The sequence below is a fragment of the Agromyces sp. CCNWLW203 genome (assembly GCF_036576125.1).
In the GTDB taxonomy this organism is placed as follows: domain Bacteria; phylum Actinomycetota; class Actinomycetes; order Actinomycetales; family Microbacteriaceae; genus Agromyces.
Genome location: NZ_JAZHYX010000002.1, coordinates 166711 through 276271, shown reverse-complemented (window position 1 = coordinate 276271; position 109561 = coordinate 166711). Strand labels below are relative to the sequence as shown.

Here is a 109561-nt window from a genome sequence, read left to right as displayed (position 1 = left end):
GGTGCCGCCTCGGGCCCCCCGCGCGCGCCGCCCCCCCCCCCGGGGGGGGGGGGCGGGGGGGCCCCCCCCCCCCCCCCCCCCCCCTCCCCCCGAAAAGTCCCCACCCCCGCCCGGCCACGTGCCGGGAACCTGCAAGGAGAGAATGAGATGAGCAAGTCAGGAATCGTCGCACGCTGCGCCGCGGTCACGGTCGGCACCGTGCTGCTGGTCGGCGTCGCCGGCATCGCGATGGCCGAGGAAGGCCAGGGCGAACAGGACATCGCGGTCAACGTCGCGATCGCCGAGATCAACCAGCCCGGCGTCCTCGCCATGAGCGTTGCCGGGTCCACCACCACCCTCACCGAGAACGGCTCCGACGCGACCGTGCGCCAGTTCACCGGCGCACTGCCCACCGTCACCGTCACCGACACCCGCAATGCCGAAGACATCCCCGCAGGCGTCGGCTGGGCCGTCCTCGGCTCCTCGAGCGATTTCATCGGCAGCGCCGGACAAGCCCCGATCAGCGCCGGACACCTGGGCTGGACCCCGAACGTCGACAGTGGCGAGAACGGCCTCGTCGCCGAGGGCGGCGAGGTGGTCACCGTCATGGACGAGGAGACCCTCCCCGGGAACAACGTCGGCCTCGTCGACCAGGAACTCCTCGCCATGGTGCTCGACTCCGCGGAGGTCGCCCCCGAAGGACAGTGGACCGCGAACGCGAACCTCTCCCTCCGCACCCCCGCCACCGTCGCCGCCGGCGACTACACCGCCAACCTCACCCTCTCCCTCTTCGAATAAGCAGCACGGAGAACAAGCGACACCCAACACCATCCGACGGGCGGGCACGACGAACCAGTCGTGCCCGCCCGTTCGGCGCATTCCGGCACACAACGGCGCAGCGGCATCCGCTCGCTCGAACTCCCTCGAGGCGCGGAATCAGCCCTTGTGCACGCCGAGTCGGGGAAGCCGCGGCACCTCGACCGCCGCGCCGGCATCCGCGGGCACGATCTCGACCTGCGCCGCTGCCACCTCGGTGCCGTGGCTCAGCACGATGAGCGGCAGGTCGGCGGGCACCGCGCGCTTGACGACGGCCAGCGCGACCGGCCCGAGCTCGTGGTGCATCACGGAGGTCGTGATGCGACCGACGACCTTGCGCTCGGGCGCCTCGCCCGCTGCCGGCTCCGGCCGCACCTTCTCGCCGACGATCTCGTCGCCCGGCGCGGGCAGCACGGTGTCGCTGCCGTCGAGGTGGAGCAGCACGAGCCGGCGCGGCGGCCGGCCGAGGTTCAGCACCTTGGCGACCGTCTCCTGGCCCTTGTAGCACCCCTTGCCGAGGTCGACGGCGCTGCGCAGCCAGTCGAGCTCGTGCGGGATCGTGCGCTCATCGACCTCGGTCGCGAGCCGCGGGCGCCAGGCGGCGACTCGCAGCGCCTCCGCGGCCAGGGAGCCCGCCGCGTCGACCGCGCCCGAGCGCACGGCCGCGGCCGCTTCGGCGAGCGCGGTGCGCGGCACGATGCGTTCGATCCAGCGCCAGTCGGATGCCGGGTGGCCGGTGTCGTTCGCGTACTGGTGCCCACCGGGCTGCAGGTGCGCCCACGGGTCGACCCAGTCGAGTGCGACGCCCGCCGGGGCGTAGGCCTGGACGGCGGCGTCGAGCGCCGCCGTCGACATGGCGCCGAGCACGGCGAGGTCGCCGCTCGCGTCGGCGACCTCGACGCGCAGCATGAAGCGCATGCGGTCGAGGAAGGCGGCCACGGCCGCGGCCTCGTCGCCCTCGACGACGAGCCAGGTCGTCTCGCCGTCGTCGATCACATGCGCGGCGTGCTCGACCCGGCCCGAGGCATCGAGGAGCAGGGCCTCGGTGCCCTCGCCGGGCTGCAGGCGCACAAGCGCCTGACTGGCCATGGAGTGCAGCCACGAGAGTCGGTCGGGGCCGGTCACCGTCACAACGCCGCGGTTCGAGAGATCGACGATCGCGTCGCCGCGCTCGAGGTGGCGCTGTTCGATGATGGGGTTGCCGTAGTGGCCGGCGACGCCGGCGTCGACGCTCTCAGCCGGTGCGGCGACCGCGCCGGGGAGTGCGAGGAACGGGGATTCGGTCATCAGTCGACCTTCGCGAGCCTGGCCGACGCGTGGGTGCGCAGGTCTTGTCCGAGGGCGGCGATGTCCCACGCCCAGAGCAGGTGCCCGTCGACGAGCCCGTAGAGGCGGGTCGCCGCCGAGTAGTCCTTCGCGCCGCTGCCCCGCATGACCGCATCGGTCGCGAGATCGATGCGCGGGCCCTTGACCTGGCCGAGGTAGAGCTCGCTGACCCCGCCGGGGTGCACGAGCGACACCTCGATGTCGAAACCGCCGTCGGCGTTGCGGAGCGACTCGACCGACTCGGCGTCGGCGTACTTCGGTTCGCCGCGCGCCGGCAGCATCGCAGGCCCCTGATCACCCTCGCCGAGCGGCCGGGCGAGGCGCCAGTACCCGGTCTCGGTGACGAGCGGCGTCGGCTCACCGCCCTCTTCGGTGGGGAACAACCAGGTGTACGAGGTGTAGTTCAGGTGCGGCAGGCCGTCGTGGCTGAAGCTCACGCGCTGGCCGAACTCGTGGGTGACGGACTCGTCGCCCACGGTGTAGTCGATGACGCCCGACCCCTCCCAGACGCCGAGGAGCCAGGAGAGCGGCACGAGTTCCGCCGGAAGGTCGACCGGGAGATCGATCATGGCCACGAGTCAGCAGCGCTTAGCGCTGGCCCTTGAAGAGCTTGTAGACGACCACTCCGCTGATCCACGCGATCGCGAGGCTCGCGAGACCGAGCAGGCCGATGAAGAGGAGTTCGAGGGCGAGCAGCTCAGACATGCTTCGAGTGTATCCCGCTCACGAGGCCGCGAGGGGCGCGACCACGAGGGCGGCGATCGCGACGATCGCCGCGGCACCCGTGACGCTCCAGCTCACGCGCATCACGAACCCCTCGGGGCGCCGCGTCGCGAGCTGCACGATGAGGGCTGCGATGACGGATGCCGCGAGCACGATGCCGAGCGCGCCGTAGACGCCGAGCCGTGAGGCGTCGCCGAACCACGCGGCCGTTCCGGAATAGGCGAGCGCCACGACCACGACGGCCCCGATGAGCGCGATCGCCCAGACGATCGCGATCCCGAGCCATCCGCTGCTCGTGTCGGTCTGGTCTGTCATCGTCTCCCCGTTCGTGTCGCGGAGCGCCGCTTCGCGTCCCGTAGTATTGACCGCACCTTACTACTGGAGGGTATGCGTGGCGCAGCTGCTGATCTTGTCGCCGGCAGCCAACGATGATGTTCTTCCGGCCCTGTCACTCCTGACTCACCGAACGCGGATCATTCCCGCTTCGCCTGAGCAGCTGGTCAGAGCGCCGGATTCCGATCTCGTCTTCCTCGACGCCCGCACCAATCTCGCCGGCGCGAAGGCGCTCTCGCAGATCCTTCGCACCACGGGCCTCTCGGTGCCGCTCGTGCTGATCGTCACCGAGGGCGGGCTCACCGCGGTCACGCCCGACTGGGGCATCGACGACGTCGTGCTCGAACACGCGGGGCCTGCCGAGCTCGATGCCCGCATCCGGCTCGCGATCGGGCGCGCGCAGTCGTCGCAGCCGAGCGAACGCATCCAGACCTCGGGCGTCGTGATCGACGAGGCGAGCTACTCGGCGAAGGTGCGCGGGCGCACGCTCGACCTCACCTACAAGGAGTTCGAGCTGCTCCGCTTCCTCGCCGCGCACCCGTCACGCGTCTTCACCCGCGAGCAGCTGCTGAGCGAGGTGTGGGGCTACGACTACTTCGGCGGCACCCGCACCGTCGACGTGCACGTGCGGCGGCTGCGGGCCAAGCTCGGCGACCTCGACAGCCTCATCGGCACCGTGCGGAACGTGGGCTACCGGTTCAACGTGCACGAGGACGAGGACGACGCCTCCGTCCCTGCGCGTTGACCGAACGCCATCTGCCGGACACACCCCGGTGGCATGATGTCAGGATGACCGCCGACAGCATCCTCGACGACCGCACGTCGAGCGACTTCGACGACGACTTCGAGCCGTTCGACCTCGAAGGCGCGCCCGAACTCGAATCCGAACGCTACCTCGACCGCGAGATCAGCTGGCTCGCGTTCAACCAGCGCGTGCTCGAGCTCGCCGAGGACCCGCGGGTCCCCGTGCTCGAACGGGCGAACTTCCTCGCGATCTTCGCCTCGAACCTCGACGAGTTCTTCATGGTGCGGGTCGCCGGGCTGAAGCGCCGCATCGTCACGGGCCTCGCGGTGCCCTCGAACGTCGGCCGCTCGCCGCTCGACGTGCTGAGCGACATCTCGTCGAAGGCGCACGAGCTGCAGGAGCGGCACGCCGCCGTCTACCAGGAGCTCGTCAAGCCCACACTCGCCGAGTCCGGCATCCGCGTCATCACGTGGGCCGAGCTCGGCGATGTCGAACGCGAGCACCTGCGCGACTACTTCTCGAAGCAGATCTTCCCCGTGCTGATGCCGCTCGCGGTCGACCCGGCGCACCCGTTCCCCTACATCTCCGGGCTCTCGCTGAACCTCTCGGTGCGCGTGCGCAACAGCCGCACGGGCCGTCAGGAGTTCGCGCGCGTGAAGGTGCCGCAGATGCTGCCGCGGTTCGTGCGCGTCGATCCCAGTGAGTCGATCGAAGACGCCGGCTACATCACGCTCGAAGACCTCATCGCCAATCACCTCGGCGACCTCTTCCCCGGCATGGAGATCGTCGAGCACCACGTCTTCCGCGTGACCCGCAACGAAGACGTCGAGATCGAGGAGGACGAGACCGAGAACCTCATCAAGGCCCTCGAGAAGGAGCTGCTGCGCCGCAGGTTCGGCCCGCCCATCCGCCTCGAGATCACCGACGACATGGACGACGTGACGCTCGGGCTCCTCGTGCGCGAGCTCGACGTCACCGAGCAGGAGGTCTTCCGCCTGCCCGCACCGCTCGACCTCGGCGGCCTCTTCGACCTCTCCCGCCTCGACCGCCCCGAACTGCACTACCCGACGCACGTGCCGACGACAGCGCTGCAGCTGCAGCCGAGCGACTCGAACCTGCGCGCCGACGTCTTCACCGCGATCTCCCGTCAAGACGTGCTGCTGCACCACCCCTACGAGTCCTTCGCCACGAGCGTGCAGGCCTTCCTCGAGCAGGCCGCCGCCGACCCCGACGTGCTCGCGATCAAGCAGACGCTCTACAGAACCTCGGGCGACAGCCCCATCGTCGAGGCGCTCATCGACGCCGCCGAATCGGGCAAGCAGGTGCTCGCCCTCGTCGAGATCAAGGCGCGCTTCGACGAGCAGGCCAACATCTCGTGGGCGCGCAAGCTCGAGAAGGCCGGCGTGCACGTCGTCTACGGCCTCGTCGGGCTGAAGACGCACTGCAAGCTCGCCCTCGTGATCCGGCAGGAGAAGGGGGGCCTGCGCCACTACAGCCACATCGGCACGGGCAACTACAACCCGAAGACGAGTCGCATCTACGAAGACCTCGGGCTCCTGACCGCCGACGACCAGGTCGGCAAAGACCTGACCCGCCTCTTCAACGAGCTCTCGGGCTACGCGATCGAGAAGAAGTTCAAGCGGCTGCTCGTGGCCCCGCTGCACCTGCGCAAGGGTCTCCTGAAGCTCATCGCGGGCGAGATCCGCAACGCCGAGGCCGGTCTGCCCTCCGGCATCCGCATCAAGGTGAACTCGATCGTCGACGAGGCGATCATCGACGCCCTCTACCGGGCGTCGAACGCCGGAGTACCGGTCGAGGTCTGGGTGCGCGGCATCTGCAGCCTCCGGCCCGGCATCCCCGGGCTCAGTGAGAACATCCGGGTGCGCTCGATCCTCGGCCGCTACCTCGAGCACTCGCGCATCTTCTCGTTCCTCAACGACGGCGATCCGCAGGTCTACATCGGCTCGGCCGACATGATGCATCGAAACCTCGACCGCCGCGTCGAGGCGCTCGTACGCCTGGCCGACCCGAACCACCTGACCGAGATCGATGCGCTCTTCGACCTCGCCATGGCCGACACCACGAGTTCCTGGTGGCTCGACGGCTCGGGCGCATGGGTGCGCCACGCGACCGACGAGGCGGGGCATCCGCTCGACGACATGCAGAATAGGCTCATGCAGCAGATCGGCCAGCGCACCCGCTCTGGGCAGCGCCCGCGATCGGGTTCCCGGCGGTGACGACGGCGATCTACGCCGCAGGGGCCGTCTGCTGGCGCCTCATCGACGGCAAGGTGCACGTGCTGGTCATCCACCGCACCGTGTACGGCGACGTCACGATCCCCAAGGGCAAGGTCGACCCCGGAGAGTCTCTCCCCCAGACCGCCGTGCGCGAGATCGCGGAGGAGACCGGACTCGCGGTCGCCCTCGGCGTGCCGCTCGGGGTCTCCCGATACCCGCTGCCGAGCGGCCGCGAGAAGATCGTGCACTACTGGGCAGCCGAGGTGAGCGACCGGGCGGTGCAGCGCTCGACCTTCAAGCCCAACGCCGAGGTCGCCGCGCTCGAGTGGGTCACCATCAAGCGTGCACGGGGCTACCTCAGCTACGAGCCCGACGTCGAGATCCTCGATGTCTTCGCGAAGCTCCTCGATCAGGACGTCACCTCGACGTTCGCCCTCGCCCTCGTTCGGCACGGCAAGGCCGTGGGCCGCTCCTCGTGGTCGGGCGACGACGCGACCCGGCCGCTCACCGAGCGCGGCGTCGAACAGGCCGCGGGCCTCGTCGCGACGCTCGGCGCGTGGGCGCCGAAGCGCATCGTGTCGAGCCCGGCCGTGCGCTGCGTGACGACCGTCACTCCCCTCGCGGCGGCCACCGGCCTCGAGATCAAGCGCGACGCCGGCATCAGTCAAGACGCGTGGGAGGCAGGAAGCGACGAGGTGCGACGGGTGGTCGGCAAGCGCGTGCGCGCCGGCAAGAGCGCCATCATCTGCAGCCACGGGCCGGTACTGCCCGAGATCATGCGCGAGGTGGCGCTCGCGACCGGCACACCGCTCGGTTCCTACGTGACGGATGCCGCGGGGCTCGAGACCGGCGCGTTCAGCGTCGTGCACCTCTCGGCCACGAGCCCGGGCTCGGGCATCATCGCGATCGAGACCCACGCGCCGCGCGCCTAGCGTCCCCGTGGGTTTCGAGACGGCGCTGGCGCGCCTGAAGCCGGGAATCTCCTGGGTGAGTCCAGCGCGACAGCGGTCGTTCACCTGCTGTTTACCGTCCTAACGGATGCTCGTAAGGCGCGCTCATTAGCGTCGCAGGCGGGTCGGCACCCGGCCCACAACCTGCAATCGAACCCCGGAAGGGAATTCACGTGAACCTCAAGCGTCTCGGCGTGCCCGCCGTCATCGCCGTCACCGCGGCGATCGCGCTCAGCTCCTGTGCCACGAACGAAGGCGGCGCAGCACCGTCGGAGTCGGCATCGACGCTCTCGGGCAACCTCGTCGGCGCGGGCGCGTCCTCGCAGGATGCAGCCCAGCAGTCGTGGATCGCCGGTTTCCAGACCGCGAACCCCGACGTCACCGTCGACTACGACCCCTCCGGCTCGGGTGCAGGTCGCGAGACCTTCATCGAGGGCGCCAGCGACTTCGCCGGCTCCGACCGTGCGTTCAAGGACGAGGAGCTCGCCGCCGGCGGCTTCAAGAAGTGCGCCCCCGACTCGAGCATCGTCGAGCTCCCGCTCTACATCTCGCCGATCGCGGTCATCTTCAACGTCGAGGGCGTCGACTCGCTCGACCTCGACGCGGCCACCGTCGCGGGCATCTTCGCCGGCACGATCACGAACTGGAACGACCCGGCGATCGCCGCGACGAACCCCGACGCGACCCTCCCCGACCTCGCCATCACGCCCGTGCACCGCTCGGACGACTCGGGTACGACCGAGAACTTCACCGAGTACCTCGGCGCAGCCGCTGCCGACGTCTGGACCTGGGAAGCCGACGGCGTGTGGCCGTTCGAGGGCGGCGAAGCCGCCCAGGGCACCTCGGGCCTCGTCGACGCCGTGAGCAACGGCAACGGCACCATCGGATACGCCGACGCCTCGCGCGCCGGTGACCTCGGCACCGTCTCCATCAAGGTCGGCGACGAGTTCGTGCCGTACTCCCCTGAGGCGGCCGCCGCCATCGTCGACGCCTCGCCGTTCGCCGAGGGCCGTGCCGACGGCGACCTCGCCATCGAGATCGACCGCACCTCGGAAGAGGCCGGCGTCTACCCGATCGTGCTCGTGAGCTACCTCATCGCGTGCGGCCAGTACGAGGACCCGGCCAACGTCGAGCTCGTCAAGGGCTACCTGTCGTACATCGCGAGCCCCGAGGGCCAGGATGTCGCGGCAGCCGACGCCGGTTCGGCTCCGATCTCGGACTCGCTCCGCGAGAAGATCACTGCTGCGATCGACTCGATCAAGTAGTAGGTTCGTGCCCGACCCCGATCGCTCGCGACGGGGTCGGGCACGATCGCGTCTCCAGAACCCGACTCAAGAACTCCGAGGATCGCACCAGATGACGTCCGCACCGGCCCCGATCAAGGCGAAGCTCCGCATCGGCGACCTCGTCTTCTCCCGCTCGGCGGTGTTCGCGGGATCGATGATCCTCGTCACCCTCGCCGCGGTGGCGCTCTTCCTCATCGTGCAGAGCATCCCCGCCGTGGTCGCCACGAGCGAGGACGCCTCCATCCTGAAGACGAACTTCTGGGACTACGTCGGTCCGCTCGTCTTCGGCACGGTCTGGGCGGCGGCGCTCGCGCTCCTCGTCGCCCTGCCGATCTCGATCGGCATCGCACTCTTCATCTCGCACTACGCTCCCCGCCGACTCGCCTCGGTGCTCGGCTACATCGTCGATCTCCTCGCCGCGGTGCCGTCGGTCGTGTTCGGCCTCTGGGGCATCGGCGTCTTCGCCCCGGCGCTCGTGAGCGCCTACGCCTGGCTGAACGAGAACCTCGGCTGGATCCCGCTGTTCAGCGGCACGCCCTCCGCAACGGGTCGCACGATCCTGACGGCTGCACTCGTGCTCGCCGTCATGGTGCTGCCGATCATGACCGCCATCTGCCGTGAGGTGTTCCTGCAGACTCCGGTGCTGCACGAGGAGGCCGCACTCGCCCTCGGCGCCACCCGCTGGGAGATGATCCGCACGGCGGTGCTGCCCTTCGGCCGCTCCGGCATCATCTCCGCATCGGTGCTCGGCCTCGGCCGCGCGCTCGGCGAGACGATGGCCGTCGCGATGGTGCTCTCCGCCTCGCCCGTGATCACGTTCCAGCTGCTGACCTCGGTCAACCCGAACACGATCGCGGCGAACATCGCCCTCAGCTTCCCCGAGGCGTACGGACTGAACGTCAACGTCCTGATCGCCACCGGCCTCATCCTCTTCGTCGTGACCTTCGCGGTCAACGCCTTCGCGCGCTGGATCGTCAGCCGCCGCAAGGAATTCTCGGGAGCCAACTGATGACCATCCAGACCACTCAGGCTCCCGAGACCGGCGTCGCCATCGCCAACTCGCTGACCGCCGGCCGACTTCCGAAGTCGGCGCCGTGGACGATCCTGGCCGCAGCGATCGCGGTCTCCGCGTCGGTGTTCGCCGTCGTCTCGTTCGGCTCTGGCTCGGGGTACAACTGGGGCGGGGCGCTCTTCGTCGGCGCGCTGCTCTACATCCCGGCCATCTGGCTGTTCTCGACGCTCGTCGAGGGCCGCCGCCGGGCGATGGACCGCCTCGTCACGGCGCTCGTGACCGGCGCCTTCGTCCTCGCGATGATCCCGCTCGTCTCGCTCGCGATCACGGTCGTGAGCCTCGGCGCCGCACGCTTCGACGCCGACTTCTTCTCGATGTCGATGCGCAACGTCACCGGCGAGGGCGGCGGCATCGTGCACGCGATCGTCGGCACCCTGCTCATGACGGGCGCCGCGGCGGTGATCTCGATCCCGATCGGCCTGATGACCTCGATCTACCTCGTCGAGTATGGGCGCGGGCGACTCGCCCGCGGCGTGACCTTCCTCGTCGACGTCATGACCGGCATCCCCTCGATCGTCGCGGGCCTCTTCGCCTACTCGGTGTTCGCGATCTTCCTCGGCCCCGGCACGCGAACGGGCATCGCCGGCGCCGTCGCCCTCTCCCTCCTCATGATCCCGGTGGTCGTGCGTTCGAGCGAGGAGATGCTGCGCCTCGTGCCGAACGAGCTCCGCGAGGCCGCGTTCGCACTCGGCGTGCCGAAGTGGCTGACGATCGTCAAGGTCGTGCTGCCCACCTCGATCGCCGGTATCACGACGGGCGTCATGCTCTCGATCGCCCGGGTCATCGGCGAGACGGCGCCCCTCCTCATCGCAGCGGGTTTCACCGCGAGCGTGAACTACAACCTCTTCGACGGCCGCATGCAGTCGTTGCCGGTGTTCGTGTACACGCAGTACGCGAACCAGGGCAACCCGCCCCAGGCGTTCCTCGACCGTGCGTGGGCCGCCGCGCTCACCCTCATCCTCATCGTCATGGCGCTGAACCTCATCGCGAGGCTCGTCGCCCGATTCTTCGCGCCGAAGTTCGGCCGCTGAGCCCCGCAAGCAAAGGAAACCCGTGTCCAAGCGCATCGAGGTCCGCGACCTCAACGTCTACTACTCGAAGTTCCTCGCCGTCGAAGGTGTGAACCTCGCGATCGAGCCCCGGAGCGTCACCGCGTTCATCGGCCCGTCGGGCTGCGGCAAGTCGACCTTCCTCCGCACCCTGAACCGCATGCACGAGGTCATCCCCGGCGCCCGCGTCGAGGGCGAGGTGCTGATCGACGGCAACAACCTCTACGACCCCGACGTCGACCCGGTGCTCGTGCGCCGTCAGGTGGGCATGGTCTTCCAGCGGCCGAACCCGTTCCCGACGATGTCGATCAAGGAGAACGTGCTCGCGGGCGTGAAGCTCAACAACAAGCGCATCTCCAAGCCCGATGCCGAAGAGCTCGTCGAAAAGTCGCTGCGCGGCGCGAACCTCTGGAACGAGGTCAAGGATCGCCTCGACCGCCCCGGCTCCGGCCTCTCGGGCGGCCAGCAGCAGCGACTCTGCATCGCACGTGCGATCGCCGTCTCCCCCGAGGTCATCCTCATGGACGAGCCCTGCTCGGCGCTCGACCCCATCTCGACCCTCGCCATCGAGGACCTGATCGAGGACCTGAAGCAGAAGTACACGATCGTGATCGTGACGCACAACATGCAGCAGGCCTCGCGCGTCAGCGACAGGACGGCGTTCTTCAACATCGCCGGTACGGGCAAGCCCGGCAACCTCATCGAGTACAACGACACGACGACGATCTTCTCGAACCCGTCGGTGCAGGCGACGGAGGACTACGTCTCGGGCCGCTTCGGCTGATTCTCGAGCAGCAGGCATGACGGATGCCCCGGAGCGAACTTCGCTCCGGGGCATCCGTGTCGCCGGACTCGTTCGGCCGGGCGGGGGGCTACCCGACCCGAGGACGCGTCAGCAGGCTCCCTTCAGTTCCCACGGGCCCCACTGTTCGGCGCCGGGCGTGTTGTTCTGCGTCCACCACTTCGCCTGATAGGTCGAACCGCCGTGGCTCACGAGGGCGCCCCCGCTGTACGCCGTGCTCGCCGACCAGGCCGCTGCGGCGCAGTCCCCCGGGTCGGTGGGATCAGTCGGGTCGGTCGGGTCGGTTGGATCCGTCGGGTCGCACGCGCCGACGAGCGCCCAGACGGCCGCCGTTCCGGGCGTCTCGCCCTGCGTCCACCACTTGGCCGAGTATTCCGAGCCGTTGTACGACACCTTCTGGCCGCCCGTGTAGACACCGGTGACCGCCCACGCCGCTGCGGCGCAGTCTCCGGGGTCAGTCGGGTCGGTCGGGTCCGTCGGGTCGGTCGGGTCGGTGCTGCCCACCGGGTCCGTCGCCGGGCCCTGCTTCGAGGCGCGCAACTTGTCGGCGAGGGTGCCGCTGAGCTCGCCGTTGCGGTCGCCGTCGAGCTCCCACCACATACCGCCGCCGAGTCCGGTGTCGACGATGTACTGCGCCTTGCGCGTGGTCGACCGGATGTTGTCGTAGCTCCACCACTGGTTGCCGTCGTAGCGCCATGCTGCGCCGAGTGCGGCGTCGTAGTGGTCGGTGCCGAGCGACTTCAGCTTGTCGTAGTCCTCGTTGCCCTTCTCCCAGGTTCCGGGGGCGGCATCCGTCGCGGTGCCCCAGGCGTTCGTGGACGTCGCACCCTGCCAGCCGCGCCCGTAGGCAGCGAGGCCGATGCCCAGCTGCTTCGGCGAGATGCCGGTCTTCAGGTACTCCTTGACGGCCTTGTCGACGCTGAACCGCTGCGTCGCCGGTCGGGTGTCGGCGGGGTCGTCGAAGAGGTTGGCCTGATGGCCGGTGAGGGTCGGGTTCCACGCTCCGTGCAGGTCGTAGCCCTGGATGTTGCCGAAGTCGAGGTAGCGGAACTTCTCCGGGTCATTCCAGCCGCCGGAGGCGATGTCGGCGGGATTCGCCGGAAGGAACGCCGAGAGCTGGTACGGGTGGCCGTTCTCGGCCGTGAGCGCATCGACCTGCGTGCGGAACTCCTTCAGGAGCGCCGTGAAGTTCGCCTTGTCGTTCACCGCGTCGACGAAGTTGCCCTCGAGGCCGTTCGGCGAGCCGGGCCACTCCCAGTCGATGTCGATGCCGTCGAAGACTCCCGCCGCCGCACCGGCGCCGCCGCGCCCGTCGATGACGGGCAGGTTGCCGCGGAGGTACAGGTCGACGCAGCTCTTCACGAGCTTCTTACGCGAGGCATCCGTCGCCGCGGCCTTCGAGAAGTTCTTCGACCAGGTCCAGCCGCCGAGCGAGATCATGACCTTGAGGTTCGGGTGCTTGGCCTTCAGCTGCTTGAGCTGGTTGAACGAGCCCGCGAGCTTCTGGTCCCAGGCGTCGGCCACGCCGGCGACGGAGTTCGCCGCGGTGTAGCCCATGCCGAAGTCGGCCCATGCGTCGCCGGCGCCGTCGGAGCCGCTCGGCCCAGTGCCCTGCGCCTTGTTCGCGATGAAGCAGGTGAGGTCCTGGTGGTGGATGTTGCCGAACGCGTAGTTGATGTGGGTCAGGTCGGCCGCCGCGCCCGAGGTCTCGAGCTGCTTGGCCTGGAAAGCGCGCCCGTAGACGCCCCACTGGGCGAAGTAGCCGACGTTGCGGTAGCCGTTGACGGCACTCGGCGCCGTCTCGGCGGCGACCGCGGGGGCGGCCGCTCCGACTGCGGCGAGACCGGCGACCAACGCGCCGGTGGCGAGGGTGGCCAGCGCCGTGCGCAGGCCCCGTCGCGTGCTTGTCTGTCTCTGCATGGTGTCCTTCGTCGATGGAGGAACGAGCGCGGTCGCGCCCACACCGTCAAGTTACGAGCGGATGCCGCGGCGCGGCGTCCGCACGATCCACACATGTTCGGGCGAACGCGAGGGGGCCGAGTACGTAAAAGTACGTACTCGGCCCCGTCGGTCGTGCCCGCGACTCAGCAGACGGTGGCCGTACCCCAGACATCGGAGGCCCCGGGGGTGTTGCCCTGGGTCCACCACTTCGCGGTGTACTCGGCGCCTCCGTACGAGACCTGCTGACCGCCGGTGTACACGGCCGTGGCGTTCCATGCCGCCGCGTCGCACGTACCGCCGCCCCCGGGGCCGCCGCCTGCTCCATCGCCCGGCGCGACGACCAGCGCGCTGCGCGGCAGGTCGTACAGCGTGGCGAAGGTCTCGGCGCCGATCTGAACGCGGAGGTTCGAGAGCTGAGCCATCGGCATCGACCACGAGAGCTTCGTGGACACGGAGCCGCCGGCCGGGATGCCTCCCGACGGCACGGTGATGGTGTACGTGTGGAAGTCGCCCTTCAGACCGCCGACGTTGTCACCTGTGTGCCCGCTGGCGACCTTGGTGACGCCCCAGCCGTTCTGCTCCTTCAGTTCACCGGTGTCGCTCGTGCCGGTGTCGAAGGTGATCTTCGTTCCGGCGGGGATCGCCGCCGCCGACCGGTTGGTGAAGGTCACCTCGGGGTTGATCGGGTAGTTGTTGTCGCCGAGCGCGAACTCGTCGTACGAGACCTGCAGGTCGAGCGCCTTGGTCGGCATCGCAGTGGTCGCCTTCGACGCGCCGTACGGCTGTGACGCCGACAGGGTCTGGTGGATGCGGTTCACGAGCGTCGAACCCATCGTGTATTGCCCGTTCGCGGAGTCGTACCCGTAGTCGCCCGCGAGCTCCCAGATCATGACACCGCCGAGGCCCTTCTGAGCCACGTAGTCGGCCTTGGCCTGGATCGCCTGGTCGCTGTCGCCGGAGAGGAAGGTCTTCGTGGAGGAGTTCCACCACCATTCGGTCTTCGACACCGGGTCGAACCGGTGCGCGTACGTGCCGACCAGCGGAGCGGTCGGAGAGCCGTAGCTCGCCGCGTAGTCGCCGACCGTTCCGTTCTGCAGGTTGAGCACGTGCCAGATCGGGTTCGCTCCGGCCGCCATCTGGATGCCGAAGGCGTCGTTGTCGTGCCACAGGTTGTCGATGCCGCTCGCACCGTTGCCGCACCTGTCCTTGCCTCCGATGGTCGCGCCGGTGCCGTACGCGCACTTCGTCTGGTCGGCCAACGGAGCCTTGCCGCCCAACCCGTCAGTGCCCCCGGTCACGCCGGTCCAGCCGCGTGTGTAGAACGGAACGCCGATGTTGATGCGGCCGGCCTGCATCGCGCCGCGGAAGTAGTGGTACGCCCAGTCGGTGTTGAGGTAGCCGATGCCCTTGTAGGCCGTGTAGACGCCGCCCGCGGCGAGCTCGGCGTCCTTGCCGTCGTCGTAGAGCGGCGCGTTGCCCCCGACGTACTCGTTCCATGCTCCGTGCAGGTCGTACGACATCATGTTGAGGTAGTCGAGGTACTGCACGACCTGATGCACCTCCTGGCCCCGGAGCAACCAGCCCGAGGCAGGGGCGGCCACGGTCAGCAGGTAGTGCTGGCCGTCGGCCGCGCCTGCTCGGTCGAGCTTCTCGCGCAGCGTCTTCATGAGCTTCACGTAGTTGGCCCACAACGCGCCCCGGCGCGGGTCGGAGACCGCGAAGTCGTCGGGGTTGCCCGCCTTGTTGTTACTCGTGGCGTACTCGTAGTCGATGTCGACGCCGTCGAAGCCGTACTGGCGGAGGAAGGCGACGGCGGAATCGGCGAACGCGTCGATCTTCGCCTGCGACTCCGTCATCGTGTAGAAGCCGCCGTCGGCGACGCGCTTGCCGTCCGTCCCGAAGTGGCCGCCGGTCTCGGCCCAACCGCCGACCGAGACGAGCGACTTCACGCCGGGATTGGCCTTCTTGTACTTCTCGAGCAGGTTGAGGTGGCCCTGATACGGCAGTGCCGGGTCCATCTCGGCGCCGGCGACGCCGGGCCAGGTCATCTCGGTCGCCGCGTCGTTCGCGTTCTCCGCGCCGACGGAGACCTTTCCGGCACCGTCGATGTGCGCGAAGGCGTAGTTGATGTGGCTCATCTTGGTCCACGGGATGTCGCTCGCGAGGTAGCGCGGCGTTCCGTCGACGCCCGTGCGCCAGCTGGTGAAGTAGCCGATCACCCGGTGCTCGAGTCCGTTGGGCAGCTTCTCTCGACCGTCGGCGTCGTACACCGAGCAGTAGGGCACATTCACGCCCGGGGTCTGGTAGAGACCGTCAGGTCGGCACTTCTCGTCGGGGTTCGCGGTCCACGGCGTGCCCGGCTCGGGGGTCGGGGTGGGCGTCGGAGTCGGGGTGGGCGTCGGAGTCGGCGTGGGCGTCGGGGTCGGCGTGGTCGTCCCGCAGGCGCCGTCGCTCGCCCACGGTCCCCACTGCTCGGTGCCGGGCACGTTGTTCTGCGTCCACCACTTCGCGATGTAGTTCACACCGTCGTACGAGATCTTCGCCCCGCCCGAGTACGCGGTCGTCGAACTCCATGCGTCGCCGCACTGTTCGGCCGCGTTCGCGATCGCGGGTGGGATGAGGGCCGCCAGCAGCAGGCCGATGCCGGCGGCGGCGGTCAGGAGCCGCGCGCGCATTCGTTGGGGTGTTCGCATGTCGTTTCCGTCCGATTCGGATGCCTCGGCCCGCGCACCTCGCGGGCAGCCCGACGCTATTCGGGGCGCGACGCCGCCGAATCAGCACATCCACGCATACGCAGGACTACGTATGCGTGCCCGACATGCGCCCGCGCATGCGGTGCGCGAGCACCGCCAGTTCGACACGCGAGTGCACGGCGAGCTTGGAGAACACTCGCCCGACGTGCACTTCGACGGTGCGGACCGAGACGAAGAGTCGCGCGGCGGCATCGCGGTTGGAGGCACCCTCGACCACGAGCATTGCGACCTCGAGCTCACGGTCGGTGAGCACCTGCGCCCATGCCGCTCGGCAGTCGGCGAGATCCCATGCCTGCGATGCGGGTGCGGGTACCGCTGCCGGCGGTGCAGGGCGATGGGATGTCTCGGACCCGGTCGGCGGCGAATCCTGCGAGTCGGCATCGGGGCCGTCGACAGGGCGCCCCTGCGCCTCGCGCTCCACGGTCACCGCCTGCAGCCAGCCGATCGCGCCGCAGTCGCCGAAGAGGTGCTCGGCCGCCACGAGGTGCCGCTCGGCCAGGTCGCCGGCACCGAATGCGGCGCAGGTGCGCGCGAGCATGAGTTCGGTCCGCGCACGTTCGTACGGCGAGACGATCGCTCGCGCGAGCTCGGCGACGACTGTGTGGTCGGCCTCGAATCCGACACGGCCGATGCATCGCATCCGGTGCCGGAGCTGGCTCGCAAGCCGGGCGTCCGGCGTGCGCCGCCCGGTGCAGCCGGCCAGGGCGGAACTCGCGTCAGCCGGCGCAGGGCCCCCGTCTGGATCTTCGAGTTCCTCCGATGCAGCGTCGAGGCCGGGCACGTGCAGGCCGCAGCCGAACCCCCGGAGGGACCGCTCCTCGGCGAGCGCGACGAGCGTTTCCGCTTCGGCCCTGCGCCCGTGCAGGTGCGCCGTCACGGCGCGATCGATGAGGTCTTCGCGCCGCACACCGAGGATCGGCTGCGGCAGGACGGATTCGATCGCGCGCGCCCAGGGCCCGATCTCCCCAGTCGAGATGAGTTCGATCCGGCGGGCGAGCACCGCACCGAGACCACCGAATGCAAGCGCGATCGGCACGTCGGATGCCGCTTGGCGCAAGCCGGTCGCCGCGCGCCCCACTTCGCCCGCCCAGAGTTCGAGCAGGGCGATCGCGACGGCTCGCTCGGCGCGCATGAGGGGCGACCGCTCGATGTCGGCGACGGCGATCCCGCCGGTCGCTCCGACGACGTCCCGGCGCAGCGCGAGCCGCCGGGCCGCCCCGGCGGCATCGCCGGCCAGCCCGCATTCGAGGGCGCGGGCGAGCACGCTGAGGGCGCCGAAGCGGGTCGACTCGGGCGTCGGGCTGACCGTTGCGAGTTTGGAATCGTCGACCACTCCGCCGAACAGCGAGCACCAGTCGCGCATGGCCAGCCACTCGTCGTGCGGGAGGCCCGATCGTTCCAGGAGCTCACGGGCCTGCGCGAGCCGCTGGCCGGCCCGGTGCATCGCGCCCCGTTCCGCGAGCAGTCCGGCGGCGATGAGCAGCGCACGGGCGAGCGCGTGCCTGCTGCCGCCCGGGCAGGATCCTGCGTGCTCGAGTCGCTCGTCGAGTTCGTGGTCGGGCACGTCGCCGCTGAGCATGGCGACGGCGATGAGGTACTCGCCGAGCACGTCTGTCCGGCTGATCTCGTCTCCCCGGCGTAGCACGTCGCCGAACCAGCGCTCCGCCTCGTCGACGAACCCGGCGTGCAGTGCAGCTCGACCCGCGATGCTCCGGGCACGCATGGCCTGCTCACCGCCGGCATGACTCGCCGCCTCGCGTGCGACCGTGTGCGCCCATTCCGCCTCGCCCGCGGCATCCGCTCGCTCGGCGATGTCGAGAAGCGGGCCGACGAGGTCGCTCGACCCCTCGAGGGTTGCCAGCGAGCGGTGCCAGGTCTCCTGCTCGTCGATCCGCATGGACCGGTACGCGTCGGCGAGCGCGCCGTGGGCGGCGGTGCGATCGGCCAGTGATGCACGCCCGTGCACCCAGACGCGGGTGCGCGGGTCGGCGAAGGCGAAGTGTCCCGCGACGAGCAGCAGTTGCCGGCTCAACGGGCTCTCGACGAGGTCGGCCATCGAACGCCCCGTGGCCGCGAGCAGTACGTCGCTGCGGTCGTCGATGCAGACGGCGGCGATCACGAGGGCCTGCCGCTCCCAGCCGTCGAGTCGTTCGCAGGCCGGCCCGATATCGGCGTCGATCGCGGGCACGATCGGCAGAGGGTCGGGCAACGAGGTGAGGCCGAGCCGTTGCGATGCGCGCAGGGCTGTCGCCACCTCGATGATCGCGTCGGCGTCTCCGGCGAGGCCGAGCCCGAGGCGAGCGGCCACGTGGGGCGCGACGATGAGGTCATGCTGCGCGAGCAGCTCGACGATCGCACTCGAGCCCTCGAAGACGACGCCGACGGGGCGGTGCCGGGAGCCGTGACGCGGAGCCTCGCTCATGGGTGCCACCCTCCGCTCGCTCACTTCACTGGTCGCGTGCGGTTATGTTAGCAACATTTACAAACGAGCGTCGAGGGCGGTTCGCGCGAGCGCAATTCCCCGTTCAGGGGACGCGGAGACCGCGGTATCCACGCCAGCTTCGCAGTGCCGGCCCGGTGCCACGCCCATGCTGGCTCCGCGCCGACCCGCCCTGATCAGTCGCGGGGCGAGCGAAGGTAGTCGTTGAACGCGCGCGTCTCGGCGGCGTCGTAGGCGACCGGAGCCCCGTCGAGGCTCGTCACTCCGGCGGCGAGCCGCACGCTCGAGACGAGCCAGATGGCGTCGGCCGTCGAGAGCTCGGCGATCGGGATGTCGCGGTACTCCGTTGCTCGCCCGGCCGCCTCGAGGTGCTCGAAGAGGCTCTGCTGCGTCGTGCCGTGCAGGATCGCCCCCGAGGGCGCCGGCGTCGAATATCGCTCGCCGTGCCGGAGGATGACGCTCGACGTCGGCCCCTCCATGACGTACCCGTCGGACGAGACGAAGATCGTGTCGTCGGCGCCGCGACGGTGCGCCTCGCGCAGCGCCGCCATGTTCGTGGCGTAGCTCAGGGTCTTCGCGCCGAGCAGCAGCCAGGGTGCGCGTTCGGCGGCGTCGTGCGCGTAGCCGCGATCGAGGGTGACGACAGCGATGCCGCGCTCCCGCACCGCGGTGAAGTCGGCGGCGGGCACGGCGTGCAGCCAGGCGGTGGGGGCTGGGCCGTGCTCGACGCCGCGGCTGAGCACGAGCTTGATCGCGAACTCGCCCTGCTGCGGGAGCCGTGAGACCGCCGTGTCGACGGCGGCCTGCCACTGGGCGAGGTTCGGCTCGGGTAGCTCGCAGATCAGTGCGGAGTTGCGCAGGCGCGCGAGGTGCGGCGCGGTCTCCTGCGCGTGGCCGTCGACGACGCCGATCGTCTCGAAGATGCCGTCGCCGCGCTGCGTCGAGAGCTCTCCGACGCGGAGCGCGGGCGCTGCGGCGTCGACGTCGCGCAGGGTCGATGCCATGTCGAGATCGCGCGCGTCGGCGGGAACGGGTTCGATGAGGAGCGTGACGGTCTCAGGCATGTTCCGATGCTACGCGGATGCCGCGGGCGCGCTTCGCGCCGAGGCATCCGCTCTACTGCATGCAAGAGGCCGGCCGCAGAACGCCTCTCGGCGCGAGGCCGCTCGGAGCGGCGAATATTGGAGCCCGGGGTTACTGCGGCCGGCCACGTCAATTCTAAACGACGTCGGGAGGTGGTTCATTCCCTCCAGGCCGCGAAGGCTCCTCAGTCGAGCGCGTCGCGCCGCCAGAGCCGGGCGCAGGAGGTCAGCTCGTCGGCGAGCTCGACGAGGCGATGGGCGCGGATCGTGAGCTTCGCCGGACGATCGGGGTGCACGGAATCGGCCTCGTCGGCGTCGTCGGCGAGACTCGCCGATCCGGTCGCCGCGACGCGCGCGAACGCCGCGGCACGTTCGAGGGCGACGGCGAAGTCGCCTGTGAACAGCCCGTGCAGGATGCGGTCGGCGAGCTCGACGACCTCGTCGGGCCCTGCGGGGATGGCGGCGCCCGCGACCACCTGGTCGATCGTGTGCGAGACCTCGGTGCCGCGCTGGAAGGCGAGGCTGATGCTCTGCGGGTCTTGACGGATGAGCGCGCGCAGCAGGTAGACGCGCCACAGCGCACCCGGCAGGCTCTTCGCGGAGGCGCGCGACCAGAGTTCGGCGATCGCGTCGATGCCGTGCTCGTCGGTGTAGGCGACGAGCCGTGCGACCACCTCGGGATCGGGGTCCGCCTGCACTCGTGCGAGCAGCGCGGCGGCCGTGTCGTGGGCGACCCGGCTCAGGTGCGCCGGGTCCTCCGCACCCTGGAACGCCTCGAACATGCCGGGCGGGAACTTGGTGGGTCGGGAGAATTCGGAAGCCATCGCCGCACACATTACTCGTCTTCTCCGAGAGCCTCGGCTGACCGCCCGCTCGGCGGACCGGGCACGCGGTCGCTACCGAGACCCGGCGATGCCGTGCTCGAACGCCCAGATGACGACGTGCACCCGGTCGGCGAGGTCGAGCTTCGAGAGGATCGACTTGACGTGGGTCTTCACGGTGTTGCCGGTCAGGTAGAGGCGGGCGGCGACCTGCTCGTTCGACGCGCCGGTGACGAGCTGCATGAACACCTCCCGCTCGCGCGGGGTCAGGTCGGCGAGCAGCGAATCGGGGTCGGCGGGTGTCGGGGCCTGTGCGACGAAGTCGACGAGGCTCGCGGTCGCGCGCGGCGCGAGCACGGCGTCACCGCCGTGGACGGCCCGGATCGCCGCGGCGATCTCGTCGCTCGAGGCATCCTTCGTGAGGAAACCGCCGGCTCCCGCCCGGATCGCCGCGAACACGTACTCGTCGAGATCGTAGGTCGTGAGGATGAGCGCCCGCGTCGCCGGATGCTCGGCGAGGAGCCGGCGAGTGGCCTCGATGCCGTCGAGCCGAGGCATCCGGATGTCCATGAGCACCACGTCGAGACGATGCGCCCGAGCGAGTTCGAGGAGCTCGCCGCCGTCGGCCGCGACCCCGACGAGCTCGAGGTCGTCGTGCGCCTCCACCATGACGGCGACGGCGGACCGGATGAGCTCCTGGTCATCGGCGATGGCGACGCGAATGCGAGCGGATGCCGCGGGCTCGACGCCGCTCATTCCGACGGCTCCATGGGCGGCAGCGGCAGGCGGAGCCGAGTGCGCCAGCCTCCGCCCGTGATCGGGCCGTTCTCGAGGGTGCCGTCGAGCTGGCGGGCCCGTTCGCGCATGCCGCGGATGCCGCGGCCGTCGTGCTGGTCGGCCGACGGCCCGGCGCCCCCCGCGCCCCCGTCGTCCTCCACGATCACCTCGAGCACGTCGGCTCCCCACTCGAGGCGCACGGCGCTGCTCGTCGGCGGCTCGGTGTGCTTCAGGGTGTTCGTGAGGGATTCCTGCACGACGCGGTACACCGTGAGCCCGACACCCGGGCTGACGGCGCGAGGAGTGCCGGACTCGTCGAGCGACACCGCACGCCCCGGAGCCGCAGCGCGCTCGACAAGCTCGGACAGGTCGGCCAGGCTCGGGCTCGGCTCCATCGGAACGGCGTCGGGCCGGTCATCGCGGTTCGCAGCGGCCAGTACCGAGACGAGCCCTCGCATGTCCGTCATCGCACTGCGCCCGGTCGCCACGACGTGTTCGATGGAGGCGCGGGCCCTCGCGTCATCGCGTCCGAGCAGCACGCGCGAGGCCTCGGCCTGGGCGACCATCACGGCGAGGGAGTGCGAGACCACGTCGTGCAGGTCGCGGCCGAGGCGGCGACGTTCCTCGGCGGCGGCCTCGCGCTCACGCTGCAGGCGGAGCTCGGCGGCCTGTTCGCGAGCGACCTCTCGCGCCGCCCGGGCACGACGGAGTTCGAGCCGAGCGCGACCGAGCGCCCATGCCGCTCCGATCGAGGCGACGAGGAAGCCCACGAGCGTGATGATCGCGGCCGGTTCGGCGACGAGCGCTTCGACGGTCGCGTGCATGATCGCCACCGCGGTCATCATCGCGGCGCCGGCGAGCCCCAGGGCGAACACGGCGACGTCCGCCAGGCGCCCGCCGCTCGCCGCCGCGGTGAAGACGAAGACGAGGTACACGAGGCTGCTCGGCATCAGCACGGCCACGGTCGGGCTGCCGGGCAGGCTCGCCGCGGTGAGCGCCAGCATGATGCCCGAGGCGATCAGGAGCCCGCCGAGCGGCGAGCGTCGACGCACTGCCACGGCCCCGTGCAGGAGCACGAACAGGCCGATGACCACGGCGACCCATGCTGGGTCGGACGGCGCAGCGCGGAGCAGCTCGGCGACCGTGAACGGCAGCAGCGCCGCCGCCGCGGCGAGCGCGCCGACGACATCCGCGAGGGAGGGCTTCCGCGACGATCGAGCTGCGGCATCGGGGCCGGACGAAGCATCCATATCGCCGCTCACGCTACCCGGCACCCTCCGGTGCGTCCCTCACCCGTCGGGGTGAGGCGCACGATCCGTCGCGCTGGAACGCTGGCCGTTGCCGCACCGTGCGGCCGCGCAACGATCCAGAGGAGCTGCACCGTGACCACCGCAGAACCCGACGCCCGAGCCCTCCCGGATCGGCCGGGCGCCCCGAGCCACCGCCCCTCGAAGGCCCTCCGGCCGCTCGCCCTCGTCGCACTCGTCGCCTCCGCGATCATCGCAGGGCTCTCGATCGTCTGGCTCGCTCAGCCGGCGCTGAGCCCGTTCGTCAGTCCCCCGTCGCCGAGCCTCGCAACGCTGGTGCTCGACCCGACTGCGGCGGCACTGCTCGCCCTCGCCGCCGGCGGGGCGGGGGTCGCGATCGCCGCTTCGCTGGCGCGCCGGCGTGCGACGCCGCCGCGCTCGAACACCGCGGGCATCGCGGCGAGTCTCGTCACCGCCGCGATGGCCTTCCTGTTCGGCAGCATGTCGACCATCGCCCTCACCGGGTACCTCTTCGGAGCGGCCGCCGTGATCGCCGGTCTCGTCACGATCGGCGTCACCCTCGTACGCGCACCGCGGCTCGGCGCAGCCCTGCTCACGGGCCTGCTGCTCGTGGTCGCGACGGCTGTGCTGTGGGCCGGGCTGACGATCGACGGGGTGGTCGACTTCGCGGTGATGCTCGGCGGCGCGCTCGTCGCCGGCCTTCCCGGGTTCGCGATCGTCGGCCTCGGGCTGATCTCGGCGCTCGTCTGGGGCGCGCTGACGCTCGTGACGCTTCGCTCGGCGAGCTCTGGTCGCCTGGCGGCGTGGCTCGTCCGCCACCGTCGCACCCTCACCGTTCTCGCGGCGATCGGGCCCCTCCCCTACGCCGTGGCGCGAGCGAGCTGGGTGACGCCGTGGCCGCTCTTCGGCCCAGGCAGCGAAGAGCTCGAACCGGAGATGCTCGTCACCGGTCTCGTGATCGGCGCGGGGGCGATCGCTGCCGGCATTCTCACGCTCGGGCTGATCCTGCCGTGGGGCCGGGTCTTCCCGCGCTGGATGCCGTGGGTCGGCGGGCGGCCGGTGCCGGTGGCGGCCGCTGCGGTCCCGGGCTTCATCGCGGCCGGCATCCTCTGCATCGCCGCCGTGCCCATGCTGCTGACCACGGTCGGCCCAGCGGTCTCGCCGGCCGATGCCCTGCTCGTGAACCTCGTGCTGCCGCTCTGGTTCTGGGGCCCCATGCTCGCGCTCGCGGTGGGCGCGTACGTCGAGTGGCGTGCGGCCGACCGCGACCTGTCGTTCACTCCTCGCCGACCGTGCGTCGCATGAGCGCCGTTCGCCAGTTCTCCCCGAGGCGTTCATAGGTGACCTTGGCGTGACAGTTGCGGCAGCGCACGTCGCACTTCACGATCTCTGCCATGACACGGTGGACGGAGTAGCCGTTCTGCACCAGCCGCATCACTTCGGCCTGCTTGCCGCTCCCGACGCGGTGGTCGAAGTCCAGCACCCGCACGTCTGCCTCGCCGCAATCGACGCACGGGTGAGCCAGCAGGTACGCGCCGACCGCCTCGATCGCCAGTCTCCGCTGCCCGGCCCTGCGTGCCATGACGACTCGGAGGTGAGCATCTCGATTCCGTGCATAGTATTCGCGCGCCTGGGCCCGATTGCATTCGCGGCAGACGTTCTGAATACCGTCTGGCGACGCGGACTTGACGTTGAACTGGGACCGCGGCAGGGTTCGCCGGCACATGCAGCATTCCTTCACGTCGGCACGGTAGCCCCACCTCCCGACACGCGCACCGAAGCCGCCGTCGGAATCAGCCTGTTAGGCTGGCTCCGCCCCCATAGCTCAGTTGGTTAGAGCAACGGACTTCAACAAAAAATAGGAGCGCCAGCGTCGAAATACGTTGGATGACCGCCGCTATATGCTGGAACACCCTGAGAGCCCGAGGTACTCGCCCGAAAGGGCAGTGACAATCCGAGGGATTGGGCAATCAGCAGGTAACCGCAAGGGAACCTCAGAGACTACACGCGGCGCACCTGACCGGCTCGGCCGAAGGTGAAGATATAGTCCAGACTGCAAGCCGGCGACGGTGGCTAGGGAAACCTAGTGCAGCAGGTTAATCCGTGGGTCGAGAGTTCGAGTCTCTCTGGGGGCACAGTGATCGCCGACGGCGTGCATTTCGCCCGGCTTCGAACGCACGCCGCAGCGGGCCCGCTCCCGGGCACCGCCTCGGCGGGCGTTCGAACTACGTGGTCTGGTCGACGATGGTCGCGTCGGGGGCGTTGGAGCGCACCGACTCGATGCCGTTCTGCGCGGCCGACTTCGTCGTGTAGGCCTCGGATGCCGCGATCGTCTGACCGTTGCCGGCCTTCAGCCGGAACCTGAACTGCCCGCTCGCATCCTCATAGAGCTCGAACGTTCCCGCCATGGCGGCTCCTCCCCAGGTGTCCCTTGCGTCCGCGTCATCGCGGGCACGATCTCACGCTAGCCCCGTACCCGGCACAGCACCAGAGGCAGTTGGGACTTCGCCGGGGATCGATCCGGCTGCGACATCCGCTCCCCGATCGATCGAGCGGATGTCGCGGCGCTCGTCAGCCGACGATCGCGCGCAGTCCGGCCATGAGCGCGACGCGGTCGGCGGAGGTGCGGGCGAGCGGGGTGACGGCGAGGGTCGTCACCCCGGCTTCCGCGAACGCGGCGACGCGTTCGGCGACGTGGCCGGCCGGGCCGATGAGCGAGATCGCACTGACGAGTTCGTCGGGTACCGCGGCGATCGCCTCGTCTTTGCGGCCCTCGAGGTAGAGGTCTTGAATGTGCGCCGCCTCGGCCTCGAAGCCGTAGCTCGAGATGAGCTCGTTGTAGAAGTTCTTGCCGCGGGCGCCCATGCCGCCGATGTAGAGCGCGAGCTGCGGCTTCACGAGCGGCAGCACCTGCTCGGGGTGGTCGGTGATCGCGAACGCCGGGCTCGCGAAGACGTCGAGCGGCGCGAGCTCGGGGGCGCGCTTCGCGGAGCCTGCGGCGAGCGCGTCGCCCCAGACGCCGGCCGCCCGCTCGGGGTGGAAGAACATCGGCAGCCAGCCGTCGGCGATCTCCGCGGTCTGCTCGACCGACTTCTGGCCGAGCGAGGCGATCGTGATCGGGATGCGCTCGCGGACGGGGTGGTTGATGAGCTTCAGGGGCTTGCCGAGCCCGGTGCCCTGGTCGGCGGGCAACGGGATCGTGTAGCGGCGCCCCTCGTGCACGACGGGCTCGCGGCGCCAGACCATGCGGCAGATGTCGACGAGCTCACGCGTGCGGCCGAGCGGCGCGTCGTACGGCACGCCGTGGAAGCCCTCGATGACCTGCGGGCCGGATGCCCCGATGCCGAGCTCGAACCGGCCGTCGGAGACGAAGTCGAGACCAGCGGCCGTCATCGCCGTGAGCGTGGGCGTGCGCGTGTAGAGCTGCAGGATGCCGGAGGCCAGCGTGATGGTCGAGGTGCGGGCCGCGAGGAAGCCGAGCTGGCTCACGGCATCGAACGAGTACGCCTCGGGCACGGCGATGAGGTCGACGCCGGCCCGCTCGAGCTCGACGACCTCGTCGGCGACCTCGCGGAAGCCGCCCGCGTAATTCAGGAACATTCCGACGCGCATCCGAACTCCTCATCGTGTCTGGGCCCGGCCGCACGGCCACGGGCACTCAGACCCTAACCGAGGCGGGTCGGCGCAGCGGCATCCGTTGTGGCAGGTCGACTACGTGGAGATGACGACGATCGGTTCGGTCGTGGGTTGCGGTGAACCGCCCGCCGGCTCGACGGTGACGCCCACGGCGACGCCCGGAGCGAAGTCGCCCTCGAGCACGCGCCAGGTCTCGCCTCCGGCGACGTCGAACGTGCCGGCCGACTGCGCACCCGCGTCGTCGATGTACCAGAGCTCGTACGTCGACGTCTCGCCGACATCCGGCAGCCCCTCGACGACGACGCCCGAGCGGCCCTGCTCGGCCGACCAGTAGAGCGTGACGGCGCCGCCGCCCTCGACCTCGTGGGTCGACGACTCCACGTCGGGCGCCTCGGCGATCGCGGCCATCTCGCGCTGCGCGCCCCAGCCGTTGGGGCCGGCCCAGCCGACGCCGATGATGGCTCCGGCGATGAGCACGACGGATGCCGCCGCTGCCGCGATGATCGCCCCCGGACGCTGGAACCAGCGCCGCTGCGCGGCGCGCTCCGCGGGGCCGGTCTCGAGTTCCGCTCGCCGCACCGCAGGAGCAGGTTCCGAGGGTGCCGCACGCACAGCGGGCACGGCGGGCGCCGCGGCATCCGGAAGCTGCTGCTGCGGCAGCGCGTCGAGCTGCGCCATCAGCCTGGATCTCAGCGCGGGCGGCGGCTCGACGGGCGCAGTCGCACTCGCGAGCAGCGCCGCCGTCTCGGCGAATCCTTCGGCTTCGCCCCGCAACTCGGCGTCGTCTGCCAGTGCACGCTCCACGGCTGCTCGCTCGTCGGCATCGAGCGCGTCGAGCCCGTACGCCGCGACGGCGTCGCGCAGCGCGTCGACGGAGTCGGGCGCGGCGTCGTGCGGCTGCGGCACCTCGCGCGGCTCGTTCGTCTCGCTCACGTCGTCACCCCCAATGCGGTTCGCAGTCTGATCATGCCGTCTCGCAATCGGGTCTTCACCGTGCCGAGCGGCACCTCGAGGCGGTCGGCGATCTCGCTCTGCGTGAGTCCGCCGTAGTAGGCCAGCGAAACACACTCGCGTTGCAGTTCGCTGAGATCTTCCAGCGCACCGACGACCCGTTCGTGCTCGACTCGGATCTCGACGGTCTCGGCCACGGTGTCGACCGGCACGTCGAGGTCGCGCACGCCGATGCGGAGGTCGCGATCGCGCGCGGCCTGGGAGGCCCGGATGCGGTCGACCGAGCGGCGATGCGCCAGGGTGAACATCCAGGCGAGGGCGCTTCCGCGGGCCGCATCGAATCGCGGGGCGGTCTGCCAGATCTCGAGGTACACGTCCTGCGTCACCTCCTCGGCCTGGGCCGGGTCGACCACGAGTCGGCGCACGAGGCCGAAGACCCTCGCCGAAGTCTGGTCGTAGAGTTCGCCGAACGCCTCCCGGTCGCCGGTGCCGATGCGCGTGAGCAGCTGCTCTGCGGTCGAGACGGGCGCCGGCGCAGTGAGGTCACTGTCGCGGTCGGCCACGCGCTCCAGCATGCCAGATCCGGCGTTGGTGGTCGTGCGGGCCATGACGGCTCCGCAGTGCTCTGCGATCGCATGGCTCATCCGAACGTGAAGGAGTAGGCGTCGACACCGGGGCTCACGGTGACGGTGATGGTTCCGGATGCCGCGGCATCCGTCTTCACGAGCTCGTACGATCGCGGAACACCGGTGACCTGGATCTCCCGGCGCTCATCGCCGTCGTCGACGACAATCGTGCCCGATCCGCCGAGCACCATCCGCACCTCGCTCGCGGTGTAGTCGAGCCGCACCCGGGCGTCGCCCGCGGACGGCGCGATCGACTGCGTGTCGAGCGCCCAGTCGCCGTCGAGGGCGAAGGAGTCGGCAGCGAGGTCGCCGGGGAAGGCGAACTCGGTCGTCGCCCGGCGGTACGGCTGGGCGCCCGCGAAGTTCACCTGCTTCGTCGTGCCGAGGAAGGTCTCGGGGGTCGTGGAACCGGCCTCGGGGGTGTCTTCCGACTGCTCGGTGGCGGCCGGCAGGTCGACCGCAGCGTCGGCGTCCTGCAGCAGCTCGCGGATGAGCGACTCGGTAGCGGCGTAGTTGCCCTCGCCGAACGAGATGTGACGCACGACGCCGTCCGCGTCGATCAGGTAGTGCGCGGGCCAGTAGCGGTTGCGGTAGTTCGTCCACGTCGACAGCGTGTTGTCGAGGCCGACGGGATAGTCGATGCCGAAGTCGGCGATGCCCGCCGCGACGTTGCGCGGCTCCTTCTCGAAGGCGTACTCGGGCGAGTGGATGCCGACGACGGCGAGTCCGGCATCCCGGTAGGCCTCGTCCCAGGCCACGACGTGCGGGATGGAGCGCTGGCAGTTGATGCACGAGTACGCCCAGAAGTCGATGAGCACGACCTGGCCGCGAAGCTCAGCGAGGTCGACGGCCGCACCGCCCTCGGTGTTGAACCACTGCTGGATTCCCTTGATCGAGGGAGCGGCGCCGCACGACTCGAGCTCGGCCGCGCCGTTCGTGCACTCGTCGAGCTTCGCGTTCTCGTTGTTCACGAGACCGCCCAGGTCGAGCGCCCGCGTGACCTCCTCCGAGTCGGCGAGCTCCTGCTGGAACGCGTTCGTGTAATCGGGCACGAGCCGCTGCAGGAGCTGCGGCAGATTGAAGACGAGCCCCACGGCGAGCGCGATCATGACGACGCCGCCGGTGATGCGGATGCCCTTCTGATGCTTCCGGAAGGTCTTCACCCGCTCGGCCACCCGACGGCCGGCGAGCGCGAACACGAGGAGCGGCAGCGCGGCGCCCACCGCGAACGAGACGGTCAGCACGACGGTCTCGACGCCGATGCGACCCGTCGAGCCTGCGACCGTGATGGCCGCGAGCACCGGGCCCGCGCACGGCACGTAGACGGCGCCGAGCGCGAGGCCGAGCGGGAACCCGCCCTGCTCGGTGCCGACGTTCTTCCGCGGGATCCACGAGAACGGCTTCTCGAGCAGTTCCTCGAAGCGCGGCACGATGAGGCCGACGCCGATGAGCACGAGCACGACGATGCCCGCCCAGCGCAGCACGTCCTGCGGCAGCCCGAGCAGGGCGAGCAGGAGCGAGCCGACGAGCGTGAAGACGCTGAAGCTCACCACGAGCCCCGCGATGACGAGGTACGGCCGCCAGCGGCCGGCCGCCGGGGCATCCGCCGTACCCCTGGCGCTCTGCGCCCCGCCCGAGAGGAAGATGACCGGCAGCACCGGGAGGATGCAGGGCGAGATGCCGGTGATGAGGCCTCCGAGGAGGCCGATGAGGGCGAGGGTGATCACAGGGTCCTGCTTTCTCGGGTCGACGGTGGTTCGCAGCGGACGCCGGATCCGATTGGTCGGGACGGCGATCGGGCACCGATCGGATTCACACCAATCCGATCGGCGACGGGCGTCGAATCCCTCGCAACGACCCGCTTCCGCGGTCGCCATTCACGAAGGAGTCGACCGATGCGTTCCACGAACCGCAGCACCCGCACCGTCCTCGCCGCGTTCTCGATCACGGCTGTCGCCGTGCTCGGACTCGCCGGCTGCAGCGCGGGCGCCAGTACCGCCGAGACCGAAGAGCCCGCCATGTCGTCCGAGGAGACCCAGCCCACCGAGGAGGCAATGGAGGCGGACCCCGCGGCCGATCTCGTCGGTTCCGGCTGCGCCGCCTACGCTGAGGCCGTTCCCGACGGCCCCGGATCCGTCGTCGGCATGTCCACCGACCCGGTGGCCGTCGCGGCCTCGAACAACCCGCTGCTGACGACGCTCGTCGCGGCAGTCTCGGGCCAGCTGAACCCCGAGGTCGACCTCGTCGACACGCTGAACGGCGACGAGTTCACCGTCTTCGCCCCCGTCGACGAGGCGTTCGCCAAGATCGACGCGGCGACGATCGAATCACTGAAGACCGACTCGGCGACACTCTCGTCGATCCTGACCTACCACGTGGTGCCCGGTCAGCTCTCGCCCGATGAGGTCGTCGGCACGCAGACCACCGTCCAGGGCGGCACGGTCGAGGTGACCGGTTCGGGCGACGCCCTCATGGTCAACGACGCCGCGGTCATCTGCGGCGGCGTGCACACCGCGAACGCGACCGTCTACCTCGTCGACTCGGTGCTGATGCCCACGATGTAGCAGCGTCGCCCCACGAGCGAACGACCCCGTCGACCCGACGACGGGGTCGTTCTCGTGTGCCCCGGTCTCACGCCGCGCCGAGCACACGCGCGCCTTCAGCACTCTCGAAGACGGATGCCGCAGGCTGGAGTCCCCCCGCATCGAAAGGAGCCCCGTGGTCTGGAGCATCCTGCTCGACATCGCCCTCGTGCTCGTCTTCATCGGCGCGATCGTGAACGGCTGGCGCGCCGGGCTCCTGCACACGGCCGCCGGCCTCGTCGGACTCGTCGCCGCGGGCATCGCCGCGTACTTCGTGATGCCGTGGATCGCGGGCCTCGTGCCGTGGCCCGAGTGGCGGGCACCCGCGGCGATCGCCTCGGCCATAGCCCTGCTCAGCCTCGGCGCGTGGCTCGGCGCGGTGGTCGGGCGCCTCCTCAGCCGGGGTGTGCGGGCTGTCAAGCTCGGCGTGCTCGACCGCATCCTCGGCGCCCTGGGCAACCTGCTCGTCACCGCGTTCGTCGTCGCGCTCGTCGCGTCGGGCGTCTCGGCGATGGGCGTGCCCGTGCTCTCTCCCGCGATCGCCGGCTCACGCGTGCTGCAGGGTCTCGACACCGTCACCCCCGCACCGACGAAGACGCTGCTCGCCGAGCTTCGCACCACCATCCTCGGCGACGGCCTGCCCTGGCTCGTCGACGCGCTCGGCGGGCCCACCGAGGCTCCCGCACTGCCCGACTTCGACGTCGACGATCCCGAGCTCGCGGTCGCCGCGGCATCCGTCGTTCGCATCACCGGCAGTGCGTTCGAGTGCGGGTCGACGCTCTCGGGCAGCGGGTTCGTCGTCGCGCCCGACCGCGTCGTGACGAACGCGCACGTCGTGGCCGGCGTGACCGAGCCGATCGTCGAGGCTCCCGGGCAGCCGGCCGTGCAGGGCCGGGTGGTCTCGTTCGACGCGGCGAACGACCTCGCCCTCATCGCGGTCGACGGACTCCAGACCCTGCCGCTCGCCCTCGCGACCCCCTCACCCGGAGAGGAGGTCGCCGTGGCCGGCTACCCCTTCGGCGGGCCGTTCGAGCTGCGGCCGGCCAGCGTCATGTCGAGCGGGCCGCTGACGATCCGCACCGACGGCGCCACATCGACGCGCGACGTCGTGACCCTCGCCGCCGACGTCGACCACGGCAACTCGGGCGGCCCCGTGCTCACGGGCGACGGCGAGGTCGCGGCGGTCGTCTTCGCGAAGTCCGAGACGGTCGACAACGTCGGCTTCGCCATTCCGACGTCGACGCTCTCGCCGCTTGCGAGTGCCGCGCCGAGTCTCGACGCCGCCGTCGACTCGGGAGCGTGCGTGGGCGGCTGACGCGGGCGAACCCCTGTCGACGACGGGTCGGCTACTCCGGCGCGAATCCCTCGAAGCGGATGCCCCACGACGCCTGCCACTCCTCGCCCGGATCGAGCCAGCGAAGCCCTCGGCCGGAGTTGAACGCCTCAGCCGGTGCCGTCATGGGCTCGACCGCGATGGCGACGTCGCCGTCTTCGCCCGGGAAGGCCGTGGTCGTGTAGCACTGCACGTACTCGAACACCGAGTCGGCCCAGATCGAGACGGTGCGTCCGTCGGGCGCAGTGAGCGTGTGCAGCACCTGGCCGTCTTCGCTCGCGATCTCGCCGAAGGCGTCGTCGAGCGAGACGTCGCCGACCCGCCGGCCCTCGCGGAAGTCCCACTCAGTGCCGTCGACGGGCACCTCACCGGTCGGCAGCAACCGCTCGTCGACCTCGATGTGGCTCGCGGCGTCGAGGCGCAGCTCGAGGTCGGCCGTCGGCACGCCCCCGATCTTCAGGAACGGGTGCGTGCCGATCGCGACGGGAGCGGCCTCGGCACCGAGGTTCTCGATGTAGTGCGTGACCTTCAGCCCATCGGAGACGAGCTCGTAGTGCACGGCGGTGCCGAGCAGGTACGGGTAGCCGGCCTGCGGGTACACCGTCGCCGAGAGCGTCACCGAGTCGCGTTCGTGAGCGATCGGCCGGTACTCGGTGTGGCGGAGCAGCCCGTGGATGGCGTTGTTCTTCGCCGGCTCGGTGATCGCGAGCTGGTGCTCGACGCCGTCGTGGCTCCACCGGCCGTCGCGGATGCGGTTCGGCCACGGCACGAGCACGATGCCCGCGCCGGAGGGCGGGGTCTGGTCTTCGGCGAACGGTGGCACGAGGTCGATGCCGTTGATGCTGAGGGTGCGGATGCCTGCTGCGACGGCCGTGATCGTGGCGCTGAGGTCGCCGCTCGACGTCGACGTCTCGAGGGCGAACTGCTCGCCCGTGGGAAGGGTCATGGATCCACTCTAGAGTCTCGCGCGAAGTGCACGGCGAGGCCGGCATCGACGAGTTCGGCGACGATCGGCGTCGGCGCCGCGGCATCCGTGACCAGTGCGTCGAAGGCGTCGATGGCGGCGATGCGTCCGAGGTGCACCTCGCCGAGCTTCGCCGCGTCGGCGACGACGATCGATCGCGCGGCCGCTCGCATCATGAGCGACTTGACCGAGGCCTCGGGAAGGTTCGCGTTCGTGACGCCGTGCACCGGGTCGACGCCGTTGCAGCCGATGAAGGCGAGGTCGACGTGCACCTCGTCGAGCATCGAGCCGGCGAGCGGATGCACCAGGGAGTGCTGTTTGGGCCGGAGCGTGCCGCCGGTCACGACGACCGTGAAGCGCGGGATCTCGGGCTCGAGCTCGAGCGCGATCGAGAGGCCGTTGGTGAACACGACGAGGTCCTCGAGGTCGGTGCGGGCGCGCAGGGCGCGGGCGACCTGCAGCGTCGTCGTGCCGACGTCGAGGATGATGCTCTGCCCGCTGCGGACGAGCGAGGCGGCGTGCTCCCCGATCCGCCGCTTCGGTTCGACGGATGCCTCGAGCGCCTCTTCGAAGCTCGGTTCGCGTTCGGGGCGCTCGGCGGCGAGCGGCGACGACAGCGGCACGGCTCCGCCGTGCACCCGGCGGATGCCGCCCTGGCGTTCGAGCGAGTCGAGGTCTGCACGCGCCGTGACGGTCGTGACGCCGAACGCGCGCGAGAGTTCGGCGACGCGCACGAATCCCCGCTCGGCGACGAGGGCGAGGGCGAGCTCGCGCCGCCGGGGCGCATCGAGCGGGGCGTTCGCGGTCGCAGGGTCGATCGTCATATCGGAATCATGCGCGCTCCCCAGTGACTTTGCAATACGAAATGCGTTTGTTTGCGAAACGAAAGGCGCGTAGGGTGTGGCGCGTGACCGACTCGAACGACGTCGCGGGCGCGGCATCCGCTGCCCCTGTCGACCCTCGCATCACCGTGACCTCGACCCGGCTCGCCGACGGCCGTGAGCTCATTTACTTCGACGATGCCGGCTCGACGCTGCCCGCCGAGCGCGCGATCGACGAGCGCGTGCTCGACCCGCGGCCCGCGAACGCCGAGATGCGGCAGGACCCGCTCACCGGCGAATGGATCTCGATCGCCGCAGCACGCCAGAACCGCGTCTTCCTGCCGCCCGCCGACCTCGACCCGCTCGCACCGCAGCGGCCCGGCAACCCGTCGGAGATCCCGAGCACGTACGACGTGGCCGTCTTCGAGAACCGCTCGCCGTCGTTCGGCCCGGCACTCGCCGACCCGGATACGTCGAACGCCGACGTGCTCGCCGACCTCCGCCGGGTGGGCCTCGAGCGCACGCACCCCTCGATCGGCCGCTGCGAGGTCGTCTGCTTCAGCCCCGAGCGCGAGGGCTCCTTCGGCACGCAGTCCGTCTCCCGCGCGCGCACCGTCATCGAGGCGTGGGCCCAGCGCACCGCCGCGCTCTCGGCGCTGCCCGGCGTGCAGCAGGTCTTCCCGTTCGAGAACCGCGGCGAGGCGATCGGCGTGACGCTCGGCCACCCGCACGGCCAGATCTACTCGTACCCCTACGTGACACCGCGCACCGAGCGGCTGCTCGCCTCGATCGATGCGTACGGGCCGACGCTCTTCGCCGACCTGCTCGAGCGCGAACGCGGCGGGCCCCGCGTCGTGCTCGCGGGTGAGCACTGGACCGCGTACGTGCCGTTCGCCGCGCGCTGGCCGATCGAGGTGCACCTGCTCCCCCACCGGCACGTGCCCGACCTCGCCGAGACCACCCTCGCCGAGCGCGACGAGCTCGCCTCGCTCTACCTGCGACTGCTGCGGGGCATCGACCGGCTCTACGACACCCCCACTCCCTACATCGCCGCGTGGCACCAGGCGCCCGTGAACGAGCGCCGGGGCGACGTTCGACTCATGCTGCAGCTCACGAGCCCGCGCCGCGGCGCCGACAAGCTGAAGTTCCTCGCCGGCTCCGAGGCCGCGATGGGAGCATGGATCGGCGACGTCACGCCCGAATCACAGGCTGAGGCGCTGCGCGCCGCAATCGACTCTGTGCCCGATGTCGGCTCCGTCCCGAAATTCGACTCCGACTCCCACTCCGCCTCCGAAGGAACCCGATCGTGACCGATTCCGCCGCCTCCTCGACCGAGACCGCTGCCGGCTTCGCGCAGCGATACGGACGACCGCCGCTCGGCGTCTGGTCCGCACCCGGGCGGGTGAACCTCATCGGGGAGCACACCGACTACAACGACGGATTCGTCTTCCCGTTCGCGATCGACCAGCGCGCGAACGTCGCGCTCGGCTCGCGGGACGACCGATTGATCAGGGTCTCTTCGACCTTCGCGACCGAGACTGTCGAGCTGCATCTCGACGACCTCTCCCCCGAGTCGCTCGACGGGTGGTCGGCCTACCCGCTCGGCGTCATCTGGGCGCTCGGGCAGTTCGGCGCCGACCTCGGGGCCGTCTCCGGTCTCGACCTGCACATCTCGAGCACGGTGCCCGTCGGCGCCGGGCTGTCGTCGTCGGCCGCGATCGAGAGCTCGGTGGCCCTCGCCGTCGATGAGCACTGGAACCTCGGCCTCGACCGCCCGACGCTCGCCAAGGTCGGCCAGCTCGCCGAGAACCGCGTCGTCGGCGCCCCCACCGGGATCCTCGACCAGTCGGCCTCGCTCCTCTCGCACGCCGATGCGGCCGTGTTCCTCGACTGCCGCAGCCTCGACGCCGAGGTGATCCCGCTCGGCCTCGCCGCCGACGGCCTCTCGATCCTCGTCATCGACACCAACGTGTCGCACGCCCACGCCACCGGCGGCTACGCCGCACGGCGAGCCTCCTGCGAAGCCGGCGCAGCGGCGCTCGGCGTCGAATCGCTTCGCGACGTGCACGTCGGCGACCTCGTCCGCGCCGCTGCGGTGCTCGACGATGAGACCTTCCGCCGGGTGCGGCACATCGTCACCGAGAACCAGCGGGTGCTCGACACGGTGCGCACCCTGCGCGAACACGGCGCTGCCGCGATCGGTCCGCTACTCGACGCGTCGCACGTTTCGATGCGCGACGACTTCGAGATCAGCGTGCCCGAGATCGACCTCGCGGTCAGCACCGCGCAGGCGAACGGTGCGATCGGCGCCCGCATGACCGGAGGCGGCTTCGGCGGTTCGGCGATCGCACTCATGATCGACGCGCTCGTGCCCGTCGTCGAACGCGAGGTCCGCCGCGAGTTCGCCGAGCAGGGCTACCGCGAACCGACGATCTTCGTCGTGCGGCCGAGCGAGGGCGCCAGGCGCGACGCCTGAGTGCGTGCCGGGGTGCGCGTCGAGAAGCTGCTGCCACCCTGATGCGGCGACGAGTCAGGGGCGCGAGGCCTCGACGGCATGCGGCGTGCCACCCGTGATGCGCACGAGCTCGTCGAAGGAGGTCGGGAAGACCGTCCTCGCGTGGCCCGCCGCCGCCCAGACGACCGGGTAGTCGGCGAGCTGCACGTCGACGACCGTGCGCACCGGCGCGGGATGGCCGAGCGGCGCGACGCCGCCGATGACCTGACCGGTCGCCTCCTTCACGACCTCCTTCGAGGCGCGACGGATGACGCCGCCGAGCTGCTGCCCGAGCCACTCCGTGTCGACGCGGTGCGAACCCGACGTCAGCACGAGGATCGGCTCCTCGTCGATCGTGAAGACGAGGGAGTTGGCGATCTGGCCGACCTCGACGCCGAGCGCCGCCGCGGCGAGCGGGGCGGTCGTGACCGCGTCGTCGAACCAGACGATCTCGGGTGCGAGCCCATGCCGGGCGAGGGCCTCGGCGACTCGGTCGACGGCGGTGTGCGTGGGCGAAGGCATGCCGAGATCCTAGCGACCGGCGCCGTCGTGAAGCCGGTCGGCCGCACACTCCCCCTGCCCGTCACCTGCATGCTCTAATGTGCGAGCGTGGACCAGCCTTCCCTCGCCCGTCGCCTCGGGCTCCGCAACGCCGTCGCGATCGGCCTCGCCGCGATGATCGGCGCCGGCGTCTTCGCGGTGTTCGCGCCCGCGGCGCAGGCCGCCGGGGCCGGGCTCATGATCGGGCTCGCGATCGCCGCCTTCGTCGCCCTCGCCAACGCGGGTTCGACGGCGCAGCTCGCCGCACGCTATCCCGAGTCCGGCGGCGCCTACCGATACGGCCGCGAACGCCTCGGCGAGTGGCCGGGCTTCCTCGCCGGCTGGAGCTTCGTCATCGGCAAGACCGCGAGCTGCGCCGCCATGGCGATGACCTTCGCGGCGTACCTCGCTCCCGCGGCCTGGCAGCGGCCGCTCGCGATCGTCGCGGTCATCGCGATCGCCGCCGTCAACCTGCGGGGCATCACCCGCACGGCGCGGGTGGCGACCGTCATCGTGATCGGCGTGCTGGGGGTGCTCGCGCTCGTCGTCGCCGCGGGCGCGACAGCGACGTACGGCGGCGCGCCGATCGACGGTGCGCCCGTCATCGACCTCGGCGCCGGCGCCGGCGCGCCTGGCCAGGACTGGCTCGGCATCCTCCAGTCGGCGGGCCTGCTGTTCTTCGCATTCGCCGGGTACGCGCGCATCGCGACGCTCGGCGAAGAGGTGCGCGATCCGTCGAGAACGATCCCGAGGGCCATCGGCATCGCCTTCGCCATCGCGGTACTCGTCTACGTCGCCGTCGGCGCCGCGGCACTCGGCGCCCTCGGCCCGGAGCGGCTCGCGGCATCCGTCGCCCCGCTCGTCGACGTCGTCGAGGCCGCCGGCTGGCACTGGGCCGCACCGGTCGTTCGCATCGGCGCCGCAGTCGCGGCGCTCGGGGCGCTGCTCGCCCTCCTCGCGGGCATCGGCCGCACCTCCCTCGCGATGGCGCGCGACGACGAACTGCCGCGTCCGCTCTCCCGGATCCATCCGCGGTTCCAGGTGCCCCATGTCGCCGAGATCGCCGTCGCGATCGCCGTCATCGTGCTCGTCGCGACGGTCGACCTGCGCGGGGCGATCGGCTTCTCCTCCTTCGGCGTGCTGCTCTACTACCTCGTCGCGAACGTCGCGGCGATCACGCAGCCCCGATCGGAACGACGGGTCCCTCGGGCGCTCTCCGCAGCAGGGGCGATCGGATGCCTCGTGCTCGTCGCGACCCTTCCGCCCGTCTCGATCGTCGCGGGCATCGCGGTGCTCGCGATCGGCGGCGCCTATCGCATCATCGCCCGGGCGGTGCGCTCTGCGCGTCGGCGTCACGGGGAGGCCGGACCGAACGATGGGCCGCGCGATGGGCGCGCGTAGGCTGTGCGCATGTCTGCAGACCCCTCGGCTCGCATCCTGACCATCGCCGGCATCGCCGCCCCCACGCTCGACGAGACGGCGTTCGTCGCCGCCGGAGCCGTGATCGTCGGCGACGTGCGCCTCGCCGCTGGATCGAGCGTCTGGTACAACGCCGTGCTCCGCGCCGAGGCCGAGCCGATCAGCATCGGCGAGGGGTCGAACCTGCAGGACACGGTCGTCTGCCACGTCGACGCCGGCTACCCGCTGAACGTCGGGCGCGGCGTCTCGGTCGGGCACGGCGCGGTGCTGCACGGCTGCACCGTCGAAGACCACTGCCTCGTCGGCATGAATGCGACGGTGCTGAACGGCGCGGTGATCGGTGCGGGCTCCCTCGTCGCCGCCGGCGCCGTGGTGCTCGAGGGCACCGTCGTGCCGCCCGGCTCGCTCGTCGCCGGCGTGCCGGCCAAGGTGCGCCGCGAGCTCAGCGACATCGAGCGCGCCGGCATCCAGCGCAACGCCGCGTCGTACCTGGCCCACGTCGAGGAGCACTCGGCTCCGGTCGACTGAGTCGGTCAGGCGCTCGGGTCACACGGTCGGCCGGTCGGCCCGCCGGTCGCTCGCCCTGGCCGCCGCTGTTCGTAGCGGTCAGACCTCGGCCACGCCAATCCCCGGTGCGGCCAGCAGCGCACGCACGCGGCGAGCGCGCCGCACGACCCAACGGGTCGGGATCGCCACGACCATCGAGGCGGCGCCCGCGAGCGAACGGTCGTGTTCGCCGAGCATGCGCTTGCGCTCGAAGGCGCGGCGCAGGGCTCCGCCCGACAGGTTGTACGCACGGCTCCGCAGCAGAAGGTCTCCGGCAGCACGTCGATCGAGCAGCGCCTCGAGACGCGCAAGCCAGTCGTCGTGCTCACCGCCGTGGAAGTAGTTGTCGGCGAGCCATTCGTCCGCCGGGCGCCGGAACTCCCAGCCGGCAAGCGCATCGGCCCCGCCGAACAGCCCGCTGCCCTCGAAGACCGTGTTGATGAGCTTCGGCGTCACGCCGAACTCGTCGATCAGCAGGGTCGGCAGGCCCGACGCCACGGCCTCGAGCGCCGCCGTCGAACTCACGGTCACGAGTCCGGCGGCGTGCGCGAGGTGATCGGCCATCGGTCCGTCTTCGACGACGAGGTTCGGCGGCAGGGATCCGCCGAGCGCGCGGCGCACGTCGGGGTCGTCGAGCAGTTCGGCGTAGTCGAAGGCCTCGGCGTGGGTCTGCGCCTCGCCGCGCCGCGCCCGTACCTTGACGACGACACGTCGCGACGGACGGCGCCGCGCCGCGTCGGCGAGCCAGCCGAGCAGGCGCACGCGATCGTCACGCTCGGCGGGCACCTTGGCCTGTGCTGCGAAGACGAGATCGGCGCCCGGTTCGGATGCCGCGGCATCCGCTGCCCTGCCACCCGGCAGGAAGGGGAGGGTCGCGAGTCCGAACTCGACCTCGATGCCGAGCTCCTCCGCGTTCGCGCGGAAGGCGCGCACCTCGCGTCGGCTGTGCAGGACGATGAGATCGACCTGCTCGCGGTACACGATCGCCTTGCGCTCCGCCGGGATCGTGAGGCCGGGGAAGCCGCTCACGAGCACCGGGCGACCCGGCGCGCGAGCCGCAATCGGCGCGACGACCCGCACGAGGGGCCCGCGCAGCGCGAGGAGCACGGCATCTGGGCGGTCACGTGCGAGACGCTCGGGAAGCTCGTCGAGGCTGATCACGGGCACGCGTTCGGCGGCGAATGATGTGCCGGCCAGTGCCACGCGCAGCTGCCGCCTGCTCGGAAGCACGGGGGTCCGCAGCACGACGAGCTCGGCGCTCCAGCCGCCGGGCAGCCGGGCGGCGAAGGCGGCGCCCCACTTCACGTAGGAGTCGGAATCGGCGATCACGAGGAGTCGGCGACCGGCCGCGGGCGGCGCGCCCGCGGCATGCGCGTCGCCGGCGAAGCCAGCGACGCCCGACGTGTCGTCGCTGCCCGGTGCGCCCGACCGATCTCCGCGACTCACAGCGCGGGTACCCGGCGCAGCTTCGCCCGCGGCGCCTCCTCGCCGGGGAACACGCGCTTCACGCCGTCGCCCATGGCCTCGCCGATCACGCGGATGTCGCGAACGAGGTGCTCGAAGCCGGTCGGCTCGAGCGACGCGGCTTGGTCGGAGCCCCACATCGCGCGGTCGAGCGTGATGTGGCGTTCGACCGCGACGGCTCCGAGGGTGACGGCGGCGAGGGAGATCTGCAGGCCGCGCTCGTGGCCGGAGTAGCCGATCGGCACGCCGGGGTAGCGCCCGCGCAGCGTCTCGATCGTGCGCAGGTTCGCCTCCTCGGGCGGCATCGGGTAGCTCGAGGTGGCGTGCATGATGACGAGGCGCTCGGTGCCGAGGGTCTCGACCGCTCGGTCGATCTCGTCGAGCGTCGACATGCCCGTCGAGAGGATGACGGGCTTGCCGGTGCGGGCGATCGCGTCGAGCAGCGCCAGGTCGGTGACGGAGGCGGAGGCGACCTTGTGCGCGACGACGTCGAGTCCTTCGAGGAACTCGACGGAAGGGACATCCCACGGCGATGCGAACCAGTCGATGCCGGCCCGCAGCGCGTAACTGGCGATCTCGAGGTACTCGGCCTCGCCGAACTCGACCCGGCGCCGATAGTCGAGGTAGGTCATCGTTCCCCACGGCGTCTCGCGCGGCACGTCGCGCATGTGCTCGGGCGTCGCGATCTCGGGGGTGCGCTTCTGGAACTTCACCGCCTGCGCCCCCGACTCGACGGCGACGTCGATGAGGCGCTTGGCGATCTCGACGTCGCCGTTGTGGTTCAGGCCGATCTCGCCGATGACGTAGACCGGGTATTCGCTGCCGACGACCGATCGGCCGATGCGCACGGACATGTGGTGCTCCCTCATTCAGGATCGCGCGGTGGCGCGGGATCGGGTTCTTCGTCCGCCGCGGCGGCGTCACGCGCGGCGAGGATCAGGTCGGCGAGTTCGCGCACTGCCCCGTGGCCACCCGGCCGCGAGAGCACGTGGCGCGCTGCGGCGAGCGCCTCGGGAGCGGCATCCGGCACGGCAATGGGCCAGCCGACGAGCTCGAGGGCCGGCAGGTCGCCGCGGTCGTTGCCGAGGTAGGCGACGCGATCGAGGCGGATGCCGCGGCGCTCGGCCCACTCGCGCAGCACCGCGCCCTTCTCCGCCACGCCCTGGGCGCACTCGACGCCGAGCTTCTCGGCCCGCCGCCCGACCACCGGGTTCTGCTCGGCCGACAGGATCAGCACCGGGATTCCGGCCGCGCGGAGCCGCGCGATGCCTGCACCGTCGCTGCGGCTCACCCGCACCGACTCGCGCCCGAGCTGGTCGACCATGACCGTGTCGTCGGTGTGCACGCCGTCGAAGTCGGTCACGAGCGCGTCGACGTCGATGCGCGGGTCGAGCGGGTCGTGCGGGTGTTGCGGGTCGTGCGCAGCGCTCGTCGGGCCGAGCCGAGCGGATGCCGCGAGCGCGCGATCGATGCGAGGCGCGAGTGCTCTCGCCCGCTCGAGGTCGGCGAGCTCGTCGATCTCGACCGCGTGGTCGGCGTCGACCTGCTGCAGGCCGATGCGACCGAAGAACCGATGACCCGCCGCACGGAACCCGTCGGTCGCGAAGACGTAGAACGCCCCGGTCTCGAGGTACTCGGGCTCGCGCTCCTGACGGCGAAGGCGGCGGTTTGTCTCGTGGTTCACCCCGACCACGGAGCCCGCGTCGGCGTCATCGCGCCAGAGGAATGCATGGCTTGGCACGCACGAGAACACGACGTCGCGTTCGCCCGAGGCGACGCGAGCGATCGCGGCATCGAGGTCGGCCGGATCGATGAAGGGCGAGGTCGCCTGGATGAAGACGGTGATCGGGCGATCGTCGCCCGATCGGCGGGCGTCGTTGGCGTCGACGCCGCCGACGAGCGGATCGGGCACGCGCGACTCGAGAGCATCGCGCAGGTCGAGCTCATCGAGCGCATGCAGAAGTGCGGACTCGCTCGATGCCGTGGATCCCGCCAGCTCGACAGGCCGATCGACGACCGTCGCGCCCGCGGCCCGGGCAGCGTCTGCGATCACGGCGTCATCGGTCGTCACGACGACCCGGCCGATGTGTTCCGCGGCGAGCGCGGCACGAACGGCCCTGGCGATGAGCGGCACACCGCCGACGCGTGCGAGGTTCTTGCCGGGCAGCCCGACCGAGCCGCCACGGGCTGGAATGATCGCGATCGCACGCGAGACTGCGGCATCCGCTCGCTCAGTGCTCGCGCCCACCTCGCTGCCGTCGGCGCGCGTCGCCGACACAGGCGCGGCGACGGCGCGCGGCGCTTCGACGAGTTCGACCCTGGCCATGGCGCGAAGCTACGCGCGCAAGACGGCCACCCGGTGCACACGTGGTGAACACCGGGCGACCGACAGGTCGACTACCGGTGCAGGCGCTGCTCCGCGGCCTTGACGACGTTCGCGAGCAGCATCGCGCGGGTCATCGGGCCCACGCCGCCGGGGTTCGGCGACAGGTGTCCGGCGACCTCGGCGACAGCGGGGTCGACATCGCCCGTGAGCTTGCCCTTGCCCGTGTCTTCGTCTTGCACGCGCGTGATGCCGACGTCGAGCACGGCGGCGCCGGGCTTGATCCACTCGGCCTTCACGAGATGCGGCACGCCCACGGCGGCCACGACGATGTCGGCTCGGCGCACCTCGGCCGCGAGGTCTTCGGTGCGCGAGTGCGTGAGCGTGACGGTCGCGTCGAGGCCCTTGCGGGTGAACAGCAGGCCGAGCGGGCGGCCGACCGTGAGTCCGCGGCCGATGACCGTGACGTGACGCCCGCGAATGGGCACGTCGTAGCGGCGCAGCATCTCGACGATGCCGGCCGGCGTGCACGGCAGCGGCGACTGCAGTTCGCCCTCGATGCCGAGCACGAGCCGGCCGAGGTTCGTCGGGTGCAGCCCGTCGGCGTCCTTGTCGGGGTCGATGAGCTCGAGCATCGCGTTCTCGTCGTGGCCGGCGGGCAGCGGCAGCTGCACGATGTAGCCGGTCACCTCGGACGCCGAATTGAGATCGCGGATCGCGGCGCGCACATCGGCCGTGGTGGCCGAGGCGGGCAGGTCGATGCGGATCGACTCGATGCCCACCTCGGCGCAGTCGCGATGCTTTCCCGCGACGTACGACCGCGAACCCGGGTCGTCGCCCACGAGGAGCGTGCCGAGGCCCGGCACTACGCCGTGCGCCTTCAGCAGCTGGATGCGCGAGGCGAGTTCGGACTTGACGGCCGACGCGGTGGCGACGCCGTCGAGTGTGATCGCGGTCATGGGGTATCCCTACTGCGCGAGGCCCGGGTACATCGGGAACGCCGCCGTGAGGGCTTCGACGCGCGAACGGAGCGACGCGACATCCGCTTCGCCCTGGAGCGCGAGCGCGATGATGTCGGCGACCTCGGTGAACTCGGTGTCGCCGAAGCCGCGGGTCGCGAGCGCGGGCGTGCCGATGCGCAGGCCCGAGGTCACCATGGGCGGGCGCGGGTCGAACGGAACGGCGTTACGGTTCACCGTGATGAGCGCCTCGTGCAGGAGGTCTTCGGCCTGCTGGCCGTCGATCTTCGAGTTGCGGAGGTCGGCGAGCACGAGGTGCACGTCGGTGCCGCCCGTGAGCACGTCGATGCCGGCCGCACGCGAGTCATCGGAGGTGAGGCGGGCCGCGAGGATCTGCGCGCCACGGATGGTGCGCTCCTGGCGGTTCTTGAAGTCCTCGGATGCCGCGATCTTGAACGCCGTGGCCTTCGCCGCGATGACGTGCATGAGCGGCCCGCCCTGCTGGCCCGGGAACACGTTCGAGTTGAGCTTCTTCGCGAGCTCCATGTCGCGCGAGACGATGAAGCCCGAGCGCGGGCCGCCGATCGTCTTGTGCACCGTCGAGGAGACGACGTCGGCGTAGGGCACCGGGCTCGGGTGCAGGCCGGCAGCGACGAGGCCGGCGAAGTGCGCCATGTCGACCCAGAGCTTCGCACCGACCTCGTCGGCGATCGCGCGGAACGCGGCGAAGTCGAGGTGGCGGGGGTAGGCCGACCAGCCGGCGATGATGACCTGCGGCTTGTGCTCGAGGGCCTTGTCGCGCACGACGTTCATGTCGACGAGGAAGGTCTCGGGGTCGACGCCGTAGGAGACGGCGTTGTAGAGCTTGCCCGAGAAGTTCAGCTTCATGCCGTGGGTGAGGTGACCGCCGTGGGCGAGCTCGAGGCCGAGGATCGTGTCTCCGGGCGTCGCGATCGCGGAGAGCACCGCGGCGTTCGCGGTGGCGCCGGAGTGGGGCTGCACGTTCGCGTACTCGGCGCCGAAGAGCGACTTCGCCCGCTCGATCGCGAGCGACTCGGCGACGTCGACGTACTCGCAGCCGCCGTAGTAGCGGCGGCCGGGGTAGCCCTCGGCGTACTTGTTGGTGAGCACGCTGCCCTGCGACTGCAGCACGGAGACGGGAACGAAGTTCTCGCTCGCGATCATCTCGAGGTAGTCGCGCTGGCGACCGAGTTCGAGCTCGAGGACTTCGGCGATCTCGGGGTCGACTTCGGAAAGCGGCGCATTGAAAACGGACTCGGCCAAGACTGGCTCCTTCATGACTGACGTGACGGACTGCAGAGGGGTGCTGCCTCGCGCGCGCCAGCGCCGAGGTATGCGTACCGGCCCAGGCGTGCGGTCGATCCGTGCCAGTCGCTCCCCGATGGTATCCATCTCAACGCCAGTCGCGACCCTCGAAGCTTAGCAACGGATGCCGCGCGAAGCCGACGACGGCACTGCCGCTCGGTCACGAAACATGCCACGATATGAGTTAGGAATCCTTACCATTCGCCGCCGAACGAGCGAGGACGCATGCATCGACGACGCAGCCGTAGCCGCATCACTGCGTTCCTCATCGCCGCAGGGCTCTTCGCTCCCGCGCTCGCCCTCACCGGCTGCACCGCCCAACAGAACGGAGACGCCGTGACCGGCATCATCCCGGCCCCCGTCGAATTCGAGCTCACGAGCGGTGACTCGTTCGCGCTCACGGAGGAGTCGCGCTTCGTCGCCGAGGGCGAGGCCGCGGCCGTCGCCGAGACCTTCGCCGTGCAGGCGCGACTCGCCACCGGGTTCGACCTGCCCGTGGTCGGCGGCGAGGCCGGTGTCGCCGACGTCGCGCTCGTCATCGACCCGGGGGCCGGCGACGGGCCCGAGGCGTACACACTCGACAGCGGCGCCGACGGCGTCCGCATCGTGGCGTCCGCCCCCGCCGGGCTCTTCTGGGGCACCCAGACGCTGCGGCAACTACTTCCGGCCGAGATCGAGCGAGCGGATGCCGCGACGGCGCCGGTCGACGGATGGACCGTGCCCGCGGCATCCGTCGCCGATGCCCCGCGCTTCGCCTACCGCGGCTCGATGCTCGACGTCGCGCGTCACTTCTTCCCGGTGGAGGACGTGCTCGACCACATCGACCGCATCGCGCTGCTGAAGCTCAACGTGTTGCACCTGCACCTCACCGACGACCAGGGCTGGCGCCTGCAGATCGACGCATGGCCCGAGCTCACCGGCATCGGCGCGTCGACCTCGACCGGAGGCGACGGCGGCGGCTTCTACTCGAAGGCCGACTACGCCCGCATCGTCGAGTACGCCGCCGAACGGTTCGTCACCGTCGTGCCCGAGATCGACCTGCCGGGCCACACGAACGCAGCGCTCAGCGCCTACCCCGAGCTGAACTGCGACGGTGTCGCACCGAAGCCGTACGAGGGAGTCGAGGTCGGGTTCTCGTCGCTCTGCGCGTCGTCCGAGCGGGCCGAGGTGACCGACCGGTTCATCGCCGACGTCATGGGCGAGGTCGCGGCGATGACGCCCGGGCCGTGGCTGCACGTCGGCGGCGACGAGTCCCTCGCGACCTCGGAGTCCGACTACCTCGACCTCGTGCGACGCATCACGGCGGCCGGCGCAGCGACCGGCAAGACCGTCATCGGCTGGCACGAGATGGGCGCGTCACGAGAGCTCCCGTCGGGAACGGTCGGACAGTACTGGGACTTCGTCGCCCCGCGTGAACGCGCCGGCGAGCTCACGACCTCGTTCGTGGAACAGGGCGGCAGCGTCATCCTCTCGCCCGCTGACGTCGCCTACCTCGACATGAAGTACCCCGACGACCCCGCGGGCCCGCTCGGCAGCACCGTCGGCCAGGTCTGGGCCGACGGTCCGACGACCCTCGAGGAGGCGTACTCGTGGGAGCCGACGACGATCGTGCCCGGCCTCGCAGAGGCCGACATCCTCGGCATCGAGGCCCCCGTCTGGACCGAGACGATCACCGCCGCGCCCGAACTCGAGTTCATGGTGTTCCCCCGTATCACCGCGATCGCCGAGATCGCGTGGTCGCCGGCACCGGCCGACGGCGCGGCTCGCGACGAGGCGTCGTTCCGCGCCCGACTGGCCTCGCTCGGCACGCACCTCGACGCGCTCGGCATCGACTACCGCAAGGTCGGCGGGGTGCCCTGGGCCGAGTGACCCGCCGCTCACGGGGTGGCCGTGCGCCGCGGCATCCGCTCGTCGCCGGGGCCCGCTCTGGAGCGGCGGGAGTCGGCTACGCGCCGTGCGGTGGCGCGGTCGAGGCGCGAACCACGAGCTCAGGGCGCAGCGGCTCGGTCGCAACGGCTTCGCGCTTCTCGATCATCTCGATCACGCGCTTGGCGGTCGCTCGGCCCACGTCTTCGAAGGGCTGACGCACCGTCGTGAGGGCGGGCGCCGCATAGGCCGCGAGCGCGATGTCGTCGACGCTCACGACCGAGACGTCGTCGGGCACCGTGCGTCCGGCCTCGTGCAGGGCGCGGATGACGCCGAACGCCATCTCGTCGCTCGACACGAACACCGCGGTGACGTCGGGGATCGCAGCGATCGTGCGCCCCGCGCGGTAGCCCGACTCGGGCGACCAATCGGCCGGAATCACGGGCGGCGGCGTGACGCCGCGCTCGCGGAGCACTCGTTCCCACTCTTCACGGCGTGCGTTCGACTCCTGCCAGAACTCATCGCCCGAGACATGCCAGACGGTGCGATGTCCGAGGTCGAGCAGATGCTCGGTGGCCGCCCGGGCGATCGCCCGCTGGTCGACGAGTGCGTCGTCGCCGACGCCGTCGGCCTGACGATGCCCCACGGTGGGCGTGCGCTCGGTGCGCGAGCCCAGGGCCTCTGCGAGGAATCCGACCGGCGCGAGGATCACGATGCCCTCGGCGCCCTGGCCCTCGAGGCGATCGAACGCCTCGAGGAAACTCGCCGGAGCGGAGTGCTGCGCCACGCTCGCCGTCGTCACCGCGTAGCCCTCTTCGGCGGCGACCGATTCGACGCCGAGGAGGATGGCGCTCGTCGAGTAGCGGGCCGTGGAGACGAGGATGACGCCGAGCATGCGGGTGCGGCCGGAGGCGAGTGAGGCGGCTGCAGCGTGCAGCCGATATCCGACGGCGTCGACCGCGGCCATGACGCGATGCGCCGTCTCGGGGCGAACGTTCGGGTGGCCCGAGAGCACTCGTGACACCGTCTGCGTCGACACGCCGGCGACGCGCGCGACATCGACCTGATTCGGCGCACGCTCCTCTGCTGAACGACGTGGCATGGACCCATCGTAGTGAGCGTTCACTCTGCAGTGGTGGAACACGGCTGCGCCCAGTGATTCTTGCGCGATAATGTGAGCGCAAACATTTTCCAAGATCGGGCGACATTGCCCGCGATTCAAGGGGGGCCGCGCGATGACCGCGACCGACACTCGAGCCGACGTTGATTCGGTAGCTGCGCTCACATATCGCGACAGCGTGTTGCTCCGGGGCGGTCGCCCGCACCGCATTCTCGCCGGAGCCGTGCACTACTTCCGCGTGCACCCGGAGCAGTGGGAGGATCGCCTCCGTCGCCTCGCGGCGATGGGGGCGAACACCGTCGACACGTACATCGCCTGGAACTTCCACGAAGAGATCGAGGGCGAACCGTCGTTCGAAGGATGGCGCGACGTCGAGCGATTCATCCGCCTCGCCGGTGAGATCGGCCTCGACGTGTACGTGCGCCCGAGCCCGTACATCTGCGCGGAGTGGTCCAACGGCGGCCTCCCGAGCTGGCTGACCGGCCGCACGCGGAGTGTGCGCACCGGCGACCCCGTCTACCGCGAAGCGGTCGAGCGCTGGTACGCCGAGCTCCTCCCCCGCCTGGCGCCCCTGCAGGCCGTGCACGGTGGCCCGATCGTCGCCGTGCAGGTCGAGAACGAGTACGGATCGTTCGGCTCCGACCTGGAGCACCTCGTACACCAGCGCGACCTGCTCCGCAGCGCCGGCATCGTCGAACTCCTGACGACCGCCGACGGCATCACCGCGGGCATGCACGAGCACGGCTCGGTCGAGGGCGCCATGCCGAGCTTCACGTTCGGCACGGGCGTGTCGGCGGCCGTGGAACTGCTGCCACCGAAGACGCCGCTGCTCTGCAGCGAGCTGTGGGGCGGATGGTTCGACCACTGGGGCGAGCGGCATCACGTTCGCAGCGCCGAGAGCATGATCGGCACCGTCGACGAGCTCCTCGCCGCCGGCGGCTCCGTCAGCCTCTACATGGCGCACGGCGGCACGAACTTCGGCCTGTGGAACGGCGCCAACTGGGACGGCGCGATCCAGCCGACCGCCACGAGCTACGACTCCGACGCGCCGATCGCCGAAGACGGCCGGGTGGGCGCGAAGTTCGAGGCGCTCCGCGCGTCGTTCGCGCCCTTCCACGACGTGCCGCTGCCCGAACTGCCCGCTGCACCGCGCTTCCAGCCGCCGCAGACGACGAACCTCGCACCCGAGGCATCCCTCATCGGCTCGGTCGCGGCGCTCGCGGCGAGCGCCCCGCGACCCCACCCCGCCACCTTCGAGGAGCTCGGCGTCGCCGAGGGGCTCGTCGCGTACGAGGCGACCGCGGTCGTCGAGGCGGGTGAGAACGTGCTGGCCATTCGCGGCCTGCACGACCGCGCAACGGTCTTCGTCGACGGCGCCCGCGTCGCGACGCTCGAGCGCGACGGCGAGACGAGCGCGGCGCTCCCGGTCTCGAGCGGGCCGGTCACCATCACGCTCGTCGTCGAGAACGTCGGCCGCATCAACTACGGCCCGCGGATCGGCGAGCACAAGGGGATCCTCGACGGCGTGCTGCTCGGCCGGCGCTACGTGCACGGCTGGGCGCATCGCGTCATCCCGATGGACGCGCCCCGGCCCGTCGGCGCCCCGGGCACCGACGGCTTCGCCGTCGCCCGGCTCGACGTCGCAGAACCCGCCGACGCCTGGCTCGCGTTCCCGGGCGGGGTCAAGGGGTTCGTCTGGCTGAACGGGTTCCTGCTCGGCCGCTACTGGAACGTCGGCCCGCAGGTGACCCTGTACGCCCCCGCACCGCTGTGGCGCGCCGGAGCCAACACGGTGCGAGTGCTCGACCTCGAGCAGCTCGGCGACACGGTCGAGGTGCGCGACATGCCAGAGCTCGGCCCGGTCGAGGAGTTCATCGGCTCCTGAGCAAGCGAGACGAGAAGGGCCCGCGGCGTGCCGCGGGCCCTTCTCGGTATTCGGATGCCTCGGGGCTCAGCCCTTGACCGCGCCGGCGGCCAGGCCCGAGCGCCAGAAGCGCTGCAGGCTGAAGAACAGGATGATGAGCGGGATGACGCCGAGCAGGGCGCCGAGCATGACCGCGCCCTTCGCCGGGGCGAAGTAGCTCATCATGCCGAACAGGCCGAGCGTCACCGGCTTCAGCTCGGCCGAGGAGACCATCATCAACGGCAGCAGGAAGTTGTTCCAGGTCGCGACGAAGATGAACAGGAAGATCGTCACCATCGCAGGCGCCAGAAGCCGCATCACGATCGTGAAGAAGATGCGGAGCTCGCCGGCGCCGTCGATGCGCGCGGCCTCGAGGAGCTCGGTCGGCACCGCGTCCTGCGCGTAGACGATGCCGAGGAACACGCCGAACGGCGAGACCGCCGAAGGGATGATGATCGCCCACGGGGTGTTCACGAGACCGAGGGCGTGGAACTCGAGGTAGAGCGGCACCGTCAGAAGCGCCACGGGCAGGAGCAGGCCCGCCATGATGAGCCCGACCGCGATCGTCTTGCCGGGGAATACGAACTTGGCGACCGCGTATCCCGCCATCACGGCGAAGAGCGTGCCGATGACGCCCGCACTGACGGAGTAGAAGATCGAGTTGCCGACCCATTGCCAGAACAAGCCCTGGGTCCACGTCATGAGGCTGTCGTAGTTCGCCGGCAGGTTCCATTCGGCGAACCAGAATCCGAACGACGAGGTGAGGTCGCGGTTGCTCTTCGTCGACGCGATCATGACCCACAGCACGGGTGCGATGAAGTAGATCGTCGCCACGACGAGCACCGCGATGCCCGCGACACGGGCCAGCGGGCTCGGCAGCTCCGACTTCGGCGGGACGTCGGCAGCGGCCTTTCGCGCGCGGCGCTTCGCCGTCTCGATGACCGTGGCGCTCATGCCGAGGCTCCCTTCCGGCGCTGCAGCAGCGCGTAGACGATCGCGAGGGCTCCCGCGACGACCGCCATCAACAACGAGTAGGCCGACGCCATGCCCGTTCCCGACGGCGAGACCGCGCCCATCATCGAGTTGTAGGTCAGCATCATCGGGGTATAGGCCTTGCCCATCCACGGGTTCGCGCTCTCCATGATCACCGGTTCGTTGAACAACTGGATGGTGCCGATGATCGACAGCAGCACCGCGAGCAGCGCCGCGCCCCGCACGAGCGGGATCTTGATACGCGTCGCGATCTGCCAGCCGGTGGCGCCGTCGAGGCGGGCGGCCTCGTACAGGTCCCTCGGGATGGTCTGCAGTGCGGCGAGGAAGATGAGCATGTTGTAGCCCGTGTAGGTCCACGTGGTCATGTTGGCCATCGACGCGAGGATCGTGCCCGGCGCCATGAAGTTCGTCCCCTCCGGGAGGAAGGACATGAACGGCGAGACCTCGGGGGTGTAGAGGTAGAGCCAGATCATCGCGGCGATGACACCGGGGATCGCGAACGGCAGGAAGAACGCGAGCCGGAAGAAGCCGGGACGGCGCACGATGAAGGTGTCGAGCAGGAGGGCGAGCCCGAGCGCGGCGATCGTCATCACGGGGATCTGGAAGAGCGCGTACAGCAGCACTCGGCCCATGCCGGCCCAGAAGACCTCGCTGCCGACCGCGGTCGCGAAGTTGTCGAAGCCGACGAAGGTGTCGACGAGCTCGCCGCCGCCGTAGAGGCCGTCGCCGCTCGGCACCTCCGCGAACATCGAGGAACGCACCGACACGATGATCGGCACGAGGAAGACGACGACGAACAGCACGGAGAACGGCGCCATGAACATCCAGCCGGTCAGCGCCTGATGGCGGGCTCCCCGGTTGCGCTTGGTCGTCGTCCCCCCGTTCACGGCGCGGGACGTGGTGGATGCGGTCATTGTGGTCGGTCTCTCCGTTCAACCTCGAATCGGCGGCGGATCGCATGATGCAACTGCGATCCGCCGCCGTGGCGATCAATCGACGCCGCGCCTCACTCGGAGACGGGCAGCCCGAGGTCTTCGAGCGTGGCGACCGCGGTCGTCTGCGCGGTGGTGAAGATGTCGGCGACGGTGGTGCTGCCGTCGGCGACGCCCGCGGCGGTCTCGTTCATCTTGGTCAGCGAGGCGAAGCCCGGTGCGTAGACGAAGTCGGGGCTCAGGTTGCTCGAGGCGATCGCGAGCTCGGCGAGCACGTCCTGGCCGCCGAACTGGCGGAGCATCTTGTCGCTCGTGGTCGGCGTGCCGTTGGCGGCCACGACGAGCCCCTGCGAGGCGAGGTCGTCGACCTGGGTGTTCAGCCAGGCGTTGAACTCCATCGCCGCCTCCGGGTGCTCGCAACCCTTCATGACCGCGACGCCGGAGCCGCCGTCGGGGCCGGTCAGGGCGCCGGCGCCGAAGTCGGGCAGCTGGGCGATGCGCCACTGGCCTTCGGCCGGGGTGCCGTCGAGCGAGTCGAGCAGGAAGCCCGCCTCCCAAGCCGCGCCGACGTGGCCGATGAGGCTGCCGTCGTTGAGCGCCTGCGTGAAGGCCTCACCCCAGCGCTCGGTGGCCAGCGTCTGCTTGTTGTCGATCAGGTTCTGCCAGAAGGCGGCGACCGTCTGGCTGCCAGTACCCTCGGTGTCGACGGTCCATCCGCCGTCGCTCGAGCCGAACCAGGAGTCGCCCGCGGCCGCGGCCTGAGCCGACAGCCAGGAGAGCGCCTCGTCGGGCGTGAAGGCGGTGACGTACTTGCCGGCGGCTGCCGCGGTCGCGGAGTCGGCGCTCAGCTCGTCGAGGGTGGTGGGCACAGGGAGGCCGAGGTTCTCGAACTCCGTCGCGTTGTAGAAGTACACGAGGGGGCCGGTGTCCTGCGGGTAGCCGACGACCGCGTCGCCGACGGTCATCATCGAGTAGGCGCCGGCCGAGAACTCGTCCTCGTGCTTCGCGGCTTCGTCGGCCACGTCTTCGAGGAGGCCCTTGACGTACATCTGCGGCACTTCGGAGTAGCCGACCTGAGCGAGGCATGCGGCGTTGCCGGCCTTGACGTCGGTCTCGAGCTTCAGGATCATGTCGGTCGCCGCGCCGTCGAACTTCGTCGCCGTCACCTGGATGTCGGGATTCTCCTCGTTCCAGCGCTCCACGATCTCGCTGACCGGAGTCATGCCCTCGCCGTCGGGCAGACGGTGCAGGTAGCTGATCTCGACGGGACCGTCGGCACTGCCCGAGTCGCCGCCGGTGCTGCAGGCCGCAAGCCCGAACACCGAGATCGCCGTGACCGTCGCTGCTGCGGCGGTGCGTGCGATGCGAGTGCTGTACGTCATGTATCGCTCCTCTTTGAGAGAATCGCCGCCCGTTGGTGCACGGGCGTGCTCACCGGCAGGTTCGGCGCGCTCGCGCGCACCTCGCCAACACTGGTGGAATGAATGTTTGCGCTCACATTACTCCTCTGACGCGGAAATTCAACTGGGAGCCCGAAATCCATGCCCGCGAATGTACAGCGCGAACACTGCAGCACGGCGCGAAGCTCGAGCGACGGCGGATTGTCGCACCGGGAATTGCGAGGAAGATCGGAGCCCTGCTGCACGCGAGCCCTTGCAGCGCGTCCTGGCCCCTCTGTCGGCGTCGCCCGGCCGGGTCTATGCTCCCGTCAGGCACGGTGGTGCCGTGCCCCGACGAAGGAGGCGGAGATGCCAGGCATCGTGCATTTCGAGATCCCGGCCGATGATCAGGAACGCGCTGGGGCGTTCTATCGTGCGGCGTTCGACTGGAAGCTCGACCCCATTCCGGGCATGGACTACACGAATGTCATCACGACGCCGGTGGATGACGCCACCCAGCAGCCACTCGAACCAGGGGCGATCAACGGCGGCATGTTCCAGCGCGCCGATCGGCTGACGACCCCGATCCTCACCGTCGACGTCGACGACATCGACGGTGCGCTCGAGCGCATCACCGAGATCGGCGGCTCCGTCGTGTCCCCGCGCGCGCCGGTGCCCGGCATGGGCTGGTTCGCGTACTTCGCCGACACCGAGGGCAACATCCTCGGGCTCTGGACGACCGATCCCGGCGCCGCCTGAGCAGAAGTGAAGCGGATGCCGCGGGGCAGGCGGCACCCGCGACATCCGCTGGTTCTGGTGGTTACTTGACGCTGCCGGCGGTGAGGCCGCCGACGAGGCGCTTCTCGATGATCATGAAGAGGATGACCACCGGCACGATCGCGACGATCGAGACGCCGAACACGTACTGCCACGAAGTCTCGTACTGGCCGACGAACTTCGTGAGGGCCACGGAGAGCGGCTGGTTGCCCGCGGTCGAGAGGATCACGAGCGAGGCCGCGAACTCGTTCCAGCACGCGACGAAGGTGAACACGATCGCGGTCACGATGCCGGGCCAGACGAGCGGCAGGCTGATCGTGAAGAGCACCCTGAGACGGCCAGCGCCGTCGATCTGAGCGGCCTCGTCGACCTCCTTCGGGATGCCGGCGAAGAACGAGTGCATGATCCACACGGCGAACGAGAGGTTGAACGCGGCGTTGATGAAGATCATCGCCGCCCACGTGTCGATCATGTCGAACGCGAGGAACTGGCGGAACAGGCCCGAGGTCAGCACGGCCGGCTGCAGCATCTGCGTGACGATCACGAGGAACAGGAACACCATGCGGAACGGGAACTTGAAGCGAGCCGTGTAGTACGCCGCTGGCATCGCGACGAGCAGCACGAGCAGCGTCGCGAAGACCGAGATCACGATCGTCGAGATGAGGTTCTGCGGCAGCGGCGTCTCGGGCGTCGACCACATGTTGATGTAGTTCTCCCAGTGCCACTCCTCTGGGAAGTAGGTGGGATCGACCGAGCGGATCTGCGCCTTCGTCTTCACCGATCCGAAGAACATGATGACGTACGGCAGCACGAAGACGGCGAGCACGACGAAGCCGGCGATCATGCGCACGATCACCTTGCCGAGCGGCACCTGGTCTTCGGTGTAGCGGCGCTTGCGAGCGGATGCCGCGGGCGGGGCGATCGTCTCGAACGCGGGTGCGGTGACGGCCACGATCAGACCTCCTTCATGGGCTTGACCACGCGCACGTAGATGGCGACGATCACGATGACGATGACGAACGCGACGACCGAGAGGGCGCTGGCGACATCGACCTTGTGCTGGTTCTGGATGTACTTGAAGATCATCGTCATGATCGTGTCGGCGTCGTAGCCGGGGATCGACCCGGTCATCACCTTCAGGATCGGCAGCGAGTTGAAGACGTTGATGATGTTGATGAGCACCGCGACGGCGAGGGCGCTGCGCAGCTGCGGCAGCACGACGCCCCAGTAGGTGCGCACGGGCCCCGCGCCGTCCATCTTGGCGGCCTCGAGCACCTCGCCGGGCACCGTCTGGAGTCCGGCGAGGATCGTGTACGTCGTGAACGGCAGCGACACGAAGATGGCGACGACGATCGACCACGCGAACGCGGTCTCTGGGTTGCGGGTCCAGCCGTAGCCCTCTGGTGTGTCGACGAGGCCGATGTCGACGAGGAACTTGTTGATGATGCCGAAGTACGGCTCGAGGCCGTAGTAGACAACCATCGTCGTCATGACGACGGATGCCGCCCAGGGGATGATCACCGCGAGGCGCACGATGCGCCGCCCCGGGAATGCCTTGTTGAGGATCTGCGCGAGGCCGAGCGAGATGATGACCGTCGCGGCCACGACGACGACGACCCAGACGATCGTGCGGCCGAAGATCGGCCAGAAGTAGGGGAAGTTGAAGACCTCGATGTAGTTGTCGAAGCCGACAGACCCCTTGTCGATGCCGCTCTGGGAGATGTCGCGGGTCGAGTTGTAGAACATGACGACGGCCGGGAACAGCACGACGCCGAAGATGAGGATGAGGGCGGGCCCGATCCAGGGCAGTGCGTGGAGCAGGTCGCGGCCCTTGGAGCGCGACGCGCCGGCGTCGCCCTTCGAGGGTGTTCCGCGCCCGGGGCGGGGGCGGCCGTCGGCCGCCCCCGCCTGGATCGGTGACGCATCGGATGTGGTGCTCATGGTTCGGTGGTCACCGATCCCTCCGGGTAGTGCGAACGAACTGCTGGTCGGTGCGGGATCAGCCCGCGTCGGCCTGCGCCTGGATCTCGGTCAGCACGTCTTGCGCCGGCTTCGTCTGAAGCTGGCCGAAGAGCGCCTTGAACGCGCCATCCGTCGCCGACCACTGCGGGTTGGTGCTCGGGTAGAACTGCGCGTCGGGCAGCACCTCGAGGAACGGAGCGAGCGCCTCTTCACCCGAGAGCGCCTCAGCACCCGACTTCGTGACCGGGAGGAAGCCCTCGGCCTGCACCCACGGCACGTACACGTCGGAGGTGTAGTAGTAATCGAGGAACTTGGTGATCGCGTCCTGCTTGTCGCCGTCGTTCTCGAAGGCCATCAGCTGGTCCATGACGCCGACTGTCATGGGGCTGCCGTCCTGCGTGGGGATCGGGACGATCGAGTAGTCGAGCTCGGGGTTGTTCTCCTCGATCTGGCCGACGGTCGGCGGGAGGCCGACCTGCATGCCGATCTTGCCCTGGATGAAGATGTCCATGAGCGGCGAACGGTCGGTCGAACCCGGGTCGGCCTGCGTGGCGCCCGCGTCGATCATCTTCTTGATCTGCTCGGCACCGGGCAGGTTCGCCGGGTCGTCGACCGTGATCTCGGTCGCGTCGCCGAACGTGCCGCCGCCGCCCCAGAGCCACACGGCCGCCTCGGCCTGCGCCTCTTCGGAACCGAGCGGCATGCCGTAGCCGGCGATGCCGCCGCCGAGGGCGGAGACCTTCGTGGCGGAGTCGAGCAGCTCGTCCCAGTTGGTGGGGGGCGCCGTGACGCCGGCCTGCTCGAGCAGCGCGTTGTTCACGAACAGCGCACGGGCCGAGGCGATCAGCGGCAGGGCGTACGCCGTGCCGTCGACCTCGGCGTTCGCGATGAACGAGTCCTGGAAGTCGCTGAACGTCTCGGGCGAGACGACGTCTTCGGCCGGGTAGAGCAGCTCGTCGGCCGCGAAGCCGGCGAAGGGGCCGCCGTTGTAGATGTCGGGTGCCTCGCCGCCCTGGATCTTCGTGGCGATGAGGCTCTCGAGGTTGTCCCACGACGCCACTTCGAGCTTGACGTCGATGTCGGTGTTCTCGGCTTCGAACCCCTCGATGACGTCTTCCCAGAGGCCCTGGGTGTTGTCGGAATAGCTCGGGACGAGCAGGTCGAGGGTGGTCTTCCCACCGGCGTCGTCGTCGCCCGAACCGCCGCCGAAGCCGCAGGATGCGAGTGCGAGCGTTGCGCTTGCCGCGATGGCGACAGCCGCTCCGATGCGATGTGTCTTTCTCACTGTGTTTCCTCACTTCTCGGTGTTGCGTGCTCCGCCCAAATTCGGGACGGTTGGTCCAGTTCGCGTCATTGTCGCCCTGGGCCGAGTTTGAACTTTATTGAGTGTTATTACCAGTTAACGATCACTATGCGTCATCGGCTTGCAGGAATCTTGTCGCGTCCTCGCCGCGGCGTCAAGTGAAGTGCTCAATTCGTTATCCGCCCTTACAAATCCCACGTCACGAGATACCGAGCACGCCGGTGAGCACCAGTACGAGTGCCCCCCGGAGCACGATGTCCGGCCCCTGCTCGGTGAGCCTGAGATCGAGTCCGTCGAAGAAGTCGGGCAGCAGCCGGCTCTCGAGCGCCTCACGTGCCGCGTCGAGGAGCACGCCATCGAGCAGGTGCGCCGGCCCGCTGACGATCACGTCGGTCAGTCCCAGGGCGCCCACCACTGGGGCGAGCGCGTAGCCGAGGCGGCGCCCCGTCTCACGCAGCACCTCATCGGCCGCGTCCGCTCCGCATGTCTCGGCCAGCCGTTCCTCCAGTCGAGGCACCGCGAGCCAGGCTTCCAGGCAACCCGAACGGCCGCACGCGCAAAGCGGACCGGCGCCGGTGCTGACGACGACATGACCGATCTCTCCGGCCGCGAACCGCCTGCCGTGCACCAGCCGCCCGTTCGCGAGCACCGCCGCGCCGACGCCGTGGCCAACCTTGAGGAGGAGCAGGTCATGGGTCGCCCCGCCGAAGCTGTGCTCTGCGAGGCTCGCGGCGTTGGCATCGTTGGCGACATGGACCGGGAGTCCGGTGCGCTCGGTCAGCGCCGCTCGCATCGGTACGTTCATCCAGTCGAGGTTGGGTGCGGAGAGCACGACCCCATCGAGATCCACGACGCCCGGTGAGCCGACGCCGATGCCGAGCACCGGCGCAGTGGCCCGTGTGCGAAGCTCGTCGACGAGCGCGAACGCGGTCTCGAGCGCGAGCGGACCCGTCGCCCCATTCCTGGGCGCCGACACGCGATCCATCACCCCGCCGTCGAGGTCGAGCACCGCCCCTTCGAACACCTCCGAGTCGGAGAGGTCGATGGCGATCACCTGCCAGCGGTCACGCGCGATGTCGAGTTCGACCGCCGGTTTGCCCGGCCCCTTGGAGGTGCGCTGCCTGGTCTCGACGACGAGTCCCTCCGCGAGCATCTCGGCGACGAGGTCCGAGACGGTCACCTTGGTCAGGGCGGAGGCTCGGGCGAGGTCGGCCCGCGACTGCCCCCCGTTGCGATAGAGCATCTGCAGCACGAGCGACCGGTTGTGGCCGCGCGCATGCTCTGGGAGCACCTTCCCCGTCGTGCGGAGCGCGCCCTGCTGGTTCATCGTCGTCATGGTCCTCATCCCGGCTGGCCATCGGTGGGCAGAGGTTGCTCCGCCCACCGATGGATCGCCTTACAAGCGGTCGGTTGCCAGACGGCCATTCGTGATCGAAACACGGATCGGAACCTCCCAGGAGCATCCGTCCGGACCGCTGACGGTGACGGCCCCGTTCCAGGCGCGCACCCCCTGGTGCTGGCTGTACCGGTGCGTGCCGATCACCTCGAAGAGGGAGTTCCCGAGCTTGCCTGCGGCATCGCTCCCGCTGAGCACGCCTTCGGAGACGGTTCCATCCCCCCAGTCGATCGTCGCGGTGAGCGATCCGACCGCACAGGTCGGAGAGGCGATCGTCGCCACCGAGCCGTCGACGGTCAGCGTACGCCCTGCGTGCCCGGGACTCTCGGTCGCTCCGGTGTCCGGCGCGCCGTCGCTCCCGACCTCTTGGGAGTCTCGGCCGCTGAAGGCACTACCCGCCGCCGCCGAGGTCCATGCGACCTCGGGGTCGGGCCAGAAGTTCGTTCCCGCGAACTGCCAGCGCGGGCCCTGGATCGCGAGCCGCTGGAAGAACGAGTCGGGGTCTCCCGTGCGCTCCCTGGGCGACCATGCCAGGTCGAGGAGTGCCGCGATCCTCGGGAAGACCTTGTGCTCGACGTCGGGCGCACCGCCGTGATTGTTCTCACCCCAGGCCGGACCCTCGATACCGATCACGTTCTCGTCCTTCAGGCCGAACGACTGCAGGCTGAGCGACAGGTAGTCATCGACCACGTGCGTGGGATCCCAGTCGTAGGTCGTCCGGGTGTTGAACGAGGGATACGGGTAGTCGAGGTACGCGCGGGCGGTCGGCGAGAGGATGACCTGATTCTCGTTGTCGAACCACCACGGCTCCATCTCGAAGCTCTGGTCGCGCCAGTACTGGTGCACGGAGCTCGGATCAAGGTCGGCCATCGGCAGTGGCGTCCAGCCCACCATCCGCTTGTCGTGATCCATCACGAATCCCTCGAGCTTCTTGATGAAGTCGATGTAGGGCTGTCCCGAGATCGACTCGTCGCCACCGATGTGGAAGAGCTCTGACGGCGTCAGTGCACCGACCTCGGCGAGCACGTCGTTGATGAAGCGGTCGACGGTTTCCGACGTGGTGCACACGGTGTTGGTCGACCCGCAGGAGAGTTCGGGGTACGCGGCGATCGCGGCGCTCGAATGACCCGGGAGGTCGACCTCGGGAATCACCTCCACGTGGCGGTCGGCGGCATACTCGACCAGATCCGCGAACTGCTCCTGGGTGTAGAAGCCGGTCGCGCCTCCGGGCATGGACATGGCGCCGCCGATCTCGGCCAGCCGTGGCCAGGACTCGATCTCGATGCGCCATCCCTGGTCGTCGGTGAGGTGCATGTGCAGGCGGTTGCCCTTCATTTGCGCCAACGCGTCGATGATGTCGCGCACGCCGTCGATCTCGATGAAGTTGCGCGCGGGGTCGAGCATGACGCCGCGGTGCTCGTAGCGCGGGTAGTCGACGATCTCGGTCGGCTCGATCGTCCACGGACCCGGACGCACCACGTCGCCGGCGATCTCGGCCGGCAGCAACTGGAGCAGCGTGCGCCCGCCGTTGAACAGGCCGTGCGCGGCGCTCGCCTCGATGGTGAGCCCGTCGGATGTCGCGGCGAGCTCGTACCCCTCGGCCCGGGCGAGCTCCGAATCACGTGGGCCCGCGTCGTCCGCAAGGACGAGCGAGATGTCGCCGTCGCGCGCCTTCTTCGTCGTGATGGGAAGCTCGTAACCGGTCGCTGGACGCAGGTCGGCCGCGAGCTTCTCGGCTTCGGCCGCGGCGGCACGGTCGGATGCCACGATACGGGTGCTCGGCCGGATCTCGAACGGCTCGCCGTCGAGCTCGGTCAGAGTGACGGGCGCGGGCAGCACCACACCACCGGGCGCCGGAGGCGCCTTCGGACCCGACCACACCTCGAAGTCCCAGATCGAATAGCCGAAGACCGTGGCGGGCGCGACGCCTTGCATGCGCACGAACGAGACGGGAGTCTTCAGTCCGAGGACGTGCTCGATGCGCCCGGGGGCGACTCCGGCCTGCTCCTTCACCGTCGACCAGGTGAGGCCGTCGGTCGAGGTCTGCACGAGGTACTCCGCCGGTCGCGCGGTCTCCCAGTTGATCACGACGCTCCAGACCGGGGACGGTTCGGGCAACCCCACCTGGAGCCAGTCGGCCGAGGGGTCGTGCGAGCTCGCCGGCGGTTCCGCCACGCCATCGCGCGGGTAGTCGCTGCCCCATCGCGTTCCGGCATCGCCGTCGACCGCGTTCGCGGCGGCGAAGCGGCCCGGGTTGCCGGTGTAGACCGACGCGGCCGTGGCGTCGGCCAATCGTGCGACATCGGTGCCGTACTCCCACTCGGTCGGATCGGGCGCGGGCTCCTCGTCGACGCGGTCCCACACCTCGAATGAGAAGAGGGAGTAGCCCCAGGGCGATGCCTGCCGGCCCTGCATCCTCACGAACGAGACCGGCCCATCGACGTCGACGTCGATTTCTCGGATGCCGGCGCGCCCGTCCTCGATGGCGGCGACCGTCGTCCACGCGGCACCGTCGGTCGACACCTGGACGTCGTAGCGACGCGCGTACGCGTCCTGCCAGTTGAACGTGACCCGGGCGATCTCGGTGGGGTCAGCGAGCTCGATGGTGATCCAGTCATTCGTCGGATCGTGGTCGCTGTGCGGGTATGACGGCTCCTCGTCGCCGTGCGTGTAATCGGAGCCCCATCTGGTCGATGGGTCGCCGTCGTTGGCGAACGCCGCGGCGAACCGTGCCGGGTCGGGGAACTCGCTCGCGGCCACGGCGATGCCGTCGAGCGCGACGTCGCGCGGCGGGCTCGGGTCTTCGGCGGCCGCAGCGCCGTGGACGGCCAGAAATGGAACTGCCAGGGCGAGCGAGAGCAGGGCGGCCAGGCCGGCCGTGCGAGCAGTCGAGCGTTGGTGCACGTTCACGAACTCCTCCTTGGGTCCTGATTCGACGAATAACGCAGGTGAACGGCGCCGGGAGAACTGCATCGGGCACCCGCGGTTTGTTAGTACACCATACAAACTAACTTTTGGTCAATGATTTATCTCGTCGGACAGCAACCATTCAAATGATCATCACATTGATCGAATATTCTGGTTATGATCAAATGCAATCAAGACGGAGCTAAACGGAGGAACGATGATCGCGGGCCGAATCGAACACATGGCGTCGGAGCTCGCCTCCCAGCCCCAGACTTGGGCGACGGCAGCGTCGCTCACGGCCGAGCAGGCGATCCTCCCCGCTCGCGGCGCACGTATCGCGGTCGTGGGGTGCGGCACCTCGTGGTTCATCGCGCAGTCGTACGCGTGGCTGCGCGAAGCCGGCGGTCACGGTGAGACCGATGCCTTCGCGGCATCCGAGGCCTTCGTCGATCGCGGCTACGACGCCGTCGTCGCCCTCACCCGCTCGGGCACGACCACCGAGGTGCTCCAGCTCGTCGAGGGCCTGCGCGGGCGCGTGCGCACCGTCGGCGTCATCGGCGACGCATCCTCGCCGCTCGTCGGCCTGGTCGACGAGGCCGTGCTGCTGCCGTTCGCCGACGAGCAGTCGGTCGTGCAGACCCGGTTCGCGACGACCGCGCTCGCACTCTTCCGCGCATCGCTCGGCGAAGACCTGAGCGGTGCGATCGCCGACGCCGAGCGCGCGGTGGCCGAAGACCTCTCACCTGAACTGACGGACGCCGAGCAGTACACCTTCCTCGGTCGCGGCTGGTCGGTCGGGCTCGCCCACGAGGCCGCCCTCAAGATGCGCGAGGCCTCGCAGTCGTGGACCGAGTCGTACCCGTCGATGGAGTACCGCCACGGACCGATCGCGATCGCGGCCCCCGGCCGGGTCACCTGGCAGTTCGGCGAGACGCCCGAGGGCCTCGCCGGCGACGTCGCCGCGACCGGCGCCCACTTCGAGGCGGGCACGCTCGACCCGATGGCCGAGCTCGTGCGCGCCCAGCGGGTCTCACTCGCCCGTGCCCGCGCGAAGGGCCTCGACCCCGACGCCCCGCGCAACCTCACCCGCTCCGTCATCCTCGACGCGTGATGACCGGGCGCCCCTCCCCCGACGGGGCCCTCCTCGGGCCCGGCGGCGCGGTGCTCGCCTTCGACGTCGGCGGCACCGACACGAAGTCGGCGCTCGTCGACGCGTCGGGGCGGGTGCTCGGCCTGCGCCGCACGCCGACGCCGCTCGGCTCCGCCGATGCGGCCGGCACCATCGTGGCGTCGCTCGCGGTGCTCGCACGCGAACACCTCGCGGCGGCACCGGGCGTCGTTCCGGTCGCCGCGGGCGTCAGCGTGCCCGGGCTCGTCGACGAGGTGACGGGCGTCGGCATGTTCGCGTCGAACCTCGGCTGGCGCGACGCCCCGATCCGCTCGCTCGCCGAGAGCGCCCTCGGCGTGCCGGTCGCGTTCGGCCACGACGTGCGCGCCGCCGGCGATGCCGAGCACCGGCTCGGCGCGGCCCGTGGCTACGGCGATGTCGTCGTGCTCGCGATCGGCACCGGCATCGCGAGCGCGCTCGTGCTCGACGGCCACCCCTACGCGGGCGGCGGCTTCGCGGGCGAGATCGGCCATTCGCTCGCCGACCCGCTCGGTGAACGCTGCCCGTGCGGTGCGATCGGATGCCTCGAGACGATCGCGTCGGCCGGCGCCATCGCCCGTCGCTACTCGGCGGCGTCGGGCAGGCCCGTCAACGGTGCACGCGAGGTGCTCGATGCCGCCACCGCGGGCGACCCGCTCGCCCGGCGGGTGTGGGACGACGCGGTCGAGGCGCTCGCGGAGGCGATCGCGCGGCTCGTGGCGACCCTCGCTCCCGAGGCCGTGGTGATCGGCGGCGGGCTCGCCCAGGCGGGCCCGGCACTCTTCGGTCCGCTCGGGGCGCGCCTCGACGCCCTGCTCAGCTTCCACCGTCGACCCGCGCTCGTGCACGCCGAACTCGGCGACGATGCGGGCCTCCTCGGCACGGCGCTCGCGGCCCGTGACCTCGCCGTCGCGCGGCAGGGCGGCGGTGCCGCGTGATCCTCACCGTGACCCCGAACCCGGCGCTCGACCTCACCTGGCACGTCGATCGCCTGCAACCGGGTGAAACGCACCGGGTCGACGCCGGCGCCGCGCGGGCTGGCGGCAAGGGACTGAACGTCGCTCGGGTGCTGCACGGCGAGGGTCATGACGTGCTCGCGCTCACGACGGCAGGGGGCGCGGTCGGTGCCGAGTTCGCCGCCGAGCTCGCGGCGAGCGGCATCCCGCACCGCCTGATTCCCGTGACCGGCACGACGAGACGCAGCATCGCCCTCGTCGACGAGGCGAGCGGCGATACGAGCGTGCTGAACGAGCGCGGGGCCTCGCTCGCGCCCGACGAGATCGCCGCACTCACGGCGAGCGCACTCGAACTCGGGCGCAGCGCCGATGCGGTCGCGATCTGCGGGAGCCTGCCCGAGGGGTTCGGTGCCGATGAGCTCGGCGCCCTCGTCGGTTCGCTCGTCGACGCGGGTGTGCCCGTGATCGTCGACACGAGCGGGCCCGGCATGCTCGCCGCCGCTCGCGCCGGTGTCTCCGCCCTGAAGCCGAACGCTGAAGAACTCCGCGCAGAGACCGGCCTCGACGACCCCGCTGCCGGAGCCCAGGCGCTGCTCGAGCTCGGCGCGCGCATGGTCGTCGCCTCCCTCGGTTCAGAGGGCCTCATGGTCCAGACAGCGGATGCCGCCGGCATCCGCGCCCGTCTCCCCCGCGTGCTGCACGGCAACGCGACCGGCGCGGGCGACGCCGCGGTCGCCGCGATCGCGGCGGCACTCGCCGAGACGCCCGACCTCCACGCCGACACCCCGGCCGCCGCCGATGCGCGCGCACGCCTGACTCGCCGGGCGACCGCCTGGTCGGCGTCGGCGGTGCTCATGCCGCTCGCGGGCGACCTCTCGCCAGAACACGCCGCCCTCGAACTCGAGGTCGTCGTGGCCACGACCGACACCGGCAGTGCCGACGCAGACGCCCAACCCTCCGACCCGGAAGCGAGCGCATGACCCTCACCCCCACCCGCGCCATCCTCACCGACGCCGTCGCGTCAGGACGCGCCGTCGGCGCGTTCAACGTGCTGCACCTCGAGACCGCGGAGGCCCTGGTGCGTGCCGCCGAGTCCACTGGTCTCCCCGTGATCCTGCAGGTCTCCGAGAACGCGATCCGCTACCACGGCGGCTTCGAGCCGATCGCTCGCGCGACGCTCGCGGTGGCCGAGGCCTCGACCGCGGCCGTCGCCGTGCACCTCGATCACGCCGAGGACGCCGAACTCGCGCTGCGCGCGATCGACCACGGCTTCGGCTCGGTCATGTACGACGGCGCCAAGCTCGACTTCGCCGACAACGTCGAGACGACGCGCAGGGTAGTGGCGCACGCCGCGACCACCGGCGTGCTCGTCGAGGCCGAGCTCGGCGAGATCGGCGGCAAGGACGGCGCCCACGCTCCCGGTGTTCGCACCGACCCCGCCGAGGCCGCGCAGTTCGTCGCGCAGACCGGGGTCGACGCCCTCGCCGTCGCCGTCGGCTCCTCGCACGCGATGACCGAGCGGAACGCGTCGCTCGACCTGGAACTCATCGCACGCCTCCGGGCCGCGGTGCCCGTGCCGCTCGTGCTGCACGGTTCGTCGGGCGTGCCCGACGAGACGATCGTCGCCGGCATCCGCGCCGGCCTCGTGAAGATCAACGTCTCGACCCATCTCAACGCCCAGTTCACCGGCGCGATCCGCAGATACCTCGACGAGCATCCGAGCGTCGTAGACTCGCGAAAGTATCTCGCCGCCGGACGAGACGCCATCGAAGCCGAGGCGGCGCGCCTCCTCCGCCTCTTCGCCGGGAAGGACCCCAACGGATGAATCGTGCGGAACGTCTGAGCGCTGTGCTCGATCTCCTCGCCGAGGGCGGTCAGGTCGACGTCGACCAGATCGTCGAACGCCTCGAGGTGTCGCCTGCGACGGCCCGTCGAGACCTCGACGCCCTCGCCCGCCAGCAACTGCTGACGCGCACCCGCGGCGGGGCGGTCGCCCACTCGGTCGCCTACGACCTGCCGATCCGGTACAAGAACCAGCAGAACCCCGACGCGAAGGCGGCGATCGCCCTCGCGGCGAGCGCGCTCGTGCCGCGCGGCGCCGTCATCGGCCTGTGCGGCGGCACGACGTCGACCGCGATCGCCGACGCCCTCATGTCGCGCGCCGACATCATGGAACCGGCACCCGACCCGAGCCTCACGGTCGTCACCAACGCGATCAACATCGCGATGCAGCTCGCGATGCGCCCGCAGATCAAGACGGTCGTGACGGGCGGGGTCGTGCACGCCCGCTCGTACGAGCTCGTCGGCGCGTACACCGATGCGGTGCTCGGCAGCATCACGCTCGACCTCGCGTTCATCGGCGTCAACGGCATCGACCCCGTGGTCGGGCCGACCTCGCACGACGAGCGCGAGGCCTCGGTCAACGCGCTCATGGCCGCGCGGGCGACGCAGGCGGTGCTCGTGGCCGACTCGTCGAAGATCGACAAGCGTGCGTTCGCGGCGATCGGGCCGAGGCGCCTCTTCTCGACCGTCATCACCGACGCCGGGGCCACAGCGGAGCAGCTCGAACGGCTGTCCGACGCGGGCTACGACGTTATCGTTGCTTAGGTGAGCACACCGCCCGTCATCATCCATTCCGCGCGTCTCGTGAGCGGCGCCGACACCGTCACCGACGCTTGGGTGCGATTCGACGGCGACCGGGTGACCGCACGGGGCATCGGCGACGGATGGCGCGAGGGAGCCGCGTCCGAATCGGCGACGGTGACGGATGCCGCGGGGCGCTTCCTCACCCCAGGATTCATCGACATCCACTGCCACGGGGCCGGCGGCGCTGCGGTCGACGAGGGCGACACCGCGATCGAGACGGTGCTCGCGGTGCACAACGCCCACGGCACGACCAGAACCGTGCTCTCCCTCGTCACGGCATCGGTCGACCGCCTCGCGCGCGACCTCGCGACGATCGCGCGGTTCTCGCAGCGCGACCCGCGCGTGCTCGGCGCCCACCTCGAGGGGCCGTTCCTCGACGAAGAGTTCCGCGGAGCGCACGACCCGGGCCTCCTGCGAGGTGCCGACGAGGCATCCGTCGAACTGCTGCTCGAAGCCGCCGCCGGTACGCTGCGGCAGATCACGATCGCACCCGAGCACGACGGCGCACTCGAGGCGATCGCCCGCTTCGTCGCGGCCGACGTGCGCGTCGCCGTCGGCCACACGGGCGCCGACTTCGACACGGCCCTCGCGGCCTTCGACGCCGGCGCGTCGATCCTGACGCACGCGTTCAACGGCATGCGGGGCATCCACCATCGTGCTCCTGGCCCGGTGACGGCGGCGATGCACGCCGACCACGTCACGCTCGAGGTCATCAACGACGGGGTGCACGTGCACCCTGATGTCGTGAAGCTCGCCTTCGCCGGCGCACCGGGCCGGGTCGCACTCGTCACCGACGCGATGGCTGCGACGGGTTCCGCCGACGGCATCTACGTACTGGGCTCGCTCGAGGTCGTCGTCACCGACGGCGTCGCGCGCCTCCGTGAGGGCGGATCCATCGCCGGCTCGACCCTCACGCAGGACGACGCGCTGCGCCGCGCGGTCTTCGACAGCGGCATCCCGCTCGACGAGGCCGTCGGAGCGCTCACCGTGACGCCGGCCGCGGCGATCGGCCGCGCAGGCGACCTCGGCCGCCTCGACGCGGGGTTCGCGGCCGATGCGGTGCTGCTCGATGCCGAGCTCGGCGTGGACGCCGTGTGGGGCGCGGGCGTGCGCCTGGCCTGACCCCGCCGCTGTACAGCGGACGAGACTGGTCCCGACACGCGCGGACGAGACGGGTCTCGACATGCGAGCCGTGTCCACGGACGAGACGGGTCTCGACATGCGCGCCGTGTCGACGGACGAGACGGGGCCCGGAGGCGTGTTCCCCTTCGCCTCCGAGACCCTCGCCCGTTCGAGCGGAGCGCATCGTTTCCCCCGATGCACTCCGCCCACCCGCCGGCTGGGTGGCCGGCATCCGTCTCGGGAGTTCGGGTCGCCTGAGACGGCGGTCGTTCAGAAGGCGGTTGAATGCCTTCCACCTGAGAGACGTCGAATCGGCGGATCTATGACGCGAGATCCGGAGAATTTCTTCCGCACCCGTTTCCCAGCGATTTCTGCTGGAATAGGGGCACCCGAATCTCACGCGTCATGATTCCCGTTGCGACGCAACCTCAGGTAGAACCGCTTCCAGCGCACCTCTACCCGTTACCCGAAGGAGCCCGTCGTGCCGCCGCTGCGCACCGACCGATCGGCCGACGCCGCGCTCATCGAGCGCACCCGCAAGGGCGACGGCTCGGCGTACGCCGAGCTGTGGGAGCGGCACGCGGCCTCGGCGCGCACCGTGGCGCGTTCGTACAGCTCGCTCGATCCCGACGATCTCGTCGCCGAGTCCTTCACCAAGATCTACAGCGCGATCCTCTCGGGCGGCGGCCCGACGGGCGCCTTCCGGCCGTACCTCTTCACGACGATCCGCAACACCGCAGCCGGCTGGGGCCGTGCGAACCACGAGACGACGCTCGAGACGCTGGAGTCCTTCGAAGACCCGTCGACGAGCGAGTCAGCCACGCTCGACGCGCTCGACCGCAGTGCCACGGCGCAGGCCTTCCGCGCCCTGCCGACGCGCTGGCAGGAGGTGCTCTGGTACTCCGAGGTCGAGAACATGACCCCGCAGCAGATCGCACCGCTGCTCGGCATGAGCGCCAACAGCACGGCGGCCCTCGCCTACCGTGCACGAGAGGGCCTGCGCCAGTCGTGGATCCGCGTGCACCTGCGCAACCCCGCCAACGCGCCCGAGTGCCAGTGGAGCATCGACCGGCTCGGCACGTACACGCGGGGCAAGCTCCGTCCCCGTGAGACGACCCGCCTCGAAGCGCACCTCGACGACTGCGCCCGGTGCACGATCGTCGCCGCGGAGGCGCGCGAGGTCGGCTCACGGCTCGCGCTCGTGCTGCTGCCGCTCACGGCGGGCATCGGCGGCGCCACGGCCTACTCCGCCTGGCTGTCGCAGGGTGCCCCGGTGGCCGAGATCGCCATGGGCGCTGCCATGCCCGCCGCCGTCATCGGCCACGGCGCAGCCACCGGCGCATCCGGTGCGGCCGGCTCCACCGCGGGCGGGGCGGGCAGTGCGGGTGCCGCGAGCGGCGCGGCTTCTGCGTCCGGCATCGGCGCAGCGGGCGGCAGCGGGGTGGTGGTCGGAGTCGGCGCCGGCGCACTCGTCGCCGCTGCCGCCGTCGCGGCCGTCATCATCGTGCCGGGCATCGTGGCTCCGGCCGAGTCCGCGCCGCAGGTCGTCGCGGCGGCGCCGCCGTCCGATTCCGACGAGAGCTCGATCGACGAGGCCCCGGCCGCGATCCCGCCCGACGCGGTCCCGCCCCTGCCCGTCGTCGAGCGCACCCCTGATTCCACGGAGCCGCAGGACGACGCCGAGGCCCCCGCCGTCGAGCCGGACTCCGCGCCGGTTCCAGCTGCGCCGCCGGTCCCGACTCCGAGCCCCACGCCGACCCCCACGCCCGATCCCGGGCCCGAGCCCGTCGACACGGAGGCGCTTCCCCCCGTGGTCGACGTCGTCGACACGGCGAACGGCCTCGTCGACCCGCGACTCTCCGGCACGGCGGAACCCGGTGCGAGCATCTTCGTGACGTCGAACGGGGCCGCGCGCGTCGCCGCGTCGGCCTCGGTGCCGTCGACGCCCGACGCGACCGCCGACGAGGCCGGCAATTGGAGCCTCGAGTACTCGGGCCTTCCGGCCGGCGCGCACCTGCTCACCGTGACGCAGACCGACCGCGCCAACAATTCCTCCGCGCCGAGCGCGCCGATCGAGGTCACGCTCTCAAGCCCCACGATGCGGTTGAAGCTCGTCGCAAACGGCCTCGGCGGGTTGTGGCGCGTCTCGTTCACGGGTGCGCCCTGGGCAACCGTCCAAGTACTCGGCGATGGCCTCGAACGCCGCACGGAGGTGCTCGGCGGCGATGGCAGCCTGACGTTGGACGGTCGGTACACCGCGGAGCAGAACGTCCAGTTCACCGTGCGGTACCTCTCCGATGACGGTCGCACGGGGCCGTCGGCCCCGGCGGTGCTCGACTGACACGACCTCACCGTCGACCCCGCTAGTCTGGCGGGATGACCGAGCACGTCCCAGGCGCGACCCCCGAACACCTGTACCACTGGGTCGTCACGCTCAGTTGCACCGACGGCCCCGGCATCGTGCACGCGATCAGCGGAGCGATCGTCGCGGCACGCGGCAACATCACCGAGAGCCAGCAGTTCGCGAGCCTCGACACCGGCAACTTCTTCATGCGCCTGCAGGTCGAGTCCTCGGCCGGGCGCGACGAGTTCGAGGCTGCGCTGGCCCCGGTCACCGAGCGGTGGAACATGCAATGGCACCTCGACGAGGTCGGCCGGCCGCTCCGCACCCTCGTGCTCGCCTCGACCGCTGGGCACTGCGTCAACGACCTGCTCTTCCGCCAGCGCGCGGGGCAACTGCCCGTCGAGATCCCGATCGTGCTCTCGAATCACGGCACCCTGCGCGACCTCGTCGACTTCTACGGCGTGCCGTTCGAATCCCTCGCGGTGACGGATGCCGCGTCGAAGGCGGCTTTCGAACGACGCGTGCTCGACGCGGTCGACGAGCACGACATCGAGCTCGTGGTGCTCGCCAGGTACATGCAGATCCTCTCCCCCGAGCTGTGCGCCGCGCTCGAGGGCCGCTGCATCAACATCCATCACTCCTTCCTGCCCGGGTTCAAGGGAGCGAACCCCTACCGTCAGGCCCACTCGCGCGGCGTGAAGCTCATCGGCGCGACCGCGCACTTCGTGACGAGCGACCTCGACGAGGGTCCGATCATCGAGCAGAACGTCGTGCGCGTCGACCACTCCCGCAGCCCCGGCGAGCTCGTCGCGATCGGTCAGGACGAGGAGAGCCGCACGCTCAGCCAGGCGGTCAAGTGGTTCGCCGAGCGCCGGGTACTGCTCGACGGGGTGCGCACGATCATCTTCCGCTGAGGTCGCCGGTAAGCTTGAGGGTTGTGAGCGACGCGAAACAGCACGAGCAGCAGCCGAAGATCGGGCCGAACGACATCCTGCGGTTCTTCCTCGAACTCTTCGCGTTCGTCTCGCTCGGCGTCTGGGGCTTCCTGGCGTTCCCGCTGCCGTGGCCGGGTGTGCTCGTCGGCATCGGTGCTCCGCTGCTCGCGATCCTCGCGTGGGCGCTGTTCGTCTCACCGAAGGCGGTCGTTCGCGTCGACGCGTTCGGCAAGGCGATCGTCGAGATCGCCGTCTTCTCGGCCGCTGCGATCGGCTGGTGGACCCTCGGTCAGCCCGTCGTCGCCGTCGTCTTCGCCGTGGTCGCCGCGGTGAGCGGCATCATCAACGGCCGCAAGGAACTCGCGGGCTGACCCGCCGGCTCACACCGCGACGGCCGCCTCGGCGTCGGGTTCCGCACCGCCAGCGGTGCGGAAGTGGCCGATGACCGAGAGCAGCAGCCCGCCGACGGCCCACGCCCCGAGCACGAGCCATGGGAACGTCATGTCGGCCGACGGGAAGTACGAGAGCTCTCGTACGAGGGTCGCTGCCGCGCCCGGCGGGAACCACTGCCCGATGTCGCCCCACGGCGCGGGGTAGAACTCCTTCGGCACCGCGGCGCCCGAGAGCGGGTTCGCGAACAGCAGCATGACGACCGGGCCCACGGCGATGCCCGCTCGGCCGATGACCGCCACGAACCCGGTGATCGGTGCGGCGATCGCCGCGAGCGCGAGCGCGATGGCGGCCGAGTTCAGCAGGTAGTCGCCCTGCAGCGCCCCGAACCAGCCCTGCAGGATGCCGGTGAGCACGAGTCCGCCGACTGCCGCGTAGAGCAGCACGGCGAAGACCCGGCGCATCGCGCCGATCACGGCGATCGAGATCGCGATGCCACCGAGCATGCCGCCGAGCACGAGCGGGAAGAGGGCAGCGGTGAGACCGGTGCCCCGCGGGTCGGTCTCGGCGAGCGGCACCACGTCGGTGACGGCGACCTCGATGTGAGGCGGCGCGCCGGGCGCGCCTGCCGCCTGAGCCGCGGCGGCGGCCTGCGCGTTGACGCCCTCCTCGAGCCCGCCCGCGAGGCCGCTGAGCAACTGGGTCACCGCGAGGCTCGACGCCGATGAGGTGAGCACCTCGGGCTCGGCGCCGAGCACGATCGCTCCGTACACCTCGCGGGATTCGATCGCCGTGACAGCCGCATCTCGATCGTCGACCGCCTCGAACGCGATCGCGCCCGGCGATTGCTCGTCGACCGTTGCCTCGACCGCGGAGACGGCCTCGGCGGGCCCGGTGATCGCGATCGGCAGGTTCTTCGCATCCGCCGTCACCGAGGGCCACGAGAACGCGAGAACGATGACCGCGACCACCGCCGCGAGAGCGAGCGCGATGCCGACGACGCGGCCGATCGGGGTATGCCGACTGGCGGCATCCGGGTGGGTGGTCATGTTTCCTCCGAAGAAAAACGAATGTTCGTTCTTTATAATTCTGAACCGGCCGTCTAGGCTTGTCAAGAACGCAAACCAGCTCATCGACGGAGAAGCCGAGCATGCCGAAGGTCACCGCCGCGTACCGCGAGGCCCGCCGCGACGAGATCATCGACGCCGCCCTCAGGGCGTTCGCGGTGAAAGGGTTCCAGGGCACCTCGATGGCCGACGTCATCGCCGAGACGGGCCTCTCGGCCGGCGCAATCTACGGACACTTCGCGGGCAAGAAGGAGTTGTTCGCCGCCGTCGCCAGCCGGGTGCTCGACGCCCGCAGCGACGAGCTCGACGCCCAGCGCCGTGGCGGGGAGCCACTCCCTCCCGGGGAGATCATCGCCACCCTCCTCGACGGCATGCGCCGCGAACCGTTCAGCAACGTCATCGTGCAGCTCTGGGCCGAAGCGGCCGTCGACGACGAGATCCGCCTGATCGTACAGGGAGTGTTCCACCGGCTGCGAGACACCGTGCGCGCCCGGCTCCTCGATTGGGCCGCCGCCGATCCACGGCGGGTCGACGGCGATCCCGAGGAGTGGGCCACGCGGCTCGCGCCCGTCGTGCTGGGGCTCGGGCCGGGCTACATGGTGCAGCGCATGATCGTCGACGACTTCGACGACGAAGCGTACCTGCGCACGCTCAGCGAAGCACTCCCACACTGACGAGTGAGCGGATGCCGCGGCATCCGCTCACCCATCGGTGAGGGCCCGCGTCAGATGCCCTGCCAGGCGGGCTTGTTCGCCCACGCGTGCCGGTAGTAGTCGAGGTTCTCGAGCTCGGCCGCTGCGGCCTCGTCGACGATGACCGTGGTGTGCGGGTGCAGCTGGATCGCGGAACCCGGCTGGCTGGCCGAGACGGGACCCTCGACCGCCGCCGCGACCGCGTGGGCCTTCGCCGCACCGAATGCCAGCAGCACGAGGTGGCGGGCACGGAGGATCGTGCCGATGCCCTGCGTGATGCAGTGCATGGGCACGTCGTCGGGGGAATCGAAGAAGCGGGCGTTGTCGAGACGCGTCGGCTCGGTCAGGGTCTTCACGCGCGTGAGCGAGGCGAGCGACGAGCCCGGCTCGTTGAACCCGATGTGCCCTGTGCGCCCGATGCCGAGGACCTGCAGGTCGACGCCCCCGGCCGCCGTGATGGCCGCCTCGTAGTCGGGGCCGGCGTGCTCGATCGAGGCCGGATCGCCGTTCGGCACGCGCACGAGCTCGGGCGTCAGGCCGAGCGGCTCGACGACCTCGCGGGTGATGACCGCGCGATAGCTCTCGGGGTGGCCGGCCGGCAGCCCCACGTACTCGTCGAGTGCGAATCCGCGCACGCCGCGCACGTCGATCCGGTCGTCGGCGATGCGTCGCGCGAGCGCGCGGTAGCTCGCGAGCGGCGTCGAACCGGTCGCGAGCCCGAGCACCACGTCGGGCTTCGAGCGGATGAGCGAGACGATCGTGTCGGCCACGAGTGCGCCTGCGGCGTCTTCGTTCTCTACGACGACGACTTCAGCCATGGGTGTTCTCCTACGAGGGCGGCGCCGACGGCGGCCGCTGGGAATCCGGGTGGGACGACCTGCACACGAGTGGCCAGGTCGGTCGATGCGAGGAAGGCCGATTCGGCCGCCCACCGATTCAGGATACGGCGTGTGCCGACGACGAGCGGTTCACCGAGCGCCGCGAGCCCTCCTCCGATCACGACGGCATCGACGTCGACGGTCAGCACGAGGAGCCGCACGGCCGTCGCGACCCCCGCGAAGAACTCCTCGCGCACCTCGAGCGCGCGTGCGTCGCCGGCATCCGCCGCATCGAAGAGCTCGCGCGCCGGGTGCTCGGAATCGGTCGGCCACGTTCGAGCGATCGCGAGGCCGGATGCCACGGTCTCGAGGCATCCCCGCTGGCCGCAGCCGCACATGACGCCGGCCGGGTCGATCGGGATGTGGCCGATCTCCCCGGCGATGCCGTGGCCGCCGCGGAGGAGGCGCCCGCCGAGCACGACGCCCGCGGCGAGTCCCGTGCCGAGGTTCAGGTACGCCATCGACGTCGCTCCGGGCCGTCCGGCTCCGTCGACGGCGCCTGCGCGTGCGCCGAGGAGGTGGTGGGCGCCGAGCGCCGCGGCCTTCACGTCGTTCTCGACGCGCACGTCGATGCCGAGGCGGTCGGAGAGGCGGCGACCGAGGTCGAGCCCGTCGAGCCCGAGGTTCACCGCGTGCTCGACCCGTCCCGTGGCGCTGTCGACGGCCCCGGGGATGCCGATGCCGATCGAGGTGAACGACGCCGCGTGCAGTCCGGCCAGCTGGCCCATGCGCTCGACGGTACGAAGCGCCGTCGCGACGACCGCCTCCGCGCCGAAGCCCGTCGGCATGCGCACCTGGTCGCTCAGCTCGCCGTCGGCACCGATCGCCACCGCGGCCGTCTTCGTGCCGCCGATGTCGATGCCGAGTCTCACGGCGTCGCCACCGCGGCCCTGAGCGCGTCGTCGACGAACTCGATGACCGCCTCGCCGAGGAGGCGCGAAGCACCGAAGGTCGACACGTCGGCGTAGGCCCGATCGTTCGACGGCCAGCCCATGTCGATCGTCACGACGTCGTCGCGCACGGCGCGGAGCGCCTCGATCGCCGCGCGTGCGAACGCGTGGCGATGGAGGTCCTTGCCGACGACGAGTACGGTGCCCTCGAGCCCCGCCGGATCGGCGAGCCTCTGCTGCTCCGAGACGGCGACGGTGGCGGCCTCGCCGAGCCACGACGTGCTCGACGCGACGTCTTCTGCGGCGAAGGGCCCCCACGGCGCGACACCGATGGCGATGTTCGCCACGGTGTCGACGCGCACGACCGTGCCGATGCGCGGCGACCGGGCGAGGCGTTCGCGCGCGGCATCCGTCACCTCGAACGCGCCGATGACGCGGCCGATCTCCTCGGCGTCGTGCTGCGGCTCGATCGACGACGGCAGTGCCGGCCCGGCCGGCACCGGCACCGAGTCGGCCGCGAGCGCTCGCACCCTCGACGCCGATTCGCGCACGCGCTGCTCGGGGAGGCGTCCGCTCGCGATCGCGGCCTCGACGGCCGCGACGATCTCGGCCATCTCCTCGACCGAGTTGTCGGAGCCGATGCAGAGCAGGTCGCAACCGGCGGCGAGGGCGCGCACGGCCGCTTCGGGAATGCCGTGCACGCCGCTCGCCCCCTTCATGTCGAGGGCATCGGTGACGATGACGCCCTCGAACCCCAGCTCCCCGCGGAGCAGGCCGTTCAGGATCTGCGGGGAGAGGGTGGCCGGGCTCTCGGAGTCGAGCTCGGGGATCAGGATGTGCGAGGTCATGATCGTGCGGCTGCCCGCCGCGATCGCGGCCCGGAACGGCACGAGCTCGCGCTCGCGAAGCGTCGCGAGCGGCACGTCGACGACCGGCAGCGCGAGATGCGAGTCCGTCGCGGTGTCGCCGTGCCCCGGGAAGTGCTTCGCGCTGGCGGCGACGCCCGTCTCCTGCAGCGCCGAGGTCCACGCGGCCGAGTGCCGAGCGACGAGTTCGGGGTCGGCGCCGAAGCTGCGCACGCCGATGACCGGGTTGTCGGCGTTCGCGTTCACGTCGACGTCGGGCGCGAAGGTCACGGTGCATCCGGTCGCGGCGAGCGCCTCGCCGACCGCCCGGGCGACGCGAGCGGTCAGCTCGAGGTCGTCGATGCGGCCGAGCACGGCGTTGCCCGGGAACGGGGCGCCGCGGTCGTAGAAGAGGCGCGTGACGTCGCCGCCCTCCTCGTCGATCGCGATGACGGCGTGCGGGTTCGCTTCGCGGAGCGCCGCGTTCAGCGCCCGCAACTGCTCGGGTGTCTCGACGTTGGAGCCGAAGAGGCAGACGCCGCCGAGACCGTCGCGGAGGAGCTCGAGCACCCAGTCGGGCGCCTGCGGGCCGTCGAAGCCGGGGAGCAGCGTCGTGAGGATGTCCCGGCGGAGGTCGATGCCCGCGCCGGTCGGAGTCGTCGCGGTCATCCCTTGACTGCCCCGCTCACGAGTCCGCTGGTCATGCGGCCCTGCACGATGAGGAAGAAGACGATCACGGGCACCGCGACCAGTGTCGACGCCGCCATCACCTGCCCCCAGTCGGTCTCGCGCGTGGCGCTGGCCTGGATGAAGCCCCTGAGCCACAGCGGCAGCGTGTGCATCTGCTCGGCCGGCAGCAGCACGAGGGCAACGGTGAACTCGTTCCACGCCTGCAGGAACGCGAAGACACCGGATGCCACGAGCCCGGGAGCCAGCAGCGGGAAGGTGATGCGCATGAAGGCCTGCGTACGGCTGAGGCCGTCGACCATCGCCGCCTCCTCGAGGTCGGCGGGGATGCCGGCGACGAAGCCGCGCAGCATCCACACGGTGAACGGCACGACCGCGGCCGTGTAGATGATGCTGACGCCGATCACGGAGTTCAGGAGGCCGACGCTCGAGACCATCTTGTACTGCGCGATGAACAGGCCCTCGGCGGGCAGCATCTGCACGATGAGCACGGCGAGCACGAACGTCTTGCGGCCCTTGAACCGGAACCGGCTGATCGCGACCGCGGCGAGGAAGGCGAAGAGCAGGCAGAAGAACACGGCGATGAGCGTGACCGAGAGGCTGATGCCGAGCGCCGTGAAGAACGAGCCGTCTTCGAGCGCGTTCTCGTAGTTCGAGAGCGAGCCGCCGAAGGGCACGAAGGTCGGGATGAACGACTGCAACGTGCGATTGGAGAGCAGCGAGGAGTTCATCATCCAATAGACGGGGAACACCCAGGCCAGTGCCACGGCGAACGCGAGGATCGTGAGCAGGACGCGGCGGGGGCGGAAGCGCCGGCTCCACCGGGTGGCCGTGCGGACACGGCCGACCGGCACCGCGGAGGCGGTGGCTCCGAGCTCTCCCCCGGTGGGGATGGTGACGGAGTTGGTCATGACTGTTCGTCCTCCTTGAGCAGGGAGCGCACGTAGAACCAGCTGATCGCGAGGGTCAGCGCGAGCACGAAGATGGAGACCGCCGACGCCATGCCGAAGTCCTGCGACCCGGCGCCGAGCTTGTAGATGTAGGTGCCGAGCAGGTCGAACTCGGAGGCCTTCGAGCCGGCGTCCTGCAGCATCGTGATCTGCGTGAACACGCGCAGATCCCAGATGAGCTGGAGCAGCAGCACGATCATGATGACCGGCCGGATCATCGGCATGATGATGTAGCGCAGGCGCTTCGCGCCGTTCGCGCCGTCGAGCTGAGCGGCCTCGAGCACTTCGTCGGAGACCTGGGTGAGACCGGCGTACACCGAGAACGCGACGAACGGCACCGACATCCAGATCACGATGATGCTCGCGACGATGAAGAAGGTGACCGGGTTCGACAGCCACGAGAACCGGTTCATGTCGACGCCCGGGATCATGTCGAGCAGGTAGTTCACGACACCGCGACGACGGTCGAACAGCCAGATCCAGACGGTCATCGCGGCGACGACGGGCATGGCCCAGGCGAGCAGCAGCGAGATCTGCAGCGTCAGCCGTGCCGTGCGACCGACCGCGGTCATGAGCACGGCGAGCAGGAGCCCGACGACGAGCGTCATGGCGGCGGTGATCAGGCAGAACGCCAACGACCGGCCGACGACCTGCCACATGGTGGGGTCGGTGGCGAGGCTGATGTAGTTCTCGAGCCCGACGAAGTCGGCAGGCTGCCCGAACTGCTGCTTGATGCCGAATTCCTGCATCGAGGTGATCACCTGCCACACGAGCGGGTAGCCCATGCCGACGAGGAGGATGAGGATGGCGGGGATGAGGAGCAGGTGGGGCACGGAGAGGAAGCGGCGCCGGCCGCGGGGGGTACGGGGCTTCGCCGCTTCGCTGGCGACGACGTCGCGGGTGAGGGTCTCTGTCACGGTCTCATCCTCCTTTCGAGTGGTGCTGGTGTCACGGACTTCATGGGCGGGGCCGCGGGCGAAGACTCGCCCGCGGCCCCGTGTGTTGCAGGTTGCGGATGCCGCGGCATCCGCTCGGTGCTAGTTGAGGAGCTCGGTCAGCTTCTCGTCGTACTCGGCCGCGAGGGCTGCGACGTCGCCGCCGCCCGAGACCTTGCCGAAGAACTCCTCGAGGATGCCGGCACCCTCGACCGCGGCCCAGCCGGGTGCGGCCGGGGTCAGCTTCGAGCCGGCAGCCGACTCGATGAGGGCCTTCGCGAACTGGTCGTCACCGAGGCTCGACGCGTAGTCGAGGTTGGCCGGGCCGAGCCCGTTCTCGCCGAGCATCGTCTGGTACTCCTCGGAGAAGATGATCTTCATGAGTTCCTTGGCGCCGGCCTGGTTCTTGCTGGCCGCCGACACGGCGATGTTGGATCCACCGGCGAACACCGGGGCGACGCCGCCGTCGACACCGGGGAGGACGAACGTGCCGAACACGTCGTCGTTCCACGTCGCGATCGTCTTGGTGTCGTCCTCGGGGTCCGGAGCGAGGTCACCGATCGACCAGTGCGCCCATCCGGGTGCGATGATCGTGGCGGCCTCGGGCACGCCCGTGGCGTCGTTGTTGTTGAGGTTGACCCACGGGGTGCTGTCGAACTCGGTGACGGGCGCGTTCGAGGCACCCGTGAAGAGGGCCTGGAACTGCTCGAGACCCGCGACCGACTCGTCGGACGACAGGGCGCCGACCCACTCTTCGCCGTCCTTCACCGCGAGCTCGCCGCCGTTGGCGAAGATCCACGAGATGCCGTTGCGCCAGTCGGAGCCACCGATGTAGAAGCCAGACTGCGCGTCGGTGCGAAGCGACGTGACGGTCTCGCCGAACTCGCCGAGCGTGGTGGGAACGGTCTTGCCCGCTGCATCCCAGATGTCCTTGCGGTAGAAGTTGTAGCGCGAGCCGAAGTAGTACGGCAGCGCGAACTGTGCGCCGTCGACCTCGCCGACCTCGACGAACGACTTCAGCAGCTTGTCGCCGCCGAGCTCGTCGTACATGTCGGACAGGTCGGTGAAGGCGCCCGCGTTCGTGAACGTCGGCGACCAGGTGTTGCCGATCTCGGTGACGTCGGGGGTGTTCGCGGCGTCGGGAAGCGCGGTGGTGAGCTTCGCGACGGCGTCGCCCCAGCCCTGCTCCTCGATCGTCAGCTCGCCGCCGGTGACGTCGGCGTACTCGGACTTCAGGTAGTCGCGCAGCTCGTCGGGCGTGTCGCCGCCCATGAGCCACAGCGTGATGTCCTGGCCTTCTGCAGACCCGTCGTCGGCGGGCTCGCCGGTCGCGCTGCAACCGGCGAGAACGAGTGCGGCGGCGGTTGCGATCGCCGCGACAGCGTACTTCCTCTTCATTGCGGTTTCCTTCTCTTGGTTGGGGTGTGGTGCGCCGGAACCGGTTCGGGTGAACACGTCCGGGTGGCGGGTCAGCTAGGTGACCCCGAGTTGTCCGGAAAGGACCATGACGGCCGCGCCGCGAAGGACGATGTCCTCCGCCTGCTCGGACATCCGGAGCCTCAGATCACGGTTGAATTCCGCCATCGTCCGCTTCCGGAGCGTGTCGACGGCGGCCTCGTGGAACGCGCCGTCAAGCAATTGGGCCGGGCCGCTCAGCACGACCTCGGAGAGGTTCAGCGCGCCGACCACGGGTGCGAGCACGATGCCGAGCCGGCGGCCGGCCTCGCGCAGGATGTCATCACGAGCGGATGCCGCGGCGTCGGTGTCGGTGGCACCGTCACCGTCGAGCTCGGCGAGCTGCGCGGTCAGCCGCGGCGCGGCCACCCACGTCTCGAGGCAGCCGTCGCGGCCGCACGCGCAGCGCGGGCCGCCGTCGGTGCCGACGACGACGTGGCCGATCTCGCCCGCGGCGAAACCGCCGCCGACGACGGGGCGCCCGCCGATGATGAGGCCGGCGCCGACACCGTGGCCGACCTTGACGAGCAGGAGGTCGTCGTGCTGCGAGGAGCCGTGCTCGGCGAGCACGGCGACGTTCGCGTCGTTGCCGACGTGCACGGGCAGCGCGAAGCGGGCGGCGATGCGCTCCTGCAGGGCGACGTCGCTCCAGCCGAGGTTGGGGGCCGATCGCACGACTCCGTTCGGGTCGACGACGCCGGGCGAGCCGATGCCGATGCCGAGCACCGGGGTCGTGGTGCGTGCGAGCAGTCGCTCGACGAGCTGCTCGACGAGCTGCACGGCGGCCTCGCCGGTCGCGCCGGCCCGGGCGATCTCGTCACGGTCGATGATCTGACCGTCGAGGCCGACGACCGCGCCGCGGAACACCTCGTGCTCCGAGAGGTCGACGCCGATGATGTGGAACGCCGCGCGGTCGACGTCGATGAGCGTGGCCGGCTTGCCGGGGCGGGCGTCTTCGCGCTGGCCGAGTTCGATCACGAGGCCCTCGGCGATGAGGTCGCCGACGAGGTCGGAGATCGTGACCCTGGTGAGACCGGTCTGGCGCGCGACATCCGCTCGGCTCTGGGCGCCGGCCGTGTAGAGGGTCTGCAGCACGAGGGCACGGTTGTGAGTGCGGGCGTGCTCGGGGAGCACTTTGCCGGTGGGCCGGAGGGCTCGGGAGCGGCCGAAGATGACGGCGCTGGGCGCTGATGGGGCGTGCAGCTCGGACGCCACCGGAGAGGTGGGGGGCGTCGGCTCGGTGACCGGGCCTCGCTGTGCATCCATTGCAGTCACGTTTGTTAGTAAACCTTACGAACAAACCCGCCGCAAGTGTTCGGCGCGAATTCCCCGGGGCGTTATCGAGTTGTGACCAGCGAGCGCTTCGCCCGGTCGGCGGCATCCGCCTTCGCGTCGAGCCGCCCGCCGATCGCGCGAAGCGCCGCGAGGATGGTCACCAGGTCGACCACCTCCTGCAGCAGCGCGCCGACCGTCGCCGGGATCACCCCGAACGCGGCGACGACCATGAGCCCGATGCTCACGATGATGCCGAGCCAGATGCTCTGCAGCGCGATGCGCACCGTGTCGCGGCCGATCTCGACCGCTTTCGCCGTGCGCGAGATGTCGTCGACGAGGATCACCGCCGACGCCGACTCGCTCGCCGCCGTCGCCCCCTTCGCGCCCATCGCGATGCCGACGTCGGCGGCGGCGAGCACCGGGGCGTCGTTCACGCCGTCGCCGACCATGATGACGGGGCGCTCGGTGATCGCAGCAACCTCGGCGACCTTGTCGGCCGGCAGGCAGTCAGCGCGCACCCGCGTGATGCCGAGCTCGGCGGCGATGTGGTCGGCGGTCGCCTTCGCGTCGCCCGTGAGCATCATCGTCTGGCGCACGCCGAGTTCGCCGAGGCGATCGAGCGTGGCCCGCGCGTTGTCGCGCAGTCGGTCGCTCGCGAGGATCGCCCCCGCGAAGCGCCCGCCGACGGCCACGTAGACGGCGAGCTCGCCCGGCGCGATCGCCGTGCGCCGGGCTTCGGACGCCTGCTCCTGCACGAACGCGAACTTGCCGACCACGACCTCTCGACCGTCGAGCTTCGCCGTGACGCCGTTCGTCGCGGCCTCGCGCGCCCAGTCGGCCTCGACGAGCGGGAGTCCACGCTGCTTCGCCGCCTCGATCATCGACGTCGCGAGCACGTGTGACGAGTACTGCTCCGCCGAGGCGACCGCGGCGAGCAGTTCGTCCTCGCCGAACCCCGGCTCCGGGCGGATCGCGACGAGCGTCGGCGTGCCGTGAGTGAGCGTGCCCGTCTTGTCGAACACGGCCGTCTTCGCGGCGGCGAGCTGCTCGAGCACTCCCCCGCCCTTCACGATCACGCCGTTCCTCGCCGAGCGGCTCATGCCGCCGATGAACGCGACGGGCGCCGCGATGAGCAGCGGACACGGGGTGGCGAGCACGAGCACCTCGGCGAAGCGCACCGGGTCGCCCGACGCCCACCAGGCCACCGCCGCGAGGGCGAGGGAGAACACCGTGAAGGGCACGGCGTAGCGGTCGGCGAGGCGCACGACGGGCGCCTTCGAGTCGGCGGCGGCCGTCACGAGAGCGACGATCTGCTGGTACTGGCTGTCGGCCGCGGATGCCGCGGCGACGACCTCGACCGCGGCCTGGCCGTTGATCGAGCCGCTCAGCACGAGATCGCCCGTGAGCTTCTCGACCGGCACGGACTCCCCCGTGATGGAGGACTCGTCGAAGCTCGCCTCATCGGAGCGCAGCGTCGCGTCGACCGGCACGATCTCGCTCGGACGCACCAGCAGCACGTCGCCGACCTGCACGTCGCTTGCGAGCACGTCGACGATCGACTCGCCCTCCATTCGGTGCGCGTGCTGCGGCGAACGGGTCAGGAGCGCGTCGAGCTCGCGCTTCGCGCGGCGGTTCGCGTAGTCCTCGAGGGCCGCCCCGCCCGTGAGCATGAGCACGACGAGGAGGGCCGCGATGTACTCGCCGACGAGCACCGTCGCGATGATCGCGGTGACCGCGAGGATGTCGAGGCCCCAGTGCCCGCGCAGGATGTCGCGCACCATGCCGACGGCCTGCCACGCCGCGACGCCGAGCGCGTAGACGCTGAAGATCCACGGAACGGCGGCGCCTGCACCCGTGAGGGCGAGCACGATGCCCGCGAGGCCGATGCCGAGCGTGAGGGTGACGACCCAGTACCTGCGGGCGAGCTTCAGGAGTCGTGCCATGCGTCCATCCTCCACGAACCCGCCTCGCCTCCACGGCGGAAACGCCAAGCGACGCATTCGGTGCACTCGCAGCTGCGAGCTGCGGAACGCGAACGGGGGCCGGATGCCAGCGGCATCCGACCCCCGTCTCGAGGCGTGTCGACTACGCGGCGACGCGCGCCTTCAGGTTGTCGGCCAGCGTCGCGAGGAACTCCTCGGTCGTCTGGTAGGCCTGCTCGGGGCCGACGAGGGCCGCGAGGTCCTTCGTCATGGCGCCCGACTCGACCGTCTTGATGACGACGTCTTCGAGGGTCAGCGAGAAGTCGATGAGCTCCTGGTTGCCGTCGAGCTTGCCGCGGTGCGCGAGGCCGCGCGTCCAGGCGTAGATCGAGGCGATCGGGTTCGTCGACGTGGGCTTGCCCTGCTGGTGCTGGCGGTAGTGGCGCGTGACCGTGCCGTGCGCCGCCTCGGCCTCGACGACCTTGCCGTCGGGCGTGGCCAGCACCGAGGTCATGAGGCCGAGCGAACCGAAGCCCTGCGCGACCGTGTCGGACTGCACGTCGCCGTCGTAGTTCTTGCAGGCCCAGACGTAGCCGCCCTCCCACTTGAGCGACGCCGCGACCATGTCGTCGATGAGGCGGTGCTCGTAGGTGAGGCCGGCAGCGTCGAACTGCGCCTTGAACTCGGTGTCGAAGACCTCCTGGAAGAGGTCCTTGAAGCGGCCGTCGTAGGCCTTCAGGATCGTGTTCTTCGTCGAGAGGTAGACGGGGTAGTTACGCGACAGGCCGTAGTTCAGCGAGGCGCGGGCGAAGTCGCGGATCGACTCGTCGAGGTTGTACATGCCCATCGCGACGCCGGAGCCGGGCGACTGGAAGACCTCGAACTGCTGCGGCTCCGAGCCGTCCTTCGGGGTGAAGGTCATCGTGAGCGTGCCCTCGCCCTCGAAGCGGAAGTCGGTGGCGCGGTACTGGTCGCCGAACGCGTGGCGGCCGACGATGATCGGCTTGTTCCAGCCGGGCACGAGGCGCGGGATGTTCGAGATGATGATGGGCTCGCGGAAGATGACGCCGCCGAGGATGTTGCGGATCGTGCCGTTCGGCGAACGCCACATCTTCTTCAGGCCGAACTCCTCGACGCGAGCCTCGTCGGGCGTGATCGTGGCGCACTTGACGCCGACGCCGTGCTTCTGGATCGCGTGGGCGGCGTCGACCGTGATCTGGTCGTCGGTCTCGTCGCGCTTCTGGATCGAGAGGTCGTAGTACTCGAGGTTCACATCGAGGTACGGGTGGATGAGCGTGTCTTTGATGGCCTGCCAGATGATGCGCGTCATCTCGTCGCCGTCGAGCTCGACGACGGTGCCTTCAACCTTGATCTTCGACAAAGCGGATGTCTCCTTGATTCTGGTGGGGAAATGGAAAGCCTCTGGGCGGTCGGACACGCCGTCTGCCAGCTTACCGCGTCGCGCGAATATCTCGACATCGAGAGAGTTCCGACCGGATATCGAGCACGGCCCGCGTCGATGCGAGACCGTCGGGGCCGCGGCATCCGCTCGTTCGCTCTGGGCATGTGCCCGCTCGGCTACCGACGTGACGGCCCCACAGGTTAGCCTTGGCCCATGGCTGAGCTGAGACTGGAAGATCTGTCGGCGTCGAACATCGTGGCGGCGAACTCGTTGTCGCTCAAGCCCGGCCAGGAGCAGTTCATCGCCCCGGTCACCTACTCCGCCGAGTCCTCCGTCGTGAACCCGGCCACCGCGTGGCAGCGCGTCGCCCTGCTCGAGGACCGGGTCGTCGGCTTCATCCACGGCAACTTCGACCCCGAGAACGAGCACGAGGAGTTCCGCGCGTGCATCTGGCGCATCAACGTCGACGCCGAGGTGCAGGGCAAGGGCGTCGGCCGCTACCTCGCGACCGCGCTCGCCGAAGAGGCCAAGCGCCGCGGCTTCGACCGCATCACCGTGCTGTGGGAGCCGGGCGAAGAGGGCCCCGAGGCGTTCTTCCACCGCATTGGCTTCACCGACATCGGCGAGACCGCGTACGGCGACGTCATCGGCGCGCTCGAACTCTGACGAGCCACGCGAGCGATCAGGCACAGCGGATGCCGCAGCAGCACGCCGAGGGATTCGTCGAGGCCGTGCTCGTGGTCGTCGCCGACATCCCGCCGGGACAGGTCGCGACCTATGGCGACGTGGCGGCGCTCCTCGGCTCGCGGGGCGCACGCGCCGTGGGTCAGGTGATGGCGCGCTCCGGCGGCGAGGTGGCCTGGTGGCGGGTCGTTCGGGCGGGCGGGCGCCCGCCGGCAGGGCACGCCGAGCGAGCCCGACAGCACTACCTCGACGAGGGCACGCCACTGCGGCCGACCGCCGATGACGACGGCTACCGCATCGACCTCGCGGCGTGCCGCTGGCGCGCCTGATCGCCACCGCGGCTTGAGGACCCTAAACCGCGACCCGAAGGTCGAGGGGTTGGGGACTCGAAACCCACCCGACGAGCGACGGGTTTCGGCAGGCTCACCCCGAAGAAGGAAGCGGGATGCGCACCGTGATCGTCGTGCCCGCGCCGGGCTCGCTGTCGAGGCGGAATCGCCCGCCGACGGCGTCGACGCGGTCGGCGATTCCGAGCATGCCGCTGCCGTCGGGCGACGCCCCGCCCACGCCGTTGTCGCGCACCACGAGCTCGAGCTCGCCCTCGACGAGCGCGGCGCGCACCCAGCCCCGGGTCGCCTGCGCGTGCTTCGCCACGTTCGCGAGCCCCTCGGAGACCACGAAATACGCCGTCGACTCGACGACCTCGGGCAACCGCCCCTCGGGCTGCACGTCGATCTCGACCGGCACGGGGCAGCGGCCCGCGAGCTCGGGCACGGCGAGCGCGAGCCCGCCCGACGACAGCAGCGAGGGGTGGATGCCGTGCGCGAGCTCCCTGAGCTCCTTGAGCGCCTGGTTCAGCATCAGGATCGTGCCGTCGAGTTCGACCCCGAGCGGCTCGACCCCGCGGTCACGGGCCTGGTTCGCCGCGAGGCGCAGGCGCATGCCGAGCGAGACGAGGTGCTGCTGCGCCCCGTCGTGGAGGTCGCGCTCGATGCGGCGTCGCGCCTCGTCACCCGCTTCGAGGATGCGGCTCCGCGACTGGCGCACCTGCTCGAGCGTGCGCTCGATCTCCGACCGCAGCCGGCCGTTGTCGACCGAGAGGCGCAGTGCACTCGAGACGCCGTCGAGCAGCCGCATGTTGTCGGTGAGCACGCGGTCGTGGCGGATGACGGCGATCGGCATGCCGGTCGGCGACGAGACCGGCAGCAGGCCGTGGTCGGCACGAAGGGCGACGGGGTCCGCGTCGAGCGGCTCCCCCGAGGCATCCGCATACCTGGCTCGCTCCTCGTCCCACCAGTAGACGCGCACGGAGGCGTCGCGGAGCGTGCGGGCGAGCGACTCGGCCCAGAGGCCGCGATCGGCGCCCTCGCGGGTGATGCGCATGAGGTCGGCGACGCGGGCCCGCATGTTGCGGGCGTGCGCGATGCCCGCGACGAAGCTGACCGGGATGGAGGCGATCGCGACGAGCGAGACGGTGTCGAGCACGAGGTCGGCTCCGCCCGAGGCGTAGGCGGCGGCCTGGCTCGCGAGCGTGATCACCCAGGCGATCAGGGCGATCGGCATGAGGAACGCGACGGTGCGGGCGGGCACGCTGCCGCGCACCCAGCGCACGAGGAGCCGCACGGCGATGACGATCGCGAGCAGTACGCCGATGAGGCGGTAGCCGACGTCGATGATCGCGAACACCCCGGGGGCATCGGCGACGAGATACGGATTGGGGGCGCAGTCGCAGACCGCCGGTGAGGGCTGGCCGAGCAGCAGCGCCCCGAGCAGGTAGCCGACCGAGGTGACGAGGGCGATGCCAGCGATCCAGCGGTCGACGCCGTCGATCAGCCTGCCGCGGGGGTAGAGCAGCACGAGGATGCCGGTGAGCACCGCCCACCACAGGTGCACGCCGTACACGAAGGGCCAGAGCCACGCGACGTCCTCGATGACGCGCAGGAACGAGAGGGGGATCCACACGAGCGGGAAGGCGACCATGAGCCGGGCGGGCAGCCGCGACGGGCCGATCGCCCACGCCACCCCGGCGCTCGCCGCGAACACCAGCGGCACGATCGCGTGCAGCGTCGTCCACGACACTTCGCGCCGCATGGCCTCGGGGGTCGCGAGGTACCCCGAGATCTCCATCGTGAGGCTCGCGGCGACGACGACCGCGATGACGATGGAGCGCCTGATGATCCGGCCCTTGCGGCCGGGGGCCATCACCTCGCGCCGAGGAGTGTCAGCACCGCGAGCACCCTGCGGTGGTGCTCGGGCGACTCCTCGAGGTCGAGCTTCTGCAGGATGGAGCGCACATGCGTCTCGACGGTCTTCAGTCCGAGGAAGAGCGTCTGGGCGATGCCGCCGTTGGAGTAGCCCTGCGCCATGAGCTCGAGCACGGAGCGCTCGCGCTCGGTCAGGCGCGAGAGCGGATCGTCGGCGCGCGTGCGCTGCACGAGCTGCTCGACGACCTCGGGGTCGACGACCGAGCCGCCCGAGGCGACGGTCTCGACCGCACGCACGAGGGTCTGCGGCTCGGAGACGCGCTCCTTCAGCAGGTAGCCGGTGCCGCTGCCCGCACCCATGACGCGCAGGGCGTACTCGGGAGTCGCGTACATCGAGAGCAGCAGCACGCCGATCGTCGAACCCTGCGCGCGCATCTCTTCAAGGGCGACGATGCCCTCGTCGCGGTAGCTCGGCGGCATGCGGATGTCGAGCACGGCCGCGTCGAGCCCGCCGCGGGCGGCGACCCCGAGCAGCTCTGCGCCCGTGCCGACGGAGGCGACGACCTCGAGTCCGCCGTCGGCGAGGACCTTCGCGATGCCCTCGCGGAGGAGCAGCGCATCGTCGGCGATCGCGACGCGAAGGGGACGTTCGGGCGTCTCCATGGGGTCCTCCAATCCGAGGGCAGGGGTCACCGCGACGGGTGGCCGCCTGTCGCGAGCGTACCGCGCACCGGGCCGGTGCCGCGCGCCCAGTTCAGGGGGTACCCCGAGGCGGCGAGGCCGCCGGCCCGTCAAGCTGGTCGATTCGGATGCCTCGCGCCGAGGGTTCGGCACGAGGCATCCGCTCGTTCTGGCCCGTCGACCGGCTCAGACCAGCGAGCTCCGCCACGCCGCGTGCATCGCCGCGAAGTGGCCGGTGCCCGCGATGAGGTCGACCGGCGAACCGTCTTCGACGATGCGCCCGTGTTCCATCACCAGCACCCGATCGGCGATCGCGACCGTCGAGAGACGGTGCGCGATGATCACCGCGGTGCGGTCGGCGAGGAGCTTCGTGAGGCCCTCCTGCACGAGCCGCTCGCTCGGGATGTCGAGCGAGGAGGTCGCCTCGTCGAGGATCAGCACGGCGGGGTTCGCGAGGAACGCCCGCGCGAACGAGATGAGCTGCCGCTGCCCGGCGCTCACCCGGCCGCCGCGCTTGTTCACGTCGGTGTCATAGCCGTTGGGCAGCCCTTCGATGAACTCGTGCGCCCCCACTGCCATCGCGGCCCGCACGATCTCGTCGGACGAGGCGCCGGGCTTGCCGAGCGCGATGTTGTCGGCCACCGAGCCCGAGAACAGGTACGCCTCCTGCGTGACCATGACGATCGCCCGCCGCAGGTCCTTCGGGTGCAGGTCGCTGAGCGCGATGCCGTCGAGCGTGACCGCGCCGTCGCTCGGGTCGTAGAAGCGCGCGATGAGCTTGGCGAGCGTCGACTTTCCGGCGCCCGTCGATCCGACGAGGGCGATGGTCTGCCCCGCCGGGATCTCGAGGTCGAAGCGCGGCAGGATGACACGATCCTTCGTGTACGCGAATTCGACGGCGTCGAAGCGCACGTGGCCCTCGGCGTTCCACAGGTCGACCGGCTTCGCCGGGTCGGGCACGCTCGGCTCCTCCTCGAGCACGCCCGAGATCTTCTCGAGCGCCGACGAGGCCGACTGGTACCCGTTGTAGAACATCGCCATGTCCTCCATCGGGTCGAAGAACCGCTTCGTGTAGAGCACGACCGAGAGCAGCACGCCCACGCCGAGGGCGCCTTCGACGACTCGGAACCCGCCGAGCACGAGCGTGACCGCGACGGCCGTGTTGCCGATGAGGGCGAGGCCGGGGTTGTAGACCGCGAAGAGGCCGAGCACCTTCGCGTTGACGTCGCGGTAGTCCTCGACGAGTCCGTCGAACTCGGCCTCGTTGCGGCGCTGCTTGCGGAACGCCTGCACCGCGCGGATGCCCGTCATGGTCTCGACGAACTGCACGATGAGCTTCGCCGACGCCACGCGCGATCGCCGGAACAGCATCTGCGATCTCACCTGGAACCAGCGGGTGAGGATGCCGAGCGGGATCAGCGCGCCGAGCAGTACGAGCGCCGACGGGGCGTCGACGACCACGAGCATGATGCCCGTGAACACCATGTACATGAGGCCGCGCACGAGGAGGGTCAGGCCCTCGTCCATGAGCTCGCGGATCGCATCGAGGTCGCTCGTCTGCCGCGAGATGATGCGCCCCGAGGTGTACGACTCGTGGAACTCGAGCGAGAGCTTCTGCGTGTGCAGGAACACCCGCGTGCGCAGGTCGATCAGCACGGCCTGGCTGATGCGGGCCGACTGCCGGATATACACCGAGATGAGGAACGCACCCGCGAGCCCGGTCAGGAGGTACGCGACGCCGGCGAAGGCGACGGGGAACCAGTTCTGCTGCATGAGCGCTGGGATGCCCTGGTCGATGCCGTAGCCGATCAGCGCGGGGCCCGCGACCTGCGCCGCCGACGAGACGACGATCGCGGCCGCGGTCCACCACAGCCTCGCCTTCTGCGGGGCGAGGAGCGAACCGAGCAGCCTCCGCGAGCGCGCGCGGATCTGCGCGGACTCCGCCTTGGAGTAGTCCTGGCGTTCTTCGCCCTGCACACCGGTGACGCTCATGATGCCGCCTCCTCTCGGATCGTGGTGTCGATGCCGACGGCATCGCCCCGGATCGTGGTGTCGATGCCGACGTCATCGCCCCGGATCGTGGCCTCGACGTCGACGGCATCGACGCCGGTGCTCCTGCGCTCTTCGTCTTCGAGGCTCGTGATGACGAAACGGTAGTGCTCGCTCTCCCTGAGGAGCTCGGAGTGGGTGCCCACCGCCGTGACCCGGCCGTTCTCGAGCAGCGCGACCCGGTCGGCGAGCATGACCGTCGAAGGGCGGTGCGCCACGATGAGCGCGGTCGTCGAGGCGAGCACCGAACGGAGCTCGGCCTCGACCCTCGCCTCGGTCGCGACGTCGAGCGCCGAGAGCGGGTCGTCGAGCACGAGCACTGCGGGCTTGGCTGCGACGGCGCGCGCGAGTGCGAGTCGCTGCCGCTGCCCGCCCGAGAGGCTCATGCCCTCTTCGCCGACCTTCGTATCGAGGCCGTCGGGCAGTTCGTAGGCGAAGCCGGCCTGGGCGATGCGCAGCGCTTCGTCGAGCACCCGATCGGCCTCGGCCCGAACGGCGGGGTCGTCGCCCGCGAGCTCGGGTCGGCCGAGCAGCACGTTGTCGCGCACCGAGGCACTGAAGAGCGTCGCATCCTCGAACGCCATCGCGATGTGCGTGCGCAGCTCATCGCGGCTGAACGCGCGCACGTCGACGCCGTCGAGCATGACCGAGCCGGAGGTGACGTCATAGAGGCGCGTCGTGAGCGCGGTCATCGTCGTCTTGCCGCAGCCGGTGAGGCCGACGAGCGCCATCGTCTCGCCGGGCTCGAGCACGAGGTCGACGCCGTCGAGCAGGTCGCCGAACCGCTCGGGCGAGTCCTGGTACCTGAAGTGCACGTCGCTGAACGCGAGCTCGCCCCGAGGCCGCTCGAGCGTGCGGGGCTCGGCCGGGTCGACGATCGTGTTCTCGCTGTCGAGGATGTCGAAGAACCGGTCGGTCGCGGTGCGCGCGTCGAGCGCGAAGGCGAGCATGAAGCCGATCGACTCGATCGGCCACGCGAGCACCGTCGCGGTCGCGAAGAACGCCACGAGCTCGCCGACGCTGAGCTGGCCCTGAGAGGCGAGCCAGACGCCCACCACGAGGCAGAGCGAGAGCGCGATCGCCGGCACGACCATGATCCACACCCAGATGTTCGCGTCGAGGCGCGCCTTCTCGATCTCGGTGCTGCGCAGCGATTCGGCCTGTGCACGGAACGTCGAGAGGGCGTGCTTGCCCCGGCCGAACGCCTTCAGCACGCGGATGCCGTGCACGGACTCCTCGACGGCGGTCGCGAGGTCGCCCGCCTGATCCTGGCTGAGGCGCGACATCTCGGAGTACCGGCCTTCGAAGCGCCAGCCCGCCCACCACAGCGGCAACGAGCAGACGAGGAAGATGAGCCCGAGGAACCAGTTCATCGACATCAGGATGCCGACGCCCACCACGATGATCACGACGTTGGCGCCGGTCAGCACGAGGCCGAACGACAACCACCTCCGGATCAGTCCGAGGTCGCTGATGGCACGCGAGAGCAGCTGGCCGCTCGGCCACCGGTCGTGGAAGCTGACCGGCAGGTCTTGCAGCTTCGCGTAGAGGGCGTTGCGCATGCGCGCCTCGACCCTCGTGCCGGGGCCGACGACGAGCCAGCGCCGGACCGCGAAGAGGATCGCCTCGACGGCGCCGAGCACGAAGACGAGCACGGCGAGCGGGATGACCGCGTCGGCCTCGCGGTTCGCGAGCGGCCCGTCGACGATCTGCTGGAGCACCTGCGGGATCGTGAGCGCGATGAGCTGGGCGACGAGGGCCGCCGCCATGCTGCCGGCGAACGCCGGCATGGCGGGACCGGCGTACTCGCGCAGTCGCCAGAGCGCGCGAACGGTGTTCAGCCGAGGGGGCTGCGATGCGGGTTCGGGCGCGTCGGGTGCGGTCGGCGTTTGCAGGGAGACGGACACAGCCGGTTTCCAATCGGGATGGGAGCGCCGAGCGCCCGTGAACGGGCCCGGTCGGCGAAGGAGAACGAAGAGTGAAGGAAGCCGCGGATCGCGTGAGCGCGTGAAAGCAGCGCGTGAAACCGCGGAACAGTCGGAAGCTGAGCGGTGAGCCCGGCGACGGGCGGCTCAGTGGCGAGGGACGGGCGGTCTACCCGGCGAGCCCGACGAGGTACGCCGGGCGGGCAGAGCCGGAGTCCGCAATCGTGCGGGCGTCGGTTTCTGTCTGCATGGTGTCCTCCTGCAAATCGTTTCGAGCGTTCGAGGCCGGTCGGAAACCCATTCCCCGGCCAGCCCTTCAGAATATGGGTACGAACCGGTGGCGCGCAACACCCATCCCGGGGTTAGGCTACGGGGATTCGTCGCTGCGCGGGCGACGACGGCGAACCCGATGGCACCCGTCACGCCCGGCCCCTGCTGCCGCCGCGCGTGCGACCCGATCGACGAGGAGCACGCGTGGGAGCGGCACGGACAGCGTTCGCCCGCGCGAACGCCCGCGCCGGCGTGCTCGCCGCGATCGCCGCCGTCGTCCTCCTGCTCTCCGGGCTGTCCACCGCCGTCATCGACTCCCTCGCCGGTTCCTCGGTGAGCGGGCTCCGCAGCGGTCTCGCCGCCGCTCAGGGCACCGCCGGCGCGGCGCGCTGGCAGATCCGCGTGGCGCACGATCCAGAGGCCCAAGCGGATGCCGCGGCATCCGTGCTCGATCGCATGATCACGCCGCTCGACGCGACCTGGGCCCGCAGCGTCGAGACCGCGCCAGTCGACGCGACGTTCGGCGAGGCGGCGTTCGGCGCGGTGCTGCTCGCCGATCCCGGTGCGCCGGCGCGCTCCGAACTCGTCGACGGGAGCTGGCCGGAGGCATCGGAGGCGATCGCCGCCGCGTCTGCCGAGACCGCCGTGCCGACGACGCTCCATGCCGCCGCAGCCGAGGCACTCGGCCTCGAGGCCGGCGACGTCGTCGAACTCGTCGGCGCCTCCGCCCGGCGCCTGCTCGTGGTCGGCACTTGGCTGCCGCTCGAGCCGAGCGATCCCGCGTGGTTCGGCGAGGGCATCGTCGCCACCGGGGCGACCGCCGACGGCGCCGGCCCGTTCCTCGTGGCCGAGGCATCCGCCCTCGACCTGCCCGCCGCGACCGTCGTGCGCTGGACGGCCGTCGTCGACGACAGCGCCGTGACGCCAGACTCCGCGCGCCTGCTGCGCGCAGAACTCCCCGACGTCGAGCCGGCCCTCCGCGCCGAACCCGACATCGGCGCCGACGGGCTGAGCGCGCTCGGCGGGCTCGACGCGACGCTCGCCAGACTGCTCGCGGGTCTCGGCGCCGTGCGGGCCATCGCGCCGCTGCCGCTCCTCCTCCTCGCCTTCACGGGCATCGCCGCGCTGACGCGACTCGCGAGCCTGCTCGGCGCCGCCCGGCGCGGCGAGACGGTGCTGCTCCGTGCCCGTGGCGCCTCGGCTGCACGTCTCGCCCGCGACACGGCGGTCGAAGTGCTCGCGCTCGGGGTGCCGGCCGCGATCCTCGGCGCCGTGGGAGCGGAAGCGGTGCTCATGGTGGCGAGACCCGGAGAGGCCCGCAGTCCGGCCGTCGCCGCTGCCGTGGCCGCCGTGGTGCTCGTCGGCACCCTCGTCGTCGTCGCCGGCCGCGCGTGGCTCGACGCCCGCCGGCCCGTCGTTCGCGGTTCGGGCGACGAGACCGGCCGGCTCGCGCGCGGCCTCGCGACGGGCGGAAGCGTGCTGCTCGTCGTGCTCGCCGCCGTCGCGCTCTGGCAGTTCCGGCTGTACGGCTCGCCGCTCGTGCTGAGCGCGTCGGGCGGGGTGGAGGTCGATCCGATCGCCGTGCTCGCACCGATGCTCGTGCTCGCCGCCCTCGCCCTCGCGGCGCTCCGGCTCGCGCGCCCGATCGATGCGCTGCTCGAACGCCTCGCCGCGGCCCGCCCCGGGCTCGTGCCATCGCTGCCGATGCGGCAGCTCGCTCGACGCGCGTCACTCTACTCGGCCGCCTCCCTCGTGACGATGCTCGCGGTCGCCGGGCTGACGCTCTCCGCGGCGTTCTCGGGCGCCTGGCAGGGCATCGACACCACCGCCTCCGCACTCGCGACCGGCGGCGAGGTTCGGGTGTCGTACGCGGGTCGAGACGTCGTGCAGGGCCCCGATGAGCTGGCACTCGACGACGGCCTCGGCGGTGTCGAGGGCATCGCCGCCGAGGGGCCCGTCTTCCGCGGCGAGGTGCGCATCGGCTCGGAGCCCGCGACGGTCGTGGCGCTGCCAGTCGGCGCCACCGGGCGCATCGCCCCCGGCACCGGTGCGGCCGGCGCCGCCGCAGCGCTGGGCGCATCCGCCGCCGACGCCGGAACACCGGTGCCGCCGGGTACCACCACACTCGACGTCGCCGTCGCGCTCGACGCCCCCGCCGGCACGGGGGGCACCGTCGCCGTGACCGCCTGGTTCCTCACCGAGGCCGGCGCCGCGACGCCCGTGATCGCGGTTCCGGTCGACGTCGCTGCGGGCGGCGGCGACGTGGGTCTCGACGTGCCGGCGGCCGAGGGCCTGCGCTTCATCGGCCTCGGGGCGTCTCTCTCGGGCGCCTCTGGCGCCGACGTGCTCGTCTCGTTCGGCGCGATCTCCCTCGACGGCTCGAGCGTCGCCGGCCCAGGATTCGAGGTGGAGCGCGAGCACCTCCTCACCTCGAAGGCACCCGCCGCCCGTGCGCACCTGACCGACGGAGGCGGTGATCCGCTTCCCGTCGTGCTCGGCGCCGAACTCGCCCAACGCATCTCGGCCCGAACGGGCGACGAGTTCGCCTTCCGGGTGCTCACGGGCGGTGCCGAGATCGACGCCGTCGTCGCCGGTGTGCTCCCCGTGGTGCCCACCGCCGGCGACGACGGCGTGCTCGCCGACCTCGGCGCCCTCGAGCGATACACCTTCGATGCCGACGCAGGTGTGCCGGCCTTCGGCGAACGGTGGATCGCGACCGCCGAGCCCGAACAGCTCGCCGCCGATCTCGATCGCGCGCACGGCTCGACCGTCATCGCCGACGCCCGGTCGGCTTCGTCGTCGGCCCCGTTCATCGCGCCGGCGATCGTCGCGCTCCAGGTCGGCGCCGCGGGCGCACTGCTCTTCGCCCTCATCGCGGTCGTGGCCCTCGTCGCGGCGCTCGGCGGCAGCCGGTTCGGTGAGATCGTCGTGCTGCGCGCGCTCGGCGTTCCCGCGCGCACGCAATCGCGGGCCCGCGCCGCCGAACTCGCCGTGACGCTCGGCACCGCCGTCGTGATCGGCGCACTCGTCGGCGTCGCGACGGCGCTCCTCACCTCGCGTGAGCTCGCGAGGGCGGCCGTCGCCGGTGTGCCGGCCGTCGTCCCCGTCGGGTTCGGCATCGACCTCGCACCGTGGCTCGTCGGCATCGCCGTGTTCCTCGTGCTCGCCGCCGCGATCACGGCGGGCGCCGCGGCATCCGTTCGGCGCATCGCCGCTCGCCCCGGTCTCAGGCAGGAGGAGGGATGACCGCACCGCACCGCTCACGGCTGAGCGCCGCCGGGCTGCTTCGACGTCAGTTCTTCGCCGGGCCCGTCGCGTCGATCATGCTCGCACTGCTCGTGACCGCCGGCGCGCTACTCGCCACCGCCGTGCCGCGCGCCGTCGCCGCGATGCACACGGCGGCGCTCGAGCAGTCGCTCGCCGAGTTTCCCGCGCGCGAGATCGATGTCCTCACCTCCAGTCGCAACCTGCCGGAGCTCGGTGCGTCGAGCGGCGGCACGAGTCTCGACCCCGAGATCGACGCCGTCTGGGGCGCGCAGGAGCAGCGGATGCTCGACATCCGCGACGACATGCCCGGGCTGCTCGCGCGGGTCACCGGTGAACCGCTCACCGCGCTCGTCGCCGGTCCGACGAAGGCGAGCGTGCCGGGCGCTGCATCGGGCTCCACCTCGTACCAGCTGTTCACGGCGTTCGATCCGAGGATCCGCGAGCACATCGCCCTCACCGGCGGCGAGTGGCCAGCGACCCTGACAGGCCCCGTGCCGGGCGACTCCCCGCTCGAGATCGTGCTCGCCGACGCCGTCGCCGAGGAGATGGAGTGGGAGCTGGGCGAGGACCGGTCGATCCCGATCGGCACGACTCCGCACGACGTGCGGCTGGTCGGCACGTTCGCCGCGACCGACGCCGACGACGGCTTCTGGACCCACCTGCCGCAGGTGGCCCTCGAGCCGTCGGTCGCGTACACCCCCGGCGGGTACATCGAGATCACGGGCCTCGGCTTCGCCGACCCGGTCTCGTGGACGGCGCTGCAGGAGTCCAACCTCCCGACGTCGATGGATGCCTGGTTCCCGACCATGCCCGACCGCATCCGGGCCGCTGAATCCGCCGAGCTCGTGACGCAGCTCGGCGAGTTCACGAGCCGGGTGTTCGTGCTCGGCAGCGGCTCATGGGAGTACTGGTTCGCGACGGTCGGCGAGGTCGCTTTCACGAGCGGCCTCACCGATGCGCTGAACGAAGCGGCCGCCGCGGCGAGCGCGAGCGACGCCGTGCTGGCCACGATCGCCTCGGGTCCGATCGGCGTGATGGTCGCCGTGCTCGTGCTCGGGGCCCGAGTGGTCTTCGAGCGACGGCGCACGGGTCTCGAGCTGGCTGCCGCCCGCGGCGCCTCACCCGGACAGCTCCGCGGCATCCTCGCGCTCGAGGGGCTCGCCATCGGCGTGCCGGCCGCGATCGTCGGGGGCCTCCTCGGCTCGCTCCTCGTGGCCGCCGATGCCGGCGCCGGCGGCTGGGCGGTCGCGGCGCTCTTCGCGCTCGTGCCCGCGGTGCTCCTCGTCGCGGCGGAGCCCGGCCTCAGCCCGCTCCGCAGGGCCAGGGCGGATCTCGGCAGGCCGAGCAGCGGCCGCCTCCGCTGGATGGCCGAACTGCTCGTCGCGGTGCTCGCGATCACGGCCGTCGTGCTGCTCTACCGCCGAGGCCTCGCGACCTCCGCCGCGGCGACCGGGGTCGATCCCCTGCTGGCCGCCGTGCCGCTCCTCCTCTCGCTGCTCGCGTGCCTCGTCGTACTGCGGGTCTACCCGATCCCCCTCGCGATGCTCGTACGCCGCACTGCGCGTCGAGTCGGTCTCGTGCCGTTCCTCGGGTCGGCGCGGGCGCTCCGCGACCCCTCGGCCGGGCTCGTGCCCGTGCTCGCCGTCGTCGTCGGCGTCTCCGTCGCCGTGTTCTCCTCGGTGCTGCTCGGCACCGTGCAGTCGGGCGTGGAACGGGCCGCCGACGCGCAGGTCGGCGCCGACGCCGCCGTCGGCGGCACGCCGTTCACCCTCGAACAGCTCGGCGACTTCGAGGCCGTACCGGGGGTCGCAGCGATCGCACCGGTGTACTCGGCGAAGGCCACCAAGGTCACCGCCGACGGGCGCTCGCGCTCCTCGACGCTCATCGTGATCGACACCGAGGAGATGCGGCAGGTGCAGCAGGGTCGTGACGGGGCGACGCCGCTGCCCGCCGGCCTCGACGCGAACGACGCCGACGACGTGCCCGTGCTGCTCTCGAAGACCGTCGCGGACTTCGTTTCGGGCGCCGACACCGCCGAGCTCGACGGCGAGGGATTCGACTCGCTCGGCGTCGTCGACGGTCGCACCGCGTTCTCTCCGCGCTCGAACTGGGTGCTCATGGACGCCGCGAACGCGAAGCCGTTCACCGCGACGCTCGTGCCCCGCACCGTGCTCGTGCGCTTCGATGACGGCACTTCCGCCGCGGCGGCGGAAGAGATCACCACCGCTCTCGCCGCGATCGCCGGCGACGACGCCGTGATCGTCACGCCCGACGAGCTGCTCGCCGAACTGCGCGAGCGACCGACGACGCAAGGGCTCGTGATCTCGCTCGTCGTCGCGATCGTGCTCGCGAGCCTGCTGACCGCGCTCGCGATCGTGCTCACGCTCGTCGTCGGCCGCCCGGCCCGCGACCGACTGCTGCCGCTGCTCTCGACGCTCGGCCTCGGCCGCCGCGGCGAGCGCGCACTCGTCGCGTGGGAGATCGGCCCGGTCGCCCTCATCGCGCTCGTCGCCGGTGCGTTGCTCGGGGTCGCGCTGCCCTTCGTCGTGCTCGCCGGCATCGACCTGCGGGCATTCACCGACGGCGACGCGCAGCCTGCCGTGACGCTCGACCCCTGGCTCATCGCCGCGGTGCTCGCGGGCAGCGTGCTCGTGACGGTCGCGGCCGTGGCCGTGGCATCCCGCATCGACGGCAGCGTCAACGCCGCTCGCGCGATGCGCAAGGAAGAGGAAGGATGACCCCGTGACCCGCAACGACCCGCCCGCCCCGGCTTCGACATCGGCCGAGCCGCACGTGCTGTGCAGCGACCTCGTACGCATCTTCAGCGCCGACGGCGTGGAGGTGCAGGCCCTGCAGGGGCTGAACCTGCGCGTCGATCCCGGCGAGATGGTCGCGGTGGTCGGTGCCTCGGGGTCGGGCAAGTCCACGCTTCTGACGATCCTCTCGGGCCTCGACACCGCCACGGCCGGTGTCGCCAGGGTCGCCGGCCACGACCTGCTCACGATGGGCGCCCGCGAACGCGTCGCCTACCAGCGGCACACGGTCGGCTTCGTCTGGCAGCAGACGTCGCGAAACCTGCTGCCCTACCTGACCGCGGCCGAGAACGTCGCACTCGCGATGAACGTCGCCGGCACCCTGCGCGGTGCGGCACGGGCGAGCCGCGTCGCAGAGCTGCTCGAACTCCTCGACGTCGGCGAGCTGCACGACCGGCGCCCCGGTGAGCTCTCGGGCGGGCAGCAGCAGCGCGTCGCGATCGCCGTCGCCCTCGCGAATTCCCCGCAGGTACTGCTCGCCGACGAGCCGACGGGTGAGCTCGACGAGTCCACGTCGGCCGCGGTGCTCGAGGCGATGCGCGGCGTGAACGAAGAGCTCGGCGTCACCACCCTCATCGTCACGCACGACCCGACGGTCTCGGGCCATGTGCGCCGAACCGTGCAGATCCGCGACGGACGCACCTCGACCGAGGTGCTGCGGTCGACCCGCGTCGACGAGCACGGCGAAGAGCAGCACATCGCCGAGGAGTTCGCGGTGCTCGACCGCGTCGGGCGCTTGCAGCTGCCGCACGACTTCATGCAGAGCCTCGAGCTGCGCGACCGCGTGCGGCTCGCCCTCGAGGCCGATCACGTCGGCGTGTGGCCGGGCGATGAAGGGCGAGCGGATGCCGCGGCACCCCGTCAGAGCGATGAACCGGCGACCGCCGGTGCGGACTCCGACGGGCCCGCTTCGGCCTCGGCCCCGCCGCCGGCTGCCGCGGCTCCGGCCCCGACACGGGATGCGGCCCCCACACCGGATGCGACCCCGGCCCCCGCCCCAGCGCCCACGACCCGACGTGCCCGCCGCACCGAGGAGCGCGCGGCCGAGGCATCCGCCACTGATGCACCGGAACAGGAGGAGCGATGAGCACCCTGCGCGCCGAATCGATCAGCCGAGTCTTCGAGTCGAAGGCGGGGGCGGTGCATGCCGTGGCCGAGGTCTCACTCGAGGTGCGGCCCGGAGAACTGCTCGTCGTGACAGGGCCCTCGGGCGCCGGTAAGACGACGCTGCTCAACCTGCTCGGCGGCCTCGACCGGCCGACGAGCGGCCGGGTGCTGCTCGGCGACGACGAATTGTCGGCTCTCGGCGACGACGAACTCGCGGCAGTGCGCCGCGACCGGCTCGGCTACATCTTCCAGTCGTTCGGGCTCATCCCCGTGCTCTCGGCGGCCGAGAACGTCGAGGTGCCGCTGCGCCTGCAGCGCATGGATCCCGCCGAACGCGATGCACGCGTCGCCGAGTCGCTCGAGCTCGTCGGGCTCGCCGGCCATGCGGCCCAGCGCCCGTACGAACTCTCGGGAGGTCAGCAGCAGCGCGTCGGCATCGCGAGGGCGCTCGCGGCGCGCCCGCAGCTGCTGCTCGCCGACGAGCCCACGGGTCAGCTCGACAGCGGCACGGCGGCGACGGTCATGGACCTCATCGGCGAACTCGTGCACAGCCGCGGCGTCGCGGCTGTCGTGACGACCCACGATCCCGCGCTCGTCGGCCGTGCCGACCGCGTGCTCGAGCTGCACGACGGCCGGGCGGTCTCGCTCAGCGCACCCGCACCGACAGGCACGTGACGCAGCCCTCGAGCTTCTCGAACTCGCCGATGTCGACGGTCACGACCCGATAGCCGAGGCTCGCGATCATGGCAGCCGTCTGCGGCGCCGCCGACGACATGAGCAGCGACTCGCGCGACAGTTCGATCACGGCGACGCCCTCGGGTTCGAACACCGGCAGGAAGCGCGGGAACAGGCTCGTGACGTCGAGCAGTGCCGGGTCGCCGATGATCGTGCCATCAGGCAGCGCGGTGGCGGCGCTCTTCAGGTGCAGCGCCTTCGTGACGGGCACGGCGACGACGGTGTAGCGGTGCGGCGTGAGCAGGGTGCGCAGCTGCCGGATGCCCTCGGCGTTCGTTCGGTCGGAGGCCCCGACGTAGACCGTCGAGCCGACCTTCAGTACGTCTCCGCCGTCGAGCGTGCCCGGCAGTTCGATGCGGGTCACCGTGAGGCCCGGCACGCTGCGCACCGCGCGCTCGACCGCCTCGACCTCGGCGCGGCGCGACTCCGCCCCGGGGCTCGCGAGCACGGCGAGGTCGCCGAACATCACGACCGTGTCCTCGACGAACACCGAGTCCGCAAGCTCGGGCGCCGCGTCGACCTCGATCGTCTCCCAGCCCTCGGCCACGAGGGCGGCGCAGTAGTTGTCCCACTGCTGGTCGGCGAGCGCCTGGTCGATGGGCTGCCGTTCACGATGCGTGAGCACGGCCTCGTCGAGGTTGGAGGCGGGGATGCGCACGAGCGCGATGCGCCGATCGGCCGCTTCGGGAGCGTAGGCGAGGATGCCGCGGAACACCACGGGTGCGAGCAGCATCTCGCCGACGATGACCGAGAGGATGAAGATCAGGTTGAGGCTCACGAGCGAGCCGACCACGAACAGGAAGACCGGTCCGGAGAACGGGTTGCCCGCCGAGCTCGCGGTCACGGTCGTCGCGATCAGGGCTGCCAGGCAGCCCGAGGTGAAACCCGTGATGAGCGTCAGGAACCACGCTCGCGTCGCCCCGACCGCGTTCGCGACCGAGAGCAGCACCCACGCGACGAAGGCGGCGAGAGAGAAATGGCCGAACACCTGGCCGAGCACCTGCGGCGACTGGCCGCTGCCGATGAAGAACGCCAGCAGCGAGACGAGCATCGCCGCGAGCGCGACGGCGGCCGATGACGCGAGCACTGCGGCCACCCGCCGGCCCGGGGTGATCGCCGGTGTGAACCGGGCCGGGGCGGTCGGGGGCATGGCGGGGGACGTCATGGCACGAGCCTACTGGCCGCGCGAACAGCGCACTTCGCGCACCGAGGCGCGATGGCACGAGACGGCACGACGGGCGCACTTGGCAGGCCGAAGCGCAACTGCACGAGACGGCGCGACCGACCGCGCCACGGGCGAGGCGGCACCCGGACGAACCCGGATGCCGCCTCGGCGCGCGACTCAGCGAGCGGCGTCGAGCCGGGTTCGCGCGAGGCGCTCGGCGGCCTCGAGCGTCGTGGTGCCCTCTGCGCGGGCGCTGCGCAGCACGGATGCCACGGTGTCGCCGATGCCCGCGATGCGGGCGTCGAGGGCGGCCTGGTCGGCTCCCGGCGCGCTCGCGACATCGAGGTAGATGACACCGCCGGCGTTCACCACGAAGTCGGGAGCCCAGACGATGCCCCGCCCCTGCAGCAGTGCGGCGACGTCGCGCGAGGCGAGCTGGTTGTTCGCGGCGCCGACGACGGCGGCGACGCGGAGGTCACGCACCACCTCGGGCGTGAGCACGCCGCCGAGCCCGCACGGCACGAAGACGTCGGCCTCGACGAGGTGGGCCTCGGCCGGGTCGACCCAGGCCGCGCCGAGCTCGTCGGCGAGCGCACGCTTGCCCTCCGCGACGTCCGTCACGGTCAGGCGGGCGCCGGCCGCGGCGAGGCTCCGTGCGAGGCGGCCGCCGACCTGTCCGAGACCGGCGATCACGAAGTGACGGCCCGCCGGGTCGTTCGATTCGAAGACCTCGCCGAGCGTCGCGAGGATGGAGGCGTGCACACCCGCGGCCGTGGCGTCCGCCGGCTCGCCGACGCCGCCCTGCTCGGGCGGAAGGCCGCAGACGTGGGAGGTCTGCTCGTGCACGACGGCCATGAGCTCGGCGCTCGTGCCGACGTCTTCGGCGGTCATGTAGGCGCCGCCGAGGGACTCGATCGCGTCGCCGAGGTCGAGCATGGCGTCGTGGGTCGTCGCGGCATCGATCGTCGTGCCCGCCGGAATCGCGATGACGGACTTGCCGCCGCCGCGCGCGAGGCCCGCCGCGGCGTTCTTCATGGTCATCGCCTGCGAGAGGCGGAGGGCATCGGCGAGGGCGTCGGTCCACTGGTCGTAGTGCCAGAGTCTGGCACCGCCGAGGGCCTGGCCGAGGCGGGTCGAGTGCACGGCCACGACGATCGTGAGCCCGGAACGGGCGCCGCGGGTGATGAGCACCCGTTCGTGGTCGGGTGCCTCCGTCGGCAGTGCTGCGCTGGCGCCGGTCGTGGGGGTCGCCGGTGCGTGGGTGATCGTCATCGATCGTTCTCCTTGATTCATCCGCTTCGTGGGCGGAACCTTCCCTGCGCCTCATGAGCACGGGGTCGATTCAAGGGTACCGCCGTCGCGGCCGGGCGGATGCCGCGGCATCCGCTCTGCCGGCGACGGGCTGGAGGAGCCCGATCAGTGGAAGAAGTGACGCTCGCCCGTGAAGTACATCGTGACGCCGGCCTCGCGGGCCGCCGCGATGACCTCGTCGTCGCGGATCGAGCCGCCCGGCTGCACGACCGCGCGTACTCCGGCGTCGAGGAGGATCTGCAGGCCGTCGGCGAAGGGGAAGAAGGCGTCGGATGCCGCGACCGAACCGGCCGCCCGCTCCCCCGCCCGCTCGACCGCGAGCTTGCACGAGTCGACGCGGTTGACCTGGCCCATGCCGACGCCGACGGAGGCGCCGTCTGCCGCGAGGAGGATCGCGTTCGACTTCACTGCGCGGCACGCCGTCCACGCGAACTCGAGGTCGGCGAGGGTCGCCTCGTCGGCGGGCTCGCCGGCGGCGAGGGTCCACTCCGTCGCGGGTGCGAAGTGACGGTCGGCCTGCTGCAGCAACATGCCGCCCGAGACCTGACGCAGCTCGACGGCCGTCGGCTCGAAGCCCTCGGGCAGCGTCAGCAGCCGCAGGTTCTTCTTCTGCGACAGCAGCTCGAGCGCCTCGCCGTCGAAGGCCGGCGCGATGAGCACCTCGGTGAAGATGCCAGACACGGTCTGCGCCATCTCGAGCGTCACGGTGCGGTTCGCGGCGATGACGCCGCCGAACGCCGAGACCGGGTCGCACTCGTGCGCACGACGGTGCGCGTCGGCGATGGGGTCGGATGCCCCGGACGAGGCCACTGCGATGCCGCACGGGTTCGCGTGCTTGATGATCGCCACGGCGGGCTCGTCGAAGTCGAACGCCGCTCGCACCGCGGAGTCGGCGTCGACGTAGTTGTTGTACGACATCTCTTTTCCGTGCAGCTGCACGGCCTGCGCGATGCCGGGGCGCCCGCCCTGCGAGGCGTAGAGCGCGCCCTTCTGGTGGGAGTTCTCGCCGTAGCGGAGGTCGGCGTCCTTCGTCCAGGTGCCGCCGACCCAGGCCGGGAACGGCGACTCCTCGGCGGGCTGGTCAGGGGCCACGACGCTGCCGAGCCACGAGGCGACGGCGACGTCGTACGACGCGGTGTGGCGGAACGCCTCGCGCGCGAGTTCGGTGCGCTGGGCGAGCGTCGTGCCTCCCGCAGCGACCGCAGCGGCGATCTCGTCGTAGCGGCTGGGAGAGACGACCACGGCGACGTTCGCGTGGTTCTTCGCCGAGGCCCGCACCATCGCGGGGCCGCCGATGTCGATCTGCTCGATGACGGCGTCGGGGGCGGCGCCCGCGGCGACCGTCTCGGCGAACGGGTAGAGGTTCACGACGACGAGCTCGTAGGGCTCGATGCCGAGGCCCGCGAGCTCGGCCTCGTGGCTCTCGAGGCGGAGGTCGGCGAGGAGGCCGGAGTGCACGGCGGGGTGGAGCGTGCGCACGCGCCCGTCGAGGTGCTCGGGGTAGCCGGTGACCTCGGCGACCTGCGTGACGGGCAGGCCCGCTTCGGCGATGGCCTTGCCCGTGCCGCCCGTCGAGACGATCTCGACGCCGGCGCCGACGAGTGCGGTGGCGAGCTCGACGAGGCCCCGCTTGTCGCTCACGGCGATGAGCGCACGGCGCACCGGCACGAGGTCGCGTTCGCGGTAGAGGCTGGGGTCGATGGCGGGGCCGCTCATGATCGTGCGAATTCCTTCAGGTCGAGGTGCTGGTTGGCGATGTCGAGCACGGCCTGGATGAGCAGGCGTCGTTCGACGGGCTTGATGCGGTCGTGCAGGCTCGACTCGGTGTCGCCCGGCAGCACCGGAATGCGCTCCTGCGCGATGATGGGGCCGCCGTCGACGGAGTTGTCGACGACGATGAGGCTCGCGCCCGTCTGCGTGACGCCCGCGGCGAGCGCGTCGCGCACCCCGTGCGCCCCCGGGAACTCGGGCAGATAGGCCGGGTGCGTGTTGATGAGGTGCGGCGAGAACGCGTCGACGACGGCGGGCGGCACGAGGCGCATGAGGCCCGAGAGCACGACCACGTCGGGCTCCCACCGCGCGACCTCGGCGATGAGGGCGTCGCCCCATGCGTCGCGATCGGGATACGCCGTGAAGGGTACGGAGAAGGTCGGCACGCCGTACTCCTCGCCGAGGGCGAGCCCTTCGGCGTCGCGGTCGGCGCCGATCGCCACGACCCGCGCCGGGAACTCCGCGTCGGCGGAGGCGTCGAGCAGGGCACGAAGGTTGGATCCGGTGCCCGAGATGAGGACGACGAGCTTCAGCACCCTCCGAGCCTACCGGCCGGCGAAGGTTGGATGCCGCGCCAGCGTGACGCCCGACATGAGGACGACGAGCTTCAGCATCCTTCGATGCCTACCGGCCGAGCACCTCGGTCGTGTTCGGATCGAACGGCGGCGGCTCCTCGTCGATGCCCCGCTCGAAACCGCGATCGAACGACGAGCGAGCGGATGCCTCGTGGCCGCCGTCCGACCGACCGCGGGCTCGCACCGAATAGGCGCCCGCAATGGCGCCGACGCCGACCACGAGTGCTGCGACGCCTGCGACCGCCCACGGATCGGGGCCGACCTCGGCGAGCCGGCCCGGGCCGACGGCCCCGCCCGACCACCAGGCGAGCAGCCCGAGCACGAGCCCGGCCACCGCGCCCGACCCGACGCCGATCACGGCAGGGAACCACCAGGCGCCGCGCACGTCCCGCTCGCCGTGCGGGCTCCACTCCGAGGGCACCGACGGCGCCACGAGCCAGGCCCCGACGAACCCGAGCAGCACGGGCACGACGAGCCAGAGGGCGCCGAACGGCTGCGCCTCGTTCGGCAGGGCTCCGAGCAGCGGAAGACCGGGCATCGGCCCGATCAACGTGCCAGAGGGCGCCACCGACGAGCCGGCGCCGATCGCGAACCCGGGGCCGAGCAACCACGCCGCACCCCAGATGACGACGTTCGGAATGAGCGAGAGCTCGGCGACGGTCAGGGCGATGCCGCCGTCGATCCCGCTGCCGAGCGACTGGTAGAGGCCCGCGATCGTCGCGTAGTCGATCGTGATGAGCACGGCGACGAGCACTCCGGCGACGGCGAGGAGCCCGAACGCCGCGCCGGCGCCGATGCGCACGGCGATGCGCACGCCGTCGACGAGGGCCGGCGGCAACTCGGCGACCCGGCGACGCACGAGCCCGCCAGCGGCATCCGTCATCGGATCGTCGCGCAGCGACTCGGTGACCGCTCCGATCACGACGCCGACGGCCATCGTGAGCGCCGGCAGCAGCGCCGCCTGCCAGAGCGAGGATCGTGCGCCGTCGACGCCGGCCGCCGTGGCCAGCACGAATCCGACGACGGCGTAGACCGCGACGGCGGAGACGCCGCCGGTGAACGAGTGCCCCTCGGCGGCCGAGCGCCGGCCGATGCGGCGCGCGAACGCCACCGAGATGAGGGCGAAGCCGAGCAGCGCGATCGTGATCGGGAACGGGTCGCCGGCACCCGGCAGCCCGGTCTGCTCGGCCGTGACGGCGTCGAGCTGCACCACGAGGTCGACGCCGTGGCCGAGGAGCCACACGTCGGCTGCCGCGCGGAGGAACAGCGCCGCGTCGACCGCGAGCCCGAAGTGCACGGCCCACAGCAGCATGAGCGGCACGAGCGCGATGCCGAGGCCGATGAGGGCGGCGACGGATGCCTCGAGGCCGGCGAGCAGGGCGATCGTCGTGCGTCTCATTCCACCGGGAGCCTACCCCGCCCGGCGCCGCTCAGTCGGCAGGACGTGCGGAGTCGCCGCGACCCGACGGTGCGACGTCCGCCTCCTGGACGACCGCCTCGACGACGTCACCGTCGGCGACGACCCCGACGAGCACCGACTCGTCGACCTCGTCGAGACCATCGACCTCGTTCCCGGCCGCCTCCACCTCGGTTTCCGGTCGCCGGAGCAGTTCGACGACGAGCAGGGCCAGGAGGGCGAGCAGCACGGTCGTGACGACGAAGCCCGTCGAGACCGGGCGCGAGAACAGCACCACGAGGGATGCGACGACCGCGATCGCGATGTAGGCGATGGCCCTCCACCGATCGAGCCAGATGCCGAAACGCCCCGTCGTGACCCCGTGCGAGGCCGCGGTGCGGCGCACCGCCGAGAATCCCGTCGCGGCGAACCCCCGCAGCGCTCGGGCCGGACGCCACGGGCCCGAGAACCAGGCCACGACGGCCACGAGCACGCCGAGCACCAGGAGCGCGACGACCGTCGACATCATGATCTCGATGAGGCCAGAGTAGATCGCCTCCGCGGCGTTCGCCGGCATGACCGACGGGCTCACCGCCCCGACGAAATACCAGCGCCCGATGCCGACGCCGCTTGCGAGGAGCGCCATCGAGAGGGCGAAGCCGCCCGCCGTCCAGACGAGCGCCCTGACCCGGTTGCGGGCGAGCACCACGCCGATCACGAGGAACGCGAGCATGACCCAGGGCAGCCAGGTGCCGACGCCGACGGCGAGTGCGTAGACGGTGCGGATGAGCGCGAACGAGTCGTCCTGTGCGATGACCACGCTCCGATCCACCTCGGGGATCGCCTGCGCGAAGCCGACGCCCTGTTCGATGAGGCGCTCCTTCACGGACTCGACGATGGGCCCGAGCTGCACCGAGATCGTGCCGTCGCTGCCGACGGCGAGCGCGGCGTCGGGGTCGCCCTGCATGGCCGCCACGAACTGCGTGTGCGTGATGGTCAGCGTGTTCGCCCAGATGTCGGCGAAGGCGGGCGAGGTGATCAACCGGTCGACGACGTCGGAGACGAGCGATTGGATGCCCTGCGCCGCCGGCCCCTCGAGCAGCCCGAGCGCCGCATCGGCCCTCGGCGGCAGCCCGAGCGAGCGGATGCCGTCGAACACATCGGAGGTGAGCCCCGGGATGTCGACCTGTTCCTCGATCGCCGCCGTCACCTCGTCGCCGAGGTAGGCCTGCACGGCCGGCTCCTCGATGATCGGCGCGAAGGTCGCGACGAAGCGGTTCGTGTCGGCCAGCTCGAGGCGGGCCCACGCCGTGATCACGGCCACCGGCGCGAGCAGCAGCCCGACGACGATGAGCACGACGGCCGTGAGGCTCCGGCCCCAGCGTCGTCTGGTCTTCGGTGCAGCGGATGCCGCGGCATCCGAAACGCCCTGCTCCATGCCGGCGCGAAGCGCAGCGTTCTCGGATTCGAGCGCGGCGATGCGCGCTTCGAGTTCAGTGTCACCGTTCGTGGCCATGAGGCACCCCTGCCCACGACCCTAGCGTTCGGCCGCGGGCGCGCACATCGTCTCGTTCGCGTGAACGAGTCGTGTCGCGGCTCAGTGGATGACGGCCTTCAACACGATCAGGGCGATGCCGAACATCGCGGTGATGAGAGAGCCGAGCACCTGCACCGGCCACGGTGCACCTCGTCGGTGGAACGCGATGAAGCCGAGCACCGCGAGCACGACGACGCCCGCCCAGAGTGCCGTCCAGATGGCGACGGGGTCTGGGATCGCCCGGGTGGCGCCGAGCAGCAGGATGAAGAGGGGGATCGCCGAGGAGAGCAGCAGACCGCGCGAGCGCAGCATGGCGATGCCGAACGACTCCTTCAGGCCCACGACGCGCTCGTGGTCGAGGCCGTGGTGGGCGACGGTGCCCGCGTAGACGTGCGCGGCCCAGAAGACCACGACGGTGATCGCGACGCTCCAGAAGACGCGCCACGAGCTCTCTCCATGGCCGCCCGACGCGACGATCATGCCCGAGACGAGCAGCACCCCGTACACGGATTCCTCGGTGACGAAGGTCGCCCGCACGATGCGGTGGGCCGGGCTCAGGCCCTTCGCAGATGATTGCTGCTCGCTCATCCCTCCACTCTGGCATGGACACCCCCCGTTCTGGAGGGTGAGGATCTTTCATGTTTACTGTTCGGCGAATCCTCGCCGGGTGTAGCCTGCGCCTGACAAGCGAAAGACCCCTCTCCGGGTCTTGATGCTGCCGGTCGTCGCTTACCCGAGGCGACCGGACTGACGACAGGCACTTTCGCGCTTCTCGCGCGCCGGCACACCGCCGCCCATCAGGACCCCGAGGGGACCCGACCGGCCATCCCGACCGATCGGCAGACTGCAACGCCCCCAACGGAGACGACGATGTTTCGACGCGATACCACTCTGCCCAGTCCCACCCCACCCGATCATCCCCGGCGCAGTCCCATGCGCATCGCCGCTGCCGCCGCAGCCGGCGCCCTCGTGCTGACCGGCGTGATCGCGGCCGGCCCCGCCCAGGCGAACCATCCGGAGGTGAGCCTCGCCGGCAGCAACTTCGAGATCGACACCAACGCGAACCTCGTGGTCGACGACGGGGCGCCCTCGATCGACTGGGCCGGGGTCACCGAGAACCGAAAGGCCGACCTGCCGACCGGCTCGGGCGACGACTCGTTCGGCCAGGGCTCGAAGGAGGACACCCCGGTGCCCTCGGTCGTCGACGGGAGCATCCCGCCGAACAAGAGCGACCTGAAGAACTTCGGCACCTACCTCGAAACGGTCGGGAACACGAAGTACCTCCACATGTTCTGGCACCGCGTCCAGGACCCGAGCGGCACGACGAACATGGACTTCGAGTTCAACCAGTCGCCGACGATCTCGGCGAACAACGTGACGCCGGTACGTACGACGGGCGACCTGCTCATCCAGTACGACCTCTCGCAGGGCGGCACGAACCCCGTGCTCTTCGTCTCGCGCTGGGTCACCGCCGGCGCAGGCAGCCAGTGCGCAGCGAGCAACGCGGTTCCGTGTTGGAGCACGCGCACCAACCTCACGTCGGCGGGCGTCGCGACCGGCTCGATCAACACGACGGCGATCGCCGCCGGCGCTGCTGACGGCCTGGGTTCGATCTCCGCTCGCACCTTCGGCGAGGCGTCCGTGGACTTCACGGCGCTCACCGGCGGCCTGGGATCGTGCGTCTCCTTCGGCAGCGCGTACTTGAAGAGCCGGTCCTCCGACTCCTTCTCGGCCGCGATGAAGGACTTCATCGCACCGGCGCCGACGAACATCTCGAACTGCGGCTCGGTGACGATACGCAAGCAGACGCTCCCTGATGAAGACCCCAACGTGACCTCGTTCGGCTTCACGAAGGCGTTCACCACGTCACCGGTTGTTCCGAACACGTTCAACCTGACGGATGACGGTGTGAAGGTCATCCCCGGCGTGCTCACGGGCCAGGCCGGCACGGTGTCCGAAGACCTGCCACCCGACGGATGGGATCTGCTGAGCATCGACTGCAGCGCGAGCTCGGCCGGGGCGAACGCGACGACCGACGTCGCCACACGCACCGTTTCGTTCAACCTCGCAAGCGCAGCCGACACCGTGGACTGCACGTTCACGAACCGACCACGCGGCACGATCATCATCGAGAAGGTCACGGCTGATGGAGACGGAGCCTTCGACTTCACGTCGAGCTCATTGACACCCGCCGCGTTCACGCTCACCACGACGGCACCCGGCCTCGCCGGCAAGGACTCGAAGACCTTCGCCGAGCTGACTCCCGGAATGTATGACGCCGCCGAGACCGTACCGGCAGGCTGGAACCTCCAGTCGGCCACGTGCGACGACGGCTCCGCCGTCGGAGCGATCGCCGTCTCCGCGGGCGAGACCGTGACCTGCACGTTCACCAATGGCAGGGAGGTCGGCGCGCTCAAGATCGTGAAGACGCGCAAGCACGCGGCGACCGGATCGGGCGACTACCCGCATCAGGGCGTCACGTTCACCGTCACCGGTGGTGAGCTGCCGCCGGCCGGCGTCCAGGCCATGACCGACGCGAACGGCGTCGCCTGCGTCTCCGGGTTGCTCGTGAGCACGTTCGCCGGCGACTACACCGTCACCGAGACCGTGCC

At 70.7% G+C, this 109561-nt stretch carries 88 protein-coding genes, 1 pseudogene and 1 riboswitch (1 of these 90 cut by a window edge); of the genes and pseudogenes, 35 read left to right on the top strand and 54 right to left on the bottom strand.

All coding sequences use genetic code 11. The features are described 5' to 3' along the window. Positions 1 to 147 precede the first annotated feature (147 nt). Positions 148 to 777: a hypothetical protein gene (locus VPH61_RS06930; RefSeq protein ID WP_332062774.1), complete on the top strand. Its 630-nt coding sequence runs from the start codon at positions 148 to 150 to the stop codon at positions 775 to 777. Between the two features lie 138 nt (positions 778 to 915). Here the strand turns inward: VPH61_RS06930 and ygfZ are convergent, their stop codons facing one another. The 3 genes from ygfZ to VPH61_RS06915 form a co-directional block, all read right to left on the bottom strand. Further along, positions 916 to 2082 (bottom strand): CAF17-like 4Fe-4S cluster assembly/insertion protein YgfZ, encoded by a 1167-nt coding sequence (gene ygfZ, locus VPH61_RS06925; RefSeq protein WP_332062773.1) that lies wholly within the window; start codon positions 2080 to 2082, stop codon positions 916 to 918. Continuing rightward, a complete protein-coding gene (locus tag VPH61_RS06920) occupies positions 2082 to 2690 on the bottom strand; it encodes an FABP family protein (RefSeq protein WP_332062772.1) in 609 nt (202 codons plus the stop codon). The genes ygfZ and VPH61_RS06920 overlap by 1 nt, the downstream gene beginning before the upstream one ends. Before the next feature lie 154 nt (positions 2691 to 2844). Beyond that, positions 2845 to 3159 carry a hypothetical protein gene (locus tag VPH61_RS06915; protein ID WP_332062771.1) on the bottom strand — a complete coding sequence of 105 codons (315 nt, stop codon included), beginning with the start codon at positions 3157 to 3159 and terminating at the stop codon, positions 2845 to 2847. Between the two features lie 76 nt (positions 3160 to 3235). On the opposite strand from VPH61_RS06915, the gene VPH61_RS06910 reads away from it, so the two are divergent. The 7 genes from VPH61_RS06910 to pstB all read left to right on the top strand — a co-directional run bounded on the left by VPH61_RS06910 (position 3236) and on the right by pstB (position 11300). Beyond that, positions 3236 to 3922 carry a response regulator transcription factor gene (locus VPH61_RS06910; protein WP_332062770.1) on the top strand — a complete coding sequence of 229 codons (687 nt, stop codon included), beginning with the start codon at positions 3236 to 3238 and terminating at the stop codon, positions 3920 to 3922. A 44-nt stretch (positions 3923 to 3966) separates the two neighbouring features. Next, positions 3967 to 6159, top strand: a complete 2193-nt coding sequence (locus VPH61_RS06905) for an RNA degradosome polyphosphate kinase (RefSeq protein WP_332062769.1) — start codon at positions 3967 to 3969, stop codon at positions 6157 to 6159. Beyond that, positions 6156 to 7091: an NUDIX hydrolase gene (locus VPH61_RS06900; RefSeq protein WP_332062768.1), complete on the top strand. Its 936-nt coding sequence runs from the start codon at positions 6156 to 6158 to the stop codon at positions 7089 to 7091. Before VPH61_RS06905 ends, VPH61_RS06900 begins: the two co-directional genes overlap by 4 nt. Positions 7092 to 7282: 191 nt before the next feature. Continuing rightward, positions 7283 to 8374 (top strand): phosphate ABC transporter substrate-binding protein PstS, encoded by a 1092-nt coding sequence (locus VPH61_RS06895; RefSeq protein ID WP_332062767.1) that lies wholly within the window; start codon positions 7283 to 7285, stop codon positions 8372 to 8374. A gap of 91 nt (positions 8375 to 8465) precedes the next feature. Beyond that, entirely contained in the window at positions 8466 to 9404 is a 939-nt protein-coding gene (gene pstC, locus VPH61_RS06890) for a phosphate ABC transporter permease subunit PstC (RefSeq protein WP_332062766.1), read from the top strand. Next, positions 9404 to 10498 carry a phosphate ABC transporter permease PstA gene (gene pstA, locus VPH61_RS06885; protein WP_332062765.1) on the top strand — a complete coding sequence of 365 codons (1095 nt, stop codon included), beginning with the start codon at positions 9404 to 9406 and terminating at the stop codon, positions 10496 to 10498. Before pstC ends, pstA begins: the two co-directional genes overlap by 1 nt. Positions 10499 to 10520: 22 nt before the next feature. Further along, positions 10521 to 11300, top strand: a complete 780-nt coding sequence (gene pstB / locus VPH61_RS06880) for a phosphate ABC transporter ATP-binding protein PstB (RefSeq protein WP_332062764.1) — start codon at positions 10521 to 10523, stop codon at positions 11298 to 11300. Positions 11301 to 11408: 108 nt separating this feature from the next. On the opposite strand, the gene VPH61_RS06875 is transcribed toward pstB, so the two are convergent. From VPH61_RS06875 to VPH61_RS06845, 7 genes are all read right to left on the bottom strand, one after another. Continuing rightward, a complete protein-coding gene (locus VPH61_RS06875) occupies positions 11409 to 13238 on the bottom strand; it encodes a glycosyl hydrolase family 18 protein (protein ID WP_332062763.1) in 1830 nt (609 codons plus the stop codon). A 164-nt stretch (positions 13239 to 13402) separates the two neighbouring features. Further along, positions 13403 to 15952, bottom strand: a complete 2550-nt coding sequence (locus VPH61_RS06870) for a glycosyl hydrolase family 18 protein (RefSeq protein ID WP_332062762.1) — start codon at positions 15950 to 15952, stop codon at positions 13403 to 13405. 106 nt (positions 15953 to 16058) lie between these two features. After that, positions 16059 to 18434 (bottom strand): helix-turn-helix transcriptional regulator, encoded by a 2376-nt coding sequence (locus tag VPH61_RS06865; protein WP_332062761.1) that lies wholly within the window; start codon positions 18432 to 18434, stop codon positions 16059 to 16061. A 194-nt stretch (positions 18435 to 18628) separates the two neighbouring features. Continuing rightward, the gene (locus VPH61_RS06860) at positions 18629 to 19516 is read right to left on the bottom strand and encodes an aminodeoxychorismate lyase (RefSeq protein WP_332062760.1); all 888 of its coding nucleotides are present in this window, start codon (positions 19514 to 19516) and stop codon (positions 18629 to 18631) included. A 203-nt stretch (positions 19517 to 19719) separates the two neighbouring features. After that, positions 19720 to 20358 carry a DNA-directed RNA polymerase subunit beta gene (locus VPH61_RS06855; protein ID WP_332062759.1) on the bottom strand — a complete coding sequence of 213 codons (639 nt, stop codon included), beginning with the start codon at positions 20356 to 20358 and terminating at the stop codon, positions 19720 to 19722. A 72-nt stretch (positions 20359 to 20430) separates the two neighbouring features. After that, complete coding sequence (locus VPH61_RS06850; RefSeq protein WP_332062758.1) at positions 20431 to 21111, bottom strand: response regulator transcription factor; 681 nt, start codon at positions 21109 to 21111, stop codon at positions 20431 to 20433. Then, a complete protein-coding gene (locus tag VPH61_RS06845) occupies positions 21108 to 22382 on the bottom strand; it encodes a sensor histidine kinase (RefSeq protein WP_332062757.1) in 1275 nt (424 codons plus the stop codon). The genes VPH61_RS06850 and VPH61_RS06845 overlap by 4 nt, the downstream gene beginning before the upstream one ends. Before the next feature lie 132 nt (positions 22383 to 22514). On the opposite strand from VPH61_RS06845, the gene VPH61_RS06840 reads away from it, so the two are divergent. Then, entirely contained in the window at positions 22515 to 23705 is a 1191-nt protein-coding gene (locus VPH61_RS06840; protein ID WP_332062756.1) for a hypothetical protein, read from the top strand. Here the strand turns inward: VPH61_RS06840 and VPH61_RS06835 are convergent. The 6 genes from VPH61_RS06835 to VPH61_RS06810 all read right to left on the bottom strand — a co-directional run bounded on the left by VPH61_RS06835 (position 23677) and on the right by VPH61_RS06810 (position 29340). Next, positions 23677 to 23982 (bottom strand): hypothetical protein, encoded by a 306-nt coding sequence (locus VPH61_RS06835; RefSeq protein WP_332062755.1) that lies wholly within the window; start codon positions 23980 to 23982, stop codon positions 23677 to 23679. The genes VPH61_RS06840 and VPH61_RS06835 overlap by 29 nt on opposite strands. 643 nt (positions 23983 to 24625) lie before the next feature. Continuing rightward, entirely contained in the window at positions 24626 to 24808 is a 183-nt protein-coding gene (locus VPH61_RS06830) for a YegP family protein (protein ID WP_332062754.1), read from the bottom strand. 163 nt (positions 24809 to 24971) lie between these two features. Further along, positions 24972 to 26012, bottom strand: coding sequence for an LLM class F420-dependent oxidoreductase (locus VPH61_RS06825; RefSeq protein ID WP_332062753.1), 1041 nt, complete (start codon positions 26010 to 26012; stop codon positions 24972 to 24974). Positions 26013 to 26111: 99 nt separating this feature from the next. Next, positions 26112 to 26969, bottom strand: coding sequence for an anti-sigma factor (locus VPH61_RS06820; RefSeq protein WP_332062752.1), 858 nt, complete (start codon positions 26967 to 26969; stop codon positions 26112 to 26114). Beyond that, positions 26966 to 27562 (bottom strand): ECF RNA polymerase sigma factor SigK, encoded by a 597-nt coding sequence (gene sigK / locus VPH61_RS06815; RefSeq protein WP_332063001.1) that lies wholly within the window; start codon positions 27560 to 27562, stop codon positions 26966 to 26968. Before sigK ends, VPH61_RS06820 begins: the two co-directional genes overlap by 4 nt. A 65-nt stretch (positions 27563 to 27627) precedes the next feature. Next, entirely contained in the window at positions 27628 to 29340 is a 1713-nt protein-coding gene (locus VPH61_RS06810) for a cytochrome c biogenesis protein DipZ (protein WP_332062751.1), read from the bottom strand. Between the two features lie 168 nt (positions 29341 to 29508). Here VPH61_RS06810 and VPH61_RS06805 point away from each other — a divergent pair, with 168 nt between their 5' ends. Next, complete coding sequence (locus tag VPH61_RS06805) at positions 29509 to 30177, top strand: fasciclin domain-containing protein (protein ID WP_332062750.1); 669 nt, start codon at positions 29509 to 29511, stop codon at positions 30175 to 30177. A 154-nt stretch (positions 30178 to 30331) separates the two neighbouring features. Continuing rightward, entirely contained in the window at positions 30332 to 31510 is a 1179-nt protein-coding gene (locus tag VPH61_RS06800) for a MarP family serine protease (protein WP_332062749.1), read from the top strand. Between the two features lie 31 nt (positions 31511 to 31541). Here the strand turns inward: VPH61_RS06800 and VPH61_RS06795 are convergent, their stop codons facing one another. Both VPH61_RS06795 and VPH61_RS06790 read right to left on the bottom strand, forming a co-directional pair. After that, on the bottom strand, positions 31542 to 32474 hold the full coding sequence (locus VPH61_RS06795; RefSeq protein ID WP_332062748.1) for an aldose 1-epimerase family protein: 933 nt from the start codon (positions 32472 to 32474) through the stop codon (positions 31542 to 31544). Next, positions 32471 to 33316, bottom strand: coding sequence for a DeoR/GlpR family DNA-binding transcription regulator (locus VPH61_RS06790; RefSeq protein ID WP_332062747.1), 846 nt, complete (start codon positions 33314 to 33316; stop codon positions 32471 to 32473). The genes VPH61_RS06795 and VPH61_RS06790 overlap by 4 nt, the downstream gene beginning before the upstream one ends. A 140-nt stretch (positions 33317 to 33456) precedes the next feature. Between VPH61_RS06790 and galT the strand changes: the two genes are divergently transcribed. Next, on the top strand, positions 33457 to 34623 hold the full coding sequence (gene galT, locus VPH61_RS06785; RefSeq protein WP_332063000.1) for a galactose-1-phosphate uridylyltransferase: 1167 nt from the start codon (positions 33457 to 33459) through the stop codon (positions 34621 to 34623). Continuing rightward, positions 34620 to 35789: a galactokinase gene (gene galK, locus VPH61_RS06780; protein ID WP_332062746.1), complete on the top strand. Its 1170-nt coding sequence runs from the start codon at positions 34620 to 34622 to the stop codon at positions 35787 to 35789. The genes galT and galK overlap by 4 nt, the downstream gene beginning before the upstream one ends. A 54-nt stretch (positions 35790 to 35843) precedes the next feature. Here galK and VPH61_RS06775 read toward each other — a convergent pair whose 3' ends face one another. After that, entirely contained in the window at positions 35844 to 36329 is a 486-nt protein-coding gene (locus tag VPH61_RS06775; protein ID WP_332062745.1) for a YbaK/EbsC family protein, read from the bottom strand. An 87-nt stretch (positions 36330 to 36416) separates the two neighbouring features. Between VPH61_RS06775 and VPH61_RS06770 the strand changes: the two genes are divergently transcribed. Both VPH61_RS06770 and VPH61_RS06765 read left to right on the top strand, forming a co-directional pair. Further along, entirely contained in the window at positions 36417 to 37748 is a 1332-nt protein-coding gene (locus tag VPH61_RS06770; RefSeq protein ID WP_332062744.1) for an APC family permease, read from the top strand. Between the two features lie 9 nt (positions 37749 to 37757). After that, complete coding sequence (locus VPH61_RS06765) at positions 37758 to 38294, top strand: gamma carbonic anhydrase family protein (protein WP_332062743.1); 537 nt, start codon at positions 37758 to 37760, stop codon at positions 38292 to 38294. Positions 38295 to 38372: 78 nt separating this feature from the next. Here the strand turns inward: VPH61_RS06765 and VPH61_RS06760 are convergent, their stop codons facing one another. From VPH61_RS06760 to glyA, 5 genes are all read right to left on the bottom strand, one after another. After that, a complete protein-coding gene (locus VPH61_RS06760; protein ID WP_332062742.1) occupies positions 38373 to 39758 on the bottom strand; it encodes a DUF6716 putative glycosyltransferase in 1386 nt (461 codons plus the stop codon). Next, the gene (locus tag VPH61_RS06755) at positions 39755 to 40630 is read right to left on the bottom strand and encodes an N-acetylneuraminate synthase family protein (protein ID WP_332062741.1); all 876 of its coding nucleotides are present in this window, start codon (positions 40628 to 40630) and stop codon (positions 39755 to 39757) included. The genes VPH61_RS06760 and VPH61_RS06755 overlap by 4 nt, the downstream gene beginning before the upstream one ends. A gap of 11 nt (positions 40631 to 40641) precedes the next feature. Next, a complete protein-coding gene (locus VPH61_RS06750) occupies positions 40642 to 42102 on the bottom strand; it encodes an acylneuraminate cytidylyltransferase (protein ID WP_332062740.1) in 1461 nt (486 codons plus the stop codon). 71 nt (positions 42103 to 42173) lie between these two features. Continuing rightward, positions 42174 to 43058, bottom strand: coding sequence for a bifunctional methylenetetrahydrofolate dehydrogenase/methenyltetrahydrofolate cyclohydrolase (locus VPH61_RS06745; protein ID WP_332062739.1), 885 nt, complete (start codon positions 43056 to 43058; stop codon positions 42174 to 42176). Positions 43059 to 43067: 9 nt separating this feature from the next. Further along, positions 43068 to 44342, bottom strand: coding sequence for a serine hydroxymethyltransferase (gene glyA, locus VPH61_RS06740; protein WP_442879064.1), 1275 nt, complete (start codon positions 44340 to 44342; stop codon positions 43068 to 43070). A gap of 73 nt (positions 44343 to 44415) precedes the next feature. Next, positions 44416 to 44496, bottom strand: a riboswitch (ZMP/ZTP riboswitch). 113 nt (positions 44497 to 44609) lie between these two features. On the opposite strand from glyA, the gene VPH61_RS06735 reads away from it, so the two are divergent. Continuing rightward, positions 44610 to 46253 carry a beta-N-acetylhexosaminidase gene (locus VPH61_RS06735; RefSeq protein WP_332062737.1) on the top strand — a complete coding sequence of 548 codons (1644 nt, stop codon included), beginning with the start codon at positions 44610 to 44612 and terminating at the stop codon, positions 46251 to 46253. 76 nt (positions 46254 to 46329) lie between these two features. Here VPH61_RS06735 and VPH61_RS06730 read toward each other — a convergent pair whose 3' ends face one another. After that, on the bottom strand, positions 46330 to 47352 hold the full coding sequence (locus VPH61_RS06730) for a LacI family DNA-binding transcriptional regulator (RefSeq protein WP_332062736.1): 1023 nt from the start codon (positions 47350 to 47352) through the stop codon (positions 46330 to 46332). Between the two features lie 133 nt (positions 47353 to 47485). On the opposite strand from VPH61_RS06730, the gene VPH61_RS06725 reads away from it, so the two are divergent. Continuing rightward, positions 47486 to 49255 (top strand): glycoside hydrolase family 35 protein, encoded by a 1770-nt coding sequence (locus VPH61_RS06725; RefSeq protein ID WP_332062735.1) that lies wholly within the window; start codon positions 47486 to 47488, stop codon positions 49253 to 49255. A 66-nt stretch (positions 49256 to 49321) separates the two neighbouring features. Here the strand turns inward: VPH61_RS06725 and VPH61_RS06720 are convergent, their stop codons facing one another. From VPH61_RS06720 to VPH61_RS06710, 3 genes are all read right to left on the bottom strand, one after another. Continuing rightward, positions 49322 to 50227 (bottom strand): carbohydrate ABC transporter permease, encoded by a 906-nt coding sequence (locus VPH61_RS06720; RefSeq protein ID WP_332062734.1) that lies wholly within the window; start codon positions 50225 to 50227, stop codon positions 49322 to 49324. Next, on the bottom strand, positions 50224 to 51180 hold the full coding sequence (locus VPH61_RS06715; protein ID WP_332062733.1) for a carbohydrate ABC transporter permease: 957 nt from the start codon (positions 51178 to 51180) through the stop codon (positions 50224 to 50226). The genes VPH61_RS06720 and VPH61_RS06715 overlap by 4 nt, the downstream gene beginning before the upstream one ends. 92 nt (positions 51181 to 51272) lie before the next feature. Continuing rightward, on the bottom strand, positions 51273 to 52580 hold the full coding sequence (locus VPH61_RS06710; RefSeq protein ID WP_332062732.1) for an ABC transporter substrate-binding protein: 1308 nt from the start codon (positions 52578 to 52580) through the stop codon (positions 51273 to 51275). 366 nt (positions 52581 to 52946) lie between these two features. Between VPH61_RS06710 and VPH61_RS06705 the strand changes: the two genes are divergently transcribed. Beyond that, positions 52947 to 53336: a VOC family protein gene (locus tag VPH61_RS06705; RefSeq protein WP_332062731.1), complete on the top strand. Its 390-nt coding sequence runs from the start codon at positions 52947 to 52949 to the stop codon at positions 53334 to 53336. Between the two features lie 61 nt (positions 53337 to 53397). Here the strand turns inward: VPH61_RS06705 and VPH61_RS06700 are convergent, their stop codons facing one another. The 5 genes from VPH61_RS06700 to VPH61_RS06680 all read right to left on the bottom strand — a co-directional run bounded on the left by VPH61_RS06700 (position 53398) and on the right by VPH61_RS06680 (position 60925). After that, on the bottom strand, positions 53398 to 54306 hold the full coding sequence (locus tag VPH61_RS06700; RefSeq protein WP_332062730.1) for a carbohydrate ABC transporter permease: 909 nt from the start codon (positions 54304 to 54306) through the stop codon (positions 53398 to 53400). Positions 54307 to 54308: 2 nt separating this feature from the next. Then, positions 54309 to 55295, bottom strand: a complete 987-nt coding sequence (locus VPH61_RS06695) for a carbohydrate ABC transporter permease (RefSeq protein ID WP_332062729.1) — start codon at positions 55293 to 55295, stop codon at positions 54309 to 54311. A 58-nt stretch (positions 55296 to 55353) separates the two neighbouring features. Then, entirely contained in the window at positions 55354 to 56601 is a 1248-nt protein-coding gene (locus tag VPH61_RS06690) for an extracellular solute-binding protein (RefSeq protein ID WP_332062728.1), read from the bottom strand. A 217-nt stretch (positions 56602 to 56818) separates the two neighbouring features. After that, positions 56819 to 57955, bottom strand: coding sequence for an ROK family transcriptional regulator (locus VPH61_RS06685; protein WP_332062727.1), 1137 nt, complete (start codon positions 57953 to 57955; stop codon positions 56819 to 56821). 60 nt (positions 57956 to 58015) lie between these two features. After that, a complete protein-coding gene (locus VPH61_RS06680; RefSeq protein ID WP_332062726.1) occupies positions 58016 to 60925 on the bottom strand; it encodes a family 20 glycosylhydrolase in 2910 nt (969 codons plus the stop codon). Between the two features lie 214 nt (positions 60926 to 61139). Here VPH61_RS06680 and VPH61_RS06675 point away from each other — a divergent pair, with 214 nt between their 5' ends. From VPH61_RS06675 to VPH61_RS06635, 9 genes are all read left to right on the top strand, one after another. Next, positions 61140 to 62033: an SIS domain-containing protein gene (locus VPH61_RS06675; protein WP_332062725.1), complete on the top strand. Its 894-nt coding sequence runs from the start codon at positions 61140 to 61142 to the stop codon at positions 62031 to 62033. Next, positions 62033 to 63007: an ROK family protein gene (locus VPH61_RS06670; protein ID WP_332062724.1), complete on the top strand. Its 975-nt coding sequence runs from the start codon at positions 62033 to 62035 to the stop codon at positions 63005 to 63007. Before VPH61_RS06675 ends, VPH61_RS06670 begins: the two co-directional genes overlap by 1 nt. Continuing rightward, entirely contained in the window at positions 63004 to 64005 is a 1002-nt protein-coding gene (locus VPH61_RS06665; protein WP_332062723.1) for a 1-phosphofructokinase family hexose kinase, read from the top strand. The genes VPH61_RS06670 and VPH61_RS06665 overlap by 4 nt, the downstream gene beginning before the upstream one ends. Further along, on the top strand, positions 64002 to 64850 hold the full coding sequence (locus tag VPH61_RS06660) for a class II fructose-bisphosphate aldolase (RefSeq protein WP_332062722.1): 849 nt from the start codon (positions 64002 to 64004) through the stop codon (positions 64848 to 64850). Before VPH61_RS06665 ends, VPH61_RS06660 begins: the two co-directional genes overlap by 4 nt. Beyond that, entirely contained in the window at positions 64847 to 65632 is a 786-nt protein-coding gene (locus tag VPH61_RS06655; RefSeq protein ID WP_332062721.1) for a DeoR/GlpR family DNA-binding transcription regulator, read from the top strand. The genes VPH61_RS06660 and VPH61_RS06655 overlap by 4 nt, the downstream gene beginning before the upstream one ends. Then, on the top strand, positions 65633 to 66793 hold the full coding sequence (locus VPH61_RS06650) for an N-acetylglucosamine-6-phosphate deacetylase (RefSeq protein ID WP_332062720.1): 1161 nt from the start codon (positions 65633 to 65635) through the stop codon (positions 66791 to 66793). 481 nt (positions 66794 to 67274) lie between these two features. Further along, positions 67275 to 69134 (top strand): sigma-70 family RNA polymerase sigma factor, encoded by a 1860-nt coding sequence (locus VPH61_RS06645; RefSeq protein ID WP_332062719.1) that lies wholly within the window; start codon positions 67275 to 67277, stop codon positions 69132 to 69134. A 35-nt stretch (positions 69135 to 69169) separates the two neighbouring features. Further along, positions 69170 to 70051, top strand: a complete 882-nt coding sequence (gene purU, locus VPH61_RS06640; protein WP_332062718.1) for a formyltetrahydrofolate deformylase — start codon at positions 69170 to 69172, stop codon at positions 70049 to 70051. Between the two features lie 23 nt (positions 70052 to 70074). Next, a complete protein-coding gene (locus VPH61_RS06635) occupies positions 70075 to 70443 on the top strand; it encodes a YrdB family protein (protein WP_332062717.1) in 369 nt (122 codons plus the stop codon). A gap of 9 nt (positions 70444 to 70452) precedes the next feature. On the opposite strand, the gene VPH61_RS06630 is transcribed toward VPH61_RS06635, so the two are convergent. Next, positions 70453 to 71511: a hypothetical protein gene (locus VPH61_RS06630; RefSeq protein ID WP_332062716.1), complete on the bottom strand. Its 1059-nt coding sequence runs from the start codon at positions 71509 to 71511 to the stop codon at positions 70453 to 70455. A 101-nt stretch (positions 71512 to 71612) separates the two neighbouring features. Between VPH61_RS06630 and VPH61_RS06625 the strand changes: the two genes are divergently transcribed. Then, positions 71613 to 72203, top strand: a complete 591-nt coding sequence (locus VPH61_RS06625; RefSeq protein ID WP_332062715.1) for a TetR/AcrR family transcriptional regulator — start codon at positions 71613 to 71615, stop codon at positions 72201 to 72203. Positions 72204 to 72253: 50 nt separating this feature from the next. Here VPH61_RS06625 and VPH61_RS06620 read toward each other — a convergent pair whose 3' ends face one another. From VPH61_RS06620 to VPH61_RS06580, 9 genes are all read right to left on the bottom strand, one after another. Continuing rightward, positions 72254 to 73039, bottom strand: a complete 786-nt coding sequence (locus tag VPH61_RS06620) for a glucosamine-6-phosphate deaminase (protein WP_332062714.1) — start codon at positions 73037 to 73039, stop codon at positions 72254 to 72256. Beyond that, positions 73018 to 73971, bottom strand: coding sequence for an ROK family protein (locus VPH61_RS06615; protein WP_332062713.1), 954 nt, complete (start codon positions 73969 to 73971; stop codon positions 73018 to 73020). The genes VPH61_RS06620 and VPH61_RS06615 overlap by 22 nt, the downstream gene beginning before the upstream one ends. Beyond that, positions 73968 to 75503: a glycoside hydrolase family 3 protein gene (locus VPH61_RS06610; RefSeq protein WP_332062712.1), complete on the bottom strand. Its 1536-nt coding sequence runs from the start codon at positions 75501 to 75503 to the stop codon at positions 73968 to 73970. The genes VPH61_RS06615 and VPH61_RS06610 overlap by 4 nt, the downstream gene beginning before the upstream one ends. Continuing rightward, a complete protein-coding gene (locus tag VPH61_RS06605) occupies positions 75500 to 76432 on the bottom strand; it encodes a carbohydrate ABC transporter permease (RefSeq protein ID WP_332062711.1) in 933 nt (310 codons plus the stop codon). The genes VPH61_RS06610 and VPH61_RS06605 overlap by 4 nt, the downstream gene beginning before the upstream one ends. Next, a complete protein-coding gene (locus tag VPH61_RS06600) occupies positions 76429 to 77388 on the bottom strand; it encodes a carbohydrate ABC transporter permease (RefSeq protein ID WP_332062710.1) in 960 nt (319 codons plus the stop codon). Before VPH61_RS06600 ends, VPH61_RS06605 begins: the two co-directional genes overlap by 4 nt. A gap of 120 nt (positions 77389 to 77508) precedes the next feature. Beyond that, on the bottom strand, positions 77509 to 78804 hold the full coding sequence (locus VPH61_RS06595; RefSeq protein WP_332062709.1) for an extracellular solute-binding protein: 1296 nt from the start codon (positions 78802 to 78804) through the stop codon (positions 77509 to 77511). A 75-nt stretch (positions 78805 to 78879) separates the two neighbouring features. Continuing rightward, complete coding sequence (locus VPH61_RS06590) at positions 78880 to 80136, bottom strand: ROK family transcriptional regulator (RefSeq protein WP_442879063.1); 1257 nt, start codon at positions 80134 to 80136, stop codon at positions 78880 to 78882. A gap of 62 nt (positions 80137 to 80198) precedes the next feature. Further along, positions 80199 to 82079: a heavy metal translocating P-type ATPase gene (locus VPH61_RS06585; RefSeq protein ID WP_332062707.1), complete on the bottom strand. Its 1881-nt coding sequence runs from the start codon at positions 82077 to 82079 to the stop codon at positions 80199 to 80201. 142 nt (positions 82080 to 82221) lie between these two features. Beyond that, complete coding sequence (locus VPH61_RS06580) at positions 82222 to 83439, bottom strand: NADP-dependent isocitrate dehydrogenase (RefSeq protein ID WP_332062706.1); 1218 nt, start codon at positions 83437 to 83439, stop codon at positions 82222 to 82224. Positions 83440 to 83673: 234 nt separating this feature from the next. Here VPH61_RS06580 and VPH61_RS06575 point away from each other — a divergent pair, with 234 nt between their 5' ends. Then, positions 83674 to 84126 carry a GNAT family N-acetyltransferase gene (locus VPH61_RS06575; RefSeq protein ID WP_332062705.1) on the top strand — a complete coding sequence of 151 codons (453 nt, stop codon included), beginning with the start codon at positions 83674 to 83676 and terminating at the stop codon, positions 84124 to 84126. A 29-nt stretch (positions 84127 to 84155) separates the two neighbouring features. Then, on the top strand, positions 84156 to 84473 hold the full coding sequence (locus VPH61_RS06570) for an MGMT family protein (protein WP_332062704.1): 318 nt from the start codon (positions 84156 to 84158) through the stop codon (positions 84471 to 84473). Between the two features lie 94 nt (positions 84474 to 84567). Here VPH61_RS06570 and VPH61_RS06565 read toward each other — a convergent pair whose 3' ends face one another. From VPH61_RS06565 to VPH61_RS06550, 4 genes are all read right to left on the bottom strand, one after another. Continuing rightward, entirely contained in the window at positions 84568 to 86346 is a 1779-nt protein-coding gene (locus tag VPH61_RS06565) for a sensor histidine kinase (RefSeq protein WP_332062703.1), read from the bottom strand. Next, positions 86346 to 87011, bottom strand: coding sequence for a response regulator transcription factor (locus tag VPH61_RS06560; RefSeq protein WP_332062702.1), 666 nt, complete (start codon positions 87009 to 87011; stop codon positions 86346 to 86348). Before VPH61_RS06560 ends, VPH61_RS06565 begins: the two co-directional genes overlap by 1 nt. Before the next feature lie 204 nt (positions 87012 to 87215). After that, complete coding sequence (locus VPH61_RS06555; RefSeq protein WP_332062701.1) at positions 87216 to 89021, bottom strand: ABC transporter ATP-binding protein; 1806 nt, start codon at positions 89019 to 89021, stop codon at positions 87216 to 87218. After that, positions 89018 to 90973: an ABC transporter ATP-binding protein gene (locus VPH61_RS06550; protein ID WP_442879066.1), complete on the bottom strand. Its 1956-nt coding sequence runs from the start codon at positions 90971 to 90973 to the stop codon at positions 89018 to 89020. Before VPH61_RS06550 ends, VPH61_RS06555 begins: the two co-directional genes overlap by 4 nt. Positions 90974 to 91477: 504 nt before the next feature. Between VPH61_RS06550 and VPH61_RS06545 the strand changes: the two genes are divergently transcribed. The 4 genes and pseudogenes from VPH61_RS06545 to VPH61_RS06530 all read left to right on the top strand — a co-directional run bounded on the left by VPH61_RS06545 (position 91478) and on the right by VPH61_RS06530 (position 99135). Further along, positions 91478 to 94519, top strand: coding sequence for a hypothetical protein (locus tag VPH61_RS06545; protein ID WP_332062700.1), 3042 nt, complete (start codon positions 91478 to 91480; stop codon positions 94517 to 94519). After that, positions 94516 to 97278 (top strand): FtsX-like permease family protein, encoded by a 2763-nt coding sequence (locus tag VPH61_RS06540; protein ID WP_332062699.1) that lies wholly within the window; start codon positions 94516 to 94518, stop codon positions 97276 to 97278. The genes VPH61_RS06545 and VPH61_RS06540 overlap by 4 nt, the downstream gene beginning before the upstream one ends. 4 nt (positions 97279 to 97282) lie before the next feature. Next, positions 97283 to 98179, top strand: a pseudogene (locus tag VPH61_RS06535) (ABC transporter ATP-binding protein); the annotation flags it as partial. A 257-nt stretch (positions 98180 to 98436) separates the two neighbouring features. Beyond that, entirely contained in the window at positions 98437 to 99135 is a 699-nt protein-coding gene (locus tag VPH61_RS06530; RefSeq protein WP_332062698.1) for an ABC transporter ATP-binding protein, read from the top strand. Here the strand turns inward: VPH61_RS06530 and ddaH are convergent. From ddaH to VPH61_RS06495, 7 genes are all read right to left on the bottom strand, one after another. Beyond that, complete coding sequence (gene ddaH / locus VPH61_RS06525; RefSeq protein WP_332062697.1) at positions 99107 to 100360, bottom strand: dimethylargininase; 1254 nt, start codon at positions 100358 to 100360, stop codon at positions 99107 to 99109. The two genes, VPH61_RS06530 and ddaH, sit on opposite strands and share 29 nt — an antisense overlap. 177 nt (positions 100361 to 100537) lie before the next feature. Beyond that, on the bottom strand, positions 100538 to 101632 hold the full coding sequence (locus VPH61_RS06520) for a Glu/Leu/Phe/Val dehydrogenase family protein (protein WP_332062696.1): 1095 nt from the start codon (positions 101630 to 101632) through the stop codon (positions 100538 to 100540). A gap of 144 nt (positions 101633 to 101776) precedes the next feature. After that, a complete protein-coding gene (purH, locus tag VPH61_RS06515) occupies positions 101777 to 103387 on the bottom strand; it encodes a bifunctional phosphoribosylaminoimidazolecarboxamide formyltransferase/IMP cyclohydrolase (RefSeq protein ID WP_332062695.1) in 1611 nt (536 codons plus the stop codon). After that, on the bottom strand, positions 103384 to 103977 hold the full coding sequence (gene purN, locus VPH61_RS06510; RefSeq protein ID WP_332062694.1) for a phosphoribosylglycinamide formyltransferase: 594 nt from the start codon (positions 103975 to 103977) through the stop codon (positions 103384 to 103386). Before purN ends, purH begins: the two co-directional genes overlap by 4 nt. A gap of 88 nt (positions 103978 to 104065) precedes the next feature. Then, complete coding sequence (locus VPH61_RS06505) at positions 104066 to 105415, bottom strand: cell division protein PerM (RefSeq protein ID WP_332062693.1); 1350 nt, start codon at positions 105413 to 105415, stop codon at positions 104066 to 104068. A gap of 31 nt (positions 105416 to 105446) precedes the next feature. Further along, complete coding sequence (locus VPH61_RS06500) at positions 105447 to 106928, bottom strand: hypothetical protein (protein WP_332062692.1); 1482 nt, start codon at positions 106926 to 106928, stop codon at positions 105447 to 105449. Between the two features lie 81 nt (positions 106929 to 107009). Continuing rightward, complete coding sequence (locus tag VPH61_RS06495) at positions 107010 to 107537, bottom strand: hypothetical protein (protein WP_332062691.1); 528 nt, start codon at positions 107535 to 107537, stop codon at positions 107010 to 107012. A 345-nt stretch (positions 107538 to 107882) separates the two neighbouring features. On the opposite strand from VPH61_RS06495, the gene VPH61_RS06490 reads away from it, so the two are divergent. Continuing rightward, positions 107883 to 109561, top strand: the 5' portion of a protein-coding gene (locus tag VPH61_RS06490; protein WP_332062690.1) for a prealbumin-like fold domain-containing protein. 292 nt of this gene lie beyond the right edge of the window; only the first 1679 of its 1971 coding nucleotides appear in the window; it begins with the start codon at positions 107883 to 107885; its stop codon lies beyond the right edge, outside the window.

Excerpts from the sequence above, each read along its gene's own strand:
- VPH61_RS06930 (WP_332062774.1), top strand. The coding sequence starts at position 148 with ATGAGCAAGTCAGGAATCGTCGCACGCTGCGCCGCGGTCACGGTCGGC.
- VPH61_RS06520 (WP_332062696.1), bottom strand. The coding sequence starts at position 101,632 with ATGACGATCACCCACGCACCGGCGACCCCCACGACCGGCGCCAGCGCA.
- VPH61_RS06585 (WP_332062707.1), bottom strand. The coding sequence starts at position 82,079 with ATGGCACGACTCCTGAAGCTCGCCCGCAGGTACTGGGTCGTCACCCTC.
- VPH61_RS06765 (WP_332062743.1), top strand. The coding sequence starts at position 37,758 with ATGTCTGCAGACCCCTCGGCTCGCATCCTGACCATCGCCGGCATCGCC.
- VPH61_RS06730 (WP_332062736.1), bottom strand. The coding sequence starts at position 47,352 with ATGCCACGTCGTTCAGCAGAGGAGCGTGCGCCGAATCAGGTCGATGTC.
- VPH61_RS06875 (WP_332062763.1), bottom strand. The coding sequence starts at position 13,238 with ATGCAGAGACAGACAAGCACGCGACGGGGCCTGCGCACGGCGCTGGCC.
- VPH61_RS06850 (WP_332062758.1), bottom strand. The coding sequence starts at position 21,111 with ATGAGCGGCGTCGAGCCCGCGGCATCCGCTCGCATTCGCGTCGCCATC.
- VPH61_RS06735 (WP_332062737.1), top strand. The coding sequence starts at position 44,610 with ATGCATCGACGACGCAGCCGTAGCCGCATCACTGCGTTCCTCATCGCC.
- VPH61_RS06695 (WP_332062729.1), bottom strand. The coding sequence starts at position 55,295 with ATGAGCACCACATCCGATGCGTCACCGATCCAGGCGGGGGCGGCCGAC.
- VPH61_RS06865 (WP_332062761.1), bottom strand. The coding sequence starts at position 18,434 with ATGAGCGAGGCTCCGCGTCACGGCTCCCGGCACCGCCCCGTCGGCGTC.
- VPH61_RS06560 (WP_332062702.1), bottom strand. The coding sequence starts at position 87,011 with ATGGAGACGCCCGAACGTCCCCTTCGCGTCGCGATCGCCGACGATGCG.
- VPH61_RS06755 (WP_332062741.1), bottom strand. The coding sequence starts at position 40,630 with ATGTCCGTGCGCATCGGCCGATCGGTCGTCGGCAGCGAATACCCGGTC.
- VPH61_RS06605 (WP_332062711.1), bottom strand. The coding sequence starts at position 76,432 with ATGACCAACTCCGTCACCATCCCCACCGGGGGAGAGCTCGGAGCCACC.
- VPH61_RS06710 (WP_332062732.1), bottom strand. The coding sequence starts at position 52,580 with ATGACGTACAGCACTCGCATCGCACGCACCGCCGCAGCAGCGACGGTC.
- VPH61_RS06775 (WP_332062745.1), bottom strand. The coding sequence starts at position 36,329 with ATGCCTTCGCCCACGCACACCGCCGTCGACCGAGTCGCCGAGGCCCTC.
- VPH61_RS06905 (WP_332062769.1), top strand. The coding sequence starts at position 3,967 with ATGACCGCCGACAGCATCCTCGACGACCGCACGTCGAGCGACTTCGAC.
- VPH61_RS06675 (WP_332062725.1), top strand. The coding sequence starts at position 61,140 with ATGATCGCGGGCCGAATCGAACACATGGCGTCGGAGCTCGCCTCCCAG.
- VPH61_RS06555 (WP_332062701.1), bottom strand. The coding sequence starts at position 89,021 with ATGAGCGTCACCGGTGTGCAGGGCGAAGAACGCCAGGACTACTCCAAG.
- VPH61_RS06495 (WP_332062691.1), bottom strand. The coding sequence starts at position 107,537 with ATGAGCGAGCAGCAATCATCTGCGAAGGGCCTGAGCCCGGCCCACCGC.
- ddaH (WP_332062697.1), bottom strand. The coding sequence starts at position 100,360 with ATGACGTCCCCCGCCATGCCCCCGACCGCCCCGGCCCGGTTCACACCG.
- VPH61_RS06705 (WP_332062731.1), top strand. The coding sequence starts at position 52,947 with ATGCCAGGCATCGTGCATTTCGAGATCCCGGCCGATGATCAGGAACGC.
- sigK (WP_332063001.1), bottom strand. The coding sequence starts at position 27,562 with ATGCTGGAGCGCGTGGCCGACCGCGACAGTGACCTCACTGCGCCGGCG.
- VPH61_RS06565 (WP_332062703.1), bottom strand. The coding sequence starts at position 86,346 with ATGGCCCCCGGCCGCAAGGGCCGGATCATCAGGCGCTCCATCGTCATC.
- VPH61_RS06625 (WP_332062715.1), top strand. The coding sequence starts at position 71,613 with ATGCCGAAGGTCACCGCCGCGTACCGCGAGGCCCGCCGCGACGAGATC.
- purU (WP_332062718.1), top strand. The coding sequence starts at position 69,170 with ATGACCGAGCACGTCCCAGGCGCGACCCCCGAACACCTGTACCACTGG.
- VPH61_RS06505 (WP_332062693.1), bottom strand. The coding sequence starts at position 105,415 with ATGAGACGCACGACGATCGCCCTGCTCGCCGGCCTCGAGGCATCCGTC.
- VPH61_RS06845 (WP_332062757.1), bottom strand. The coding sequence starts at position 22,382 with ATGGATGCTTCGTCCGGCCCCGATGCCGCAGCTCGATCGTCGCGGAAG.
- VPH61_RS06825 (WP_332062753.1), bottom strand. The coding sequence starts at position 26,012 with ATGCGCGTCGGAATGTTCCTGAATTACGCGGGCGGCTTCCGCGAGGTC.
- VPH61_RS06685 (WP_332062727.1), bottom strand. The coding sequence starts at position 57,955 with ATGACGACGATGAACCAGCAGGGCGCGCTCCGCACGACGGGGAAGGTG.
- ygfZ (WP_332062773.1), bottom strand. The coding sequence starts at position 2,082 with ATGACCGAATCCCCGTTCCTCGCACTCCCCGGCGCGGTCGCCGCACCG.
- VPH61_RS06500 (WP_332062692.1), bottom strand. The coding sequence starts at position 106,928 with ATGGCCACGAACGGTGACACTGAACTCGAAGCGCGCATCGCCGCGCTC.
- VPH61_RS06540 (WP_332062699.1), top strand. The coding sequence starts at position 94,516 with ATGACCGCACCGCACCGCTCACGGCTGAGCGCCGCCGGGCTGCTTCGA.
- VPH61_RS06915 (WP_332062771.1), bottom strand. The coding sequence starts at position 3,159 with ATGACAGACCAGACCGACACGAGCAGCGGATGGCTCGGGATCGCGATC.
- VPH61_RS06620 (WP_332062714.1), bottom strand. The coding sequence starts at position 73,039 with ATGGCTGAAGTCGTCGTCGTAGAGAACGAAGACGCCGCAGGCGCACTC.
- VPH61_RS06655 (WP_332062721.1), top strand. The coding sequence starts at position 64,847 with ATGAATCGTGCGGAACGTCTGAGCGCTGTGCTCGATCTCCTCGCCGAG.
- pstA (WP_332062765.1), top strand. The coding sequence starts at position 9,404 with ATGACCATCCAGACCACTCAGGCTCCCGAGACCGGCGTCGCCATCGCC.
- VPH61_RS06725 (WP_332062735.1), top strand. The coding sequence starts at position 47,486 with ATGACCGCGACCGACACTCGAGCCGACGTTGATTCGGTAGCTGCGCTC.
- VPH61_RS06660 (WP_332062722.1), top strand. The coding sequence starts at position 64,002 with ATGACCCTCACCCCCACCCGCGCCATCCTCACCGACGCCGTCGCGTCA.
- VPH61_RS06805 (WP_332062750.1), top strand. The coding sequence starts at position 29,509 with ATGCGTTCCACGAACCGCAGCACCCGCACCGTCCTCGCCGCGTTCTCG.
- VPH61_RS06790 (WP_332062747.1), bottom strand. The coding sequence starts at position 33,316 with ATGACGATCGACCCTGCGACCGCGAACGCCCCGCTCGATGCGCCCCGG.
- VPH61_RS06860 (WP_332062760.1), bottom strand. The coding sequence starts at position 19,516 with ATGCCTGAGACCGTCACGCTCCTCATCGAACCCGTTCCCGCCGACGCG.
- VPH61_RS06795 (WP_332062748.1), bottom strand. The coding sequence starts at position 32,474 with ATGACCCTTCCCACGGGCGAGCAGTTCGCCCTCGAGACGTCGACGTCG.
- VPH61_RS06595 (WP_332062709.1), bottom strand. The coding sequence starts at position 78,804 with ATGAAGAGGAAGTACGCTGTCGCGGCGATCGCAACCGCCGCCGCACTC.
- VPH61_RS06870 (WP_332062762.1), bottom strand. The coding sequence starts at position 15,952 with ATGCGAACACCCCAACGAATGCGCGCGCGGCTCCTGACCGCCGCCGCC.
- VPH61_RS06855 (WP_332062759.1), bottom strand. The coding sequence starts at position 20,358 with ATGGCTTCCGAATTCTCCCGACCCACCAAGTTCCCGCCCGGCATGTTC.
- VPH61_RS06830 (WP_332062754.1), bottom strand. The coding sequence starts at position 24,808 with ATGGCGGGAACGTTCGAGCTCTATGAGGATGCGAGCGGGCAGTTCAGG.
- VPH61_RS06670 (WP_332062724.1), top strand. The coding sequence starts at position 62,033 with ATGACCGGGCGCCCCTCCCCCGACGGGGCCCTCCTCGGGCCCGGCGGC.
- VPH61_RS06750 (WP_332062740.1), bottom strand. The coding sequence starts at position 42,102 with ATGGCCAGGGTCGAACTCGTCGAAGCGCCGCGCGCCGTCGCCGCGCCT.
- purH (WP_332062695.1), bottom strand. The coding sequence starts at position 103,387 with ATGAGCGGCCCCGCCATCGACCCCAGCCTCTACCGCGAACGCGACCTC.
- VPH61_RS06720 (WP_332062734.1), bottom strand. The coding sequence starts at position 50,227 with ATGAGCGCCACGGTCATCGAGACGGCGAAGCGCCGCGCGCGAAAGGCC.
- pstC (WP_332062766.1), top strand. The coding sequence starts at position 8,466 with ATGACGTCCGCACCGGCCCCGATCAAGGCGAAGCTCCGCATCGGCGAC.
- VPH61_RS06745 (WP_332062739.1), bottom strand. The coding sequence starts at position 43,058 with ATGACCGCGATCACACTCGACGGCGTCGCCACCGCGTCGGCCGTCAAG.
- VPH61_RS06610 (WP_332062712.1), bottom strand. The coding sequence starts at position 75,503 with ATGACCGCGACGACTCCGACCGGCGCGGGCATCGACCTCCGCCGGGAC.
- VPH61_RS06920 (WP_332062772.1), bottom strand. The coding sequence starts at position 2,690 with ATGATCGATCTCCCGGTCGACCTTCCGGCGGAACTCGTGCCGCTCTCC.
- VPH61_RS06630 (WP_332062716.1), bottom strand. The coding sequence starts at position 71,511 with ATGACCACCCACCCGGATGCCGCCAGTCGGCATACCCCGATCGGCCGC.
- VPH61_RS06575 (WP_332062705.1), top strand. The coding sequence starts at position 83,674 with ATGGCTGAGCTGAGACTGGAAGATCTGTCGGCGTCGAACATCGTGGCG.
- VPH61_RS06715 (WP_332062733.1), bottom strand. The coding sequence starts at position 51,180 with ATGACCGCATCCACCACGTCCCGCGCCGTGAACGGGGGGACGACGACC.
- VPH61_RS06835 (WP_332062755.1), bottom strand. The coding sequence starts at position 23,982 with ATGGCACGCAGGGCCGGGCAGCGGAGACTGGCGATCGAGGCGGTCGGC.
- VPH61_RS06570 (WP_332062704.1), top strand. The coding sequence starts at position 84,156 with ATGCCGCAGCAGCACGCCGAGGGATTCGTCGAGGCCGTGCTCGTGGTC.
- VPH61_RS06530 (WP_332062698.1), top strand. The coding sequence starts at position 98,437 with ATGAGCACCCTGCGCGCCGAATCGATCAGCCGAGTCTTCGAGTCGAAG.